We start from the raw sequence: 110,985 nt of genomic DNA, 5'->3' as shown, positions 1-110,985 counted from the left end.
GGTGTGGATCGAGACGCCGTCCAACCCGCTGCTGCGCGTCACCGATCTGCGCTTCGTCATCGACGCGGCGCACGCGGCCGGTGCGCTCGCGATCGTCGACAACACCTTCCTGTCGCCCGCGTTGCAGACACCGATCGCATTCGGCGCCGATGTCGTCGTGCATTCGACGACCAAATACATCAACGGCCACAGCGACGTCGTCGGCGGCGCCGTGATTTCGCGCGACGCGGCAGTGCATGAGCGACTGACGTGGTGGGCGAACGCGCTCGGGCTGACCGGCGCGCCGTTCGACAGCTTCCTGACCCTGCGCGGCCTGCGCACGCTCGACGCCCGCCTGCGCGTGCACCAGGAAAACACGCTCGCGATCGCGGCCCTGCTCGATGCGCATCCGGCCGTGCGCGCGGTGCATTACCCGGGTCTCGAATCGCATCCGGGTCATGCGCTTGCCGCGCGCCAGCAGCGCGGATTCGGCGCCATGCTGAGCCTTGAACTGGACGGTGGGCCCGGCGGCTGCGCGGAAGACGCGGTGCGCGCGTTCGTCGACGGGCTTGCGTGCTTCACGCTCGCCGAGTCGCTCGGCGGCGTCGAGAGCCTCGTCGCGCATCCGGCCACGATGACGCACGCGGCGATGTCGGTCGAGGCGCGCGCGGCGGCGGGCATCGGCGACGGGCTGCTGCGGTTGTCGGTCGGCATCGAGCATCTCGACGACCTGTGCGCCGACCTGCTCGCCGCACTCGACCGCGCCCAATGTGCCGTGCGTGCGCGACGCGCAGCTCCATGAGCGCGCATCCCGCGACGGTGCGGGCAACGCCCAGCGCCGCGCCGACGGCGCACATCGCGCTGCTCGGCACCGGCACCGTCGGGCGCGCTGTGCTCGCCCGGCTGGGCGGGTGGCAGCGCACGGGTGCCGCGCATGGCCTGTCGCTCCAGCACGTCGCCAATTCGCGGGTTGCGATCGAAGACCCATACGGGCTTGATGCCGCGCGGGTTGCCGGGTGGATCGGACCGGCGCTGCCCGATGCCGGTGGCGACTCGCCGGCCCGCCTGGTCCCGATGTTGCGCGTGCCCGAGGTGCGGGCAAGTGACCTCGAACAGGTGAGCGCCGCGCTGCGAGGGCGCAATGCACGCATCGTCATCGATGCAACCGCGAGCGAGGAGGTCGCCGATCGCCATGCGCGCTGGCTCGCGCAGGGCGTGCACGTCGTGACCGCGTGCAAGCTTGGGCAGGGCGGTCCGCTCGCGCGCTGGCAGGCGATCCGCACGGCCTGGGCCCGCAGCGGGGCCCGCTACGGCGACAGCGCCACGGTAGGCGCAGGCTTGCCGCTGCTGCGCACGCTGCGCGGGTTGCAGGCCGGAGGCGACTGCATCCACGCGGTGGCCGGTGTGCTCTCGGGATCGCTGGGCTGGCTGTTCTCGGAGTACGACGGCCTGCGTCCGTTCTCGCGCTTCGTGCGCGAGGCGCGCGAGGCGGGCTACACCGAGCCCGATCCCCGCGACGACCTGTCGGGCGAGGACGTGCGCCGCAAGCTGCTGATCCTCGCGCGCAGCCTCGGCATCGCGCTCGACGCCGGCGACGTGCAGGTGGAATCGCTCGTGCCCGACACCCTCGCGCGCGTTGCACCGCATGAGGTGGACGGCTCGCTCGAAGCGCTCGACGCGCCCATGCGCACACGCTTTGCCGCCGCGTACCGCAACGGCGCGAAGCTGCGCTTTGTCGGCCGTCTCGATCTCTCGGGGCCGCGGGTGCGGGCTACGGTCGGTCTGGAATCCTTGCCTGCCGACGACGCGCTGGCCGCAGGCGGTGGCGCCGACAACCGCGTGGCAATCACCTGTGACCGTTACGCAGAGCGCCCGCTCGTGATCCAGGGCGCGGGCGCCGGTGCCGGGGTCACGGCCGCGGCGCTGCTCGACGACGCGTTGCGCATCGCGCGGGGGGGCGTCGGACTGACGACCGTTCAGTGACGCGTCGTCGCGTGCACGCCGCCGAGGTTCGGGGCCGGCACGTGTCGCGTGAAGTAATGCTCGATCGGTTCGGGCCGATGCACGCCGTAGCCCTGCGCCATGTCGACGCCGAGCCGCGCAAGCGTCTCGATCTGGTGCGGCGTTTCGGTGTGTTCGGCGATGCTCCGCTTGTCGAGCGTGTGCGCGATGTCGGTGATTGCCCGCACGATCGGCAACGACAACGGTGAGGTTTCGAGCTCGCGCACGAAGCTGCCGTCGATCTTGAAGTAGTCGACGTCCAGCGAGCGCAGGTAGCCGAACGAACAAAAGCCGGTGCCGAAGTCATCGAGCGCGAAGCGGCAGCCGAGTTCGCGCATCTGCGAGATGAACCGCTGCGCGCGGGCGATGTCGCGCAGCGCGCTGGTTTCGGTGATCTCCAGGCACAGCTTCTGCGGCGGGAACGTCGTGCGACGCAAGCGCTGCGTAATGAACGAGGTGAAGCCTTCGTCCACGATCGATTCGGCCGACAGGTTGATGCTGCACAGGTCGATGTCACGCGGATCGGCATGGCGCTCGAGCCAGTCGAGCGCGAGTTCGATGACTTCACGGTCGATGCGCACACCGAGCCGGAAGCGTCCGGCCGCCGAGAAAAACTGCGAGGGCATCAGCAGCTCGCCGGTGTCGGGGTCGCGCAGCCGCAGGAGCAGTTCAAAGTGGCGGCCGTGTGGCCCGTCGTCGTGCAACGGCACGATCGCCTGCGAATAGAGCACGAGCGTGCGGTTCTCGACGGCCTCCCGCGCACGCACGGCCCAGCGCATCGGCTGCGTGTGGTCGTGCTGGCCGCCGGCGTCGAGCGAGGCGCGGCAGATCTGGTCGCCGCCGAGCTCCTTTGCGTTGAAGCACGCGGCGTCGGCCTGGGACAGCAGGCGCGCGAAATCCGATTCCTCGCGGTCGAACGCCACCAGCCCGAGGCTGGCGGTCGCGCCGAGCATGCGGCCCTCCCAGTCGGTGCGGTACACCGCGATGTCGCGCAGCAGCTGCCGCGCCCGGTCCTCGGCGGTGGCCGGCAGCACGTTGTGCATGAGCACCGCGAATTCGTCGCCGCCGAGGTGGCCGAGCACGTCGTGCGGGCGCATCGCGGCCAGCAGCACGCCGCCGACGCCGCGGATCAGGGTGTCGCCGGCCGCGTGGCTCGCGGTGTCGTTGACGAGCTTGAGGTGGTCGAGGTCGATGTAGGCAAGGGCGAGCGGCGGCCTGCCTTCCGCAGTGAGCAGACGCCGCGCGGTCTGCTCGAACGCGTTGCGGTTGGGCAGGCCGGTGATCGGATCGGTCAGCGCGTTGCGCAGCATGCGTCGCGTCACCGCGCGACGCTCGTGCGCACTGACCGCGACGACGACCGGCAGCACCGCGAGCAGGGTCAGGAAGCCGAGCAGCTGCACCGCGTCGATCGCGCGCGTGGGCACCGCATAGCCTGCAAGGCCGAAGCCGGCGAACACGCCGATCAGCAGGCTGGTCACCATCGAGCCGAGCGCGGTCCACCACGGGCGGAAACGGATCGCGCTCCAGGTCAGCGCGGCCAGTGGAAGCGCTGTCAGGCCCAGCACGTACGGCCCGCCGGCGGTCGCGCCCCAGGCCATCACGAGGAAGCTCGCAGCGAGCGCGACGAGCCACGCCATCCGCTCGGGCTCGCGTCCGTATTCGCCGCTCTCATCGAGGCCCGTCGGCCGCGCGCGCAGGGTCAGCAGCATCGCCGGGCCGACCGAAGCGATGCCGAGCAGGCTGCCCAGCATCCAGTGCACCCAGGCCGAGAGCGTGCCGGAGGACGGCAGCATCCCGGACACGCGCATGCCGGCGACGCCGATCGTCGCGCTGATCAGCGCGAGCACCGCACCGCCGCAGAACACGCGGAAGCCTCCGCGCACGTCGAGCCGCAGCGGCGGACCCCGCTGCACGAGCATCACGCCCGCGATCGCCGAGAGTGTGTTCGCGGCAAGCGAGAACGGGAGAAACGCAGCGGGGATCGGCGAGAGCGTGGCGTGATAGACGATCAACGCAAGCGGAATGAACCAGAAGTGCCGCAGGCCGAAGTGCAGCAACCCGATCAGCGCGACACCCGCGGCCGGCCAGAACAGCGCGACCGAATCCTTGCCGTAGATCATCAGCGACGAAAGCGCGCAGGCAAAGAAGTACAGCGCGCCGAGCGCAAACGCGGTCCAGGGCGCGGTCGGTGCCGGCAGGCTGAAGCGGCGGGGCGTACCCATGTTCAGGAGCATACGCCCGACACCCAGGCCCCGATGTGTGGATGCAGTGACAGCCGCCGTGGCCCGCTTCAGTCCTGTTCGCGGCTGTGGATGAGGGCGAGGCGGCCATCGGCTAGCAGGTCATCCGGCCCATGCTGCAGGTCGGTCAACAGCGTCGAAATGTCGGTGCTCGCCGTGGGTCGGAACGCCGCCCAGCCGTCGCGACCGTGCGTCTTCATGTAGTACAGCGCCTGATCCGCGAGCTCGACCATCGCCTCCCAACCCAGCTGCATGCGGTGATCGCGAAACAGCGGGTATTCCACGAGGCCGGCCGAGCAGGTGATGCGCAACGGCGTGCCGGTGCCGATGTCGAAGGCGTGATCCGCCACCGCCGTGCGGATGCGGTCGCCGAGCATCGACAGGTGCCGCGCCTCCATCGGCCGGAACACGATCAGAAATTCCTCGCCGCCCCAGCGCACCACGTAATCGCCGCCGCGCACGAGCGCGGACAGCACCTGCGCGAACTGCTGCAGCACGCGATCGCCCGCACGGTGGCCGTGCCGGTCGTTCACGGTCTTGAAATGATCGATGTCGACGAGCGCGAACACGATCGCCTCTTCCAGGATCTCGCCCTGCTGGCGGCGGCGGTCGTAGAACGCGAGGTCGGCGGGAATCTGGTTGGCCATGTAGCGGCGGTTGCGCAGCCCGGTCAGCGGATCGGTCTGGCTGGCCTCCTCGAGACGGCGGTTTGCGATCTCGAGCGCCTCGGTGCGTTGCTGCACGATGCTTTCCAGCTCGCGCTGGCGCATGCGGTAGCGGTGCTTCTGCAAGCGGTAGCCCGCGAACACGAGCGATGCGAGCAGCAGGGCGGAAAGCGCGTAGAACAGCGCGGTTTCGTGGAAACGCGGCGGGATCGAGAAGCGCAGCCGCGCAACGCCCGCGCTGCGCACCCCGGCGTTGTTCGAGCCACGCGCTTCAAACGCGTAATCGCCTGGCGGCAGGTTCGTGTAGTGCGCGCTGCGGTTCAGCGCATCGCCGATGCGCCAGTCGCGGTCGTAGCCTGCAAGCCGGTATTCGACGCCGACGCTCTCGGGGTCTTGGAAGCTCGGCACGGTGAATTCGAACGAGACGTCCCGTGCCCCGACCGGCAGCGACGCACCCGCCATCGCCTCGGCCGCGCGCCACTGCTCATCGACACGGATGCGCTCGATGACCACGCGCGGGGCGGTCGTGTTCTTGACGATGCCGGTGGTGTCCATCGCGACGACCCCATCGCGCGAAGGCAACCACAGCGTGTTGCCTTGCACGAAGCCCTTCGCGGTGCCGGCGCCGTTGCAGCAATAGCCCTGCTGGCCGCTGCCCGCGTCGCCACGCTCGTTGAGCAGCATTTCGCCGCGCACGCGGTCGAGCCGGCCGGCCATGAACGCCCGCAGGTCGGCGACGGGCACGCGGCCGATGCCACGCAGGCCGGCCGACCACAGCACGCCGTCGTGCTCGGTCAGGAAGAACGGCGAGTTGCGCGGCATGCCGTGGTCCGCGTCGAGCTCGGCCCAGCGACGCCCGTCGAACACATGCAACCGCTCGCCGAGCGTGCCGATCGCCAGTCCACCGCCTTTGAGCGAGGCGATCGAGATGACGTCGAGGTCGGGGGGCAGGCCCTGCGCGCGCCCGATCTCGACGAAGCGATCGCCCTGTCGCGTGTAGAGCCCGCTCTGTGTGCCGACGAGCACCTCCCCACCGGGCGTGCGGTGCACGTAGCGCACGCGTGCATCGGCGAGGCCGTCATCGGGGCCGAAACGCCGCAGCCGGCCGCCTTCGAGCGCACCGCCTTCGGCAAGGTCGAGACGGAACAGGCCGTCCATCGTCGGGATCCAGTACGCCTCGCCGTCCCGCACGATGCCGTTGATCTGCAACCCGTCCAGCGGCTCGAGCACGGCCGGGCGTTCGACCGTCCGGGCGTCGCTCGCGTCGGGGTCGAACAGCACCACGCCACGGCGCGTGCCCACCCAGACACGGCCGGGCTCGGCGAACAGGTTGTAGCCCTGCGGGTGCGGCAGGCGCCGGCCCGGGATGACGGTGCGGAAGCGGCCGCCCTCGAGCAGGCTCACCCCATCGTTCGTGCCCACCCAGGTGCGCCGCCCGTCGGGGTCGGGCGCGACGGACCACACGATGCGCTCGTCGAGCCCTTCAGGCGTGCTGTAGCGCGTGATCCAGCTGTCCCACATCCGCACCAGGCCCTGCCACTGGCTGCCGATCCACAGGCTGCCTTCGCGGTCTTCGAACGCGACGCGCACACCGGGAATACCGCCGGCCGCACTTGGCGCTACGAACTCGACGAGCCTGCCGTCGCGCAGTCGGCCGAGCCCGGTGTCGCCGCCGACCCACAGGTTTCCGTCGCTGTCGGGTTGCAGCATGTCGAACGGCGCGGACTGCAGCGCCGGCGCCGGGTGCGCGACCCACCCGTCGGCTTCGCGTGTGTAGAGGCCGAGCGCGGTCGCGGCCCACAAGCGGCCCTGCGCGCGCACCACGCGGTTGACCGCTGCAGTTGCGGCGTCTGCAGGCAGCGGCTGCACCTGCCAGCCGCGCGCTGACAGGCGATGCACGGCGCCGCGGCCGCCGGCATGGAGACCGTCGCGATCGATCGCCAGCGACAGCGCCGGCACGGGCCCCCCAGCAACGGCGTGGAGGCGATCGCCGGCCACGCGGAACACGCCGTCGTTTGCCGCCACCCACACGGTGCCGTTCGCGTCCTCCGTGATCGCGTAAATGTCGAGCTGCGGATACCGCTTGGGGTCGGCAGGCGGAAGCGATCGGAATCCGCCCCCGTCACGCACGCTCAGACCCTTGTACGTGCCGATCCAGACCCGTCCGTCGCGCCCCGCGTGCAGGGCGCGCACCTGCATGCCGGCCAGGCCCGGCTCCGTTTCAGGCGTGTAGGACGTGAAGCGCACGCCGTCGAAGCGTGCGAGGCCGGCCTGCGTGCCGACCCAGATGTAGCCCTCGCGATCCTGCGCAATCGCGAGGGCGCTGATCTGCGGCATCCCGTCCTCGATCGACCAGCTGCCCCGCACGTGACGGTGCAGCGCCTCATCCGGATCGAGCGCAGCCGCGGGCCACGCGAAGAGCACGGCGAACAGGAGCACAATCGAGAGGGCGATGAAGCGCTTCACCGGAACTCCGCAACAGACGCATGCGTCCGACCATAACGCGCTCGACGCGTATGTATCGCGGACGGCGGGACGTTGCGACGCGTAGCGTGACGACGAGCACGGTGGGCGGCCGGCCGCGCTTCACGGTTTACCGGGAGCTGACTCTGGCGCGGCTGCTGACGACGTCATGCGTTGCGCTGACGCTGGGGACCAAAGCGGAGCAGGCCGCTGCGTCGTCGGCCGGCCAACGCTTCAGCAACATGCCGCTCGACCGCCGTGTGGCACCGACATCGGCACCGTGTGCACGTGCACTCACGCCGCGCGCGGGCCGCTGCGAGGCCTAGATGGAACACGCCGTGACCGCCGGATCGCTCACGGCGGCCTTGCATCACTTCATCAGCATTCGATGACGTTGACCGCCAGCCCACCGCGGCTCGTTTCCTTGTACTTGTCCTGCATGTCGCGGCCGGTGTCGCGCATGGTCTTGATGACCTTGTCGAGCGAGACCTTGTGCTTGCCGTCGCCGCGCATCGCCATGCGGCTCGCGTTGATCGCCTTCACTGCGCCCATCGCGTTGCGCTCGATGCACGGGATCTGCACGAGCCCGCCGATCGGATCGCAGGTCAGGCCGAGGTTGTGCTCCATGCCGATTTCCGCCGCGTTTTCGATCTGGCTCGGCGTGCCGCCGATCGCGGCGGTCAGGCCCGCGGCGGCCATCGAGCACGCGACGCCGACTTCGCCCTGGCAGCCGACTTCCGCACCGGAGATCGACGCGTTTTCCTTGTAGAGGATGCCGACCGCGGCCGCCGTGAGCAGGAACGTGCGGATGCCCTGGATGTTCGCGTTCGGGATGAAGCGGTCGTAGTAGTGCAGCACCGACGGGATGATGCCGGCCGCGCCATTGGTGGGCGCCGTCACGACGCGGCCGCCCGCGGCGTTCTCCTCGTTGACGGCGAGCGCGTATAGGTTCACCCAGTCGAGCGTCGTGAGCGGATCGCGCATCGCCGCTTCGGGCTTCAGTGACAGCTCGGCGTGCAGCGCCGGCGCGCGGCGAGCGACGTGCAATCCACCCGGCAACGTGCCCGACTCGCGAATTCCTCGCGCGACGCAGGCCTGCATCGCGGTCCAGATCTCGTCGAGGCCGGATTCAATTTCGGCCGGCGTGCGCCACGCCTGCTCGTTCGCGAACATCAGCTGCGCGATCGACAGATCGTGTTGTGCGCACTGCGCGAGCAGCTCATCGCCCGAATGGAACGGGTAGGGCAGATCCGTCTCGTCGGCGACGATGCGGTCTTCGGCGGCCTCGTCCTGGTTGACGACGAAGCCGCCACCGACCGAGTAGTAATCGCGCGTCGCGATCACGGCGCCCTCGGCGTCGTACGCAGTGAAACGCATGCCGTTCGTGTGGAACGGCAGCTTCTGGCGCTTGTTCATGATGAGGTCGTGCTTCTCGTCGAAGCCGATCTCGCGGCTCTCACCCGACGCGGCGCCGTGCAGCCGGATGCGCTTGGTCGAGCGGATGCGCTCGAGCGCCGGCGGGATGATGTCGGGGTCAATCGCATTCGGCCAGTGGCCCTCGAGGCCCATGAGCACGGCCTTGTCAGTGCCGTGGCCGCGGCCGGTCAGCGCGAGCGAACCGTAGACCTCGGCGCGGACGCGCGCCGTGCGCGGCAAGTCGCCGTTCTCAACGATCCAGCGCTCGATGAACCGCGCCGCCGCGCGCATCGGGCCGACCGTGTGCGACGAACTCGGCCCGATGCCGATCTTGAATAAATCGAAACTGCTGACGGCCAAGGCACAACTCCACCGACGGTGTCGGATGCAAAAAGCCCCGCGCGGGCGCGCGAGGCGGCCCGCTATTCTACGCAGCCGCCCTGCACCCACCCCGACCCGCCGATGACCGCCGACCGTGCGCCGACGTATGTGCTCTACCAGCGCGACGACTGCCATCTGTGCGATCTCGCGCTCGAGGTGCTCGCGAGCGTGCGGGCGCCTGCGTTCGAGAGCGTGTTCATCGACGACGACGAGGCCCTCGAAGCTCGCTACGGCACGCGCGTGCCGGTGCTGCGCGATGCCGCGCGTGGAAGCGAGCTCGACTGGCCCTTCGACGCCGCGCGCGCGTCGGATTTCCTGTCGGGCGGCGCCTGAGGGTCAGCGTGCCGCTGCGAGGTTCACGCGCGTGCTGATCGCAACATCGTTCGGGATCAGGTCGGTGTCGGCCCAATCACCGCCGCCGACGCCGAACGCCAGCCGCGGCACCGTCGCGCGTCCGGTGAGCACCGGCTTCGCGCCCGGCGTCCACGTGAACTCGAGCGTGACTGGCTTACTTGCCCCGCGCAGTGACAGCGTGCCGTCGGCCGCGTAGCGGTTGCTCCCGAGCGCGCGGAAACGCGTGGCCGTGTAGCGCGCCTGCGGATGCCGCGCAGCGTCGAAGAAATCGCTGCCGCGCAGCGCGTCGGTCCCGTCGGGGTGCTCGACCGTGGCTTGCGCGAGCGGGATCGTCACGTCGAGCTTCGCGTCGGCGAGGCGCTTGGGGTCGAAGCGCATCGTCGTGACGAAGCCCGGCAGGCGACCGATGAACACCTCACCCTGGTATTTCGTCGCGAACGCGAGCGAGGAGCCCGGTGCCTGCACGTAATCGACTGCGAACGCCGGGGCTGCAAGCATCGACGCGATCAGTGCGACGGCGCCGCCGGCGCGGCGGAACAGAATGAAGCTCATGCGGATTCTCCGGTGCGCGAGATGCGACGCCCCGGCAGCATGCGCCGCAGTGTGTCGTCCTCGCGAAACAAATGGTGGTGGAATGCCGCCGCAGCATGCGCCACGACGAGCACGAGCAGCACCCAGAAGCCGATGTCGTGCACGCCTTCTGCGAATTCATGCAACGCCTCGCTGCGTTCGATCACGCGGGGCACGTTGAACAGCCCGAACCATTGCAGCGGGTAACCGGCGGCGGCGTTGAGCAGCCAGCCGCTGAGCGGCATCGCGAACATCACGGCGTACAACGCCGCATGCGTGAGCGAGGCGATGCGCACCTGCCAGCGCGGCAGCCCCGCAAGCGTGGCCGGTGCGCCCGCGTAAAACCGCCATGCAAGACGCAGCGTGGCAAGCACGAGAATCGTCAATCCAATCGACTTGTGCAGCGCGTAGATCTCGATCGTGCGCGGCGAGCGCGGCAGCGTGTCCATCCACAGGCCGATGACCGCAACCGCGACGATGAGCGCGGCGATCGTCCAGTGCAGCACCTGGCTTACCGGGCCCCAGCGGTCGGTCGGGTTCTTGAAGCTCATCGGGCGGTGTCCTCGGGCGAATCCTCGGCGGTGCCGTCATCGCGGCCGCGCGAGCGCGTAGCTTCGAGTTCGATGCGCAACTCGACGGCGTCGCCGATCATCGACGGCCAGGCGTCGACGCCGAACGCGGCGCGGCTGAGCGTACCGGTCGCGGAAAACCCCGCAGTGCGGCGGAACGGCGGCATCGGGTGGCGCTTGACCGCGTTGCGAACGACGTCGAGGCACAGCGGGCCACTTGTGCCGCGCAGGGTGAGTTCGCCGCAGACGCGCGCACGCGTGTCGTCGATCGGCTCGACGTCGCGGGACACGAACCGGGCCGACGGGTGCCGTTGGGCATCGAGCAGGCGCGGCGCCAGCGTGGCCGCGTTCCAGCGTGCATCGCCCAGATCGACCCGCGTGATCGGCACTTCGACGTCGACGTGCGCATCGGCCCAGCTGTCCGGCGAGAACCGCAGCGTGCCGGTGCTGCCCGACACCGTTCCGATCGCCTTCGAAAATCCCGCGTGGTCGACCGCGAACTGCACGCGGGTGTGCACCGGGTCGATCGCCCAGGTCTCCGGTGGGCGTGCGTGCGCGGCCGCGGCCGCAGCCAGGAGCAGGCAGGGGAGAGTGGGCAGGTGGGCGGCGCGGCGGCGGGTTCGCATCGTCGAGCTCCTCGGGGTCAGCCCCATGGTAGGCAATGCGGCGCGCGCGTGGCGGCTTGCGGGCGGGATGCGTCGTTGCGAGGATGCCGGCGGGGAGCGCGCCCAGCGGCGCGCGCAAGGGAATGCAGATGAAGGGATCGGACCTGGGACGCGGGTGGCGGGCGCTCGTGCTCGCCGTGGGTCTGGCCGGCGGCGCACACGCGGCCGTGCCCGAGTCGCCGCGCCTGCGCATCGTCGGCGTCGAGGACGGACTGCCGTCGAGCCACATCACCGGGCTCGCGCGCGATCGCGCGGGTTACGTGTGGGTCGCGACGAACGACGGCCTGGCCCGCTACGACGGCATCGACATGCGCGTGTGGCGGCACCGGCCCGGCGATCCGGGCTCCTTGCCCGGCAACGCGATCGCCTATGTGCACGTCGACGCCGATGACCGCGTGTGGGCCTCGATCGAAGGCCGCGGGCTCAGCGTGCTCGACGCCACGCGCACGCGGCTGCAGCACTACACGCGCGCCACGCATCCGGCGATCGGCAGTGACGACGTGTGGGCGATCGCCGGCGAGCGTGATGCGCTGTGGTTTGGTACCTATGAAGGCGGGCTGCACCGTCTCGATCGCGACGGTCGCATCGCGCGCTACATGCCGCGTGAGGGTGATGCGCGCAGCTTGCCCGCCGCCACCGTTTTCACCCTCGTGTTCGACGCCCGCGGGCGGTTGTGGGTGGGCACGACGGCCGGGCTCGCGCGCTGGACCGGGCGCGATTTCGAGCGGGTCGCGCTGCCGGGAGAGAACGCGGCGCCTGCGATCTACTCGCTCACGCGCGACGGCGACAGCATCTGGGTCAGCGCCGCGACGGGCCTGATGCGGCTCGGCGCCGACGGCGCGTGGCATGTGCCGGCCTGGTCGGCGATGTTTGCGCATCCAAACGCCGTATTCGCGGTCGACACCGAGCCCGACGGCCGCCTGTGGCTGGCCGCACGGCGCGACCTGTGGCGCGTGCTGCCCGGTGAAGTCCCGCATCCGGTACCGATCGGCACGCACGGTCCGCCGCTGGCGATGCTGCAGATGCTGCGGGAGCCCGCTGGAGGCTTGTGGCTGCCGGTGTCCGGGGCGGGGCTTGGCTACCTGCGGCCGGACTGGCAGCGCATGTCGCAGCACGCGCGCAGCGAGGGCGGCCTGCGCGCCGAGCTCTACCCGGCGGTCGCGCCGGCGCGAGCCGGCGGCGTGTGGTTGGCCGGCAGCCGGGGCGAGGTCGAGCGTCTGGCGCATGATGGCACCGTGCACCCATTGCCGGCATCGGCGCTCGCGCAGTTCGACGCGGCCCGGCTGGTCAGCGTGTTCGAAGACCGCGACGGCCGCCTCTGGCTCGGCGCGCGCACCGCACTCATCCGCGTCGATCCCAATGGCGAGGTGCGGCGCTGGACGCAGGAGGGCGTGGATCCGCTGCTCGGTGGTCAAGCCGAATTCATCTCCCAGGCGCCGAACGGCGATCTCTGGATCTCGTTCTCGGGCGCCGGTGTGCAACGCCGCGACGCGGCGAGCGGACGTGTGCTCGACACGATCCCGGCCGGCCCCAAGCACGGGCTGGGCGTCGGCGACCTCGAATTGCTGCGCGTGGATTCCGAAGGTCGCGTGTGGGTGGCCGGCGGCGACGGCATCGCCGTGTGGGACGCCGCGTCGCGGCGCTTCGTCATGCCGCCGGGCCTGCCGACCGGCGATCGCGTCCATGCATTCGTGTTCGAGCGAGATGGCGCGCTATGGGTGCAGCGTCTCTCGGGCCTCGCGCGATACCGCTTCGACGGCGCCCAATGGCGTCCCACTCTCCAAGCCGCTGCGGCCGACGGCATCCCCGCGGTCGAGGCCTCGGGCCTGGCCGTGGACGGTGCCGGCCTGGTCTGGCTCGCAAGCCGGCGCGGGCTGTACCGATTCGACCCGCGCACGCGCACGACACGCCGCTTCGGTCTCGGCGACGGACTGACCAGTCAGGAGTTCAACGACCGGGCAATCGTGCTGACCCGCGACGGTGTGTTGCACGCGACGCTCGCGGACGGCGGCGTCGTGCAGCTCGATACCCGCGCCCCGGACCCGCCGCCGCGTCGGCCGGCGCTGCATGTGGACCGCATCGAGACGCGGCGCGAAGGCCGCTGGCACGCGCTCGATGCCGCGCTGCCCGCGCTCGCGCCGAACGATCGGGAGTTGCGTGTGCAGCTGCGCCTGCTCGCATTCGAGAATCCGCGCGGAAATCGCTATTTCACCCGCCTCGACGGCTACGACCGACGTTGGGTTGAGCACAGTGGGCATGACGCCGGCGAGCGCGTGTTCGCGAACTTGCCGGCGGGTCACTACACGCTGCACGCGCGCGCCGTGGATGCCGCGGGCAACCCGGCCGTCGAGCGTACGGTGCCGCTCGTGGTGCGTGCACCGTGGTGGCGCACGTCGGCGGCGCTCGTGGCCCTGATCCTGGCGTGCGGAGCGCTCACATTCGTGTTCGCGCGTGCGTTGCGCGAACGCGCACGTCGCCGGGACGCATGGCGCCGCAGCGAGCGCGAACGCGAGCTCGCCCACGAAGCGTCCCTGGCGAAGAGCCGCTTCCTGGCCACGCTCGGCCACGAGGTGCGCACGCCGATGACGGGCGTGCTCGGCATGAGCGAATTGCTGCTCGACACGCAGCTGTCGCCCCGCCAGCGCGATTACGCAGTCGCGATCCACGGCGCGGGCGAACACCTGCTGCGCCTCGTCAACGGCGCGCTCGACCTGGCGCGTGCCGAGGCCGGAAAGCTGGAGCTCGCCGACGCGCCGTTCGATCCCGCGACGCTCTCGCGCGACGTAGCCGCGCTGATGGCGCCCCTTGCAGAACGCCGCGGTGTTGCGTTCGAGCTCGATATCGCGGGCGACCTCCCGGCGCGCGTGCGCGGCGACGCCGATCGAGTGCGCCAGGTGCTGCTCAATCTGGTCGGCAACGCGGTGAAGTTCACCGCCCACGGACGCATCGCACTGCGCGTCGCCGTGGGTGCGTCGGGTCTGCGATTCACGGTCGAGGACACCGGCCCGGGTATCGACGAGGTCCAGCGTGCACGCCTGTTCCGTCGCTTCGAGGCGAGTGCCGACAGCGCGCAGCGGTTCGGCGGCAGCGGTCTCGGCCTCGCGATCTGCGAGGAGCTCACCCAGGCGATGCGCGGCGCGATCACCGTCGACAGTGTTGTCGGGCGCGGCACGCGTTTTGACGTGGAGCTGCCTTTGAAGATCGTTTTCGACGAAGCGTCGGCTGTGTCGGGCGAGGCCCGCGGCGGGCCCGGCGACGCTGTGGGCAGCTCGGCGGCGGGCGCTGCGCCGCAGGGCGCAGTGGGGGCTGCAACGGCAGGCGTTTCCGACGTACCGGCGGGCTTTTGGTCCGATTCATCCGGTCCCGATGGGGCGCGTCGTGGGGCAGCACCGGCGCGGTCGGGGGTCGATGCGGGAGTGGCCGCGCGAGCGTTCACAACGATTCCGGTGACGCCGCTAGCCGTGAGCCGGGGCTCACCGGATGCAGCGTCAGCGCAGAGCCCCACGTGGCGCATCCTGCTCGTGGAGGACGAGCCGATGGTCGCGGAGGTCGTGGCCGGTCTGCTTCGCGCGGATGGCCACGTGGTTACGCATGCTGCGCACGGCTTGGCCGCACTGACGGAGGCGGCCAGCGCCGCGTTCGACCTTGCGGTGCTGGATCTCGACCTGCCGGGCCTGGACGGCTGCGCCCTGGCGCGGCAGCTGCGAGTCCTCGGCCATGGGATGCCGCTGATCGCACTGACAGCGCGGGCGGATGCGGCGGCCGAGCAGGAATCGCACGCCGCCGGGTTTGACCGTTTCATGCGCAAGCCCGCGACGCGCGCCATGCTGGCGGCCGTGATCTGCGACGTCATGGGGCGCGGTGTGGACACCGAGCGCTCCGCGACGCCGTGACCGGTCGTCGCGTGCAGGCCGTCCGTCGACGGAGGCTCAGTGCACGCAGGCCGTGACCGCCGCGCGCGCAGGAGCGAATTGACGGGCGGGAGCGGCATCGGTGAGCACACGTTGAGCAACGCGCCCGGAACTGGCACCCGGCGGACCCAGCTTCGAAGGCCCGCCGGTACGCTGCCGTGGCAGCGCCCGCGTTCCTCAGCGCGCGCTGAGGCGGTGCACGGCCTCGACGAGGGCGCCCACGTGCTCCGGATTCATGTCCGGAGACAGGCCGTGGCCCAGGTTGAACACGTGCCCCTCGCGCGAGCCGCCGTTGCCGTCGCGGTAGCTGTCGAGCGCGCGGCCGACTTCGCGGGCGATCGCATCGGGCTGCGCGTACAGCGTGACCGGATCTAGGTTGCCTTGGATCGCGACGCGCCCACCGGTCCGCCTCACGGCCTCGCCGAGTTCGACCGTCCAGTCCACGCCCACGCCTTCCGCGCCGCTGGCGGCAAGCGCTTCGAGATACGGGTCATTGCCCTTGCCGAACAGGATCAGCGGAGCGCGCTCGGCCCCGTCGCCGCGCGGCAGTTCCGCCGCGATGCGCTCCAGGTAACGCAGCGAGAACTCGCGATACATCGACGGCGACAACACGCCGCCCCAGGTGTCGAACACCTGCAGCGCCTGCGCGCCGGCCTGGTGTTGCGCGGCCAGGTATGCGATGACCGCGTCGGTGGTCACCTCGAGCAGCCGGTGCATCGCGGCCGGGTCGTTGAGCGCGAGCGATTTGACGCGCGCGAAGTCCTTGCTGCCGCTGCCCTCGACCATGTAGCAGGCGAGCGTCCACGGACTGCCGGAAAAACCGATCAGCGGCACTGAGCCGTCGAGCTCGCGGCGGATCGTGCGCACCGCGTCCATCACGTAGCGCAGCTCGCCGTCCATGTCGGGCACGGCGAGGCGGTCGATATCGGCGGTGGAGCGGATCGGCCGCTCGAACTTCGGGCCTTCGCCGTCGGCGAAATACAGGCCGAGCCCCATCGCGTCAGGCACGGTGAGGATGTCGGAGAACAGGATTGCGGCGTCGAGCGGGAAACGGCGCAGCGGCTGCAGCGTCACTTCGCAGGCGAGTTCGGGGTTCTTCGCGAGGGTGAGGAAGCTGCCGGCCTGCGCGCGGGTCGCGCGGTACTCGGGCAGGTAACGGCCGGCCTGTCGCATGAGCCACACGGGCGTGCGGTCGACGGGCTCGCGCCGGAGTGCGCGCAGGAATCGGTCGTTCTTGAGGGGCGTCGACATGCGGATCTCGGAAAATGCGGGACGCAGGGCGTCAGGCCGCGGTGTGTTCAAGCCGCGCGGCAGCGCGACTGCGGGGAGGTGGGCGGTCCGGCCGCAGGGCGGCGGCGAGTGGGAGGGTTCGGCTGGGTCGGCCGCGTTCAGCCTGGAGGCCGGCGGCACGCGCGTTGCCTGATCGACAGTGCATCACCGGCCCGCTTCGGTCCGGCGACGCCTATCCGGCGTGGCGCTCGGTCGGACATGACCTGCCGGATGGCAACTCGTTAGCGCGCGACCTCGGTCCGGCCCGACCTGTTCGGTCGGGCGCTCAGCGGGCCATGCATTGCCTGCTTGGCAGTGCATCAGCGGCCCACTTCGATCCGGCCACGCCTGCTCGGCGTGGCGCTCGGCCGGGCATGAGTTGCCTGATGGCAACTCATCAGCGCCCCACTTCGATCCGGCCACGCCTGCTCGGCGTGGCGCTCGGCTGGGCATGAGTTGCCTGATGGCAACTCATCAGCGCCCAGCCTCGCCCTGCGCGAACATCAGCTGGTAGCCGCGCTTGAGGTGACGGTCCCGGGCCTGTTCCAGCGCGCGGAACGCGGCGTCGCGGTCGAGGTGCTGATCGCGTCGCACGGTGCTGCGACCCCCGATCTGCCCACTCTCACAGATGAGCGTCCATCCGCCGAGCAGGTCGGCCTGGAGCATGAGCTGCACGAAGCGCGGGGCTTCAGTGCCTTCGGGTCGTTGTTGCAGGAGCAATCGCATGGGCGCGGATTGTAGCGGCTGTGTTGCATCCGTCGCCGCGAAGGGCCGTGCGCCGTGTCGATGCGCCGTGCCGCTGTCGTTCAGACGGCGGCGAGCACCGCGCGCACCGCATCCTCGTCGACGCCGGGCACGATCCGCGCTTCGCCCGCGCCTTCCCAGAGGATCAACCGCAGGCCCTGCGCGTCGGCCTTCTTGTCCAGGCGCATGCGCGCGACGAGCGCATGGGGCTCCAGCCCGTGCGGCAGCGTGACCGGCAAGCCCAGGCGCGCGAGCAGGACGCACAGGCGGTCCTCGTCGACCTGCGGCGCAAGCCCGAGCGCGGTCGACAGCCGCGCCGCGAGGACCATGCCGACCGACACCGCCTCGCCGTGGTTGAGCCCGTCGCCGAGCGTGCCGGTGTAGCCCTGCTCGGTCTCGATCGCATGGCCGAACGTGTGCCCGAAGTTGAGCATCGCGCGGTCGCCGCGTTCGAACGGATCGCGCGCGACGACGCCCGCCTTGTAGGCACACGAGCGCGCTATCGCCTCCGCAAGCGCGGCGTCGTCCCGAGCCAGCAGCGCTTCGGCCTGCTGCTCGAGCCAGTCGAGGAACGCGATGTCGAAGATCGCGCCGTACTTCACCACCTCGGCCAGGCCCGCGCGCAGTTCACGCTCGGGCAACGTGCGCAGCGTGGCGGTGTCGGCGATGACCGCGCGCGGCGGGTGAAATGCACCGACGAGGTTCTTGCCCGCCGGCAGGTCGACCGCGGTCTTGCCGCCGACGGACGAGTCGACCATCGCCAGCAGCGTGGTCGGAAGCTGCACCACGTCGATGCCGCGCATCCAGCATGCGGCCGCGAACCCGGCCAGGTCGCCGACGACGCCGCCGCCGAGCGCGTAGACGGTCGCGTCGCGGGTCGCACCGAGGCGCGCCAGCGCATCCAGGCACTCGCCGAAGCGCGCGAGCGTCTTTTCGTGCTCGCCCGGCGGCAGTACGAAGCGGTCGATCGACAGCCCAGGCTTCGCCGCGTGCAGCGCATCCACCACGTCGGTTGCGTACAGCGGTTCGACATGCGCGTCGCTGACGACGAGCGCGTGGCGGCCCCGCAGCGTGTGCGCGAGCAGAGTGCCGTCGTGGCGCAGGTCCGGGCCGATCGAGATGCGGTAGGCGGCGTTGCCGCCAACGTCGACGCTGAGCGGAGAAGTCATGGCGGGAGGGGCTCCGTGCGGGGGAGGGAAGCAAGAATGCGGTCGACGACCGCGTCGGCGTCCAGCATGTCGGTGTCGATCGACATCGACGCGACCTCGCGGTACAGCGGCGCGCGCTGCAGGGCGAGCGCATGCAGCACGGCGGCGCGGTCACCGCGCGCGAGCAAGGGCCGGGTCGCGTCGCCCTCGAGCCGCCGCAGTTGCGCGTCGACGCCCGCATGCAGGTGCACCACGTCCGCGCACTCGCGCAGGCGATCGCGCGAAACCGGATCGAGCACCGCGCCGCCGCCGGTCGCGATCACGCATGCCCGAGCGTCGAGCTGCTGCGCGAGGGTGTCGCGCTCCAGCGCCCGGAACGCCGGCTCACCGTCGCGCTCGAAGATCCGCGCGACCGTCGTCTGAGCGCGTTGTTCGATCTCGGCGTCGAGGTCGACGAACGCACGCCCCAGGCGCTGTGCAAGGCATCGGCCAACGGTGCTCTTGCCGGCGCCCATCGGGCCGACGAGTACGAGCGGGCGGGAACCATCCATGCCCGCATGCTAGCAACCGCTCGCGGCGTGCATGCATCCATGCGCGTGCAGCGCCACAATGCGCACATGACGACTGCCCTGCTCGACGACGCCCTCGCCACGTTCGACGCGCTGTTCGAAGAAGCGCGCATTGCCGGCGAGCCCGATCCCACCGCGATGGCGGTGGCCACCGCCGGCCTGGACGCCCGCCCGTCCGTGCGCATGGTGCTGCTCAAGGCGCACGACGCGCGCGGCTTCGTGTTCTACACGCATCTCGACGGCCGCAAGGGGCGTGACCTGCAGGCCAACCCGCACGCCGCGCTGCTGTTCCATTGGCCGCGTGTGCGTGAAGGCATCCAGGTGCGCATCGAAGGCGCGGTCGAGACCGTCTCCGACGACGAGGCCGACGCGTACTTCGCCAGTCGCCCGCGCGGCAGCCAGCTCGGTGCGTGGGCGTCGAAGCAGTCGGAGACGCTCGAGTCGCCGGATGCGTTCGTCGAACGCCTGGCGCACGTCGAGCGCGAGTTCGACGGCCGCGACGTGCCGCGCCCGCTGCGCTGGACGGGCCTGCGCGTGAAGCCCGAGCGCATCGAGTTCTGGTTCGGCGCCGCATACCGGCTGCACGAGCGCTGGCTGTACGAGGGCGACCTCACCGGCGCGTGGTCGAAGCGGATGCTCTATCCGTGACGGCGCCCGATTCCGACGTCGCGCGTTCGACGGCGGCGCACGCGGCCGATAGCGCCGCCCCGCCGGTCACGGCGGGCGCGGTCGGCCCGCAGCGCATCGTCTGCCTCACCGAAGAGCCGACCGAGACGCTGTACGCCCTCGGGCAGCAGCACCGCATCGTCGGCATCAGCGGTTTCACCGTGCGCCCCGCGATCGCGCGCAAGGAAAAGCCCAAGGTCAGCGCGTTCACGAGCGCGAAGATCGACGAGATCCTGCGGCTCGAGCCGGACTTCGTGGTCGGGTTTTCCGACATCCAGGCCGACATTGCGTCCGCATTGATCCGTCACGGCGTCGAGGTGTGGATCAGCAACCACCGCAGCGTCCCCGGCATCCTCGATTACATCCGCCGGCTCGGCGCACTCGTCGGCGTCGCCGACCAGGCCAATGCGTATGCCGACGAACTGCAGCGCGGGCTCGATGCCATCGAAGCGCAGGCGGCCACGCTGCCGCGGCGGCCGAAGGTCTATTTCGAAGAGTGGGACGAGCCGCTGATCACCGGCATCCGCTGGGTCGTCGAGCTCATGCGTATCGCCGGCGGCGACGACGTGTTTCCCGAGCTCGCAAACGAATCGCTCGCGAAAAACCGCATCCTCGCGACGACCGATCCGGTCGTGCCGCGTGCGCCCGACATCATCTTCGGCTCGTGGTGCGGCAAGAAGTTCCGCCCCGAGAAGGTCGCGGCGCGGCCGGGCTGGGACGCGATCCCGGCCGTGCGCGACGGCGAGCTGCACGAAATCAAATCGCCGCTGATCCTGCAGCCCGGCCCCGCCGCGCTGACCGACGGTGTGCAGGCGCTTTCGCGTGTGATCGACGCCTGGGCGCGCCGCCACGCGTGAGCAAGGCGCGCGCGCCGAATCGGTCATCTCCGCACGACTGATCACCGCCCCCGCATCCGCGCGAGGGCGGCGCCCGGGTCAGGGCTGGCCCGCCGGCCCCGGAGCGGCCGATACCTCGCGGGTCAGCTGCATCGTCTCGCTCGCGCCATCCGGCGTGGTCACGCGGATGTCGAAGCGCAGCGTGTCGGGCAGGTCCGCGTCGACGGCGCCGACGTAATCGACGAGGCCCGCGGTCGGGCGTTCCTCCATCGTGAGGGTCGTGACCTGGCCGCGCAGATCAGTTGCGGTCGCCTGCACCTTGAGCGGCACCGAGGTCAGGTTGCCAACCTCGCCGCGCCGGCCCGACACACGAAGCATCACGAGGTCTTCGCGACGTTCGATGCCGTGCTCGCGCGCGACTTCGACCGGCACCGACGTGGTCGGCATCGCAACCGCATACACGGTGGTCTCGCCGATGCGGGTCTCCACTTGCTGGGTGCTGCCGGGGACCTGGGCGACGCCTACGGGGGAGCCGGAGAACGGGTCAGCCGGGTTGGCGTTCACGGCTGCGGTGGGGGACTCGTCCGCGCCGCAGGCGGCGAGCAGGAGCGCGAGCGCCGCGACGAGGCCGGCGCGGGGCAGGGAAGTGGAAAGGGCAGGGGAACGGGTCATGAACACCTCAGTCGTTTGCGGCCGACAGCGCGCGGCCGCGTTGGGTGGCGGCGGCAATCGCGCGGTCGACTAGATCGCGGAAGCCGCCGGCTTCGAAGGTTTCGATCGCGGCCTGCGTGGTGCCGCCGGGGGAGGTCACGCGCGTGCGCAGCACGTCGGCCGGGTCGTCGAGCTGCACCAGCATCGTCGCCGCGCCCAGCAGCGTCTGCTGCACCAGCGCGCGGGCGGTCTCGGGAGGCAGGCCCTGGGCCACGCCCGCCTGCTGCATCGCCTCGGCGAGCAAGAAGACGTACGCCGGGCCGCTGCCGGACACCGCGGTGACCGCGTCCATCCGTGTTTCGTCGTCGATCCACACGGTCGGGCCTGCGGCATCGAGCAACCGCGATGCGGCGTCGCGTTGGCCGGAATCGACGGCGCCGCTTGCGAACAACCCGGTCACGCCGACGCCGAGCAGTGCCGGCGTGTTCGGCATCGCGCGCACGACAGCCAGCCGGCCGGCATCGTCGCCGAGCCAACGCTGGAGCTGTGCGGCGGTGATGCCCGCGGCGACCGACACGACGAGCGGCGTCTGCGTTCCGGCGATCGGTGCAAGCGCTTCGCACACCGTGCGCATGACCTGCGGTTTGACCGCGAGCATCCAGCACGTCGCGCCGTCCGCGGCCTCCTCCGCGCGCGCGAACGTGCGCACGCCGAAGTCGCGATCAAGCGCGTCGCGCAGTTCGGCCACGGGCTCGGCCACGCGGATCGCATCGGCTGCCATGCCGCGTGCGACCAGGCCGCCGATCAGGCTGCGTGCCATGTTGCCGCCGCCAATGAAGGCGATGGGGCCGGGGAGGGATGGGGCAGCGGTGTCGGTCATGTCGGTCCGTGAATAAAGTGGGGGCGCGGGCTCACGCGCGGTCCGCCGGTCGCGGCGGCCGCGCGCCGAACAGCGCAGTGCCGATGCGCACCATCGTGGCGCCCTCGGAAATCGCGACCGCGCAGTCGTCGCTCATGCCCATCGAGAGCGTATCCACGGCCGGGTGATGCCCGCGCAATGCGTCGAACAGCCCGTGCATGCGGGCAAACGCGGGCCTCCGTTGCTCCGGATCCGGGTGCGGCGTCGGGATCGCCATCAGGCCGCGCAGCACAAGGCGCTCGTGCCCGTGGATCCGGGCGGCCAGTGCTTCGACGTCTTCCGGCGCGCAGCCGTGCTTGCTCGCCTCGTCGTCCACATTGACCTGGATCAGCACCTGCAGCGGCGGCAGGTCGTTCGGGCGGTGCCGGCCGAGGGCATCGACGATCCGGGGTCGGTCGACCGTCTGCACCCAGTCGAACAGCATCGCCGCCTCGCGGGCCTTGTTCGTCTGCAGGTGGCCGATCAGGTGCCACTCCAGGTCCAGCCTGGTCAGCTCGGCCCGCTTGCCCGCCGCCTCCTGCACGTAGTTTTCGCCGAACGCACGCTGGCCCAGTGCCGCCAGTTGTGCGATCGCGGTCGCAGGTTGGAACTTGGATACGGCCAGCAGGCGCGGTTGCGGCTGACGCGCCTGCCGCGCTGCGGTATCTAGGCGGTCCAGAACCTCGTCGAGGGCAGTCGTCACGGGGAAAAACCTGTGCAGGCGCGCCGGATCGATGGCGCAGGTCGGTGGCTATACTGCCGCGCAGGGGATCATCCGTTCCACATTCAGCTGCACGGGAGTGCGGGGAGCACGCTCATGGATATCGCCGAACTGTTGGCATTCTCGGTCAAGAACAAGGCCTCCGACCTTCACCTGTCGGCCGGCTTGCCGCCAATGATCCGCGTGGACGGCGACGTCCGTCGCATCAACATCCCGGCGCTCGACCACAAGCAGGTGCACTCGCTCGTCTACGACATCATGTCGGACAAGCAGCGCCGCGATTACGAGGAGTTCCTCGAAGTCGACTTCTCGTTCGAGATCCCGGGCCTCGCGCGCTTCCGCGTCAACGCGTTCAACCAGAACCGCGGCGCCGGTGCGGTGTTCCGTACGATTCCGTCCGAAGTGCTCACGCTCGACACGCTCGGCTGCCCGCCGATCTTCCGCGAGCTGATCAACCAGCCGCAGGGCCTGATCCTCGTCACCGGCCCGACCGGCTCGGGCAAGTCGACCACGCTCGCGGCGATGATCGACCACATCAACAAGAACGAGTACGGGCACATCCTCTCCGTCGAGGACCCGATCGAGTTCGTGCACACCTCGCAGAAGTGCCTGATCAACCAGCGCGAAGTGCACCGCGACACGCACGGCTTCAACGAGGCGCTCCGTTCGGCGCTGCGCGAAGACCCCGACTACATCCTCGTCGGCGAGCTTCGTGACCTCGAGACGATCCGCCTCGCGCTGACCGCCGCGGAAACCGGCCACCTCGTGTTCGGCACGCTGCACACCTCCAGCGCCGCGAAGACGGTCGACCGCATCATCGACGTGTTCCCCGCCGGCGAAAAGCCGATGGTGCGCTCGATGCTGTCCGAGTCGCTGCGCGCGGTGATCAGCCAGTCGTTGCTCAAGAAGGTCGGCGGCGGCCGCACCGCGGCCTGGGAAATCATGGTCGGCATCCCGGCGATCCGTAACCTCATCCGTGAGGACAAGGTCGCGCAGATGTACTCGTCGATCCAGACCGGCCAGCAGTACGGCATGCAGACGCTCGACCAGCACCTGCAGGACCTCGTCAAGCGAGGTCTCATCCTCAAGCCGCAGGCGCGCGAGTACGCGAAGGACAAGCGGCTGTTCGACTGATCGGCCGCGTTCGCGGAATCGGGACCCGGCGCGCGTTCGGTGGCGCCGGCTCGCCCGATGATGCGACGGTCCGCGCGGCGTCCGCGTCGCGCTTCCCTTCCACGGTTCCCAAGGCGCATCCCCCATGAGCACCGCCCCGGCCGGCACCGGCATCGATTTCACCTCGTTCCTCAAACTGATGGCGCAGCAGAAGGCGTCCGACCTGTTCATCACCGCCGGCATGCCGCCGTCGATGAAGGTCCACGGCAAGATCTCGCCGATCACGCAAAGCCCGCTCACGCCGCAGCAGTCGCGCGATCTCGTGCTCAACGTGATGACCCCGCCGCAGCGCGAGGAGTTCGAAAAGACCCACGAGTGCAACTTCGCGATCGGTCTGGCGGGCGTCGGCCGCTTCCGCGTCTCGTGCTTCTACCAGCGCAACCAGGTCGGCATGGTGCTGCGTCGCATCGAGAGCAAGATCCCGACCCTCGACGAACTGCAGCTGCCGCCGATCCTCAAGACGCTCGCGATGACCAAGCGCGGCGTCATCATCTTTGTTGGCGCAACCGGCACCGGCAAGTCGACCTCGCTCGCCGCGATGATCGGCTACCGCAACCAGAACTCGACCGGCCACATCATCACGATCGAAGACCCGATCGAATTCGTGCACAAGCACGAGGGCTGCATCATCACCCAGCGCGAGGTCGGAATCGACACCGACAGCTGGGAGGCCGCGCTCAAGAACACGCTGCGACAGGCGCCTGACGTGATCATGATCGGCGAGGTCCGCACCCGCGAAGGCATGGACCATGCGATCGCGTTCGCCGAGACCGGCCACCTGGTGCTGTGCACGCTGCATGCGAACAACGCAAACCAGGCGATGGACCGCATCATCAACTTCTTCCCGGAAGACCGCCGCCACCAGCTGCTGATGGACCTCTCGCTCAACCTCAAGGGCGTGGTCGCGCAGCAGCTGATCCCGACGCCGGACGGCAAGGGCCGGCGCGTCGCGATGGAGGTCCTGCTGGGCACGCCGCTGGTGCAGGACTACATCCGCGATGGCGAGATCCACAAGCTGAAGGAGGTCATGAAGGAGTCGACCAACCTCGGCATGAAGACCTTCGACCAGGCGCTGTTCGAGCTCTATCAGGCCGGCGAGATCGCCTACGAGGATGCGCTGCGTTACGCCGACTCGCAGAACGAGGTGCGCCTGCGCATCAAGCTCGCGCAGGGCGGCGATGCGAAGACGCTCGCGGCAGGCCTCGACGGGGTCGAGGTGTTCGAGGCGCGCTGACCGCGGGCCAGCGGACTTCGGACGAAGGGGCGGGTGACCGCCCCTTCTTCGTTTCCGGCGCGGGCCCGGGCATGCCCGCGCAGCCGGCTCACGCCGCGGCCGCTAGAATGCGCCCATGCCGATCGAGTCGACGCCTCTCCAGAACCAGCTGCTGATCGCCCTGCCCACGATGTCGGATGCGCGCTTTGAGCGCGCCGTCGCACTGATCTGCCAGCACGACGGCGATGGCGCCCTGGGCATCGTGATCAACCGCCCGTCCGAATACACGCTCGGCGATGTGCTGTCGCAAGTCGGCTTCGACGGCGGTGACGCGCATCTGCGCAGCCAGCCCGTTCTGGCGGGTGGCCCGATGCATCCCGAGCGCGGCTTCGTCGTCCACGACGGGGGGCTGCACTGGGACTCGTCGCTGCGGATCGCCGAAGGGCTGTACCTCACGACGTCTCGGGACATCCTCGAATCGATGGCGCAGGGCGAGGGCCCCGCGAATGCGATCGTCGCACTCGGCTGCGCCGGGTGGGGCACGGGGCAGCTCGAGGAGGAGCTCGTGGAAAACAGCTGGCTCACCGCGCCGTCCGATCATGAGCTCGTCTTCGCGTTGCCGCTCGATACGCGCTGGCACGCCGCCGCGGGCCGCATCGGCGTCAACTTCATCCACCTGGCCGACTACACGGGCCACGCATGAGCGACGCACCGCACGAAATCCGACGCGATGGCACCGTGCTGGGCTTCGATGTCGGCGCGCGTCGCATCGGTGTGGCGGTCGGCAGCCCGTTCGGGCACGGTGCGCGTGCGATCGCGGTGGTCGACGTGCATCAGGACCGCCCGAGTTGGGACGCGATCGATCGCCTGCACAAGGAATGGCGACCGGCCGGCTTCATCGTGGGCGACCCGCTCACGCTCGACGGCGGCGACCAGCCTGCCCGCAAGCGCGCGCACGCATTCGCGCGGATGCTGCACGAGCGCTACAAGCTCCCGGTCGTACTCGTCGACGAGCGCGCGAGTTCGATCGAAGCGGCCCAGCGCTTCGCCGGCGAGCGCGCAGACGGCCGCAAGCGCCGGCGCGACGCCGACGCGCTGGACGCCGTCGCGGCCGCGATCATCGTCGAACGCTGGCTCGCAGCGCCTGACGATGCGACGCCGCTCGCCGTGTCGCGTCCGTCCTGACGAACTCACTTTCCGGACATTTTCATGGACCACCTGCTCACACTCGAAGGACTTCCGCGCGCGGCGCTCGTCGAGTTGCTCGACCGCGCCCAGCACTTCGCGGACGTCGGTGGGGACCGCGCCGCGCTCGCCGGGACGGCGGTCTGCACGCTCTTCTTCGAGCCCTCGACCAGGACGCGAATGAGCTTCCAGCTCGCCGCCCAGCGGCTCGGAGCGGACGTCCTCAACTTCGACGTCTCCACCTCGTCGGCCCGCAAGGGGGAGACGGCGCTTGACACCATGCGCAACCTCGAGGCGATGGGCGTACGCGGTTTCATCGTGCGCCACCACGACGACGGCGCGGTTGCCTCCCTTGCGCGCGAGGCTGCGGCCGGCACGGCACTCGTCAACGCAGGGGACGGGCGCAGCGCGCATCCCACGCAGGGACTGCTCGACATGCTCACGCTGCGCCAGGCCAAGGGCGATGCATTCGACCGGCTCAAGGTCGCGATTGTCGGCGACGTCAAACACTCGCGTGTCGCGCGCTCCGACCTGCATGCGCTTCGCACGCTCGGCGGCGATGACATCGACATCCGCGCATGCGGCCCGCGAACGCTGCTGCCTGATGACGGCACCCTCCGAGGCTGCACGGTCACGGACGACCTCGATGAAGCACTGGACGGTGTCGACGCGGTAATGATGCTGCGCCTGCAGCGCGAGCGAATGGAGGAAGGCCTCGTAGATTCGCTCGAGAATTACCACCGCGACTATGGGCTCACCCGGAGCCGCCTGCAGCGCGCCGCGCCCGATGCCGTTGTGCTGCACCCGGGGCCCATCAATCGCGGCGTCGAAATCACCGACGACGTCGCGGACGGTCCCCAGTCGCTGATCCTGCGCCAGGTTGCCAATGGCGTGGCCGTGCGAGCGGCGGTGCTTGAGCGGTTGCTGGGTCGGCGCGCGTCATAGAAACGCGACTCACAGAAGTGGGTTGAGGTGCGCAGCCACCGAAGCTCGGCTGCGCCACTGTTTCGTCCATGGCCGCACGCCTGCCGGCGGTCCCGGTCGAAGATCAGCCGGCCGCGGCTCCCCGGTGGAGTCCGGGAATACCTGCCGTTGGCAAGCCGCCAGGGCTCGCGATCGGAGACCTCATCTACTTAGGCGCTCGTCGAACCTTGTGCCTAAGCAGCCGTGTGATCTGGGCACCGCATAGCATGATGGTCCGTGCATGCAGTAGCAGCTGCTCCACCGATCGCTCCCGAAGCACTGCCGAGATCGATCAACCGCATGCGTCGACGGGTCGATCGCTGCGCGACCAACTCTTCCGGCAGCCACGGCTCTGTCCGCCCCGCGGTAGTCGGCCGCTATGTCTACGATGGTCGGCGGATGCACGCGACACATCCAAGCTTAGCTAAAAAACAGCTCAAGGCCGCAGCCGGCGAGCGCAGCACGGCATGTGGCTAATGGAGCGATCAACGCTCTATCCGCCGATCCAGCGTTTCGAAGTCGCTATTAGGTTAGCGGGGGCCGCCTCAGCCACGGGTGCCCGACCCTGTTCGCGCGTCTAGACATTCCAGCACCGCCCGCGAGTTGACTCGGACCCGGTCCCGAAACCGCGCATGTTTGGCCGACTTGTTGGGCCCCATTAGAACTCCAGTTCAAACCGGCGAGTGACGGTTGCCTCAACTCGCGTTCCATCCTTCACCGCTGGAAAATGAGGCCAGACTTGAATGGCTGCTGCCACATGCTTACCGAACTTGCTGTCGGACGACGATTCAAGCACCACGTTTCGGGCTTTCCCATCCACCCCGACAGTGTAGGTCATCACCGCCCAGCCCGACTTATGGCCGTGGATGTACGACATCGGAAAAAGTGGAGGCAACCCCCTTGCTCGTTTGAACTTCGGTGCTTCATCCCAGTGTATGGACTCCTCCAGAAGTTCTTCATTTGCGGCCTCGTCGCGAGACGCATCCTGGGCAAAGACCGGCAGGCACACTGCCGACACGAGTGCTGCGGCGAATGCCGCGCAAGGACGATTGGTCATGATCAAACCCCGTGTATGAAGTAGCGTCTGACCCGAGCGGCGCCGCGAGGTCAGCTTGGATGAATTGTTAGTCTCCGCAACCTACTTCGCCGACCGTCGTTGAATGCCCAGCCCATCACGGCCCCTGCCAAGCCGGCGAGATGACCCTTCTGGAGAACCGGTCGCGTACGGACCGTGCGACCGCCGCAATAATAGCTGAGCGAGTGGAAGAGTCTTCTGCGAAAACTGCCGTTCCACGAGCTTCTGCCGCTATCTTATGGCAGAGATTCCTGCGAGCCCCTTAGTCAAAGTCGAAAACGGCGCGTGCAATCCTGTCAACTTCCCTGTCGTCCATCTGCGCAGGCCACCCCGGCCAGCGCCTAACGCCCGAGCTAAGCCGAGCCGCGAAATGGTCGTGGCTTGCGCCAGCCGTCAGAGGGTGTCAGCGATCGTGCGGCCCAGTACAGCCGTGAGGTAGAACTCGCACACCATGTGGATATCCGCAGCTTCCTCTGAGGCCGCTGTCCACTTCCCGACTCGTTGGGCATTGCGTCACAGCGCTCACGCGAGCAGTCGCCTACCGACTCGCCTTCTTAGTCCGAACCTTCGTTATCGCGGTGCTAGACAAGCGGTGCGCTCCCGTCTTTCGGGGTAGCACACAGGTGATCGCATACGTAATCCTTGCGTACGTGTCCATGTGTACGGCAGACGACTTTCCGGTCGCTCATTTGTTGGTGCATCCTCTAACACCTGAGTTAAGCCGAACCGCTGCCGGGTGTTGCCGAAGTCCGGCTGCTTGAGCAGCCGGACCTTTCGACGAAGCCACGAAGCGGTGTCGGCTTGGACGATTTGTTAGGCGCCATGATGCTGCCCGGAGGCCGGGCCGCTCAAGCCCAGAATGGCCGCTGCCGATTGGCTGGCGTGTTGCGGAGCGAGGCGTGCTTGCTCGAGCACGACAACCAGCGCGTCGAAGTCTTGAGACGCGACTGCAGCGTCGAACTCTCGAAGCAGGTTGAAGTGTGCGAGTCGCTCGTTAACCGTCATTCCAGCAACCGAATGCATCTGTCTAAGGCTCCGCGGCGCCTAACACCTGAGTTAAGCCGCGCCGCGAAGCGGCGTCGGCTTGGACGAACTGTTAGGCGTCACCTGCCGCCCCAACGCCAGCGTGGAGGCTCGCCCTTTAGCCAGCACACCGCCAGCAGGGCCAGCGTGAGCAAGGTGAAGTACGCCGCGTAGCGAACTGGCTCGGCATCCGGTGGCACTCGGGCCGACAGCGCGACAATGCCGACAACATATGCGGCGAGGACGACCCAGCCCTGCCACGCAACAGGGAAGCCCCAGCCCCAGCCGTAAGTCTTAGCCGGGAACCAATAGCGCTTATCTCCTAGCATCGCGACCTCCTGCAGTGACTGTGACGCCTAACACCTGAGCTAAGCCGCGCCGCGAAGCGGCGTCGGCTTGGACGAATTGTTAGGGCGCTCCTTCGCACTGGGGCAACGGAAGCGGACGAACTTCTCGCCAGAGGTAGTTTCCCAAACCAATTCATTGCCGTCACGGGACAGGTCGAACTGCGTTGCCGACAGCCAAACCTCGCCCTCACCGGACAGCTCCAAAATGAGAGCCAGCTCCCGGCCGCGTGCAACTGCTGCTCTCACCGGGCCCGAGCTCTCCCAAAACCTGACCCTGCGGGGCTCGATGTAGAGGAGCGACTCATCTGTGCCTTTTCCGCACTGGGACACATCGGGGTTCCACTCGCCAAGGAACCTGTGTGGGATGGCAGAACCGCCGGCTGCAGCGATAACTGGTGCGAGCGCGAGAGCAAGAACCGCAAGAGTCCGCACGATATCCATACTCTCTCCTGAGCGCCCTAACACCTGAGTTAAGCCGAACCGCGAAGCGGTTTCGGCTTGGACGAATTGTTAGGCGGCAGGCAACAGCTTTGCACGGCCCAACGCCATGTAGATCTCCTGGGCGGGCTCAAAGCAGTCGACCGGCGAGAACCCGCCGGGCTCGAACGCATCTGAGAACACCGCAGAGATTGCCTTCGCGACGTCCTCGACGTCCCGACAGCGAGGAATGCGAGCGACAATCTTAGCGATCTCATCACCGAACTCGTCCGCCGGGGCGCCTTCGGCAATGAGACTGTAAGGATCCCACGCGCGGATCAAGCGGCCGACAATCTCCAATGCCATTTTGTAGTCGCTGCGATCTCTCACTGCCGCCTAACACCTGAGTTAAGCCGAACCGCGAAGCGGTTTCGGCTTGGACGAATTGTTAGGCCGCATGACACGGCCTCCATGCGCGAATACCCAAGAACACGCCGTTTAGGGCGAAGAAGGCGCTAAGCCAAAGTGCAAACTTCATATCTGAGCCCCATGCCTCTTCCACGTCTTTCAAGGGGCGGACGACGCTCCCGCTCACGGAGAGCTGGTAGACCTCATAGAACTCTTCATCGGTGCCAGGGGCCCCAACCGTCTGCGCCGGATCGAACCAGACGGTTATAGGCTGGCCGACTGCGCTGTTGATAGCACTATGAACACGGTCTACGGCGCCGCCCTTCGAAGCATAGTTAAAGTCCTCGGGGACTCGTTCCAGGTCGAATCGTATGCCGTATCGCCCTTTTTCTACCCAAACAATCCGACCTGTTGCGATTTTAAGCTGGCTGAGCTCGGGCAGCCCGGAATAGCTGACCCACGAGTAGAATGCGATGATGCTTATCGCGAGCGAAAGCACTGCATAGAGCAGCAATGTGGGACTGGTTGGCTTGCTTAGATGCACGGTTGCGGCCTAACACCTGAGTTAAGCCGCGCCGCTGCCTGATGACGCCGACGGCTGGTCGCACGAGCGACCTGACCTTTCAACGAAGCCATGAAGCGGTGTCGGCTTGGACGAATTGTTAGGCCGCATGCCTGCGCTACCTACTCACCGAACGTTACCACCAGCATCCACACCCCTGCGCCGACGTGCAGCAGACCCAGGAGCACTGCCACCCACCGATAGGCCTCCCAAGACTGGTCTCCCGGCCAGTACTCGTCCAGGTGCAGAAACCACAACGGCGACGTTCTGGTCCAGATGGACCTTATGCCAAAGCCGATCAGTAATGCAGCGAGCAAGGCGCCAATGATCTTCATGCTTGCGGCCTAACACCTGAGTTAAGCCGACCCGCGAAGCGGGTTCGGCTTGGACGAATTGTTAGGGCTTATCTCGCGCAACGCAGATACTGCTTCTTGCCAGGCCTGAGATGCGAACAACTTGCGCCGGTTGGTCAGAACTATTGATACTCTCTGCGCGATGATCCCGCCGTACTGCATGAGCTCCGGCACATCTAGGCTCGTTTGGATGTGCTGATTGCAACGTGCCGAGTAAAGCCCCAAGTTTTCGAGACTGTGGCAACTTGCCGCATTCTGGTTTCGGGACATCACGTGGCCCCATTCATACTTGATGTAGGCGAACTCCCAATTTTTGGGTGAGTTCCAACAAAGGGGAAGCTCGGTTCCTTCCACATGGAACATCGGGCGATGATCCTGAGCCGCGAATAGCAGGCCAATGATCCGCTTTAACTGAGTTCTCTTTGCTGCTGGAGTCACATCAAACCCAGCTGCCCGCAAGTGAGGGCACAGCGTCTTGCAGAGCCTATTCTTCGGGTCGTGTTCGATCTCGTACGCGTAGGCTCTCTCGCCAGCCTCGTGCAGGCGCTTGCGATGCTCCCTAAGGGTTCGAGTGGCGTTCTTGTCCATAGTGAGCCCTAACAACAAGTAGACCCCAAAGGAGGGGTGTTGCAGCGTATGGTTGCCGGCGCCCTTCGGTGGGTCAAGATTTTTCCTACGCTCGATCAATGCTTTACCTGATCGACGGCAGCGCACGGCGATGTGATGCTCGTTTCGTTCCCGCTAAGAGCCTGCGTATGAGTTACGTCCTGCGAAACGGGGTTTGCTTACGTCTTGTGGTTCAGGAAGAGCGGGACGAGAGTGCGTATTCGTCGGTCGGTCCGGCGGGCCTGGATCCGCTGACGAAGACTCCCGAGCTGCGGTCAGTGCCACGCGCCGCCACCGCTATGGGTCACCGGGACGCGAAGGCGCCAGTCGAGGCGGACGGCCGTCAGGGTCCGACGGTCACGCGAGCTCGCGGCATGCCGGGCGGCGGGACTCCGGGTCGGGGCTCCCCGAGCGGGCGTCCCGCCTCAGCCGACCCGGCATCGCGAGCGCCGCCGCGCGGCGTGGGGCTGCTGGATGAGGTGCGACGACGGGTGCGCGTCCGCCACTTCAGCATCCGCACGGAGCAGGCCTACGTCGCGTGGATCAAACGCTTCGTGCTGGCGAACGGGCGGCGGCATCCGCGGGAACTCGGCGCCCCTGAGGTGGAGCGATTCCTGACGACCTTGGCGACCGAAGGGCAGGTGTCGGCGGGTACGCAGACTCAGGCGCTATCGGCGCTGTTGTTTCTGTATCGCGACGTGCTCCGGATGGAGCTGCCGTGGATGGAGAACGTCGTCCGCGCGAAGCGTTCGCAGCGCGTGCCGACGGTGTTGTCGGTGAGCGAGGTGAACCGCCTGCTCGCGGTAATGGACGGTCGCCCATGGCTGCTTGCGAGCTTGCTCTACGGCACCGGCATGCGGCTGCTGGAGTGTCTCAGGCTGCGGATCAAGGACATCGATTTCGCGCGGCACGAGCTGACAATTCGGAACGGCAAGGGCGGAAAGGACCGGCGCACGGTGCTGCCGCGTGCGCTGCTCGAACCGCTGCAACGGGAGATCGAGCGCGCTCGGGTCCTGCACGCGGCGGATCTCGCGGACGGCTTTGGCCAGGTCTGGTTGCCGCATGCGCTTGCCCGCAAATACACGAACGCGGGCACTGATTTCGCGTGGCAATACGTGTTTCCCGCAGTCAAACGCTCCGTCGACCCGCATGCGGGCATCGAGCGGCGGCATCACTTCGACCCGGACATGCTGTCGCGTGCACTGAAGCGCGCGCGGACCGCGGCCGGCATCGTCAAGCCGCTGAGCGCACACACGCTGCGGCACAGCTTCGCAACGCACATGCTCGAAGCGGGTTATGACATCCGCACAGTGCAGGATCTGCTTGGCCATCGCGACGTGAAGACGACGCAGATCTACACGCACGTGCTCGACCGCGGGGCAGGCGGGGTGCTGAGCCCGCTCGATCGGATTTGAGCGCACACGCTCTGCGGTAGACGCTTGACTTGGCACCGCCGTGCATCGCCTTGCTGTCGTACACGTGTCGCACTTGCCGGCTGGAGTGGTGTCGATCGGCCCGCTGGCGCGGGGCGGCCTGGATCTGCACTGCAGCCGCGACCAGATCGCAGGCGTGATGGCGAACTGGGGATGGGTCGAGCACATCGACTAACGCGGGTGCGCTCCCAGCCTTCAACCAAAGTAAGCGATCGCCCCGGCGTGGTGACGACCAGGAGCGCGCGGTCGTTCTGCAGCTGCGCTAATTCGGCCGGCGCGACCATCTTGCGCACCAAGACGTCGCCGACGTCCGCGCCACGCGCTGCCGTGCAACTGCAGTGTCGCGAACCCGGCCGATCACCTGGCCCACGTGCTCGATGCGACTGCGGAATAGGCGTCGACCATTGGACGATCGTCGACCGGCCTGGGCGTCTGTCCGTCCGAGGGCCAGGTAACTAGTCAACCCAGCAGAATGACCGTCGCGAGGCCGAGGAACACCAGGAAGCCCATCGTGTCGGTCACGGTAGTGAGGATCACGCCGCCCGCAAGCGCGGGGTCGAAGCCGAGGCGCTTGAGGGTGAGCGGGACCAATACGCCAGCGGTAGCGGCAAACAGCAGGTTGATCGTCAGGGCGCTGGCAATGACGAGCGAGAGCATCGGCTGGCCGAACCACGCCCAGACGATCAGCCCCAGCACCGTGCCCAGCCCGAGGCCATTGATCAGCGCGACACGCAGTTCCTTCCACAGCAGGATGCGTGCGTTCGATGCGCCAACCTGACCGAGCGCGAGGCCGCGCACCATCAGCGCGAGCACCTGCGTGCCGGCGTTGCCGCCCATTCCCGCGACGATTGGCATCAAGATCGCGAGCGCGACGAGTTCGGCGATCGATTCACTGAATCGGTCGATCACAGTCGTGGCTAGAAACGCCGTCCCGAGATTCACGCCCAGCCACACCATGCGCCGGCGGAACGCACGATGCACGGGCGAGAAGAGGTCCTCGTCCTCATCGAGGCCGGCCGCACTCAGCGCCTGGTGCTCGGCCTGGTCACGAATGATGTCGACGACGTCGTCGATCGTGATGCGGCCGAGCAGGATGTTGTTTTCGTCGACGACGGGGGCGCTGATCCAATCGTTGTCGGCGAACTGGCGTGCGACTTCGGTGTCGGTCTCGCCGACGTCGATCGCAGGCTGCTCGTCGTCGATGAGCTTGTTGATTGGCGCGCCGGGCTCGTGCGTGAGCAGCGCTGCAAGCGCGATGCGCCCGAGGTACTGGTGGCGGCGGCTGACGACGTAGAGGTGGTCGGTGTGCTCGGGCAGCTCGCCGCGCAGGCGCAGGTAGCGCAGCACGACGTCGACCGTCGTGTCGGCGCGCACCGTCACCACGTCCGGATTCATCAGACGACCCGCGGTGTCTTCCGGATAGCTCAGCGCCTGCTCGAGCCGCTCGCGGTTCTCGCGGTCCATCGACTTGAGCACTTCGTCGATGACCGTGTCGGGCAGGTCATCGACCAGGTCCGCGAGGTCGTCGATGTCAAGGTCTTCGACCGCGGCGACGAGCTCGTCCGGGTCCATGTCGGCGATGAGGCTTTCACGCACCTCGTCGCCGACGTGCAGCAGCACTTCGCCGTCGTCCTCGGCGTCGACCAAGCCCCAGACGACTTCGCGCTTGCCCGGGGGCAGCGATTCGAGCAGGTTGCCGATCTCGGCAGGCGAGAGCGTGTTGACGAGGCGACGCACGGGGCCAAGGCGGCCGCTGTCGAGCGCGTCGGAAAGCAGCCGCAATTGGCGCGCGGTTCGATCGTGGCGAATGGTTTCGGCCATGGCGGCGCTCCTGGACGGCGAGAGCCGCTCCGCCGCCGCGCGGGGAACGACCGAATCAGGTGTTCATGGCGCGGATTATCGCCCGCATGGGTCCGGCATGGACAGCGGGATGTGCGGCAACGGGGCTCCCGTCACGCGGACGCGTGCTGGCGACCTGCACGGAGCAGGACACGAACATCCGCGCTTTAGGCTACGGTGTTCGTGCGCAGCCAGTCGAGGATGTCCGCGCGATCACGCGCGCGCATCAGGCTTGGCGCAGCGGCCCGCAGGCGCGCCAGATCGCAATGACGCACGGTGTGGCGCACTTCGAGCAGCAGCCCGGGATGCAGGCTGAACTCCGACAGGCCGAGCGCGAGCAGCAGCGCGGTGAAGCGCGTGTCGCCTGCGATCTCGCCGCAAACCGCCACCTGCTTGCCGCGCGCATTCGCGCGCCGGATCACGCCGCGCAGCATGCGCAGCAAGGCGGGGTGCAGCGGCGTGTACAGGTCGCCGAGTGCGTCGTTGTTGCGATCGGCGGCGAGCAGGTACTGGACCAGATCGTTCGTGCCGATCGAGAGGAAGTCGATGTCGTCGATGTAGCCCGGGAGCGCGAGCGCTGCCGCGGGCACTTCGATCATCGCGCCGAGCGGCACCTCGTCGGCGATCTGATGGCCTTCGCTGCGCAGCTGCGCGGCCAGGCGGTCGATGCGCGCGCGTACGCCGACGATCTCCTCACGCGTCGTGATCATCGGCACGAGGATGCGGACCGGCCCGTAATCCGACGCGCGGAGCAACGCGCGCAGCTGCACGTCGAACAGATGGCTGTTCGCGAGCGAAAGGCGCACGCCGCGCAGGCCGAGCGCGGGGTTCGGCTCATGCCGCAGCGCGAGGCCCGCGCGGTCGGCCTTGTCCGCGCCCAGATCGAGCGTGCGGATCGTCACCGTGCGGCCGGTCATGCCGAGCACGAGGTCGCGATACGCGCGGAACTGTTCTTCCTCGTCGGGCAACTCGCTGCGCTGCAGGAACAGGAATTCGGTGCGATACAGGCCCACGCCCGCCGCACCGAGCGCGTGTGCCTCGGCAACGTCCTCGCGCGATTCGGCGTTTGCCCACAGCCGGATGTCGACGCCGTCCAGCGTGCGCGAGGGTTCGCGGCGCAGGCGATTGAGCTGGCGACGCTCGCGCGCATGGTCGCGCACGCGCTCGCGGTGCTCGCGGAGGTCGTCGGCGTCCGGCTCCAGTACCACGGTGCCGCTGCCGCCGTCGACGCAGAGCACGTCGCCGTCGTTGAGTTTTTGCAGCGCGAGCGACGCGCTGACGATGAGTGGCAGGTGCAGGCTGCGCGCGAGGATAGCCGTGTGCGAAAGCGGGCTGCCCTGCGTGGTGACGACCGCGAGCACGCCTTCGCTCTGCAGCTGCGCAAGTTCGGCCGGCGCGATCGTCTCGCACACCAGGATGTCGCCGGCGCGACCGCGCGGCTCGCCGTCGTGCGAATGCAGCGCCGCGCGGACGCGGCCGATGACCTGGTCGATGTCCTCCACACGGCTGCGGAAATAGGCGTCGTCCATCGCTTCGAACACCGCGGCGATGCGGTCGCGCTGCAGCTTGAGTGCGTAATCCGCGCTGTAGGCGTTCTGGCGGATCAGGTCATCGAGGCCCTGCAGCAGCTCGGGGTCGTCGAGCAGCAGTGCGTGCAGGTCGAGGAATTCGCCGACTTCGTGCGCGAGTGCGCCGTGGAGCCGGCCGCGCAGCGCATGCATTTCCGTGCGCACGCGGCTGATCGCGTCGTGGACGCGATCGAGTTCGGCGTCGACGGCGTCCGCCGGGATGTGCTCTTCGAGCACGTCGAGCGTTGCAGGCAGGCGCACGCGTGCGCGCCCGAGCGCGCTCCCGCGCGAGGCGCCGTGTCCCTGGAACGCTTGCCGCATGCGTCAGTTGTCCTCGTCGAAGCGACGGTCGAACAGCGCCTGCACCGCCTCGGCCGCGGCAGCTTCGTCCTCGCCCTCGACGCGCAGCCGCACCTGGGTGCCTTGGCCGGCGGCGAGCAGCATCACGCCCATGATGCTCTTGGCGTTGATTTCGCGACCTTTTGCCGTGAGCGTTGCGCTGGATTTGAAGCCCGACAGCAGCTGCACGAGTTTCGCGGTGGCCCGCGCGTGCAGGCCGAGGCGGTTGGAGACAACGAGGTCGCGTTCGATCATGTGGGCCTGAAGAGCGAGTTCGGAATTCGGGAGGACACGCGGCACCAGGCGCACGCGCGTGGAGCAGGGGAGGCGCAACTCGCTCGCCACGTGGCGGCAGCCGCGGTCGAATATGCACGCGCGTGCTGGCCGCCGTTAGGCATCGTCGACCACCACGCCGTTGCGGGCCCCGGCGGCGGCCACCGCAGCGAGGGCGTCGAACGGTTGCTCGGCATAGTTCAGCACGCGGAGCAGCATCGGAAGACTCAGCGCCGACACACGGTGCACGGGCGTGCCGAGGTGGGCCACGCGCGCGGCGAGGTTGCTCGGCGTCGCGCCGTACAGATCGGTCAGCACGAGCACGCCGTCGCCCGAGTCGGCGCGTCGCAGCGCGACGCTCGCCTTCGGCAGCAAGATGTCGAGATCGCCGTCGAACGGCACCTCGAACACCTCAACGGCGAGAGGCAACGGGCACACGAGGCGTGTGGCGACTGCGCGCAGCGCGGTGCCGATGCCTTCGTGGGTGATGAGCAGAACGCCAACGGCCATGGCCGGACGTTAACAGACGACCGTGACGCGCCGGAAGCGCGGCCGCGCTACATCACGCGGTGATCCGGCGCTCCGCAGAGCGGCCGCAACCCGCTGCCGAAGCATCGTGTGCCGCCGGCAAATCAATCGAGCTCACGGTGATGCACGGCCACCTCGTTCCAACCGCGCGCACGTGCGTGCTCGGCCATGCGCTCGGCGAGGTACACGGAGCGGTGGCGGCCGCCGGTGCAGCCGAACGCAACGGTGGCGTAGCTGCGTGTCGAATCCGACTGCAGCCGCGGCAGCCACGTGTCGAGGAAGCCGCTCACCTGTCCGGCGTAGAGCGCGACGTCCGGATCGGCGTCCAGATGCTCGCGCACCGCGCCGTCGCGGCCCGACAGCGGGCGCAGCGTTGCGTTCCAGTGCGGGTTGGGCAGGCCGCGCGCGTCGAACACGAAATCCGCGTCCGGCGGAACGCCGCGTCGGTAGGCGAATGATTCGAACAGCAGCGACATTTCGGTGTCGCCGCCAAGCGCGAACTCCTTGATGAGGTGCCGACGCAACTGGTGCACGTTCATCGCGCTGGTGTCGATCACCACATCCGCAATCTGCCGCATCGGCTTGAGCACCTGTCGCTCGAGCGCGATGGCATCCGCCAGCGCGAGGCCGAGTGCGCTCAGCGGATGGCGACGGCGGGTGTCGGCGTAGCGTTTGAGCAGCACGGCGTCGTCGGTTTCGAAGAACACCAGCCGCGGGTCGAATCCGAGCGCGCCGACGGCGGAGAGCCAGTCAGGGAGGTTTGCGAGGTCGCGGCGGTTGCGCACGTCGATGCTCACGGCGAGCTTCGTCGGCGCGCCGTCGTCGGCATCGACGGTCTGCACGAACTGCGGCAGCAACTCGGCGGGCAGGTTGTCGACGCAGTAGAAGTCGACGTCTTCGAGCGTCTTGAGCGCAACGGACTTGCCCGAGCCGGACATGCCGCTGACGATGATCAGGGTGGGCAGGGGCGTGTTCACGTGTCTCCTCGCTCCAGGAAATGACTGTGGCGCGCCATGAACGCGGCGGCGGGGTCGACGCCCTTCTGGCGCAGGATGTGCGTGCGCGTCGCGGCTTCGGTGAGCACCGCGAGGTTGCGGCCGGGCATGACGGGCAGGGTGATCAGCGGCACGTCGAGATCGAGCACGCGGCGCGCGCCGAGATCACCGGTGATGCGCTCGAGGCCGCTCGGCTCGGCATACAGCGACGGCTGCGTGAGATGCACGATGAGGCGCAGGTACTTGTTCCGCTTGACCGCCGTGTCGCCGAACATCTGGCGCACGTTGAGCACGCCGAGGCCGCGCACTTCGAGCATGTCCTGCAGCAGCTCGGGGCAGGTGCCGTCGAGAACATCGGGCGCGATCTGCGTGAATTCGGGGGCGTCGTCAGCAACGAGGCGATGGCCGCGCGTCACGAGTTCGAGCGCAAGCTCGCTTTTGCCTGCGCCGGACTCGCCCGTGATCAGCACACCGATCGAGTAGAGCTCCATGAACACGCCGTGCAGCGTGATGCGCGGCGCGAGCTTGCGCGCGAGGTGGTATTGCAGGTGATTGAAGAGCTCATGGCCGCGGCGCGGGGACACCCACAGCGGCGTGTCGGTCTCCTCCGACGCGATGCGCAGGTCTTCCGGGCACGACTGGTCCTTGCTGATCACGAGCGCGAGCGGGCGGTACTGCATGATCTTTTCGATCGTTTCCCAGCGCGTGCGCGGCTCGAGTCCGTCGAGCCACGCGAGCTCCTCGCTGCCGAGGATCTGCACCTTGTTCGGGTAGATCGTATTGAGGTAGCCGGCCAGCGACGGTCGGCGCGCGAGCGTGTTCTGCGCTTCGAGCCGGCGCGTCTCGCCGCGGTGACCGGCGATCCAACGCAGGCCCAGCGATTCGCGCTGCTGATCGAACAGTTCGAGCGCGGTGATGCGCGCGTTCATCGGGGACGGGGTCATGGCGTCGGGGCTTCGGACTCGAGCAACAGCATGCGCAGGGCCTCCAGGTCGTCGGCTTCGCGAAGCCGCGCGCGGAAGTCGGCATCGGCAAAATACTCGGCGAGCTCGGCGAGCCGATGCAGGTGCTGCTGCACGTGGTGTTCGGGGACGGCGAGGGCCAGCACGAGGTCCACGGGCGCGTTGTCGCTCGCGCCGAACGGCACCGGCGGCGAGACGCGCAGGAAGGCGCCGCGGCTCGCGTCGAGCGTGGCAATGCGTGCATGCGGGATCGCCACGCCGTGGCCAATCGCGGTGCTCGCCAGCGTCTCCCGCGCATGCAGGCTCGCGGCGATGACGCTCGCCTGACCCGGCTGCGCCGGGTCGGCGAGCAACTGCGCGGCGGCGTCGATCACGTCGGCGCCGTCGGACGCGTCGCGCACGATCGCCACGCGCGCAGCGCTGAGCAGGTCCCGCATCGGCATGTTCGTTCGCCCCCTGGATCGAAACGCCGCGTGGCTTCAGCCAAGCTCGCCGTTGCGCGCGAGGCTCTCGCCGCGATGGTGGTCGACGAGCTTTTCCTTGTGCTTCATCAGCAGCCGATCGAGCTTGTCGGTAAGCAGGTCGATCGCCGCGTACATGTCGACGCCGGTGGCGTCCGCGTGCATGGTGCGGCCGGCAATGTTCACCGTACCTTCGGCGCGCTGCACCGTCTTGTCGAGCACGAGGAGCACGCGCACTTCCACGAACGGTTGGTCGAAGTGCCGCTGCAATCGCTCGAGCTTGGTTTCCACGTAGCTTCGCAGCGCCGGCGTGACTTCAACCTGTTGACCGTGGGTTTCGATGCGCATGGGACGCCTCCGACTCGACGGAGAACCAGCATATCGCACCGCGGTCGCGTCCCATCGACGACGGCATCCGCGTCGCTTAACGGACGTCCCTTAGGCGGAGCAGGGTGTGCACGTTCAGGCGATGCGGACCCGGTCCTGCGACGACGGGATATGCATCGCCTCGCGGTACTTCGCGACGGTGCGACGGGCAACCGGCACGCCGCTGGCCTTGAGCGTCTCAGCAAGCCGCGCGTCCGACAGCGGCTTGCGCGGGTTCTCGGCCTCGATGAGGCGGCGGATCATCGACTGGATCGCGGTGCTCGACGCCTCGCCGCCGCCGCCGGTGTCGATGCCCGACGCGAAGAACGCACGCAGCGGCATCGTCCCGCGCGGCGTGCGCGCGTACTTGCGTGCGATCGCGCGCGAAACTGTCGACTCGTGCAGGCCGACTTCGGCGGCCACCTCGCGCAGCGTCAGCGGCCGCAGCGCGCTGTCGCCGAACTCGAGGTACGCCGCCTGTTGGCGGATCAGGCAGCGCGCGACCTTGAGCAGCGTGTCGCCGCGCGCCTCCAGACTCTTGAGCAGCCAGCGTGCCTCCTGGAGGTGGCCCCGCAGGTAGCTCGCGTCCGCGCTGCTGGCGCCCCGGATCATGTTCTCGTAGCCGCGGTGGATGCCCACGCGCGGACGCATGCCTTCGGCGAGTGCGACGCGCCAGACACCGTGCTGGCGCCAAATCACGACGTCCGGCGTGACAAACGTGTCGCCCGGCATCGCGCCGATCTGCGCGCCCGGGCGCGGATCGAGCGAGCGCAGCAACTGCACCGCGGCTTCGACGTCGCCTTCAGGGCGGCGCAACTCCGCGGCGACGCCGGACACGCCGATACGCGGCAGACGTTCGAGCGGGCCCTTCGCGATCTCGCACGCGAGCTCGCGGGCCGGCGCGTCGCCGACGATCGCTTCCAGCTGCAGGCACAGGCACTCGCCGACCGAGCGTGCGCCGACGCCGACCGGGTCGAAGCGTTGCACCTGATGCAGCACCGTCGTGATCTCGTCGATCTCGGCGTCGATCTCGGGCTTCAGGGACTCGGCGATCGCCTCCAGCGGCTCGCGCAGGTAGCCGTCGTCGTCGATTGCTTCGATCAGTGCCACGCCAATGACGCGGTCCCGCGGCGAGAACGGGCTCAGGTGCAGCTGCCAGAACAGATGATCGTGCAGGGTCTCGCCGTCGGCGACCTGTTCGGCCGCCGGGATGTCGTCGTCGCGATCACTGGGGCCCGACCGCTCGTACCACGTCTCGCCGTCGCTGCCCGCCCAAGGGTCGTCATCGGGCACCGACGCTGCTTCGGGCGGCGCGACATCGTCAGCGGACTCCGGCAGCGCGACGTCGGGCGCGGCTTCGGCCCAGTCGAGCAACGGGTTCGATTCGACCGCCGTTACGAGTTCTGCCTCGAGTTCCACCGCAGATAATTGCAGCAACCGGATCGCCTGCCGCAACTGCGGCGTCATCACCAGGTGCTGTCCAAGGGTGGCTTGCAGGCGGGGCTTCATCGACGCGGCGGCGCGACCTTCATGACGGCGGCGCAGGGCCGCCCGGTGAGCACGATGTTGGCCCGGCGCGGCTTCGCAAGCGGTGAAGATCGCCGGTGATGCCGACCTTACAACCGGAACGTGTCACCGAGATAGACGCGGCGCACGTCGGGGTTGGCAAGCAGTTCGTCCGGAGCGCCCTGGGCGAGCACGCCGCCGTCGTGGAGGATGTAGGCACGGTCGCAGATGCCGAGCGTCTCGCGCACGTTGTGATCGGTGATCAGCACGCCGATGCCGCGGTTCTTGAGGTGGCGCACGATGCGCTGGATCTCGCCGACCGAGATCGGGTCGACACCAGCGAACGGCTCATCGAGAAGAATAAGTCTCGGTTTGGCCGCGAGCGCACGTGCGATCTCGACGCGCCGGCGCTCGCCGCCCGACAGGCTTGCGCCGATCTGGTCGGCCACGTGCGTGATCTGCAGTTCCTCGAGCAGCGCCGCCAACTCGCGCACGCGGCCGGCGCGATCGAGGTCGTCGCGCACTTCGAGCACCAGCATGATGTTGTCGGCGACTGACAGCTTGCGGAACACCGACGGTTCCTGCGGCAGGTACCCGACGCCGTGCTTGGCACGCGCGTACATCGGCGCCGAGGTGATGTCCTGTCCGTCGAGCACGATGCGACCGGCATCGGTCGGCACGAGCCCGACGATCATGTAGAAGCACGTCGTCTTGCCCGCGCCGTTCGGCCCGAGCAGGCCGACCACCTCACCCGCGTCGAGCGTCAGACCGAAGTCGCGCACGATCTCGCGCGAGCGGTAGGACTTGCGCAGGCCCTCGGCAACCAGCATCAGCCGCCGCCCTGGGCGTTTCGCGGCAGGATGCGCATCTTCACGCGGCCGGAGTCCTTGCCGCCGCTCTGCACCTGGCCCGTGCGCATGTTGTAGACCACGCGCTCGCCGGTCAGCGAGCCGCGCGGCTGCTTGATGGCCACGTTGCCGATGAAAATGACGATCTCGGTCGTGAGGTCGTAATCGACCTTGCTCGCGGTCGCGCTCATGGGCGAGCCGTCGTCGAGCTGCTGATTGAGCTTCACCGGACCGCCGCTGAGCACGACGCGGACCGGCTCACCGCCTTTCTGCGTGATTTCGGCGCGGTCGGAGCGGATGTCGAGCGTGCCCTGTGTAATTTCCACATTGCCCGAGAGCACGGTAGGCCGCCGATCATCGAGCGAGTAATCGGTTGCGCCGGCGTCGATGTCCATCGGTTGGTTGCGATCGGACGAGCGTGCGTCGGCCACGACCGGGCAGGTCGAAAGCGTAAGCAGCAGGGCGAGCGAGCTAGCGCGCAGTGCGTTCATATCGGGCCTTGACGTCTTCGAGGTGCACGCGCTTCGCATCCAGTTCGGCTTCGAGGCGCTGCCCATTCAGTATAAGACCCGGCTGCCTGACCGTGGTTTCAACCGGGGACGTAGCGCGCTTGGTTTCGGGGAAGACGTTCAGTTGCTGCGTGGTCATCGAGACGGGCCGGCCGTCGACGTCGACGCTGCGCGCCTGCACGTCGCCGCGCAGGCGCAACTCGTCGCCCCCGGCGCTGACCCAGCCGCGCTGAGCGCGCACGTCCCAGTCGCCGGTCGACGCATCGGGGCCGGCGGGGATCTTGAACACCGGTGTCACGATGTCGAGCGATTCCTGGTCGGGATCGCGCACGAGCCGCGGCGCGCGCAGCGTGAACGACTCGCGGCCGGATTCGTCCAGCGCGACGAGTTCGAAATCCTCGAGCACGTAGTCCGAACGCGTTTCGCCCACGGCCACGACGGGCGCGTCGGCGCGCTGGTGCCAGACCGACCAGCCGGTGACCAGCGCGGCCCCCAGCAGCAGGACCGTGAGCCATCCGCGCCAACTCACGACTGCCGTCCCGTCGGGGCCGATGCGCCGCCGAGCAGGGCATCCAGTCGCCCTTGCGCCGTGAGAATCGCGTCGCACAGCTCACGCGCTGCGCCGCGACCGGCTTCGGCGTGCGTGACCCAGTGCGCGCGTTCGCGCGTCCAGGCGTGCGCGTCGGCCGGTGCGACGGAAAGGCCCACCTGCGCCATCGGGGCAAGGTCCGGGAAGTCATCGCCCATGAACGACACCTCATCGAGTGACAGGCCGTGTCGCTGCGCGATGTCGCGCACGCAGGCGAGCTTGTCGGGCACGGCGGTGTGCACTTCGGTCAGTCCGAGTTCCGCCCCGCGTTGCTGCGCGATCGTGCTGACGCGCGCGGTCACGAACGCAACGGTGATCCCGCTCTTGCGCAGCAGTACGAGGCCCTGACCGTCGTGCACGTGGAACGCCTTGAGTTCGCGGCCTTCGGTGTCGAACAAAAGACGCCCGTCGGTCAGCGTGCCGTCGACGTCGAAGCACGCGAGGCGGATGCGCGCGGCGCGGGCGTGGAGGTCGTCAGGCTGGGGCGCGTGGGCGGGCATCGGGTTCGCTGGTCGGGGCGGCGGGACAAGGACGGGAAAGCGAAGCGCCGAGGCTACCGGCGCGTGGGTGACTCGATCGGCAATGGAGCGTTGGTGCGTGCATGTGCAGGCAGGAGCGGACGCAGCGGATCGGGTTGTGGCGCCCGCCGCGCATATCGCCTCATGCCGGTTAGACGACTCGAGCGCGCAGCAGGTCGTGGATGTTGAGCGCGCCGACCACCCGGTTCGCTTCATCGACGACGAGCACGCCGCCGATCTTGTGCGTTTCCATGAGCTGCGCGGCCTCGGTCGCAAGCGCCGTCGCGTGGATGGTCTTCGGGTCGCGCGTCATCACCGCATCGATGCGCGTCGTGCGCAGGTCGACCTGTGCGTCGTCGATCAGGCGGCGCAGATCGCCGTCGGTGAACAGCCCCAGCAGCGTGCCGTCGGTTTCGACGACGGCCGTCATGCCCAGGCGCTTGCGACTCATCTCGACGAGCGCCGCGCTGATACTGGCGTTTGCCTGCACACGCGGGACGTCGTCGCCGGCGTGCATGACGTCGCCGATGTGCAGCAGCAGGCGGCGGCCCAGCGCGCCGGCCGGGTGCGAGCGTGCGAAGTCGTCGGCCGTGAAGCCGCGCGCCTCGAGCAGCGCAACCGCGAGTGCGTCGCCCATCGCCAGCGATGCGGTCGTGCTCGACGTCGGCGCAAGCGCGAGCGGGCAGGCCTCGGCGGGCACGCTGATGTCGAGGTGCAGGTCCGCTTCGCGCGCCATCGTCGAATGCGGGCGACCGGTCATCGCGATCACCGCGTTGCCCTGGCGCTTGAGCGCCGGCAGCACGGTTAGGATCTCGTCGCTCTCGCCCGAGTACGACAGCGCGAGCACGATGTCGGCGTCGGTGATCATGCCCAGATCGCCGTGCGCGGCCTCGCCCGGATGCACGTAGAACGCGGGCGTACCGGTCGACGCAAGCGTCGCCGCGATCTTGCGCGCGATGTGGCCGGACTTGCCCATGCCGGTGCAGACGACGCGGCCGCGTGATTCCAGGATCAATCGGCAGGCGGCGGTGAAGTCGCCGTCGATGCGCGCGGCCACGGCAGCAAGCGCCTGCGCTTCGATTTCAAAGACGCGGCGGCCGCTGGCTGCGATGTCGGCGGATTCGGCAATGCGTGGACGGGTTGCCATTTCGGACCGGGGGTGTTTCCGCTAGGCTAATCGGCCATTCTATGCGGTGCGCCGGCGGCTGCCCAACGCGGCGCGAACGGGCCGCATCGCTCCATCAGGCGCGACCGTGAACGCAGACACCATCAAGACCCTTATCGAGCAAGGCCTGCCGGGCGCGAGCGCGGACGTGCGCGGCGACGACGGCGTGCATTTCGAAGCCACCGTCGTGTGCGACGCGTTTGCCGGCAAGCTCCCGCTCGCGCGCCACCGCATGGTGTACGCGACGCTCGGCGACCGAATGGGCGGCGAGATCCACGCGCTGGCCCTGAAAACCGTGACCTCGGACGAAGCCGCGCGCTGAGCGGCCGCCTCACCTTATTCCGCGCGGAGCGCGGAGTCCGCATTGTCGTGACGGATGCGCCGGGAACGCCGCGTCCTCCCGTTGACCGACCCTGACGCTGAGCCCATGCAGAAGATCGTTGTAGAAGGCGGCGCCGCGCTGAACGGCGAAGTGCGCATTTCCGGTGCGAAAAACGCGGTGCTGCCGATCCTGTGCGCGACGCTGCTCGCCGACGCGCCGGTGCGCATCTCGAACGTGCCCCGACTGCACGACGTGGTGACCACCGAAAAGCTGCTCACCCAGCTCGGCGCGGGCGTGATCGACCGCGGCGACGGCGTGATCGAAGTCGACCCGACCACGGTGAACAGCCAGGTCGCGTCGTACGACCTCGTCAAGACGATGCGCGCCTCCGTGCTCGTGCTCGGGCCGCTGCTCGCGAAGTACGGCCATGCCGAAGTCTCGTTGCCCGGCGGCTGCGCGATCGGTTCGCGCCCGGTCGACCTGCACATCAAGGGGCTGCAGACGCTTGGCGCCGAGATCACCGTCGAGAACGGCTACATCAAGGCGCGTTGCGAGCGACTGCGCGGCGCGCGGCACGTGTTCGACATCGTGAGCGTCGGCGCAACCGAGAACGTGCTGATGGCGGCGACGCTCGCGGAGGGCACGTCCGTGCTCGAGAACGCGGCGATGGAGCCCGAGATCGTCGACCTCGCGCAATGCCTCAATGCGATGGGGGCGCGCGTCGAGGGTGCGGGCAGCAACCGCATCGTCGTGCACGGCGTCGAGCGTCTGCACGGCGGCGAACATTCCGTCGTGCCGGACCGCATCGAGACCGGCACCTTCCTCGTCGCCGCGGCGATGACGGGCGGGCGCATCACTGCGACGCATGCGCGGCCCGACACGCTCGACGCGGTCATCGACAAGCTCAAGGAGGCCGGTGCGCAGATCGAGTGCACCGCCGACACGATCACGCTCGACATGGGCGGACGCCGCCCGCGCGCGGTGAACCTCACGACCGCGCCGCATCCGGCGTTCCCGACCGACATGCAGGCGCAGTTCATGGCGCTCAACTGCATCGCCGACGGCGTGGCGGTGATCAACGAGACGATCTTTGAAAACCGCTTCATGCACGTCAACGAGCTGGTGCGGCTCGGCGCGGACATCCGCGTCGACGGGCACACGGCGGTCGTGCGCGGCACGGAGCGGCTCAGCGGCGCGCCGGTCATGGCGACCGACCTGCGGGCGTCCGCGTCGTTGATCCTCGCCGGCCTCGTGGCCGACGGCGAGACGACGATCGACCGCATCTACCACCTCGATCGCGGCTACGAGAACATCGAGGCCAAGCTCGGCGCGCTCGGCGCTCGGATCCGCCGCATCAGCTGACGCGGCGGTTCTGGTACGAAAAAAGCCCCGCGGATGCGGGGCTTTTCGATTGCGGAGAGCGCAGACGCTCAGCGCACGGACTGGACCCGCAGATCGACCGACTCGGTGCCGCCGTCCTTCTGCACGATGCGCGCCGGCACGGGCAGGCCTTCGACGATCCACGCCGTCGTCTGCTTGCCGCCATCGTTGGCGACGACCTTCGTCGCCGGGCGCTGCTTGCCGTCGACGTCGATCGTCTCCTTGCCGGCGACGGTGTAGTGCAGTTGCTTGACGCGCCCGCCGTCGACCATGCGGTACTTGAGCGGCTTGCCGGCGGCGTGGTCGCGCACGAGCGCGAGGTTGATAAGCAGGGCGTCCAGATCGCCCGGCTGCAGCGCGATCGGCCCGCTGCGATCGGGCTTGACGTCGCCGCTCCAGGTCGCGACGCCGCGCTGCCAGTCGTAGTTCGCCTTCTTATTCGACTTCTTGACGAGCACGTTCGACACGTCGGTGCCGGAGATCGGGCGCAGCTGCCCGTCGTGCTCCTCGAACACCGTGACCTGGCTCAGGTCGGCGAGCTGGTTCTTGATGCTGAGCGTGTAACGCCAGCGGTCGTCGCCCGCAGGCTCGAGCGTCATGCGCCCGTTGCCGAGCATGCCCATGTAATTGGCCTGGTACGTCGCGTTGAACGGCTTGACCGCGAGCGCGGGCAGGCTTGCAAGCAGCAGCGCGGCCGCGGTGAGCAGGCGGAGCGGGGTGGTGGGCATCGCCATCGTCATTGGGTTCCTGTGTATTCGATCAATCGCAGGTCGAACGTGTCTCGGCCGTCTTCGCGCTGCAGCAGGCGCACCGGCGTCGGCACGCCGTCGACAATCCACAGCACCGTCTCGTCCCCGCCGTGCTGCACGCGGGCGACGCGCATCGCGTCGTAGCGCAGGTCGCCGACCGACACCGGCTCGAGCGCGTCGGCAACCGCGTACCGGTGCAGCCGGGTGCGGCCGTCGTCGACGAACCGGTACTCGAGCGTTGCACCGGGCCGGGCGTCACGGACGGCGGCCAGGTTGATCAGCAGACCGCTCATGTCCCCCGGTTGCAGTGGCACCGGCGCACGGCGTGTTTTCTTGACGTCCCCTTGCCAGCGAGCCTGACGAGTCGCCCAATCGTAGACGCCCGTGGTCTGCCGGCGGGTGAACACCGTGCGGCGCACGGTCGCCTGGCTGAGCGGGCGGTAGACGCCGCCCTCGGTGTCGAACACGGTGCTCTGCTCCGCGTTGAGTCCGGCGATGCGAAGCAGGCCGGTGCCGCGCATGACGAGATCGACGCGCCAGCGGCCGCGTTCGCCCGGGGTCAGGCGCATCGTGGCTTCGCCGAGCGCGTCACCGCCGCGGTAGACCGCGTACTGCGCGACGAACGGCTCAAGGGCCTGTGCGCCGCCCGCGAACAGGGACAACAGCAACACGACGCATGTGAAGTACAGGCGGCGAGCGTGGGAGACGGCGCGGCTCATGCGGGCAGCCGGTCGTCGGCGTCGAGCTGGAGCGGTGCGGGGAGCGGCGCTCTATCGAGGTGCACGTGCTCGCTCTGCAGTGCAACGCGACCTTGGGCAAAAAGTCGCAGCGTCTCGACGAGCAGCGGGTGCTCGCGCGCGATCACCCGTGCGGCCAGCGCGGGCGCGTCGTCGTCGCCACGCACCGGCACGCGGGCTTGCGCGATCACCGGGCCGCCATCGAGCTCCGGGGTCACGAAGTGCACGCTGGCGCCGTGCACGGGCGCGCCCGCAGCAAGCGCCTGCTCGTGCGTGCGCAGGCCCTTGAACGCGGGCAGCAGCGAGGGGTGGATGTTGAGCATGCGACCGCGGTGTGCCTCGACGACGGGTTGTCCGAGCAGGCGCATGTATCCCGCGCAGACGATGAGGTCGGGCTGAACGGCATCGACCCGTTCGAACAGTGCGGCGTCGAATTCCAGCCGCGTGTCGAAATCCCGCGCCCGGAGTGCTTCGGCGAGTAGGCCCGCGTCACGGGCGCGCTGCAGCGCGAGCGCGTCGCGCCGGTCGGAGAATACGCCGACGATGCGCGCGTGCAGCCGGCCCTCGCCGATCGCATCGATGAGCGCCTGCAGGTTGCTGCCGCGACCGGAGGCGAGCACGGCGAGGCGGAGCGGAGAGTCGGGGTGGGGCATGGGGAGTCCGGCGGTGCGTCGCGGGTGCTGCAGCTCATCCGGGCGACGATTCGATCCGGCCCGGCCGCGCTGCTGACCCGGCCGTGACGCGATCAGCCGATGCGCACGCGCTCGTCGCCGCTGGCGCGCACGACCTGGCCGATCGCACGGTGGGGCAAGCCGAGGCGGTCGAGGTCGGCGGTCACCGCCGCGACGTCGGCCGGCGCGACCGCGAGCACGAAGCCGACGCCGCAGTTGAACGTGCGCCACATCTCCTCGCGCGCGACCGCGCCTTCGCGCTGCAACCAGTCGAACACCGGCGGCAGCACGAGCGTAGACGCGTCGATCTCGAGGCCGAGGCCGTCGGGGATCACGCGGATGATGTTCTCGGTCAGGCCGCCGCCGGTGATGTGCGCCATCGCGTGGATGCGCGCGGACTTGTCCGCGTCGGTCGGGCCGTTGCCGCGGCCGAGCAGTTCGAGCACCGGCTTCACGTACAGCCGCGTCGGCGCCATCAGCGCGTCGATGAGGCGTTCGCCGCCGAGGTCGAGGTCGGCCGGGCGGCCGGCGCGGTCGAAGATGCGGCGGATCAGCGAGTAGCCGTTCGAATGCGGGCCGCTCGAGGCGATGCCGATCAGCACGTCGCAGGCCTGCACGCGGCCGCCGTCCAGCAGTTCGCTCTTTTCGACGCCGGCCACGCAGAAGCCGGCGAGGTCGTATTCGCCGGGTGCGTACATGTCGGGCATCTCGGCGGTCTCGCCGCCGATCAGCGCGCAACCCGAGAGCTCGCAGCCGCGGGCGATGCCGCCGACGACCGCGGCCGCGGTGTCGATGTCGAGCTTGCCGGTCGCGAAGTAATCGAGGAAGAACAACGGTTCGGCGCCCTGCACGAGCACGTCGTTGACGCACATGGCGACGAGGTCGATGCCGATGGTGTCGTGGCGGCCGAGCTGCTGCGCAAGCTTGAGCTTGGTGCCGACGCCGTCGGTGCCCGAGACCAGCACCGGCTCGCGATACTTCTTGGACAGGTCGAACAGCGCGCCGAATCCGCCGAGCCCGCCCATGACCTCGGGACGGAAGCTGCGCTTGACCATCGGCTTGATGCGCTCGACGAGCTCATTGCCCGCATCGATGTCGACGCCCGCGTCGCGGTAGGTCAGCGGAGTGGGGGTGTTCGAGCTGGTCACGGCGGGCCTGGCGGTCGCGGAGAAGCCGGCGATTCTAGCAGCGACGCGCCCGCGGCCCCCGATGTGAATGGACGTGCCACGCCCGCTGCGGCACCATGCCGGCGGCTTTCAGTGGGCAGGATGCGCAATGGCATTTGCGACGCGCGCGGCACGTGGGACGGCGGCACGGTGGATGGCGGCGGCGATGCTGCTGCTGGCGGGTTTTGGCGCTTCGGCGCAGCGCGTGGAGGGCGATCGCGCGAAGGCGCAGGGCCCGTACGCGGCCGAGGTCACGGTGACGAACCAGGCGCCGGCGCAGCGCAACGCGGCGTTCGCACGCGGCCTCGTCGAGGTGCTCACGAAGATCACGGGCGACCGCAACGTCACCTCGCGCCCCGGCGTCGGCCCGGCGCTGCGCAAGGCGTCCGAGTTCGTCGAGGGCTACGACTACCGCCAGGACGAGGGCGTGTCCGCGAGCGGCGCACCGAGCTTCCGCACCGTGATCGTCACGCGTTACGAGAAGGACGAGGTCGAAGCGCTGATCGACACGTTCGGCCTGCCGGTCTGGCCGGACCCGCGCCAGCGCCCGGTGCTGTGGCTCGCGATTGACGACGGCAGCGGCCCGCGCCTGGTCGGCCTCGACCGCGCTGCGGCGGCCCGCCCGGTGCTCGACCGCGCGGTGGAACTCGGCTACCGGCTCGGCTTGCCCGCCGGCAACGCGGCCGAGCAGGCGCTCGTCGCGGCGATCTGGCGCGGCGACACCGCGGCGGTCGCACGTGCGTCGCAGCGCTACGCGCCGCCGATCCAGGTGCTCGGCAAGCTCCGCCGTGACGGCAAGGGTGGCTGGGTCGCCGATTGGACGCTCGTCGACAAGGGCAAGACGCTGTCGACGTGGTCGACCGCGCACCGCGACGCGCGCCGTGCAATGGCCGGCGGCGCCGAGGGCGCGGCCGACGCGCTGTTCAAGAAATACTCGAAGCCGCGCGAGGGTTCGGGCCCGGCCGGCGAATACACGGTCGCGTTCACGGGCGTGGACACCACCGACGACTACCTGCGCCTGATGGGGCACCTGCAGCAGCAGGCCGTCGTGCGCCGCATCGTTCCGGTCAGTGCGTCGCCCGAACGGCTCGTACTGCGCCTCGAACTCATCAGCGGCGTCGAAGGCTTCAAGCGGGCAACCGCGGGCGGCGGGGTGATCGAGGCCGCATCGTCAGGGACGGGCGCCACGGCGGACACGCCGGTCGAGTTCCGTCTGCGCTGATGGAAGCGCAGACGCCCCTGGAGGACATCGCGCAGTTTCTGCGCCGCCTGCAATGGGCGGCCGTCGTGCTGTTCGCGCTGTGGGTCCTGTGGCTGCTTGCGCCGGTGCTCACGCCGTTCGCACTCGCGGCGCTGCTCGGCTGGCTTGGCGATCCGCTGGTCGACCGGCTCGAGGCCGCAGGTCGCTCGCGGTCGACCGCGGTTGCAATCGTGTTCACGGCCATGACGCTCGTGCTGGTCGCCGTGCTGCTGCTGCTCGTGCCGATGATCCAGCGACAGGTGATCACGCTCGTCGAGTCGCTGCCGCGGTACCGCGAGTGGTTCCTCGACACGCTGCTGCCGTGGGTCGAGCAGCGTACGAACCTGCAGTTCGATCGCTGGCTCGACTTCGAGTACGCGGTCGGGATGCTGCGTGAGAACTGGGAGCGCGCGGGCGGTTTCGCGGCAACGGCTCTGGACTACATCACGCGCTCGGGCTCGATGCTGCTCGCGCTCGCCGTCAACGCGGTGCTGGTGCCGGTGCTCGCGTTCTTCTTCCTGCGCGACTGGGACCGACTGGTTGCGCGCGTTGCGATGCTCATCCCGCCGCGTCACCTGCCCACGCTCACGCAGCTCGCCCGCGACTCCAGCGACATGCTCGGCGCGTTCCTGCGCGGCCAGTTCCTGGTCATGGTGATCCTCGGCGTGATGTACGGCGTTGGGCTGTGGATGGTGGGCCTCGACCTGGGCCTGCTGATCGGCATGGTCGCGGGCTTGCTCACCTTCGTTCCGTACCTGGGCCCGGCCAGCGGCGTCGTGCTTGGGGTCATCGCCGCGCTCGTGCAGTACGGCGACTGGAAGCACGTGGCCGGCGTGCTGGCCGTGTTCGGCATCGGCCAGATCATCGAGAGCTACTGGCTCACGCCGAAGCTCGTCGGCGATCGCATCGGCCTGCACCCGGTCGCGGTGATTTTCGCGGTGCTCGCGGGCGGCCAGCTGTTCGGCTTTCTCGGCATGCTGCTCGCACTGCCGGTCGCGGCGGTCGCGAACGTGCTGCTGCACTACGCGCAGGAGCGCTACACGCACAGCCGCCTGTACGCGGGCGATGCACCGGCGCTCGTGCTCGACACGTCTGCCGCGCGCTCGGAGCATGGGCCGCGCTGATGGCGTCGATGCAGGACCCAGGGCCGGCAGGCCCGCAGCTTCCGCTCAGCTTGCGAACGGCGCCTGACCAGCGCTTCGATGCCTATGTCGCGGCGCCGGCCGGCCTGCTCGAACAGCTGCAGGCCACGGCCGCCGGCGAGTCCGAGGACTGGCTCTACCTCGTCGGCGCGCCCGGCACCGGCAAGACGCACCTGCTGCTCGCGAGCTGCGCCGCCGCCGATGCGGCGGGGCGCCGCGCCGCGTACTTGCCGTTACAGGCGGCGGCAGGTCGCTTACGCGATGCGCTCGTCGCGCTGGAAGGCAATGCGTTGATTGCGCTCGACGGCCTCGAACACATTGCGGGCGATCGCGACGACGAGGTCGCCCTGTTCGACGCGCATAATCGGCTGCGCGCGGCCGGCTCGACGCTGCTCTACGCCGCGGTCGACGCGCCCGATGCGCTCGCGATCGACCTGCCGGACCTGCGATCGCGACTGTCCCAGTGCACGCGGCTCGTGCTCGCGCCGCTTGATGAAGCCGACCGCCGCGAACTGCTGCGCCAACGCGCCGAGCGGCGCGGGCTCGTGATCGAGGACGCGGCGCTCGACTGGCTGCTGCGCCGCGTCGGCCGGGACCTCGGCGGACTGACATCGTTGCTGGATCGGCTGGATCGCGCCTCGCTCGCGGCGAAGCGACGCGTGACCGTGCCGTTCCTGCGCGCGTTGCTCGCCGCGGACTGAGGCTTTTTCGGAGCCACTGCGCGCCCACGGACGCGCTGCCGGTTCAAGCGTTGTTACGTCGCGGCGGGTGAAACCGTCGCCGCCGCGTGACCGGCCTGATCGCCACTGTGCGCAGCGTCCGCGGAGCACGGCAGGTCCACGGTAAATCGCGTGCCCTGCGCCGGGTTCGAGCGCACCGCGATGGTGCCGTCATGGCCCTCGGCGATCTCGCGGGAAATGAAGAGCCCCAGGCCAAGGCTGGTGCGTGGCCGGCCATCGTCGCCGTCGCCTTCGCTGTCCAGCTGCACCAACGGTTTGAAGATGGAATGCAGTGCGGCGTCGGGGATCGGGACGCCTTCGTTCGTCACGTGCACGACGTGGCGCTCGCCGACCCGATGCGCTTCGATGCGTACCGGCGTGTCGGCCGCGCCGTGCTGCGCGGCATTGACGAGCAGGTTCACGAACAGCTGGTACAGGCGCGTGCCGTCGTAGTCGCCGACCAGAGCGGCGTCGATGTCGCACTCGAAGCGTGTGTTCGGATAGGCCGCGCGTGCGTCCTCGAGTGCGTCTTTGATGACCTGCTGCAGCGACGTGCGGCCGCGCTCGATCGGAAGGCCCTTGCCGAGCTGGGTGCGCGTAAAGCCGAGCAGGTCGTTGACGATGCGCTGCATGAGCTGGGTGGCGCGCGTGACGTTACCCGCGATCACCCCCTGGCGCCCGTCGGGCAGGTCCGGCCGTGCGAGCAAGGCACCGCTCAGTGCGAGCGTCGCGAGCGGCGCCCGCAGGTCGTGGCCGAGCACCGCCAGGAAAAGCTCGCGAGTCTGGTTCGTGCGGTCGCTGTAGGCCACGATGGATTCGGCGAGCGCGCGATCGAGCGCCTCGTTGAAGCGCACGATTTCGTCGGCGCAGCCCGCGTCGAGTCGCTCGATCGTGGGCAGCCACAGGCGCATCACCGTCTCGCGCAGCACGCGGAACTCGGCGCTGAGCTGCAGCAGCGTGAAGTCGGCGCTCTGGCGCTGATCGCCGTGCTGCGCCGCGGCGCTGCCGGCCTCGAATGCGTCACCGCCCTCCCGCGAGCGGAGCCGCCGCTCGTCGGCACTGCGCGGGTGCGCGTGCGCCATTTCCTGCACGATGCCTTCGAGCATCTCGCGTGCGTGATCGCGCAGCGCCACGTCGGACATGCCGCTGCCCTCGGGCGCCACCTGCCGCGCGAAGGTGTCCCATTCGTGGAGGATGTCGTCCATCCGGGACTGGATGAATACCGATAGCTTCATACGGGGGCGGATGGAAGCGACATGCGGTGGGCAGGATAGCTGGCAGTTCCGGCGGCCGAGTGAAGGGCGACCGTGCCCGTACAGCCTCGCGGGCAGCGGGCTGGGCGGCGCGCAAGGCAAGCCGATCGCGGATCACGCAATGCGGGGCCGACCGTAGAATGCGCGGGGGATTCGCGGAGACACCATGGACTACCACCGCGCCGCCGCTTGCCTGCGGCTGGCATCGCTTGCGTTGTGTGACTCGGACGAGCTGCAGTCGCGGCTCGAGACGTCGTATTCGCACCTGTCGCGCGTCGATCCGCAGGACTTGCCCGAGCGCCTGCACGTGCGTTTCGAGGAACTCGTGGCCGACATGCGCTACGGCGGCGACTCGATCCGCATGGCCTTGGCCCGCATGAACCGCACCGACCAGAGCCATCTCGCTACACGGATCGTCAGCCTGTTCGGCGAGCTCTGCCGGCATCTGCCGCCGGAAGACTAGGCGGGCACGGCCCGCGCGGACGCTCGATCGTCGATCGTCAGGCCCGGAGCCGGGCGTCGAGTTCGGCCAGGCGCTCGGGCGTGCCGACGTCGGTCCACGCGCCCATGTGCAGCTCGCCGCTCACGCGGTCATCGGCCATCGCCGCACGCAGCAGCGGGGCGAGCTTGAAGCGCGGCGGCTGCACGTTCGCCCCAGGCGCGTCGCCGATCACGGTGCGCCAGCGATCGAGCAGCGAGGGGCGGTAGACGCCGATGCCGGAGAACGTGCGCCGCACCGGGCCGTCGCCGCGCACGAGCTCGTCCTCATCGAGGGCGAAGTCGCCGCCGGGGTGGTGCGACGGGTTCTGGACAAGCACGAGGTGCGCGTCGCCGGACGGGTCGGTCGGCAGGCGCTCGAAGTCGTAGTCCGTCCACACGTCGCCGTTGACCGCGATGAACGGTGCGTTCGGCTCGCCGTCGAGCAGCGGCAGCGCATTCCACATGCCGCCGCCGGTCTCCAGCGGCGTTGCGCCCTCGAACGAGTAGCGAATGCGCAGGCCCCAGCGTGCGCCGTCGCCGAGCGCGACGGGGAACTGATCCGCCAGCCAGCTGGTGTTGATCACCACGTGGCGCACGCCGACCGTGGCGAGCTTTTCGAGATGCCAGACGATGAGCGGTTTGCCGCCGACGCTCAGCAGCGGCTTGGGGGTGCGGTCGGTCAGCGGACGCATGCGCTCGCCGAGGCCCGCCGCGAAGATCAGCGCGTTCATGCGCGGGCCGCGAGCGCAGGGCGCACGTGTCGATCCAGGATCGCGAGCAGCGGTGCGAGCTCGGGATGGCGCGGCACGACGGCGTCGAGGTAAGCGAGAAAGCGCGGCGCGTCCTCAAGGTACTTGGGCTTGCTGTCGCGGTGGTGCAGCCGCGCGAAGATGCCCATGACCTTCAGGTGGCGCTGCACGCCGATGAAATCGGCATCGCGCTGGAAGCGCGCGAGCGGCGGCACCGGCAGGCCAGCCTCCAGCGCGCGGGCGTGGTAGCGCGCGAGCCAGCCGTCGACGCGCGCTTCGGGCCAGCTCAGGAATGCGTCCTTGAACAGGCTCAGCGCGTCATAGGCGATCGGGCCGCGCACGGCGTCCTGGAAATCGAGCACGGCCACATCGCCGCCGGGCAGTGGCATGAGGTTGCGCGGCATGAAGTCGCGGTGCACGAAGACCTGCGGCTGCGTGAGCACGGCATCGATAAGGCGGCGGTAGACGAGGTCGAGGCGTTCGAGGTCGTCGCAGTCGAGCGTGACGCCCAGGTGCCGCGCGAGGAACCATTCGTCGAACAGACGCAACTCGCGCGCGAGCAGGGGCTCGTCGTAGACGGGCAGATCGTCCGGGCAGGGAACCGCCTGCAGCTTGAGGAGCTGGTCGACGGCCGCGTCGAACCACGCATCGGCGTTATCGGCGTCGATCACCTGCAGCAGCGTGGGGCCGCCGAGGTCTTCGAGCAGCAGGAAGCCGGCCTCGACATCGCGCGCGAGCACGCGCGGCACGCGCACGCCGTTGGCGTCGAGCAGGTCGCGGATGCGAAGCCAGGGCCGCACATCTTCCTTGTCCGGCGGGGAGTCCATGACGATGACCGTTGTGCCGTCGGCGCGCACACCGCGCCAGTAGCTGCGAAACCCCGCATCCGCGGACGCGCGCACGAGCTCGAGCGCCGGCTCGTCGGACGCTGTGCGCGTCCAGTCGAGGCGCGCTCGTTCGCGGTCGTCAGCGGGGGCAGGGATGGGGGCCGTGGGACTGGTCATGCATGCTCCGCGCGGCCGGACGCCGCGAGCCGCACAGCGTAGCGACGCGCAGGCGGCGCGCAACTGCAGGCCGTCCCGGTTCGGCCCCCCAGCCGTGCCGTGAACGCGACCTCACCTGACGCTGAACTGAACTGCGCCAGAATGGCCGGCTAACGTTTGCAGGTGTGGCATCGCATGAACCGGAGAAACCGCGCATGAGCACCGCTGCGGCGGGCAGCCTGGACGGACTTCTGTTCGAGGCCAGCCCGGACTGCGTCAAGCTGCTCGACCTTGAGGGCCGGCTGCTGGACATGAACCAGAACGGCCGGTGCGCGATGGAGATCGATGACTTCGCGCCGCTGTGCGGCCAGCGCTGGACCAGCTTATGGCCTGAAGAAAGCCGGGATGCGCTGCTTTCGATGATCGAAGCTGCGCGCGAGGGCAGGAGCGCGCGGTTGACCGCGTTCTGCCCGACTGCAAAGGGCAAGCCGCGGTGGTGGGACGTCACCGTGGCCCCGGTGCCGGGCGTGGACGGCTCGCCGAGGTCGATCCTGTCGGTCTCGCGCGACGTGACCGAGCTGCATCGCACCCGCGAGGAGCAGCGCGAGACCGTCGCGCGGCTGGGGTTCATCCTTGCGAGCTCGCAACTCGGCGCGTGGGAGCTCGATCTAGCGACGGGGAAGGCCCTGACCTCGTTCCTGCACGATCGCTGCTTCGGTTACGACGAGCCGGTCGAGAACTGGAGCTACGAGACGTTTGTTTCTTTCGTCCACCCGGACGATCGTGGGCAGGTGGCGCAGGCGTTCGAGCAGGCGCTGAAGTCCGAACAGGACTGGAGCCTCGAATGCCGCGTCGTGTGGGCGGACGGGTCGGTGCACTGGATCGCGGTGCACGGGAGCTTTTATCGGTCCGCCAGCGGCGAAGCCACGCGCCTGCTCGGCACGGTCGTCGAGATCACCGCGCGCAAACAGATCGAAGCGGAGCTGCGGGAAACGACGCTCGCGGCGGTCCGCGCCGCCGAGGCAGCTGAGACCGAGCGCCGCCGGCTCGACGCGCTGCTCGAGGCGACCCCGGTCGGGATCGCATACGCGGACGTCGCCGGCCGGCTGACAATCACGAACGCGGCGTTGCGCGACGTCTGGGGCGAGCACCCGCTGGCGGCGAGCGTCGACGAGTACGTGGAGTGGAAGGGCTGGTGGCCGGACGGGTCGCCTCGCAAGGGCGAGCGCCTGGCCGCCGAGGACTGGCCGATGGCGCGTGCGCTGCGCGGCGAGGAAGTGCGGGGCGAGCTCGTCGAGATCGAGCCGTTCGATCAGCCGGGCGGCCGATGCACGATCCTGTTGCGCGCGTCCCCGGTCCGCGACGCCGCGGGCAACATCACCGGCGCCGTGGCGGCCCAGCAGGACGTCTCGGAGCGCACGCGCATGGAGCGCGAACTGCGGGACAGCGAGCGCAGGTTCCGGACGATCACCGAGGCCGTGCCGCAGATGGTGTGGGCGGCGCGCTCGGACGGCTGCGCGGACTACTTCAACCGGCAGTGGTACGAGTTCACGGGCGTGCCGGAGGGCGCGAGCGACGGGGATGCATGGACGCAGCTGCTGCATCCCGACGACGTGGGCGGAGTCCGAGAGCGCTGGGAGCAGAGCCGTGTGTCCGGGCTCATGTTCGAGTCCGAGTACCGCCTGCGCCATCGCTCCGGCGATTACCGCTGGGTGCTCGCGCGGGGCGTGCCGGTGCGGGTCGACGACGGCGACGTGGTGCGCTGGCTGGGCACGTGCACGGACATCGACGAGCGCCGCCGCCTGCTCGATGCGCTCGGCGAGCGCGAGGAGGCGTTGCGCGAGGCCGATCGGCGCAAGGACGAGTTTCTCGCGATGCTCGCGCACGAGCTGCGCAACCCGCTGGCTCCGATCGGCACCGCGGCGCAGCTGCTCAGGCTCGCGGCGGACGACCCGGCGCGCGTGCGCGCGTCGGCCGAGGTGATCGGCCGGCAGATCAGTCACCTGACGACCCTCGTCGACGACCTGCTGGACGTGTCCCGGGTCACCCGGGGTCTCGTGCAGCTGGAGACCGAGACGCTGGACCTGTCGGGCGTGATCGCCGCGGCCGTCGAGCAGTCCCGACCGCTGATCGCATCGCGCGGCCATGCGCTGAGCATCCGCTCCGGGCGGGGCTCGCCCTGCGTGCACGGCGACCGCACGCGGCTCGTGCAGGTCGTCGTGAACCTGCTCAACAACGCAGCGAAATACACGCCGCCGGGTGGGCACATCACGGTCGACGTCGAGACCGCCGACGAGGTCGCGCGCGTGACGGTGACCGACGACGGCATCGGCATCGACGCGGCGCTGCTGCCGAACGTGTTCGAACTGTTCTCGCAGGGCAGGCGAACGCCCGACCGCTCCCAGGGCGGGCTCGGCATCGGCCTCGCGCTGGTGCGCAGCATCGTGGCGCTGCATGGCGGCCGTATCAGTGTGGACAGCGATGGCCCGAACACCGGCAGCCGCTTCACGGTGGAACTGCCGCTGTCGCAAGACACACCGGACGAACGCCGCCGGTCGGCCGCCCACGTCACGGCCGCGGACAGCCCGTTGCGGGTGGTCGTGGTGGACGACAACGTCGACGCCGCCGTGCTGCTCGCGGACGTGCTGCGCATGGCCGGCCACGAGGCGCACGCCTCGCACAGCGCTGCCGACGCGATCGAAAGCGCGGCGCGGCTGGCGCCGGTCGACGCGTTCATTCTCGATATCGGCCTGCCGGACATGACCGGCTACGAGCTTGCGACGCGCCTGCGCGCCCACCCCGCGGCCGAGCGGGCAATGTTCGTCGCGCTGACGGGGTACGGGCAGCCGCACGATCGCGTCCTGTCACGCGCGGCCGGGTTCGACCATCACCTCGTCAAGCCGGCGGATGCGCAGAAGGTGTTGCAGATCATGGGCGATGCGATGCATCGCGCGCCGGCGCGGCAAGCGGGCTGACTCAACCTGGCTCACTTGACCTGATTGAATCCGGCGCGGTGACCCGCGCCGGACAGCGGCCCTGCAGGAATCCGCAGGGCCGTGCGGTGCTCGCCTGCCTCAGGCAGTGGCGGCTTCAGCCTCGGTCTCGAGCGAAGCCAGCCACTCGTCGTCGGAGCCTTCGGCGACGCCCTCGAACAGGATCGTCGACAGGTAACGCTCGCCGGTGTCCGGCAGCATCGTGAGCAGCACCGAGCCTTCGGGTGCCGACTCGGCCACGCGCAGCGCAGCGGCGGCCGTCGCGCCCGCCGACAGGCCGACGAACAGACCTTCCTCCGCGGCGAGACGGCGCGCGGTGTCGCGCGCGGTCGTGTCGTCGATCGGCAGGTTGTCGTCGAAGATCTCGCGGTTGAGCACGCCCGGGATGAAGTCCGGCGTCCAGCCCTGGATCTTGTGCGGCTGCCACTGCTCGCCGGCGAGCAGGCGTGCGCCGGCCGGCTCGCAGGCAATGATCTTGAGCTCAGGGCGCGCGAGCTTGAGCATCTCGCCAGCGCCCGTCATCGTGCCGCCCGTGCCCCAGCCGGTGACGAAGTAGTCGAGCCGCTTGCCCGCGAAGTCGCGCAGGATTTCGGGGCCGGTCGTGCTGCGGTGGAAGGCCGGGTTTGCGGGGTTGTCGAACTGGTTCGCGAGGAACCAGCCGTGCTTGTCGGCGAGTTCCTTGGCCCTGCGCACCATGCCGGTGCCGCGCTCGGCCGCGGGCGTGAGAATGACCTTGGCGCCGTAGGCGCGCATGAGCTTGCGGCGCTCGATCGAGAACGTCTCGGTCATGACGGCGACGAACTTGTATCCGCGTGCGGCGGCGACCATCGCCATCGCCACGCCGGTGTTGCCCGAGGTCGCCTCGACGATCGTGTCGCCGGGCTTGAGCTGGCCGCGCGCCTCCGCGTCGAGCACGATCGCGAGTGCGAGGCGGTCCTTGACCGAGCCGCCAGGATTGAATGCTTCGACCTTCGCGTAGAGGGTCACGTGCTTCGGTGCAATGCGATGGAGCTTGACGATCGGCGTGCTGCCGATGGTGTCGAGGATGCTGTCGTACAGGGCCATGGCGGTTCTCCGGGGGAGATTCGAGCGAACGGGCGAAGTGGAAGCGAGCGGCCTGCGGCGCGCTCAGGGGATGCGGGGCGGGGTGGGCGCCGCGCGCCGACATCGGCCGTTCATCGCGCTGTCGAAATGCGGAGCGCTCATGCGGCCCGCGCGTACTCGGGTACCGCGGCCGGCGCCTGCAGCGGCGGCGCGCCGAACCAGTGCAACGTATGCGCGAGCGCGGCGACCTCGCCGAGGATCAGAAGCGCCGGCGACTTCACCTGGAACGCGCGCGCGGTCTCGGGGAGGTCGGCGAGGGTGCCGCTGACGACACGCTGCTCGGGCCGTGAGCCGTTTTCGACGAGCGCAAACGGCGTGTCCGGTGCGCGGCCGTGCGCGATGAGCTGCGCGCGCACAGTGTCGAGCCCGGCAACGCCCATGTAGACCGCGAGCGTCTGCCGCTCGGCGGCGAAGTTCGACCAGTCGAGCGTGTCGGCCGAGTCCTTGCAGTGCGCGGTCACGAAGCGCACGGACTGCGCATGCTCGCGGTGGGTGAGCGGGATGCCCGCGTACGCGCCGCAGGCGAGCGCGGCCGTGATGCCCGGCACGACCTCGAATGGAATGCCGTGCGCCTGCAGGCACTCGAGTTCTTCGCCACCCCGGCCGAACACGAAGCTGTCGCCGCCCTTGAGGCGCACAACGAACCGGCCGGCTTGCGCGTGCTCGAGCATGATTTCGTGGATGCGCTGCTGGTGCACCGAGTGCCCGCCGGCCTGCTTGCCGACCTCGATGAACTCTGCGTCGCGCCGGGCAAGTGCAATCACTTCAGGGCTTACGAGGCGGTCGTGCAGGATCACGTCAGCCTCGTTGAGCAGGCGCAGCGCGCGCAGCGTCAGAAGGCCCGGATCGCCGGGGCCGGCGCCGACGAGCGCGACGCGACCGGCCGGGCGCGCCGTGTCGGCCTGTGCAAGCGCGTCGTCGAAGGCCTGCAAGGCCTCGGATTCGGCGCCGCGGCGCAACAGCCCCGGCACCGGGCCGCTGAGCACGCGGTCGAAGAAGCGTCGTCGGGCCTGCAGGTCGGGCAGCCGGGCGCGGATGCGGCCGCGGGCGTCCGCGAGCAGCTGCGCGAGTGCGCCGAGGGATTCGTCGAGCTGGGTTTCGAGCGTCTCGCGCAGGTGGCGGGCGAGCATGGGCGCGCCGCCGCTGCTCGAGATCGCGATCTGCAGCGGACCCCGCTCGATGCGCGCCGGCACCTGCACCGTCGACAGCTCGACGTCATCGACGACGTTCGCCCAGATGCGGCGCGCCCCAGCGGCCTCCGCCACGGCGCGGTTCGTGTCGGGCTCGTCGGTCGCGGCGACGACCAGCCAGGCGTCGTCGAGCCATTCGGGCGCGAAGCGGCCGGCGCGATGGACCAGGCGGCCCGCGTCGGCGAGCTCGGCCAGTTCGGGCACGAGCGCGGGTGCGCCGACGACGACGCGCGCTCCGGCATCGAGCAGGGCCGTGATCTTGCGTCGGGCCACCGCGCCGCCGCCGACCACCAGAACGGTGCGGCCTTGTAGATCGACAAACAGCGGAAACAGGGCGGGCATGGCAGAGGTCCGGAAGCGTGGCGTCGACGCTACGCAGGGCCGCGGAGCGACGGAAATGACGTGCCTCTTGAGACTCATGCCGCCAAGGAATGAGCTGGACGGCCCTGCTCGCGGCAGGATACGTTTGCCTCATCCCTTGATCCGAATAGAGCGATATCCATGCGCGCCTGCTGCTTCTCGATCTGCAAACCGATGCCGACCCGCTTGCATGCACCCTGCGCCATCGACCCGTCGCCGCCCCGGACATCGCCGCAATGACCCTGACCCAACTCCGCTACTTCGTCGCGATCGCCGATTCCGGCCTCAACATCACGCTCGCCGCCGAGCGCGTGCATGCCACGCAGCCGGGCCTGTCGAAGCAGCTCAAGCAGCTGGAGGACGAGCTCGGCTTCCTGCTGTTCGCCCGCAAGGGGCGCAGCCTCGAGTCGATCACGCCGTCCGGCGTCCAGGTGCTCGCGCATGCGCGCCGCCTGCTTGCCGAGGCTGCGAACATCCGCGCGTTCGCCGCGAATCAGCGCCGCGACCAGCAAGGGCGCCTCGTCCTCGCAACGACGCACACCCAGGCGCGCTTCGTGCTGCCGGCCGCGATCGCCCGGCTCAAGCAGGCCTACCCGCAGGTCAGCGTGCACCTGCAGCCGACGGCCGATGACGAGGTGCTCGCCACGCTCGCGCGCGGCGAGGCGGACTTCGCGCTGATCAGTACGGCAGGGGACACCCCCGGCGGCGGCCTGGCAGTCCCGCTGTTCCGCTGGTCGCGCCTGGTGCTCGTGCCTCGAGCCCATCCGCTCGCCACCGGCGGGGCCCCGACGCTCGCCGAGCTCGCCCGTTATCCGCTCGTGAGCTACGAATCGTCGATCCGGCCCGATTCGTCGCTGCGGCGCGGGTTCGCGCAGGGCGGGGTGGAGCCGCAGTTCGCAATGACTGCGCGCGACGCCGACCTCATCAAGACGTATGTACGCGCCGGGCTTGGCGTGGGCCTGCTCGCCGAGATGGCGGTGCAGCCCGATGACCACGACCTCGTCGCGCTGGAGCCGCCGGAGGCGATTCCTTCGTGCGTGGCCTGGGCCGTGCTGCCGCGCGAGCGCGTGCTGCGCGATTACGCGTTGGACCTGCTGCAGGCGATCGCGCCGCAGCTCGACCGCCAGGACCTGCGCCGCGCGCTGGCCGGTAACAGCGAGCCGAGCTGGCCGGCCGCCCCGAGCTGGCGTGAAATCGGGCAGACAATTACGGCCTGACGCTCAATTTCTTGATGCGTACTTCACGGCGCGGCTGGGCCGGCGTCACAGTCGACATGAACAGGAGGCCGCCCCTCAATTGGGCGGCCTTTTTTGTGCTCGTGAGCACGACCGTTAAGCGCATCTAACGAACCCGTCGCAACGGCGGCGTGACGGCCGTCCCTATTCAGGCGCGAAAGTTACGCTCGCGACACGCGATCTGAGTGTTCGAAATGTGACGTGATGCGTGTTTTATGCGTGAAGGCGGCCGCAAACGGGCTCAAGCGTCGATCTCGGGGTCGACATGCGGCTCTCGATTCCTAGGATGCGCCGCTCCGGGCCGGACCGCCTGGATTTCCCCCGACTGCACCACGGAGTTCCCCCTGATGACGCTTGCGCATCGCCTCTCGCGACTCGCCGTTCTGCTCCTGCCCCTCGGGCTTGCCCTGCCGACGCTGGCTTCCGCAACGACGTATTACGTCCGCACCGATGGCGGTGATGTGAAACAGTGCACCGGCCGCAGCGACGCGGCTTACCCCGGCAGCGGCACCGGTCGTGCCTGCGCCTGGAAGCACCCGTTCTACGCTCTACCGCCCAAGGGCCCCGCCCGCATCGCCGGCGGTGACACGCTGATGATCGGTGGCGGCAGCTACATGATGGGCCAGCGCGCTCCCGGCGCGGTCAACTGCAACGCCGCCAGCTGCTTCATGACGAAGATCCCGAACGGCCCGTCTTCGACCCAGCGCACGCGCATCCTCGGCAAGCCCGGCACGCGGCCCGAGCTATGGGCCACCGAGCGCGCCACCCGCATGATCAACCTCGAGGGCAGCTCGAACGTCGAAATCGGCAACCTCGAAATCACCGACCGCAGCGACTGCGTGTACGACCACTCGGTCTCCTCGGCCCGCTGCAAGACCAGCTCGGCGCCGTACGGCCAGTGGGGCCGCGTCGGCATCTATGCGCGCGCGTCCAACAACGTCTACCTGCATGACCTCGACATCCACGGCATGGCCCACATGGGCATCAATGCCGGCGGCATCAGCAACTGGACGCTGGACCGCGTCAAGATCAACAAGAACGGCAAGGCCGGCTGGGACGCGAACGTCGGCACGTCGATCAGCAACAACAGCGGCAAGATCACGCTGCGCAACGTCGAGATCGCCTGGAACGGCTGCGGCGAGCGCTGGCAGACCGGCGCGATCTGGGCCTGCTGGGCGCAGTCGACCGGCGGTTACGGTGACGGCCTGGGCACGTACTACACGGGCGGACAGTGGCTGATCGAAGACTCCTTCATCCACCACAACACGTCCGACGGCCTCGACCTGCGCTACATGAACGGCGCCGAGTCGACGACGGTCACAATCCGTCGCCTGCACGCGGTCGGCAACGCCGGCAACCAGGTGAAGCTGCGCGGCAACGGGCTTGTCGAGAACTCGGTGATCATCGGCAACTGCACGTACTGGTCGGGGAAGTTCTACATGCGCTCCACCGACAACTGCCGCGCGTCGGGCAATTCGCTGCAGCTGCTGCTGACCTCGAGCGATAACGTGACCGTTCGACACAACACGATCACCGGTCAGGGCGGCGTACTGGTCAGCGCGCACGAGGGGGACAGCACTTCGTACGTGCGACTGCAGAACAACGTGCTGGTGGGCAACACCCGGTGGGACAGCTCGAGCGCGAAGACGTCGGCGTTCTACAAGACGGGATCGCAGCAGGTCAGCTGGGCCGGCAACCTGATCTGGAACGTCAAGAACAGCATGTGCCCGAGCGGGAGCGTGTGCAGCCAGCATCCCCGCCTTGCGGACATGAACGTGCATTCGTTCGACGCCACGCCGCTCACCGGCAGCCCGGTGCGTGACCGCGTCTCGCAGACGACCGCGGTGCCGAACGACTTCGAGATGCAGCGCCGCCCGTCGGGCGTGAAGAGCGACATCGGCGCGTACGAAATGCAGTAACGCGTCCGGTGCACCGCACGTCCCGCGACAGCGCGGCGTGCGGTGCGACGACGCAGCTTTGGGTCAGCGCGACCGCTCAGTCGGAAGCGCTGTAAACCGAAACGCCGCAGGCGCCAGTCGCCTGCGGCGTTTTTTTACTCTGCGGATGCCGGATGCCGGATGCCGGATGCCGGATGCCGGCGGTTAGGCGGTCAGGCCGCTTGGCCCGCCGCATCGCCCCACAGCTCGTGCAGGCCGCATTCGCGCTTGAGGCCGAAGAAGCGCGTGTCTTCTTCGCTCATGCCTGCTTCGAGCCGGCGCGTGGTGTGCACGTCGCCGATCGACACATAACCTTCGTGCCACAGCGGGTGGTACGGCAGGTCGTGCTGCTGCAGGTACGCGAACACGTCGCGGTCGTTCCAGTCCGCGAGCGGATGCAGCTTCCAGCGGCCGTCGCGCAATTCGACGAAGTCGATGTTCGCGCGGCTGCGCGCCTGGCTGCGGCGCAGGCCGGCGATCCACGTGCGCACGTCGAGCTCGCGCAGCGCGCGCTGCATGGGTTCGACCTTGTGGATGCGGTTGTAACGCTCGATGCCGTCGACTCCGTCCTCCCACAGCCTGCCGAAGCGCGCTTCGGCCCAGGCCGGGCCGAGTTGCGGCCGGTACACCTGCAGGTTGAGGCCGAGCCGCTCCGTCATGTCGTCGACGAAGCGGTACGTCTCCGGAAACAGGTAGCCGGTGTCGACGAGGATCACGGGGATGTCGGGCTTGATCTGCGTGACCAGGTGCAGCGAGACCGCTGCCTGCGCGCCGAAGCTCGAGGAAAGCGCGTGATTGCCCGCGAGGTGCTCGAGCGCCCAGGCGGTGCGGCCGGAGGCATCAAGGCGACCGAGCCAGCGATTGAGTTCAGACAGCGCGCGCGGCGATTCGGCCGCGGTGATCGGATCGGGCGGGCTCATGCAGCCACCTCCAGTGGGATGCGGCGATCGCGCACGACGCCTGCGCGCACGAGGTAATCGCCGAAGTGTTCGTCGGTTTCACGCTCGGCTGCGTAACGCGCGAGCAGGGCGTCGAGGGCTTCGAGAATCGCGGGCTCGTCCACGTTCTCGCGGTACAGCGTGTTGAGGCGCTGTCCGCGGTGGTCCGCGCCGACCATCAGGTTGTAGCGGCCGGGTGCCTTGCCGACGAGCGCCACTTCGGCGAGGTATGGCCGTGAGCAGCCGTTCGGGCAGCCGCTCAGGCGCAGGTGGATCGGCTGCTCGCGGAGGCCGTGTTGCTCGAGCAGGCGATCGAACTTGGCGACGAAGGTGTCGAGATAGCGCTCGGCCTCGGCCATCGCGAGGCCGCAGGTCGGCAGCGCGACGCAGGCCAGCGAGGCAAGGCGCAACGGCGACGCGGCGACGTGCGTGTCCAGGCCGTACTCGGCCACCAATTCATCGATCCGCGCGCGCTGCTCGGCCGGCACGTTTGCGATCACGAGGTTCTGGTTCGGGGTAAGACGCAGCTGCACGCCATCGGTCTCGAGCAGGGCGTGCGCGATCGCGCGCATGCCGCTCTGGTGGCGCAGCCCGTCCCGGTCCCAGATGCGGCCGGAGAGAATGCGCAGCGTGAGGTGCGCACGCCCGTCGCCGGCGTCGGTCCAGCCGAAGCGGTCGCCGTTGTGATCGAAACGGAATGCGCGTGCCGGCCCGAACGTCACGCCAGTGCGTCGCTCGACCTCGGCCTTGAACGCGTCCAGACCGCGGTCGTCGATCGTGTACTTCAGGCGTGCGCGCTTGCGCACGGTGCGGTTGCCCCAGTCGCGCTGCGTGGTCACCACCGCCTCGGCGATCGCGATCACGTGCTCGGGCGCGATGTAGCCGACCACGTCGGCGAGGCGCGGGTAGGTCTCCGGATCGCCATGCGTCGCGCCCATGCCGCCGCCGATGCTGACGTTGTAGCCGACGATGACGCCGTCCTCGATCACCGCGATGAAGCCGAGGTCCTGCGCAAACACGTCGACGTCGTTGAGCGGTGGGGCCGCAAAGCCGATCTTGAACTTGCGCGGCAGGTAGGCCTCGCCGTAGATGCGGTCGGCCTCGGCATCGCCGCCGACGCGTTCGTCATCGAGCCAGATCTCGTAGTACGCGCGCGTGGCGGGCAGCAGGTGTTCCGACACCGCCGTTGCGAGCGCGAACAGCTCCGCGTGCACCTCGGGCTGCACCGGGTTTGCGGCAACCGCGACGTTGCGGTTCACGTCACCGCATGCGGCCAGCGTGTCGACGAGCGCGGCGTTGATCGCCTGCATCGTCGCCTTGAGTTCGCGCTTGATCACGCCGTGGTACTGGAACGCCTGGCGCGTGGTGATGCGCAGTCCGCGCTCGGCGAACGTGGTCGCGATCGCATCGAGCTGCAGCCACTGCGCCGGGCTCACCACGCCGCCGGGCGTGCGCGTGCGGATCATGAAGCTGTACGCGGGCTCGAGCTTCTGCTGGCGCCGTTCGTCGCGAACGTCGCGGTCGTCCTGCTGGTAGCTGCCGTGGTACTTGATCAGCGTGGTGTCGTCTTCCGCGAGCGCACCGGTGATCGGGTCCGCGAGGCTTTCGACGAGGCTTCCGCGCAGGCCGCGGCTGGCCTTCTTGATGTCTTCGACGGAGTGCGCGCTCATCAGTACACGTCCCGGGCGTAGCGTCCCTGCGATTGCAGGTCGTTGAGGTAGTCGTTCGCGGACTCGGCATCGCGGCCGCCGTGTTCGGCGATCACGCCGAGCAGCGTGGCGTGCACGTCGCGCGCCATGCGCGTGGCGTCGCCGCAGACGTAGAGGTGTGCGCCGCTTTCGAGCCAGGCGAACAGCTCGCGGCCGTGCTCGCGCAGGCGGTGCTGGACGTAGGTCTTCGGGGGCGTCGCATCCCCGTGGCCGACGGCGCGGATGCCATCGCGCGAGAACGCGAGGTCGAGCCGGTGCAGCTGACCGCGCTTGAGCGCGTCCTGCCACTCGGTCTGGTAGAGGAAGTCCGTGCGCGCGTGCGGGTTGCCGAACACGAGCCAGTTGCGACCGCTCGCGCCGGCTTCCACGCGGTGCTGCACGAAGCCGCGGAACGGCGCGACGCCGGTGCCGGGGCCGATCATGATCACGTCGCGCGACGCATCGGCCGGCAGGCGGAAGCGCTCGTTGGCCTCGATGAACACCGGCAGGCGCTCGCCTTCGTCGGTGCGCGCGAGGAAATTCGACGCGGCGCCCCAGCGCAGGCTGTCGGGCGAAGCGCCATCGCCGACCGCGTATTCGACATGCGCGACGGTGAGGTGCGCTTCGTCGCCGACGACGGCCTGGCTCGACGCGATCGAATACAGGCGCGGCGCAAGCGGGCGCAGCGCGGCGACGAACTCGCTCGCGCTCCACGACGCCGGGTAGGTGCGCAGCAGGTCGATGAGCTGCTGCTGCGCGAACAGCGCGGCGAGCGAGGCGGCACCTTCAGGCGCGAGCAGGCCGGCCAGCAGGTCGCTGTTTGCGCGCTGCGCGTGCTGCACAAGGAACGGTCGCGTGATGCGCGTGAGTTCGCGCTTGCGCAGCAGCGCCTCGCGAACCGAGCGCGTGTCGGGACCGATCGTCACCGCCTGCTCGCCATCCAGGCCGAGCGTGGCGATCACCGCGTCGACAAGCGCGGGCGGGTTGACTGGCCACACGCCAAGCGCGTCGCCGGGCTCGTAGTGCAGGCCGGAGCCTTCGAGCGAAATCTCGAGGTGGCGGATGTCGCGGTCGCTGCCGCGGCCGGTGATGCGCTGGTTTGCGAGCAGCTCGGCGGCAAACGGTGCGTCCCGCGTCGGCGCGGCAGGCACCGCAGCGCTCGGCCGCAGCGGCGTCACGCTCGCCCGCGGCGGCGCCTTGATCGTCTCACGCGCGACTTCGAGCGCACGCGCGATCCACGGCGTCGCGACGGTTTCGAGGTCGAGGTCGGCATCGCCGCGCTCGAGCAGTCGGGCGGCGCCCAGTTCAGCGAGGCGCTCATCGAGCCGCCGGCCGATCTCGCAGAACTGCGGATAGCTCGAATCGCCGAGCCCGAGCACCGCGAACTTCAGCTCGGGCAGCGCGGGCGCGCGCTTGCCGGCGATGAACTCGACGAAGCCGCGCGCGTCGTCCGGCGGGTCGCCGTCGCCCTGGGTGCTGATCACGACGACGAGGTAGCGCTCGTTCTTGAGCTCGCGCGTCGGGTACGCGTCCGCGCGCAGCAGGCGCACGGCGAGGCCCGCCGCCTCGGCCTGGGACGCGAGCGATTCGGCGAGCCGCTTGGCGTTTCCGGTCTGGCTCCCGTAGACGATCGCGAGCGTCGGCGGCGCGACCGCCTCCGCCGCGGGCGCCGCGATCGAACGCACCGCGGGCAGCGCGCCGGCGCGTGCAAGGCCGGCGGCGTAGCCCGAGAGCCACCACAGGCCCGCGGCGTCTAGGCCGCCGGTGAGCCGATCGAGCAGCGCCGCCTGGTCGGGCGAGAGCGGCTGCCCGGGTGGCAGCAACGGAACGGGGGAAGCGGACATCGCGGGCCTGTGCGGAAGCGGACGGATTTCGACACCCGCAGCCTAGGCAGCCCGCCGCGCGGCCGGAAAGGAGCGCTCGTTATGCGCTTATGCCGCGCGCTCGTTTCCGTGCACGGGCAAGCGCTGCCGATACTGCATCCCACGAAACGCGCCCGGAGCGCGCTGACCGCTCATGGACGCCGTTGCCGACCTCATTGCCCGCCTGCCGCCCGATTTCCTGTCGTATGTCGCGATCGGCGCGGCCGCGCAGCTCGTCGACGGCGCGCTCGGCATGGCGTACGGCGTGATCGCGTCGAGCCTGCTGCTCGGACTGGGGCTGCCGCCCGCGATGACCAGCGCCACCGTGCACGCGGCCGAGTGCTTCACCACGGGCTCGTCGGCGCTGTCGCACCGCGCGTTCGGCAACATCGACGGCACGCTGTTCCGGCGCCTGTTGCTGCCCGCCGTGCTCGGTGCCGGCGTCGGGGCGTTTTTGCTGGCGCATGTTGATGGCGACCTGATCAAGCCTTGGGTCGCCGGTTACCTGCTCGTGATCGGCCTCGTGATCCTGGTGAAGGCGTTCCGCGAGTTCCCGCCGCGACGCGTCACGTCGCACGTCACGCCGCTGGGATTTTTCGGTGCGCTGATCGATGCGATCGGCGGGGGCGGGTGGGGGCCGATCGTCGCGAGCAACCTGCTCGCGCGCGGCAACGACTTCCGAATGACCGTCGGCAGCGTCAACGCAGTCGAGTTCTTCGTCACGCTGACCGCGTCGCTGGTGTTCCTGCTCACGCTCGGCCTGACGCACTGGGGCGTCGTCGCCGGGCTTGCCGCGGGCGGCATCGTCGCCGCGCCGCTCGGCGCTTGGGCGGTGGGCCGCGTGCGGCCCAAGCCGATGCTCGCCCTCGTCGGCCTCATCGTGATCGCGTTGAGCGCGCGCACGCTCATCCTGCATTTTGGAGCGCCATGAACGCATCCCTCGATTCTGCGATCGCCCCGGCCGACTTGGCCGCGCCCGCCGCGCGCACTGCCATGCCCACTTTGCTGGAACCCGCGCCGCGCCCTGCGCGCCGGCGGCCGGCTTCGTCAACCAGCGCCGTGCCCGAGCAGGCCCTGAGTCACCTCGACCGCCTCGAAGCCGAGAGCATCCACATCATGCGTGAGGTGGCGGCCGAGTTCCGCAACCCGGTGATGCTGTATTCGATCGGCAAGGACAGCTCGGTGCTGCTGCACCTGCTGCTCAAGGCGTTTGCGCCGGCGCGCCCGCCGATCCCGCTGCTGCACGTCGATACCACCTGGAAGTTCCGCGAGATGATCGCGTTCCGCGACGCACGCGCGGCGGAGACGGGCGTCGACCTGCGCGTGCACATCAATGCCGAAGGCATCGCGCAGGGCATCGGGCCGTTTACGCACGGATCGAGCGTGCACACCGACGTCATGAAGACGCAGGCACTCAAGCAGGCGCTCGACCGGCACAAGTTCGATGCAGCGATCGGCGGTGCGCGCCGCGACGAAGAGAAGTCGCGCGCGAAGGAGCGCATCTTCAGCTTCCGCACCGCGCAGCACCGGTGGGACCCGAAGAACCAACGTCCCGAATTGTGGAGCCTGTACAACACGCGCACCGGCGCCGGCGAGAGCGTGCGCGTGTTCCCGCTGTCGAACTGGACCGAGCTCGACATCTGGCTCTACATCTACCGCGAGAAGATCCCGGTGCCGTCGCTGTATCTCGCAGCCGAGCGCCCGGTCGTCGAGCGTGACGGCCAGCTCATCATGGTCGATGACACACGCTTGCCGCTGCACGAAGGCGAGACCGCGCAGATGCGCCGCGTTCGCTTCCGCACGCTCGGCTGCTATCCGCTGACCGGCGCGATCGAGTCCGACGCCGACACGCTGGAAAAGGTGATCCTCGAAATGCTCGCGGCGACGACGTCCGAGCGCCAGGGGCGGCTGATCGACCACGACGCCGCCGCGTCGATGGAGAAGAAGAAGCAGGAGGGGTATTTCTGATGACGCGCTTCGATTCCGCGACGGCCGACGTCGCCGCGCTGCTGCGCCAGCACGAGACCAAGGGCCTGCTGCGCTTCATCACCTGCGGCAGCGTCGACGATGGCAAGAGCACCTTGATCGGCCGACTGCTGCACGACACGCGCGGTTTGTTCAGCGACCAGCTCACCGCGCTCGAGGCCGATAGCCGCCGCCACGGCACGCGCGGCGGCGAGGTCGATTACGCGCTGCTGCTCGACGGCCTCGCGGCCGAGCGCGAACAGGGCATCACGATCGATGTCGCCTACCGCTTCTTCGGCACCGAGAAGCGCAAGTTCATCGTCGCCGACTGCCCGGGCCACGAGCAGTACACGCGCAACATGGCGACCGGCGCGTCGACCGCGGACGTCGCGATCGTGCTCGTCGACGCGCGCAAGGGACTGTTGGCACAGACGCGCCGCCACAGTTACATCGTCTCGCTGCTGGGCATCCGTCACGTGCTGCTCGCGGTCAACAAGATGGACCTCGTCGGCTTCGACCGCGCGGTGTTCGACGAGATTGCCGACGGCTACCGCGCGCTCGCTTCGCAGCTCGGCATCGAGCACGTCACCGCCGTGCCACTCTCCGCGCTCAACGGCGACAACCTGCTGCGTCGCTCCGACGCGACGCCGTGGTACGACGGCCCGAGCGTGCTCGAGTACCTCGAAACCGTCGACGTCTCGCGCGATGCATCGGACCTGGGCCTGCGCCTGCCCGTGCAGTGGGTGAACCGCCCGAACCAGGACTTCCGCGGCTTTGCCGGCACGATCGTCGCGGGCCACGTGCGGCCGGGCGACGAGGTGGTCGTGCTGCCGTCGGGGCGGCGCTCGCAGGTCGTGCGCATCGTTACCGCTGACGGCGACCTGCCGGTGGCGTCGACGGGCCAGGCGGTCACGCTCACGCTTGCCGACGAGCTCGACATCAGCCGCGGCGATGTCATCGCCGCGGTGCAGGACCCGCCGCAGGTCGCCGACCAGTTCGCGGCGCACGTGCTCTGGCTGGGCGAGCAGGCGCTGCTGCCGGGCCGGCCGTACTGGCTCAAGCTCGGCACCCGCACCGTCAGCGCGAGCGTCACTGAGATCAAGCACAAGGTCGACGTGAACACGCAGGACGAGCTCGCGGCAAAGAGCCTCGAGCTCAACGAAGTGGGCGTATGCAACCTCTATCTCGACCAGCCGGTGGCGTTCGAGGCGTACGCCGACAATCGCGAGCTCGGCGGCTTCATCCTCATCGACCGCCAGACGAACGCGACGGTCGCCGCGGGCACGCTCGATTTCGCGCTGCGCCGCGCCGAGAACATCCACTGGCAGCACGTCGACGTCGACAAGGCTGCACGTGCCCGCATCAAGGCGCAGCAGCCGCGCTGCGTGTGGTTCACGGGGCTGTCCGGTTCGGGCAAGTCGACGATCGCGAACCTCGTCGAGAAGAAGCTGCACGCGCTCGGGCACCACACCTACATCCTCGACGGCGACAACGTGCGCCATGGGCTCAACAAGGACCTCGGCTTCACCGACGAGGACCGCGTGGAGAACATCCGCCGCGTCGCAGAGGTCGCGCGGCTGATGACCGACGCCGGGCTGATCGTGCTCGTAAGCTTCATCTCGCCGTTCCGCGCCGAGCGGCGCATGGCGCGCGAGATGTTCGGGTCGGATGAGTTCATCGAGGTATTCGTCGACACGCCGCTGCAGGTCGCCGAAACGCGCGACGTGAAGGGCCTCTACGCGAAGGCGCGTGCGGGTCGGCTGCCGAATTTCACCGGCATCAGCTCGCCGTACGAGGCGCCGGAAGCGCCCGAGTTGCGGCTCGACACGCTTGGTGATTCGCCCGAGGCGCTCGCGCAGACGGTCGTCGAACGCCTGCTGGTATGAACGCTGCCGCGTTGCGAGCGTGCCGGTCATCGCAGTTCGCTGGCCGGGTCGCGGTCTGCGCGACGCGCGGTGGGATTATCGACATCGGACATTCCCCTCGGTTGCCCGATGCGCGCTTCGCAGCCCCGCCCCGGGGACCCACGCCCCACTAGACACCGCCGGCGCTTCGCCGGCTGGGCGGCGATGTGGGCCGTGCTGTTGCTCGCACTGGCGCACGTCGCGATCGCGGCCGTCCCCGCGGACGTCGTGCCGGCGCATCAGCGAGTCTGGACGCAATGGACGGTGGCCGAGGGCCTGCCGCAGATCACGATCAACGACATCCTGCAGGACCGGGCCGGGTACCTCTGGGTGGCCACGCAGGACGGCATCTCGCGGTTCGACGGCGTCGCGTTCCGCAACTACACGCCCGCGGAGCATCCCGGCCTCGGGCACGGCGTTATCAACGTGCTCGGGTTGGACGGCGATGGCGCGCTGTGGATGGGCTCGATGGCCGGCGTTTCGCGCTTCATCGGCGGGCGCATCGTTCCGATGCAGGTCAACGGCAAGGGCACCGGCGCGGTGATCGGCCTGCGCCCGCACCCCGCGGGCGGCATGTGGGTGAGCGCTGAAAACGGGCTGTTCCATGCCCGCGACCGCAAGGCCGTGCCGGTCAAAACCGGCGAAGAACTGTTGCCCATGACCACCGTGTTGCAGCCCGGCGAAGGGCCGGAACTCGCGCTGGGTCCCTTCCATCTCGTGATCGACCCCGGCGGCAAGCCGCGTGTGATCGAACTGTTTCGAGACCTGCCCGGCGTGATCGGCGGTGCGGTCGCACGCGATGGCGGCCTGTGGCTGGCGACCGTGGACGGGCTGCACCGCACCGACCGAGAGGGGCGGCGGAAGGGCGCGGTGCTCGCGAAGGGCCGGGTGGTGCATAGCGTGCTTGAGGAAGCCGACGGCACGCTCTGGCTCGCGACCGAGCGCGGAGTGCTGCGCCAGCGCCCGGGCGGCGCGGTCGAGCCCGTCGTCGTGCCCGGCATCGACGCGACCGCGTGGGTGACGCGCGTGTTCAAGGACCGCGAAGGCACGCTCTGGATCGGCACCCAGCTCACCGGCCTGCACCGCACCTGGACGGACCGCTTCCGCCGCTTCACCGCGCGCGACGGACTCGTCGACGGGGCCGTTTGGTCTGTGTACGAGGCGCCGGACGGAGAGGTCTGGGCGGGCACGCCCGACGGTCTCTATCGCGGCGGGCTCGACGGCTTCCGCCTCGCCATTGCGGGCAGCGACCTGCCGCATCCGAACGTCGCCGCGACCCTGCGCGACCGGCGGCGGGGGCTTTGGGTGGGCACCTACACCGAGCTCGTGCACCGCCCGGCCGGGAGTTCGCGCCTCGTCCGCGTGCCGCAGGTCGGCAAGAACGGGGTCTTCGCCTTGCTCGAAGAGGCGAACGGCGATGTGCTCGCGGGCACGACGGACGGCCTGTACCGGATTCTCGGCGGACAGGCCGCTCGAACTAAGCGCGTCACGTTGCCGGGCCCAGCCGATTTCGGCGTCACCGGCCTCGTGCACGGCCTCGATGGGCGGCTGTGGGTGGCCTACGACGGCGGGATCGCCGTTCAAGACGGCGACCGCTGGGTGCTCGCGCCCGCGCCGAAGCAGGGCCGCATCCGCGGCGCCGTACTCGCCCCGTTTGCCGACGGCGTGCTCGCGGCCGGACTGGACGGACTGTTCTATGTCGACCGCACTCGGGTGCGAAAGATCGGTCGGGCCGAAGGCCTGCACGCGGACACCGCGCATTCAGTGCTCGTCGGCGATCGCGACGTCTGGTACCAGGGCGCCCGTGGGGTCGGGCGCATCGGGCGAGACGCGTTGCGCGAACTGTTGCGCGGCGAGCGTTCCCGTCTGGACGTGGACGTGTTCGGCGACCTCGGCTCGGCGCAGATGGCGCAGTGCAACGGTGGACAGCAGGCGTCCGGTGCGCTGACGCAGGGGCGTTGGTTGTGGTGTCCGGACCTGCAGGGTCTGATGGTGTTCGACACCGCGCGGGCGGACGAACTCGCTCCGCCGCCCCGCGCGCGGGTGCAGGCGGTGGTGACGGCCGAGCGCCGGATCCGCCTCGCCGCTTTGGGCGCCCAACCCCTCGAACTCGCACCCGGCGAGCGCGACCTGCAGATCGAGCACACCGGCTTGCAACTGCGCGCGGCCGATCGGCTGCGCTTCCATGGGCGCCTGGTCGGCTACGACACCGAGTGGCGCACGCTCGACCGGCGACGCACCGCGTACTACACCAACCTGCCGGCCGGGCAATACACGTACGAACTGTACGCGGTCAACGAAGACGGGGTGGCGGGTCCGACGGTGCGCGTGAAGTTCGGCATCCGCGCGCACTGGCATGAGACCGCATGGGCCCGCGCCGCGGCTTTGCTCGCACTGGCGCTGCTCGTTCTGGGCGGCGTGCGCTGGCGCCTGCATGCCTTGCATCGGCAGCGCGAGGTGCTCGAAGCGCGCGTGCGCAAGCGCACCGGTCAGCTCGAGGCTGCGAACGAAGCGTTGGAATCGGTGAACCGCAGGCTCGAAGAAGCCAGCGTCACCGACCCGCTGACAGGCTTGCACAACCGGCGCTACCTGCTCGAGCACCTGCCGCGCGAACTCGCCCGGCAGGACCGGCTGCACGCGGTCGGGCACGAAAGCCCGGACGTGCTGGCATTCCTGCACCTCGACCTCGACAACTTCAAGCGCATCAACGACACGCACGGCCACCGCGTCGGCGATCAGGTGCTCCAAATCGCCGCGGAGCTGCTGCGGCGCAATTCACGCGCAGCCGATTTTGTCCTGCGCTGGGGCGGCGAGGAATTGCTCGTGATCGGGCACGAGCGCGCGCGCGATGACGCGCACGCCTGGGCGACCCGGATCGTCGAAAGCTTCCGCACGCACGTATTCGAGACCGATGTCGGCCCCTTGAAGGTGACCTGTTCGATCGGGCACGCGGTCTACCCGATGCTGCCGGCACACCGCGACGGCCTGGGCTGGGAGGCGGTCATGAATCTGGCCGATGCGGCGACCTACCTTGCCAAGCGCGAAGGGCGTGACCGCTGCATTGGGTTCGAAGTGCTGCGCAGCAACCTGCCGGAGGATTTCTTCGTCCGCGCGCATGTCCATCCGGCTGCACTTGAAGCCGAGGGCTGGATACGCATCCGTCGCGAAACCACGTGCACAGACGAAGTGCCAGAGCCGGACACGGCGCGATAAGGCGCCCTAAAAAACGAGGCGCCGCCGCGAAGCGCGGCGACGCCGTCGATGTGCTGCGAAAACCAGGCGACGTCAGGTGCGACGTGCGGTCTTACCGCCGCGGAAGCGCTCGTAGATGAAGAGCAGCACGATCGCGACGACGATTGCCACGACCCAGCCGAGCAGGCCGCCGCCGACGATCATGCCGCCGATGACAGCGCCCGCGATGCCGAGCAGGATCGTCATGATCCAGCCCATCGGATCCGCGCCGGGCTTCAGGAGACGGGCGATCACGCCAATGATCGCGCCGCCGATGATGTAACCGAGGATTCCATCGAACATGGCCGTTCTCCCGTGTTGGGTGCACCGGACCGTCCGGTGACTGGAGCCATCGTTCCAGTGCACGCGTGGCGGGACCGTGACGTGCGCACGACGCGTCGCCGGAGGTCCCGCGTCAGGCGGGCGATTTTCACAGCCCCCGCCGACAGCGCCATTCGCCGACGGCGCGGCCGCGCGTCACGTCGGAACGCCCCGCGGAGCGCTGGGACGCCCACGCATGCCGCCCCGTCAGATCCGGCGGCGACGTGCCCTCAGCAGCAGCCGTGCCCGCCGTGCTGTTCTCCACCGGCGACGGCCGCAACGCCCGTCGTCTCACCGCGCTCGCTTGCGCGGCAGTGCGCAGCGATTACGTGCGCCACGCATGCGGTCACGCGCTTGCCCATCGGGATGTGCAGGAACTCGTTCGGGCCGTGTGCGTTGCTGTGCGGGCCGAGCACGCCGGTGATCATGAACTGCGCGCCCGGGAACTTCTCGCCGAGCATGCCCATGAACGGGATGCTGCCGCCTTCGCCCATGTACACCGCGGGCTTGCCGAAGAACGCCTCGCTCGCGTCGTCGATCGCCTGTGACAGCCACGGCGACAACGCAGGCGCATTCCAGCCGGCCGAGGCTTTTTCGAGTTCCAGCTCGACATGTGCGCCGTTCGGCGGGTTGTCGAGAAGCACTTCCTTCAGGCGCTGGCCCGCGCGCTTGCCGTCGAGCGTCGGCGGCAGGCGCAGCGAGAGCTTCACTGCCGTGAACGGACGCAGCACGTTGCCGGCTGACGACAGCGGCGGCATGCCGTCGACGCCCGTGATCGACAGCGCGGGACGCCACGTGCGATTGAGCACCAGCTCGGCAAGCTCGTCGTGCATCGGGGTCATGCCGGGCAAGAACGGGAACTTGTCGAAGACCGCCGTGTCGAGCACGCGGGCGGCTTCCTGCGCCTGGTTCAGACGCTCGGCCGGAATCTCGACGTGCAGGTCGTCCACAATCACGCGGCCGGTGGTTTCGTCCTCGAGCCGGGAAAGCAACTGACGCAGCAGGCGGAAGCTCGAAGGCACCACGCCCGAGGCGTCGCCCGAGTGCACGCCTTCTTCGAGCACTTTGACGGTCAGGTTGCCGCCCGCCAAGCCGCGCAGCGAGGTCGTGCACCACAGCTGGTCGTAGTTGCCGCAGCCCGAGTCCAGGCAGACCACCAGCGACGGCTTGCCGATGCGCTCGGCGAGGTGGTCGACATACGCGGGCAGGTCGTAGCTGCCCGACTCCTCACAGGCCTCGATGAGGATCACGCAGCGCGAATGGGCCAAGCCCTGCGCGCGCAGCGCGAGCACCGCCGTCAGCGAGCCGTAAATCGCGTAGCCGTCGTCGGCGCCGCCGCGGCCGTAGAGCTTGTCGCCCTTGATCACCGGCGTCCACGGGCCGAGGTCGTCGTCCCATCCGGTCATTTCCGGCTGCTTGTCGAGGTGCCCGTACAGGAGCACGCAGTCGTCGTCGCGTCGGTCGCTCCCCGCGTTGCCGTCAAACGCCGGCACTTCGATGAAGATCAGCGGCGTGCGGCCGTCAAGGCGCACCACCTCGATCTGCATGCCAGGAATGTCCTGCGCGCGCGCCCAGCGCTCCATGAGGTCGACCGCCTGGTCCATGTAGCCGTGCTCGACCCAGTTCGCATCGAACATCGGCGACTTGTTCGGGATGCGGATGTACTCGACGAGCTGCGGAACGATCTCCTCGTCCCATTTGCCCGAGACGAACTGTTCGATCTGGCGGATATCCATGGGCGACCTCGAAAAAGCGGTGCACCAGTGTACCGCCGGCCCCGGGGATCGGACTTTCCCTACACGGCCACGAGGGTTTCTCCGGGGCGGCGACGGCGTGTTGCGGGATCGTGCGCAGGGGTCCCGATGCGCAGACTGTTCCCACGGCCGGCGAACACCGGCTGCACCGCACCGCCCACCTCAACGATCAGGGAAGAACGCCATGAAACTCGCCACGCTCATCCGCGCGCTCGTGCTTTCGCTGCTGCTGGTCGGCAGCGCCGTCGCCTCCGAGAAGGTCAACATCAACAGCGCCGACGTCGCGACGATCGACCGCGTGCTGCTCAACGTCGGCCCGACGAAGGCTGCGGCAATCGTCGCGCACCGCAAGGCGAACGGCCCGTTCAAAAGCGCCGAGCAGCTCGCGCTCGTGAAGGGCATCGGGCTCAAGACGATCGAGAAGAACCGCGATCGCATCGTCGTCGGTGCCGTCGCGCCGGTGCGCAAGCCGGCCGCCGCTGCGCAACGCACCGCAGGACGCTGATCTGCTGACAGGGGGAAGTGCGCCGCACGGATGCGGCGCGCAGGACCGTCCGGCATGGAACGCCGGGCTCCGGGCACGCCCGGGACATGGATGTGAACTGCCGGCGTCGCGTTGAAGGGAATCGACGCGGCGACGTGCAGGGGCGGTCACGCCGTCTTGGCTAGACTCGGCGCACCCCGCAGGACGCGCCGCCATGCTGACGACGACCGCCGCCACTTCGTTCGTTCTCCCGGCCCACGAGTACCGCCGCGTCCGCTGGCGCAACGGCCTGGGCTGGACGCGCGAGATCCTGCGCCGCCGGCTTGGCGACGATGCGCAAAGCCCCGGCAGTGCGAATCACGACGCTGACGACTGGGACTGGCGCCTGTCGATCGCGGAAATCGAACGCGATGCGCCGTTCTCGACGTTCGCCGGCATCGATCGTGAACTCGTGCTGCTCAGCGGAAACGGCCTGCGCCTGCGCTTCGAAGACGGCGAGTGCACCACGCTCGACCCGCCGCACGGCCGCGCGCGCTTCGCCGGCGAGCGGGCCGTGACGGGTGAACTCGTCGATGGCCTGACGCACGACTTCAACCTCATGTGGCGCCGCGACCGCGTCGAGGCGACGCTCTGGCATCGCCCGCTCGTCGGGCCGATGGTGATCTTTGCGGAGCCCGGCACGGCCTGGGCCGTGCATCTGTTCGCGGGCCAAGCGCAGTTTGCCGACGACTCCGGACTGCCGCCGCTCGCGGCCGGCGACACCGCCGTGCTGCAGGCCGGCGAGACGCGGCTGCGCCATGTGCTCGACGGCGGCGGTGAAGCGTTGCTGGTGAAGATTGCGCCGGTGGCTTAGCCAAGCCGACGAGCCCGGCCGCGTCGCACGCCCCCAACGCGTCAACCGAACGCGAGCACCAGTACCACTGCGATCACCGCGGTCGACAGCGCAAGCACGCTGCCGGCCATGTCGCGCGCCCCACGACCTCGCGCCCACATCCAGATGCCCGACAGGCCGAGCAGGATCATGCCGATTGCGAAGCTGTCGGCGAGCAGGCTCCACGCCCAGCCGCCGCCATAGCCCTTGTGCAGGCGGGTCAGCGCACCGAGCGGGCTGTAACGGGACTGTTTGACCTCGGCCGTCGCGTTGCCCGGCACGTACTCGAGCGACCACGACGAGCGCGCCGTGCCGCCCGATAACATCCACTTCGGCGGTTCCTGCACCGGCTTGCCCGCCAGTCTCGCTTCGCTGGGTTTGCCCTTGCGCACGACCTGCGCGTGCAGGTCGTGCGTGTCGGCGAGCCAGACTTTCAGCGCATCCGGCGTGGCCGACGCGGATGCAGGGATCGCCAGAGCCAGTCGTCCGCTGTCCTCGCTGGCGCCCTGCGGCCAGGCGTTCTCGCCGAACCGGTTGTTCATCACCAGCCCAGTGAAGCCGTACAGGATCGCCGCAATCGCCCCCCATGCGCCGACCCACAGGTGCAACTGGCGCACCCAGCGGTAGGCCGTTGCCCCCGTGCGGCGCGCAGGTGCACGAGCCGCTGCCACGGGGGCGGGACGGGCGGTGGCACTCATCCGGCTGCGCTGTTGGTGGACATGGGCGAATCGGTCAGAAGCTCAGGTTTACCCCGAGGTACACGCTGCGCGGGGCACCCGGCAGGATGTTGTCGTTCGTGTGCGCCGACGCGTAGTACGTCTTGTCGAACAGGTTCTCGACGTTGAGCTGCATCCGCACCGAATCGCTGAGCGTCAGATAGACCGCGGCGTCGACGCGCGTGAACGAAGGCAGCACGACGGTGTTGCTGGTCGTGGCGAAGACCTCGTCGCGGTACACCGCGCCCAGCGCGACGCCCCACATCGGGTTGATGTCGTAGCGGTTCCACAACGACGCGCTGTGGTGCGGCAGCTGGGCCAGCTGTCCGTCGACGATTGCGGCGGTCGGAGTGCCGGCATTGACCGTGCTCAGCGTGTAGCCCTCCTGGTACGCATAGCCGCCCATGACGGTCCACGCTTCAGTGACCCGACCGGCGATGCCGAGCTCGACGCCTTCCGTCTGCTGGCCGTCGATGAGCTGCGAATTGAGAGCGTTGGAGGGGCTGACTACGACCACGTTCGTGCGGTCGAGGCGGTACGCGGCGGCGGTCGCCGAAAGGTCGGGCCGAATGTCCCACTTCGCGCCGATCTCGAGATTCTTGAACTTTTCGGGTGCGAACGCCCGGTTGTCGAACGAGAGTCCGTTGAGCTGCTCGCCGGCGCGCGGCGTGTAGGCAACGCTGTAGCTGGCGTAGATCGAAACGGGCTCGGCCGGCTTGTAGATCAGGCCCACGCGCGGCGAGAACAGGTCGTCGCCGGTCTCAAGGCGCTGCCCCGTGTTGTTGTTTGCGCGGTTGTTGGTGTAGTCCAGCGCGAACCGGTCCCAGCGAGCACCGACGATGGCCTGCCACTGCGGCGAGAACTCGATCTGGTCCTGGATGTAAACCGAAGCGATATCGGCTGTGCCGGTGTTGTCGGGGCTGGTCGCGGCGGCGAAGGACACCGGTGAGATCCGACGCGGGTTTGCGACCGGCACGCAGTCGATGTTCGACACCGCGCGAGTCGGCGAACACGGGGACACGGCTGCCGGGAACACGCCGCTGACGCGAACGTTGTCGGTTTCCTGACGGCCGATCTCGGCGCCGACAAGCACCGTGTGGCGCACTGCGCCCTCGAATACCTTCACCAGGTCGGTCTGGTTGAAGAAGTTTTCGCGGTCCGTTCCGCTGTTGTAGGCCTGCAGTGCGAGGAACTGCCGGTCGGAAGTGACCGCACCCGGATACACGTTCTGATAGAACTTGTCGTAGCTCGCGATGCGCGTGGCATTGCGGAGCGTCATGCCGTTGCCGAACTCGTGTTCGACCGTCGCCGTGAACGCGTGCGACTCGAAGTCGCTGAAGCTCAGCTCCGGGTCGCCGAAGAACGTCTCGACATCGACGGCGAGCGGGCGCAGCTGGTAACTCGGCACGCCGCGGTCGGTGGTGCGGTCGTCGCGGAAGTACTCGTAGCCAAACGTCGCCGTCGTGTTCTCACCGAAGCGCATCGCGAACGTCGGGTTGATGCCGAAGCGCTCGATCTCCGCGTGGTCGCGGAACGTGTCGGAGTTTTCGTACAGCGCCACGACACGGAACGCAGCGGTGGGGCTGACCGGGCGGCCGAAATCGGCGACGCCGCGGCGGCGGCCGTGACTGCCGAACTGGAGTTCGAGCTCGTCGTGCGCCAGCCAGTTTGCCTGCTTGGTCACGCGGTTGATCACGCCGCCTGAGCCGCCACGGCCGAAGATCATCGAGTTCGCGCCCTTGAGCACCTCGATGTGCTCGACGTTGTAGAGGTCGCGCAGGTACTGGACGTCGTCGCGGATGCCGTCGACGAAGAAGTCGCTGGTGGACACGTTGCCGCGGAAAATCGGGGCATCGCGATGGCCTTCGCCCTGTGCCATGCCGACACCGGGCACGTAGCGCACCACGTCGGCCATGCTCGTCATCGCCTGATCGTCGATGAGGTCCTCGGTGATGATCGTCACCGCCTGCGGGACGTCGCGCAGCGGCGTCGTCGTCTTGGTGGCCGTGCGGGTGGCATCGACGTTGTAGCCCTGGGCCTGCCCGTAAACGCGGACGGCATCGAGGTCGGTCGCGGCAGCGGCGGGCTCGGCGAGCGCCGGCAGGCTGAGGGCGAGCAGCAGAGCACCGGCGAGCGGGCTGAGCGAAGGCGTGCGAAGCATGGAATCCCTTCAAAACGAACAAGGCAGCGGTTGCTGCGGCGCGCGCATCGTAATGATAGGGATTCGCATTTGCAACGAAATATTAAAGATTTGCTGCAGCCCGCGGGTCCGCTGACGGATTTCATGAGGTCCGCGTCGTCGCACAGCGCATCGAGGCGCGGCATCGCCAGCCGAAAAAGTGGCGTAAATGCAGTTTAGCGCGGCTATCGCACGTGATCAGCCGCGATCGTCGCGGGTCCACACCGCGCCGCTCTCGACCTTGACCGGGAACTTCGGAACAGGCGCATAGGCCGGCGCACACAGCGCGCGTCCGTCGCGTACGTCGAACTTTGCGCCGTGCAGCGTGCATTCGATCGTGGCGTTTTCGCCGTCGAACGCGCCGGCCGAGAGCTCGAAATCCTGGTGCGAGCACTTGTCTTCGAGCGCGTAGAAGTCGCCGCCGACGTTGCAAACGAGGATCGGCGTGTCGCCGTCCCAGGCCACAGTGCTCTCGCCGGGAAGCAGCTCGGAGGTCGCGCAGACGCGCACCCAGTCATTCATGGGATCACCTGGTCCGGGTGGGGCGTGCGTGTCATACAAGCGGCTTTTCAAGGATCTCGAAGCGCAGGTCGTCGCGGCGCGGGATGCCAAAGCGCTCGTCACCGTACGGAAACGGTTTGACGATGCCGGTTCGGCGGTAGCCGCGGCGCTCGTAGAACGCGATGAGCTCCTCGCGCACGTCGATGACGGTCATGCGCATCACCGGCAGGCTCCAGTGCTCACGCACGAAGCGCTCGGCGTGTTCGAGCAGCCGCTTGCCGACGCCGCTGCCCTGCAGCGTGGGGCGCACCGAGAACATGCCGAAGTAGCCGGCCCCGTCTTCCTCGGCAACATGCGCGCAGGCCACGAGATCGCGGGTGCCGTCTGCGGCGTCCTGCTCGGCCACCAGGACCGCGCTGCGTGTGCGGTCGATGCATGCGTTGACATCGTCCGGACCGGTGCGACGCCCGTCCAGCAGGTCCGCCTCCGTGGTCCAGCCGGCGCGGCTGACTTCGCCGCGGTAGGCGGACTCGACGAGTGCGACGAGCGCATCCACATCACCTGGCGTGGCGCGGCGAAAGCTGAGGGCGGATTCGGTCATGTGCTGAGCAGGTACAGGTAATAACGAAGTTGGGGCCACATCAGCGCGATCAGCGCGAACGCGAGGAGCGGCAGCATCACCCAAACAATGATGCGTTGGCCTCGGCCGGCTCGGTCCTGCAGCGCTTCGGCACGGTCGTGGATGCGCTCGACCCGCTCAAGATTCGCGCGTTGGAGTGCAAACAGCTCGCGCTGCTCATCAAGCGCCCGGGTCTGAAGCGCCAGTTGTTCGCGCTGCTGGTCGCGGACCTGCCGCAACAGGTCTACCAGTTCGGTGTCTTGGCCCATCGCCGCCCCCCGGGTGGAGCGATCAGGCTAGCAGCATGCGCACCTTGCGCAAGGCGGCCACGAACGCGTCGACTTCCTCGTGCGTGTTGTAGAACGCAAACGAAGCGCGGCACGTGGCCGCGACGCCAAGCTTCTGCATCAGCGGGTGCGCGCAGTGCTGGCCCGAGCGGATCGCGACGCCTTCGAGATCGAGCAGCGTGGCGAGGTCGTGCGCGTGCGCGCCTTCGACCAGGAAGCTCACGACGGCCGCCTTCTCCGGCGCCGCACCGAAGATGCGCAGGCCTTCGACCTGCGACAGCGCTTCGGTTGCGTGCTCGAGCAGTTCCTTCTCGCGCGCCTCGACGTGGTCCATGCCCAGGCCGCCGAGGTAGTCGACCGCTGCACCGAGCCCGACAAAACCTGCGATGTTCGGGGTGCCGGCTTCGAACCGGTGTGGGGCGTCGTTGTAGACCGTGCCGTCGAAGCGCACTTCCTTGATCATCTCGCCGCCGCCGAGGAACGGCGGCATCGAGGCAAGCAGATCGCGCCGCGCCCAGAGCACGCCTGTGCCCGTCGGGCCGGCCATCTTGTGGCCGGTGATCGCGTAGAAGTCGCAACCGATCGACGCCACGTCGAGCGTGCGGTGCGGCGCCGCCTGGGAGCCGTCGATGACGGTGACGATGCCGCGCTTGCGCGCCTCGCGGCAGATCTCGCGCACCGGGTTCACCGTGCCAAGCACGTTCGACACGTGCGTCATCGCGAGCACCCGCACCTCGGGCGTGAGCAGCGCGTACAGCGCGTCGAGGTCGAGCTCGCCGCTGTCGGTGAGCTCGGCGACCTTGATCGTCGCGCCCGTGCGCTGCGCGACGATCTGCCAGGGCACGATGTTTGCGTGGTGCTCCATGCGCGTGAGCACGATCGCGTCGCCGGCCTTGAGCTGCGGCAGTGCCCAACTGTAGGCGACGAGGTTCAGCGCAAACGTCGTGCCGCTGCACAGCACGAGCTCATCGGCCCGCACATTGAGGAACGCGGCAAGCTTGCGACGCGCGCCTTCGTACGCATCGGTCGCCTCCGTGCCAAGCACGTGCACGGCGCGGCTCACGTTCGCGTTGTGCCGACGGTAGAAATCGTCGACCGCCTCGATGACCGACGCCGGCTTCTGCCCGGTGTTCGCCGAATCGAGGTAGATCAGCGGCTTGCCGTTCACCTCGCGCGTGAGCAGCGGGAAGTCGGTGCGCACCGCGGCCCAGTCCGGCGCCGCGGCGGGCGCGGGCGAGGGCATCGGCCGGGAGACGTGCGGGTGGTTGCGGGTCACAGGGCCCCCAGTCGGGCGAGCGCCGCGTCGAGGCGCGTGCCGAGCAGGTCGCGCACGGCGTCGTCTCCGATCACCGTCAGCGTCTCGCGGCAGAACGCCGCCGTCAGCAGCGCGCGTGCGCGCTCGAGCGGCAGCCCGCGCGAGCGCAGGTAGAACAGCGCGGTCGGGTCGAGCTGGCCGACGGTTGCGCCGTGCGCCGCCTGCACTTCGTCGGCGTGGATCTCGAGCACGGGCTGCGTGTCGATCTCGGCGCTTTCGCTGAGCAGGAGGTTCTTGTTCGACAGCGACGCGAGCGTGCCGTCGGCGCCTTCGCGGATCAGGATGCCGCCGTGGAAGACGGCGCGCCCGCGGTCGGCACCGAGGCCGCGCCAGATGAGCTCGCAGCCGCTGTCGCGGCCGACGTGATCGATACCAAGGCGCGTGTCGAGGTGGCGCCGGCCCGTCGCGAGCAGCACGCCGTTCGCGTGCACGTGCGAACCCGCGCCGTGCAGCGCGGCGTTGAGTTCGTGCCGCGAGAGGCCCGCACCGAGTTCGAGATCGAGCCGGCGATACCGTGCGTCGCGCGCGAGCACGGCGTCGGTGCGCGTCAACAACGTCGCGCCTTCGGCCTCGTCCTGCATGCGTGCGTGCGTGAGGTGCGCACCGGCTGCCAGGTGCACATGCGTCAGCGTGTTCGACAGGTGCCGGTGCGCCCCGGTTGCCAGCTGGTGCTCGACGACGGTGAGGGACGCCCCTTCGCGCAGTTCGATGAGGTTGCGCACGTGCCAAGCCTGCTCGGCCTCGGCGGACGCACCAAGGAACACAAGGTGCACCGGAACGTTCGACTCGGCGTCCGCGTCGGCACGCAGCACCGCCCCCTCGTCGGCGAGCGCCGCGTTGAGCCTTGCGAAGACCTCGTCGGTGCGATCGAAGCGGCGCGCGAGGAACGAGGCGTCGCGCGGTTCGCCGTCGCGCAGCAGCGCCGACAGCGGCTGCAGCGACACGCCTGCCGGAAGGCCCGTCAGGTCGGACACGCGCGCGTTGAAGCGGCCGTTCACGAAGACGAGTCTCGGGGCGGGGATGCCTACGAGCGCCGCGTCGTCGAATGCGGGGACGTCGAGCTGCGCCGGAGCGAAGACACGACGCTCAAGTGCGCGCAGCGGGGTGTAGCGCCAGGCCTCGGTGCGCGAGTGCGGCAGCCCGTCGCGCAGCGCTGCGTCGAGCGCAGCGCGACGATCGACGCCGAGCCCCGCAGCGTCACGTGCCGGCAGCGCCTCGAAGGTCTCGGCAAAGCGGTCGAGCAGCGCGCTCATCGACGGACTCCGCGGGCGCGATTTGAAAACAGCGATGGCATCAGGCGTGCGCCTCCGGCGCGATGCGTTCCTTGATCCACGCATAGCCCTGCTGCTCGAGCTGCAGCGCGAGTTCAGGCCCGCCGCTCTCGACGATGCGTCCGTCCGCGAGCACGTGCACGACGTCCGGGCGGATGTAGTCGAGCAGGCGCTGGTAGTGCGTGATCACGAGGAACGCACGGTCCGGCGAGCGCAGCGTATTGACGCCTTCCGCCACGGCCTTGAGTGCATCGATGTCGAGGCCTGAATCGGTCTCGTCGAGGATGGCGAGCTTCGGCTCGAGCAGCGCGAGCTGGAAGATCTCGTTGCGCTTCTTCTCGCCGCCCGAGAAGCCCTCGTTGACCGCGCGATGAAGCAACTCGTCCTTCAGGTGCAGCACGGCGAGCTTTTCGCGAACGCGCTTGAGGAACTGCATCGAGTCGAGTTCTTCCTCGCCGCGCGCCTTGCGCTGCGCGTTGAGCGCCGAGCGCAGGAAGTAGGTGTTGTTCACGCCCGGGATTTCGACCGGGTACTGGAACGCGAGGAACACGCCGGCCGCAGCGCGCTCCTCGGGCTCGAGCTCGAGCAGGTTGCGGCCCTCGAACGTCACCGAGCCTTCGACGACCTCGTAGCCCTCGCGGCCGGCCAGGATGTTGCCGAGCGTGGACTTGCCGGCGCCGTTCGGGCCCATGATCGCGTGCACCTGGCCCGGCTGCAGCTCGAGCGACAGGCCCTTGAGGATGTCCTTGCCGGCGACGCGGGCGTGCAGGTTTTCGATCTTCAGCATGATGCGGTCTCAAGAGAAATGGGGGCGGCCATCGACGGGTGCGACAGCCTGAAAATCACGTCGCCGCGCGGGCTCATCTCGCCGCGCCGCCAGCCGGCGTCGCGGTAGAAACGGTCGGCGCGGGTGTCGGGCGTGGTGCCCAGTTCGATCGTGTCGACGCCGCGCGCGAACAGCCACGCGGTCGCGGCATCGAGCAGGGCGCGGCCGATGCCGCGACCCTCGCAGGCCGGGTCGACGAACAGCGCCCAAATGTCGCGCTGGTCCAGCCGCGCGGTGGAGAAGCCGACGACGCGGCCGTCGAGCTCGGCCACCCACGTGCAGGCCGCGCCCGCTGCAGCCAGGCAGCCGCGGTAGACCTCGGCCGTGAGCCACGAAGGGTTCGACAGGACGTTCTCGCGCACGGCAAGCCGGATCGCGTGCATCGGCGCGATGTCGTCTTCCACGGCTTCGCGGACGCGCAGGTCCATCAGCCGACCGAGCCTTCCAGCGAAACGTCGAGCAGCTTCTTCGCCTCGACCGCGAACTCCATCGGCAGCTCGCGGAACACGCTCTTGCAGAAGCCGTCCACGATCAGCGACACCGCGTCTTCCTGCGAAATACCGCGTGACCGGCAGTAGAAGAGCTGGTCATCGCTGATCTTCGACGTGGTCGCCTCGTGCTCGACGGTCGCGGTCGGGTGCTTGACCTCGATGTACGGGAACGTGTGCGCGCCGCACTTCTTCCCGATCAGCAGGGAGTCGCATTGGGTGTGGTTGCGCGCGCCCTCGGCCGACTTCTCGACCTTGACGAGGCCGCGGTAGGTGTTCTGTCCCCGACCGGCGCTGATGCCCTTGCTCACGATCTTGCTCTTCGTGCGCTTGCCGATGTGGATCATCTTCGTGCCGGTGTCGGCCTGCTGGCGGTGGTGCGTGAGCGCAACCGAGTGGAACTCGCCGGTCGAGTCGTCGCCGATCAGCACGCAGCTCGGGTACTTCCAGGTGATCGCCGAGCCGGTCTCGACCTGGGTCCAGGTCACCTTGCTCTTCGCGCCACGGCACTCGGCGCGCTTGGTCACGAAGTTGTAGATGCCGCCGCGGCCTTCCTCGTCGCCGGGGTACCAGTTCTGCACGGTCGAATACTTGATCTCGGCGTTCTCGAGCGCGACGAGCTCGACGACAGCCGCGTGCAGCTGGTTCTCGTCGCGCATCGGCGCGGTGCAGCCTTCGAGGTAGCTCACGTACGCATTGTCCTCGCAGACGATCAGCGTGCGCTCGAACTGACCGGTGTTGACGGCGTTGATGCGGAAGTAGGTGGACAGCTCCATGGGGCAACGCACGCCCTTAGGGATGAACACGAAGCTGCCGTCCGAGAACACCGCCGAGTTCAGCGCGGCAAAGTAGTTGTCGCCCGGCGCGACGACGGTGCCGAGGTACTGGCGCACGAGCTCGGGGTGATCCTGGATCGCCTCGGACATCGACATGAAGATCACGCCTTTCTCGGCGAGCTCCTTGCGGAACGTCGTGCCGACCGAGACCGAATCGAACACCGCGTCGACCGCAACACCCGCGAGCTTGGCGCGCTCGTGCAGCGGCACGCCGAGCTTCTCGTACGTGTCGAGCAGCTCCTGCGGCACGTCATCGAGCGAGGCGTACTTCGGGCCCTTCGGCGCGCTGTAGTAGCTCAGCGCCTGGTAGTCGATCGGCGTGAGATTGAGCTTCGCCCAGTCGGGTGAGGGCAGCGTCAGCCAGTGTCGGTACGCCTCGAGGCGCCACTGGGTCATCCACTCGGGCTCGCCCTTCTTCTGGGAGATCGCACGGACGATGTCCTCGCTCAGCCCGACGGGCAGCGATTCGGATTCGATATCCGTGACGAAGCCGGCCTCGTAACGACGGCCGAGCTGCTCGTGGATCTCGCGGTTGGTGGTGGGGGTGTCGATCGCGTCGGTGGCCATGGGCTGCCTGTCGTTCAGACCGGTTCCAGGCGCACGTCGATGCGCCGGACCCGCTTTGATGGGGGCGGTGGGGGTTCGAGCATCTGCGCGAGCGTTACGCTGCGCAGTGCGTCGACCACCACGTCGTTGATGCGGCGCCAGTTCGCGCGTACGCCGCAGGAATGCTCGATGCCGCACGAACCGTCGTGCACGCTGCACTCGGTGATCGCCAGCGGGCCCTCCATCGCCTCGACGATCTCGATCAGGCCGATCTGCGCCGGCGGCCGTGCAAGCCGGTAGCCGCCGTTCGCGCCGCGAAAGCCTTCTACGAGCCCCGCCTGTGCCAGCGGCTTGAGCAGCTTGCTCACCGTCGGCGTTTCCAGGCCTGCCCGCTCCGCGAGTTCCGAGGCGCTGAGCACGGCCTCGGGCCGGGCGGCGAGCACGGTGAGCACGACGGTGGCGTAGTCGGTGAGCTTGGTGACGCGGAGCATGTGAGCGGCACTTCGAATCAGTACCGGAATTGTACGTTTTAACGGCCGTCCGGCCAAGCACAGCGGCGGATTTCACACCGTATGGATAGCCGCGGCTCAGGCACGCGGGCAGAATGCCGGCTCGACCATTGGGACCCGCCGCATGCCTCGCAAGATCGTCGCCCGTCGCTCGGCCATCCATGGCAATGGCGTGTTCGCCCTCATTCCGATCGCGAAAGGCGAGCGCATCCTTGAATACAAGGGCCTGCTGCGCACGCACGAGGACGTCGACGCCGGCGACAGCGGTGCCGCGGAGTCCGGCCACACGTTCCTGTTCACGCTCAACGACGAGTACGTGATCGACGGCAACTTCGGCGGCAACATCGGGCGCTGGATCAACCACAGCTGCAAACCCAATTGCCAAGCCGTGCTTGAAGAGCACGGCGGCGACGACCGTCGCAAGGACCGTGTGTTCATCGAGGCGATCCGCGCGATCAAGCCGGGCGACGAGCTGTACTACAACTACGGGATCACGCTCGGCGAGGCGCATACGCCGCGCATGAAGAAGATCTGGGCCTGCCGCTGCGGCGCGAAGAATTGCACCGGCACGATGCTGCAGCCCAAGCGCAAGCCGAAGGTCGCGAAGGCGGTGAAGGCCGCGAAGAAAACCGCGGGGACGTCGACCCGGAAGGCCGCAAAGAAGGTCGCGAAGAAGACCTCCAAGAAGACCGCCGGTAAATCGGCCGGCAAGGCCACGAAGAAGACCGCCAGGAAAGCCGCGCCCGCGCGCGCCTGACCCCCGCGGCCGCGTCGACGTGGCCGCTACGACCGTGAATGCCGAGAGCGCCGTGTGTGTGACGGCGCTCGCCCAACGGCCCGATCGGGCACAGCCACGCATGACTTCTGACAGTCGGTGTCGCGCGGCCGCGCCGTTAGCCTGACGCCGCCCCGATCGACGGCCTGTCGCGCACCGCGCGCGACCCCGCGGCCGTCCTGTAAGAGACCGACATGCGCACCCCGCTTACCCTTGCCATCCTCGCCGCGCTCGCGGCGCCCGCCGCGTCCGCGGTCGAGATCGACGGCCGCATCGACCCGGCTGAATGGGCAGGCGCGCGGCACATCACCGACTTCCGCCTCACCCAGCCCTTGTCACGCGAGCCGGCGCCGCAGAAGACGGAGGCGTGGATCCTCGCGACGGAAGACGGTCTCGCCGTCGCGTTCCGCAACCTGCAGGACGCCAGCGTGCCGCGCACACGCCAGCGCACCCAGCGCGACGAGGGCGGCCCGGTCGACCGCGTGAACCTGTTCGTCGACTTCAACGGCGACGGCCGCACCGGCTACAACTTCATGGTCACGCTGTCCGACAGCATCGAGGACGCGACCATCACCAACGAAAACCAGTTCAGCAACGACTGGGACGGCGATTGGCTGCATGCCACGAGCGAGGACGAGGCAGGCTGGTCGGCCGAACTTCTGATCCCGTGGCACACGGCGCCGATGCAGAAGGCCGTGGGCGACGTGCGCACGATCGGCATCCAGCTCGATCGCGTGCTCGGCGCGACCGGCGAGCGCGCGGCATGGCCCGCCGTCATCTACACCGAGTCGCGCTACCTCACGCGCTTCGAGCGCATCGAAATCCCCGCCTTCAGCCAGGCGCTGCTCGCGGTCACGCCGTACGTGGTGGGCGTGCAGGACCTTGTCGGCCACCGGGCCGACTTCGACGCCGGCGGTGACGTGTTCTGGAAGCCGAGCGGCCAGTTCCAGCTCAGTGCGACGGTCAACCCGGATTTCGGCCAAGTCGAGAGTGACCAGCTGGTCGTGAACTTCGGCGCGGTCGAGACGTTCTTCAGCGACAAGCGCCCGTTCTTCACGGAAAACCAGAGCTTTTTCGATGTGCCGTTCGGCTCGTTGAACAACGCGAACCGCCTCATCTACACGCGCCGCGTGGGCGGCCCCGAGGACGACCGCGACGGCTCGGGCGACGTGAGCGCGGCGCTCAAGGTCAATGGCAGCGCCGCGGGCTTCAACTACGGCGTCTTCGCCGCGGACGAAGGCGGCGACGACGGGCGCCAGTTCTACGCGACGCGCGCGACGCGCGAATTCGGGGCGCAGGGCGTCGGCGCCACGGTGACCCACGTGGACCGGCCCTTCCTCGACCGTCAGGCGACGGTGTACGAAGTCGATCATCGCTGGTCGAACGCACGGTGGAACGTCCGCACGGTCGCCGTCGGCTCGTCGATCGAGCAGGGCGGCCGCCGTGTGGACGACACCGGCGCGCAGGTGCGCATCGACCACAATTTCGCTCCGAACTGGCGTCAGCAGCTGTACGCGGTGCACCTGGGCGATGCGCTGCAGCTCAACGACTTCGGTTACCTCGAACGCAACAATTTCAATTACGCACGCTACGAGATCGCACGGCGATTCACGTCGCTGCCCGCCGAGTCGGTCTTCAACTCCCACGAGGTGCGCGCCGCCGTGTCGCGGCGTGTGAACGACGACGGGCTGCACATCGGCGATGCCTGGGCCGTCAATCGCATCAGCGAGCGCAAGGATGGCGGCAACCAGCTCACGGAGATCGCCGGCTGGACCAACGGCCATGACGATCTGATCCTGCGCGGCAACGGCATCGTCAAGATGCCGGCCAAGCTGTTCCTGTTCACCGAGCGCTTTCGCCCGCGGCAGGGCCGCTGGGGCTGGTACGCGAATGCGCGATACACGGCTGACGGGCTTGGCGGTCCGGACGAAGGTGCGGTCACCGTGTATTTCGAGCCGACGTACCACGTCAGCGATTCGCTGAGCTTCACCGCGGGTCTCGAAGCGCGTCGGAACCCCGATTGGCTGCTGTGGCGTCCAGACAACGATCCCGCCACGCGCGATAACCGCTTGGCCACGTTCGAGGCCGATCAGTTCGCGCTCAACGTCGGTGCCACGTGGCTGATCGACAACAAACAGGAGCTGCGCGTGCGGCTCGAAACGATCGGTCTGGATGCGCGGGTCGAGCAGGTCTGGCGCACGGCCGCGGACGGCACGCCGCTGGCGGTCGACGAGCCGGTTGCGGATTTCGGGCTGCGCAACATGGGCTTCCAGGTGCGCTACCGCTACGAGCTCGCACCGCTGTCGCACCTGTACGTCGCATACGTGCGCGGCGGTGCGTTCTACGACGAGGCGATCGGCCGGCCGTTCGACGCGCGCGACGAGTTCACCGATGCGTTCGACCTGCGCGACAGCGAGCAGCTGCTCGTGAAGCTCTCGTACCGCTTCGAGATCTGACGACACGGCATGCAGGCGGGCGGGTCCACGATGGTGGCCCGCCTTGTCCGCCCTACGCCATGCTCCCGCTCTCGATCCTCGACCTCGCTCCGATCACCGAAGGCTGCGACGCCCGACAGGCGTTCGCGAACATGCTCGACCTCGCCCGCAAAGCCGAGTCACTCGGCTACCGGCGCTACTGGTTGGCCGAGCACCACAACATGCCCGGCATCGCCAGCGCGGCGACGGCGGTGCTGATCGGCCACGTGGCGGGCGGAACCTCGCGCATTCGCGTCGGCGCCGGCGGCGTGATGCTGCCGAACCACGCGCCGCTGCAGGTGGCCGAGCAGTTCGGCACGCTCGCGTCGCTGCATCCGGGTCGCATTGATCTGGGCCTCGGCCGTGCCCCGGGCACCGACGTCGCCGCCACGCGTGCGTTGCGCCGTTACTACGCCGGCGCGGACGAGTTCCCGGCCGATGTCGTCGAACTGCTCGGTTACTTCGAGCCCGCGCAGCCGGGCCAGCCGGTCCAGGCCGTGCCGGGCGCAGGCGTCGACGTCGAGGCATGGGTCCTGGGTTCGAGCCTGTTCGGGGCAGCCCTCGCGGCGCGACTCGGTTTGCCATACGCGTTCGCCTCGCATTTCGCACCCGATGCGCTGGTGGAGGCGGTCGCGCTGTACCGACGTGATTTCCGCCCGTCCAAGCGACTGGCCGCGCCGCACGTGATGCTCGCGCTCAACGTCGTGTGCGCGGAGACCGACGCCGAGGCACGCCGGCTGTTCACCACCCAGCAGCAGGCGTTCGTGAACCTGCGCCGGGGTCGGCCGGGACTCGTGCCACCGCCGCTCGAATCGGCCGAGGCGCTCGATGCGTTCTGCAACCCGGTCGAGCGTATGGGCATCGACCGCGCGCTCGCGTGCGCCGCGGTGGGTTCGCCTGCGACCGTGGCCGCGTCGGTCGGGCGGTTCGTTGCGCAGCACCGACCGGACGAGCTGCTGCTCACCGCGAACATCTTCGACCACGCCCGGCGTATCGAATCGTTCCGGCTTGTGATGGAAGCGCTGCGCAAGGACCGCGGGACGGCCTGAAGGGCCGCATCGATACGCTGCCGGAGCCGCGCGGGTCGCGTCCATTGCTCAAAGCCATGGCGCGTCGACTCGAAATTATCGCGTCATTCCGTTCACCGGGCCCCGGGCCGCATCGGGCCATCAGGTGTCCACAAGGCCGGCTCGACGATGTCGAACCAACCTTCGCGCGCGGTGCGCCGGGCAAGCGCGAGCAACGCGCGGTCGCGGGTGATGAGCCAGCGCGCGTCCGTCACCAGCGCGAGTTCGAGGAACTTCTGATCGTCCGGATCTTCGCACCGCGGCAGCGGGTGCGGCGGCGCGGCGGTCTCGACGCGATGGCTGCGGCGGTGGAACTCCGTGTCGATGGTGGCGCGACGGCCGGGGTCGAGCGCGAGCGCCGGGTAATCCAGCACGCGGTGCCACTCGGCGACGCAGGCGGCGTCCACCACCGCGGTCACCGTGCCTGCGCACAGCGCCGCGTTGAGCCGGGCCGCGCGCGGGTCGCGGAACACCAGTAGGTCGAGCCACGCGTTGGTGTCGATCACCGCGCGCGGCGCGGTGGGGTCCGGCGGGCTCAGGGCGCAGATTCGCGCAGGCGCGTGCCGGCGATGCGCCAGCCGGCCGACGGGTCGACCGGGTCGCGGCGCAGGGTGTAGTGACCGGCGAGGCGCCGCTCGCTGCCGTCGCGACGGCGCAGCGTGAGCGTGACGGGGACGCGGGCAAGCGCGGTGTCGGCGCGCGTGGGCGGCGCGATGTCGACTGCCAGGCTCTCGACGGCCGCGAAGCCGTCGGCGAACTCCTGAGGCGTCTGGCCGCTTGCGCGGCCGCCGTCGGCCCACAGCCCGTACGCGCGGCCGAGCGCGCCTGCGTTGATCGCCGAGTGGTATTCACGCACAACCGCTATCGCTTCCTCGGCAGCCAGCGCGTCGACGGTCACGGGGGGCTCGGGCGCGGGTGGTGCGGGTGGGGGCGGCGGAGCGCCGGGGTCCATGGGTTGAGGCGGCGGGAGCGGCAGCGGGGCGCCGGTAGCCGGGTCGATTGGAGCCGAGGGTGGCGCGCCTTCGACCGGCAGCGGGAGGCCGTCGGCGCCGAGCGCGGGGTCCGCGGACGCGACCTCGGGCGGCCCGCTTTCATTTGGACCCGGCTCGTCGGGCATGCCGGTGACGCCCGTGCCGGGCGCCCCAGCCGGCGCCGGCAGCGCGGCGCCCCCGCGTTCGTTGCCTGCGGCGGGACCCGCCTGCGGCGCAGCCGAGTCGCCGTTGCAGGCGGCAAGCGCGAGGGTCAGGACGACAAGCGGGAGGCGGGGCATGCGCATGCGGAAAGCTACTGTCAGGGGCCGAGTTGGATGACGACGCGACCGGGCTCGATCCGCGTGCCCGAGATGCGGCGGGCGCCGATGCGCGCAAGCAGGCTGTCGTCGAAACGATGGATCGGTTCGTCGCGAGCGTAATCGACGAGCCAGCGGTTGAGCGCGCTGCGTGCCGTGTCGTTCATGACACCGCCGAGCGCGGGGATCTCCACGCGTTCGAGACTCGGATCGAGCAGGTGCAGCCCGCGCGTGGCGGGATCGTAGCGCAGCGCACTCGTCACCGCGATGCGCCCGTCGGGCGTGTCGCCACCGCCGCGGGGCCCACCGAATCCGACGTCGAAGTCCACGCGCAGCCGACCGCCGCCACTCGGGATCGACAGCCGCGGGTTCATCAGTTTGACCGTGGCGAGTCCGCCGAGTGCTTCGTAATCGCGCGGAAAACGCCTTTCGAGCGACTGCTGCAGTTCCGGCGTCGAGAACGCGAATTCATTGCCGAACAGCACCGTGCCCACGCGCGTCGCGCAGCCCGTGATTAGGACGAACAGCGCGAGCATGATCGCGACGGCGAGCGGCTGCACGGCGCCGGTTCGGACAGCGCGGGCGCCTTTCTCGCAGGCCGGGGGCGGCGTGCGAGCAGTGCCGAGGGCACGTGTGGCGGTGCGGTCGAGGGATTGAGTCATCGCGGGTCTCCGTTCGGGCAGCGGCCGCCATCGTCGCGCGCCGCGATGAATCCGGGCTTCACCGAATGACCAGCCGCAGCGATGCGCCCGAGATCTCCCAGCGCGCACGCACCGGGTCCCGTCGCATGCGGTAGTGCCCGTTCAACCGGACCGGTCCGTCGCTTTCGAGGTGGGCGACCAGTTGCACCGGCACCTCCAGGGATGCGGGAATCTCGTTGCCAGTCGGCAGCGCCGGCGACAGGTTCTGGATGCGCAGAGCGCGCAGCGGCCCTAGCTCACGCAAGCCGGATTCATCCTGGGCGGCCGGACGACGGTTCGGCTGCCAAAGCGCGTCGGCTGTCTCGAAGTCCTGCGCGCCCACGGCTTGCAGGTATGCGTGCACTGCGTCGATCGCCTCCGAGACGGCCTGCGTCCGGCGGGCGTGAGCGGCGGCATCCGCTGCGCTCGTCTCGGGCTGGGTGCTCGCGGGCGCGACGGACGCAACTGGTTCGTCGCCGCCCGTCGCCGGCTGGGCAGCTTCCATTTGGCCGCTCCGGTCGGAACCGGCGCACCGCGCGATGGCAAGCACGCAGGCCACCAGCATCACGGCCGCCGCGATCGCAGCAGTGCGGGTCCACCATGGAGCGGGAGCGGTCTGGCGCGGCATGGGCATCCTTCGTGAAGCGCGAGCGTAGCGGATGCGCTGCGCTCGCGGCGGGGCAGGGTTACCGCACGAACACGGTCTGCGTTACGGCCGCGCGCGGAGGCGTGCAGTGCGTCGTATTCCGCATCGAGAACGGGCATCAATGCCGATGTCGACGAACACGGCGGCTCAACGGTTCAGTGCCTGGCGCGCAACCGCGGCAACGGGTCGATCGGGCCGTTGCCGGTGTAGATGCCGTAGTGCAGGTGCGGCGGCGTGCCGCGTGCGTTGCCGGTCGTGCCGACGGTTCCAAGCGTCGTCCCGGCCTCGACGACATCGCCGGGCGCGAGCGCATAGGCCCAGTCGTCGAGATGCGCGTAGTAGTGCCGCTCGCGACCGGGACCGAGCACCCAGACCTGCCGGCCGCCGAGTCCGCCGTCGCGCACCGACGTGACCAGCCCTCGCGTGGTGCTGCGCACGGCTGTGCCGCGCGGAGCGAAGATGTCGACACCCTGATGCGTGCGATCGCGTCCGCGTGGCGCGCCCCAGGTGTCTGCGATCGCATCGGGGCGCACGCCCTCGACCGGGACCGGCAACGCGTCGGGCGGCGGCATGCGCACGAGCTCCGCGAGCAGGCGGGGCTGCCGCATCTCGGGCCGGTGCCAGAACCAGTGCATTCCCGCGTACGCGGCAAGTCCGAGCACCGTCCAGATCACGACCTGCCACGCCGCTGACGTGTAGTCCCGCGTCGCTGCGGTTTGCGCCGGTGGCGATGTGGGGTCAACTGGTGCAGACGAATCCGGCATGCGCTGAATCTAGCGACGCACGCGGACACGGCGCGTCGTGGCCAGGCGGCGTGGTTGGACGACGATGCGCGTCATGACCGATGGGGCGCTGCTCCCGCTCGGTTTTACCCGGGGCCGCCATGTGCAGGTCGGAGCATGGAAAGTGGGCGGAAGCAGGTAAAAACCGGCTTTTTTCACGCGGTCCCACCGTCTGCGCGACGTACTGTGCCTTCGTGTCCGCCCGCCCTGTCATCGACCGCCGCATCGCTGCTCGCAGTCTGGTCTGCGCGATGTGGCTCGCGTGCGCGTTCATGGCGCTCGCAATGCCTCAAGCGGCAGGACACGAACCGCTGCGGCTGCGCGCGTTGCTCATCACGGACGTGCGCGCGGGCGACTCTGCACCGCCGGATCTCGGCCTGCGCGGCGAAGCGCGTCTCACACTCCACGATAACGCTGCGCGCCTCGATCTGGTCGGCTGGTCCCTGCCGCCGCAGGTGCGTGACGTCACGCTTGCGCTCGAAGGCGACGGCGGCGCCCGGGACGCGCTGCTCGCACTGCCGCTCGAGCGCGACGGTGACGAAGGCCGGGTGATCGGCGCCCAGATCCCGATCGAGCCGGCGGTGCAGCGGCGGCTCGCGCGCGGCGAAGGGCGACTGCTGTTGAAGGACGACGAAGGCGCCACGATCGCGGGCGCTCTGCGCGCCCACGGCCACCGCGCTGTCGGAACTGCCGAGCGGTCGCAGCCCGACCTCTGAGTTCGCCGCGGCCCGCCCGATGCGGGCCGCGGCTCGACGTCAGTCTTCCTCGTGCCGGGGCCTGTAGCCCGCGCCGAGCTTCTGCTGCACCTGGACGGGCACGGGCTCGTAGTGGCTGAAATCGAGCGAGTACCGCCCGCGACCGGCCGTCATCGACTTCAGCTCGGCCGCGAAGCTCTCCAGTTCCGACAGCGGCACTTGTGCCCGTACGACGACTTCGCCCCGTGCGCCGTCGGTGCCGTTGATGCGCGCACGCTTCGCCGCAAGCGCGCCGCTGATGTCGCCCATGTGCTGCTCGGGCGCGCTGACCTCCAGGTCGACAATCGGTTCGAGCACCTGCGGCTTGGCCTTCGCGACCGCGTCGAGAAACGCTTTCTTGCCGGCGGTCACGAACGCGACCTCCTTGCTATCGACCGGGTGGTGCTTGCCGTCGTATACGCACACCCGTACGTCCTGCATCGGGTAGCCGGCCACCGCGCCGCCCGCGAGCGCCTGCCGCACGCCTTTCTCGACCGCGGGCAGGAACTGGCCGGGGATCGTGCCGCCCTTGACCTCATCGACGAACTCGAAGCCGGCGCCGCGCGGCAACGGTTCGACGCGCAGGAACACCTCGCCGAACTGGCCGGCGCCGCCAGTCTGCTTCTTGTGCCGATGGTGCCCTTCGGCCGGCGTGGCGACGGTCTCGCGATACGCAATGCGCGGTGGCCGCGAGGTCACCTCGACGCCGTACTTGTCGCGCAGCCGGTCCAAGTTGATGCGTAGATGCAGCTCGGACAGCCCACGGATCACGGTCTCGTTCGTCTCGGCTTCGTGCTCGACGGTGAAGCAGGGGTCTTCTTCGGCGAGCTTGTGCAGCGCGGTCGAAAGTTTTTGTTCCTGGCCCTTGCGCGCGGCCTCGACCGCGAGCCCGAACATCGGTTTGGGAAACTGGAGCGCGGCGAGGTGCACGTGGTCCTCGTCGTGGGAATCGTGCAGCACGGCGTCGAAATGCAGCTCGTCGATTTTCGCGACCGCCGCGATGTCGCCCGGCACGGCCTCGTCGATCTCCACGTGCTCGCGCCCCTTGAGCTTGTACAGATGGCCGACCCGCACCGGCTTGCGACCATCGTCGACGAACAATTGGCTGTCGCGCCTGATCGTGCCCTGGTACACGCGAAACACCCCGAGCTTGCCGACGAACGGGTCGTTGACCACCTTGAACACGTCGGCAATCACGTGGCCCTCGGCGTCGGGCTTCGTGTCGAGGGGGCGGGGTTCGCCGCTGCCGTTGATGACCAGCGCAGGCGGGTTGGCCTCGGCCGGGTTCGGGAACAGCCGCTCGGCGACGTCCAGCAGCTCGCGCACGCCGGTGCCGCTGCGCGCCGAGCAGAACAGCACGGGCACGAGGTGACCCTCTCGCAAGCACTGCTCGAACGCGTCATGCAGCTCCTGCCCCGACAGTCCATCCTCGCCGCTGTCGAGGTAGTGCTCCATGACCGTTTCGTTGATCTCGACGACCTGGTCGAGGATCTTCTGGTGCCAGTCGGCCACCGGACCGAGATCGCTGTCGCCCGCGCGCTGGCCGAAGCAGTCGACCACGCGAGTGCCGCCGTCGGCGGGCAGGTTGAGCGGCAGGCACTCGGCGCCGAACGTCGTGCGCAGCTCGTTGAGCAACTGCGCAAGGTCGGCGCCGTGGTCGATCTTGTTGACGATGATGACGCGACAGAGGTCGCGCGCCTTCGCGTACTCCATCATCCGGCGCGCGCCGTACTCCACGCCGGTGTCGGCGTCGATGACGATGGCGACGGTTTCTACTGCGGCCAGCGCCGACAGCGCGGGCCCACGAAAGTCCGGGTAGCCGGGCGTATCGATGAGGTTGACGTGGATCGGGCCGTCGCGGGTGTCGTGGTCGATGCTCGCGACCGCGAGGTCGAGCGAATGGCCGCGCTGTTTTTCGATCGGATCGAAGTCGGACACGGTGCTGCCGCGTTCGACACTGCCTGCCGTGGTGATCGTGCCGCCGGCGTGCAGCAGGGCTTCGAATAGCGTGGTTTTGCCGGCGGCGGGGTGGCCTGCGAGGGCGACGTTGCGGATGGAGGCGGGGGCGTAAGGCATGAGCGGACTTCTCCCTGTGGTTGGGCTGAAGGCCGTCATGGCTGTCCGCGCTGCGCGCCCGAGCGTGGGCGCTCGGCGGGCGGTCATGGCGGGGGTGCCGGCAGTGGCTGCCGGCCGGTCGAGCGTCCTCCCGTCGCGACGCGCGGTCAAGGCCCCGTCCGCTCGTGCCATGCGCGCGTCACGGCACGGCCGCTACGCTGCGCGTCCTTTCGATCGACCGAGGATGTGCACCATGGCCATTACCCGTCACGCGACCGCCCGCTGGGAAGGCGACCTCAAGTCCGGCGAAGGCCGGCTGTCGACGCCGCAGAGCGGCCTGCTCGACGGCACGCGCTACGGTTTCAATAGCCGCTTTGGCGATGAGAAGGGCACGAACCCCGAAGAGCTCATCGCCGCCGCGCACGCGGGCTGCTTTGCGATGGCGCTGTCGGCCAAGCTCACTGAGGCCGGGCACGCGCCGACGCGCCTGGACGCGCGTGCGAACGTCGAACTGTCGATGGACGGCGGGCCGAACATCTCGCGTATCCGACTGACGGTTGAGGGCGAGGTGCCGGGCTTGGATGCGGAGCGCTTCAAGCAGATCGCGAATGACGCCAAGGAGAACTGCCCGGTGTCGAAGGCGCTGTCTGCAGTGACGATCGAACTCGAGGCAAAGCTCGCTTCGTAAGCCTTTTTGTCGAGTGTCGCGCCGGACGCAGCACTCGACGGAACGTTTTTGTCGGGCGGCGCGGGCGCAGACACGCGTCGCCGCGACTGCGCAGTCGCATCGGTTCGACGCAGGTCGAGCCGGGGCATTCGGCCTGTGATTGCGCTTCGCTGGGACAACCGCACGATGGACCGCGCGACCGCGCGACCGCGCGACCGCACCCCAGCGCGGATGCAAAGGCGCGACACTTCGCGCATGAGCGACATCGACACACAAAGGCCACCGGGCCGCGTTGCCGCTGGGCGTTACCAGGACGACTTACGAACGGGCATCGCCCACGCGCTGTGCGTGCACGGCGCCGGCGGTGGCGCATGGGAATGGGCGCTGTGGCGGGGCGTCTTCAACGCGCACGGTGTCGAGTGCGGGGCGATCGACCTGCAGCCCGCAGACGGTGGCCCCGCATCGACCGGCGTTGACGACTACGTGGCGCAGGTCCGCATCGCGCTCACGGCCATGCCGCGTCCGCGTGCGCTCGTTGGCGCGAGCCTCGGCGGTCTGCTGGCGCTCGCATGCGCGGATGACGCCGACGCGCTCGTGCTCGTCAACCCGCTCCCGCCCACACCGTGGGCGTCGCGACTGCCGCCGCACACGTGGCCCGACGTTGTGCGCTGGAGCACCGATGCACGTCTCGCGTCGACGAGGCGCGCGCTGTTCGACTCCGACGAGGCGACCGTCATCGAGGCCATGCGCCGCTGGCGCGATGAATCCGGACGCGTGCTCCGCGACGCGCATGCCGGACTCGACGTCGAACCGCCGCGCTGCCCGGTGCTGTGCATCGCGTCGGGTCGCGACGAAGACGTTCCGCCTGCGCTCACCGCCGAATGCGCATTCGCGTGGAGCGCAGATTTGATGCGCCTGCCCGAGGCGAGCCACGTCGGCCCGCTGCTCGGTCGCGAGGCGACAAGCACGGCGGCGCGTGTCGTGGGCTGGTTGCAGGCACGGCGCGACCGAAGCGGCGAACTGCGCGTTCCTCCACGCTGAGGCGGCTCCCACGACGCAGTGCGAGCGAGCGCGACGGGTGCTCCCAAATGTCGCGTGTGCTGGAAATGGCCGCAGCGCATGGATCCTCCGCCGTCTGCAATCCGCGAACTGTCGCCAGTCACCCACTGCCTGTCGCCCGTCGCCGGCGGTCGTGCACCGCGGCCTGTGCCGACATCCGCATCGGCGCGCAGCAAGCGGGACTACGGGTCGGGACTGAAAGACCAGGCGCCCCCTTGGTGGAGGTCCGCGCAATGCAGCGTAATCCATCGCCGTGCACACGCACGGCGCGTACTCACCAGTCGATCGTGCCCTGCACGACGTTGCACACGCGGCCGCCGGACCAGACCTCGCCATCGGCATCCACACGCAGCTGCAGGCGCGCATCGAACCCGACCTCGCGGCCCTGGCTCACGACATAGCGGCCGTCCGTTCCGGGCAGCGCGCCGCGCTCGTTGAGCCACGCCGCGAGCGTCGCGTTTGCGGCGCCCGACGCGGCATCTTCGAAATGCGCGGGCGCGCCCACGAACGCACGCACCACGAGGTCGTACTCGCGCCCCGCATCAGCGCGTGCGTACGCGCACACGCCCATGCTCTGCGTGACTTCGGCGAGCGCGCAAATCGCGGCCCAGTCCGGCGTCGCGCCGCGCAGCGCGGCTTCGCTTTCGACCTCGACCAGCCACCAACGGCGCCCGCCGTCCATGAGCACCGGCGGCAACGCGCCGGCCGGCAGCGAGGCGACCGCTTCGACGAGACGCACGTCGGTGCGCTCGGCGACTTCGACCACGCGCGCACGCGGCGTGCGCACCGCGATCGTGCGATCTCCGCCGTCACCGTCGACCGACAGCGGCAGCACGCCCGCGAGGCCTTCCTGATGCACGCGGCCGTCGCGCGGCGTCGCGAGGCCAGCGGCGAGCACGACACTCGCCGTGCCAACGCTCGGGTGTCCGGCAAACGGCACTTCGCGGCGCGGGCTGAACATGCGCACGCGGTAGTCCGCGCCGGGCTGCGTCGGCGCGAACACGAATGTCGTCTCCGGCAGGCGCGTCCAGCGCGCGATCGCCTGCATCGTCGCGTCGTCGAGGCCTTCGGCGTCTAGCACGACCGCGAGCGGGTTGCCGGCGCCGGGGCGATCGGCGAAGACGTCGAGCTGCACGAAACGGCGGGTCATGGCGGCGGGGTCCGGCGTGGGGGCGCGCAGCTTATTACCAATCGACCGAGCCGCGGATGACCGCCTGCACGGCGCCGCCGATCCAGACCTCGCCTTCGGCGTCCACACGCACCTCGACGCGGCCATCGCGACCGACCTCTCGGCCCTGGCTCGCGAGGTAAGCACCGCCCCGGCCCGGCACGCGGCCCGCATCGGCGAGCGCGGCGGCGACGCAAGCGTTTGCGCTGCCGGTCACCGGATCCTCGGGGATGCCGTCGGCCGGGCAGAACGCACGCACGACGACGTCGTGCGGGGCGCCGTCGCACACGGCGAACACGGAGAGTCCCACCGCGCCGTCGTGCAGCGTGAGTTCGGAAATCGCCGCGAGGTCCGGCCGCATCGCGCGCACCGCCGCTTCGCTCTCGAGTTCGACCACCCACCACTGCGGGCCGTTGTCCCACAGCGCCGGCGCGAGCGCGCCACGTGGCACGCCGGCGAGCGCTGCATCGAGCAAGGTCTCGGAGCCGGCCGGGGCGTCGACGCGCTTCGCGCGCGGTGCGCGCACGCTCACGGTCCGGCCCGCTCCGATCTGCACCGGCAACCGCCCGGCCGCGCACTGCTGCACGAGCGCGCCGTTGCCGGTTTCAGCCAGCTCGGTCTCGAGCGCGGCCCATGCGGCGCCCACGCTCGGATGCCCGGCGAACGGCAACTCCTGGCGCGGCGTGAAAATACGCACGCGATAGTCTGCGCCGGCCTCGGGCGGCAGCAGGAAGATCGTCTCCGACAGGTTCGTCCAGTTCGCGAACGCCTGCATCGCCGCGGTGTCGAGCCCGTCCGAATCGACGACGACCGCGAGCGGGTTGCCGGCGCCGGGCCGGTCGGCGAACACGTCCAGTTGCAGAAAGCGGCGTTGCGTCATGCGGGGGCTCCGGCGGCGTCGACTAGAATGAAACGTTATTCGCCAGCAAGCGGCGAACCGTCGATTCTATGGCCCCGCGTGCCGGCCCTTCCCGGCGCGCGCGTCATTTCGACATGCCCGATCAACCGGTCGGTTTTTCTCTCGCTCGAGGCCAATGCGGTGCAAGTGAATCGTTGGGTCGTACTCAAGTTCGGCGGCACGTCCGTGTCCCGCCGCAACCGTTGGGACACCATCGGAACGCTCGCCGCCAAACGCCTGGCCGACGAGGGTGCGCGCGTGCTCGTCGTGGTGTCGGCGCTGTCGGGCGTGACGAACGAGCTGCAAGCAATTGCGCACGGCGATCGCGTCGCGGGACGCATCGCCGCGCTCGTCGAACGCCACCGCGCGTTCTGCACCGAGCTCGATCTCGATCCTGACACCGTGCTCGGCGAGCGCCTCGACGCGCTACAGGCGCTCGCAACCGACCCGCGCGCAGCCACGCGCCCGCTGGACTGGCAGGCCGAAGTGCTTGCGCAGGGTGAGTTGCTCTCTTCGACGCTCGGCGCGGCCTACCTGCGCTCTCGCGGGCTCGACATCGGCTGGTGCGATGCGCGCCAGTGGCTGACTGCGGTGTCGCTGCCAAACGCGAGCGAGTGGTCGAAGCGGCTGTCGGTGAACTGCCGCCACGACGGCGACACCCCGACGCGCGAGCGCTTCGCGCAGCAGCCCACGCGCGTGCTGATCACCCAGGGCTTCATCGCCCGCCACGACGACGACGGCACGGCGATTCTCGGCCGCGGCGGCTCGGACACCTCGGCCGCGTATTTCGGCGCGCTGCTCGGCGCGGCGCGTGTCGAGATCTGGACCGACGTGCCCGGCATGTTCAGCGCGAATCCGCGCGAAGTGCCCGACGCGCGCCTGCTCGCGCGGCTCGATTACGCGGAGGCGCAGGAAATCGCAACGACCGGCGCGAAAGTGCTGCACCCGCGCTCGATCGCGCCGTGCCGCGACGCGAACGTGCCGATGGCGATCCTCGACACCGAGCGCCCGGACCTGCCCGGCACGCGCATCGACGCGTCGGCCGCGACGGTGCCCGGCGTCAAGGCGATCAGCCGCCGCAACGGCATCGTGCTCGTGTCGATGGAATCGATCGGCATGTGGCAGCAGGTCGGCTTCCTCGCCGACGTGTTCGAACGCTTCAAGCGCCACGGCCTGTCGGTCGACCTCATCGGCTCGTCGGAGACCAATGTCACCGTCTCGCTCGACCCGAGCGAGAACCTCGTGACGAGCAACGTGCTCGAAGCGCTGAGCGCGGACCTCGCCGAGGTGTGCCGCGTGAAGGTCATCGCGCCGTGCGCGGCGATCACGCTGGTGGGCCGCGGCATGCGCTCGCTGCTGCACAAGCTCTCCGATGTGTGGGCCACGTTCGGCGAGGAGCGCGTGCACCTGATCTCGCAGTCGTCGAACGATCTGAACCTCACGTTCGTCATCGACGAAGCCGACGCCGACGGCCTGCTGCCGCAGTTGCACGCCGAGCTGATCCGCGGCGGCGCGATGCCGGTCAACGACGACACGGTGTTCGGCCCGAGCTGGCGCGAGGTCGTGCACGGCCGCGTGCCGCGCGCGACGCCTTGGTGGGCGACGCGGCGCGAGGCGCTGCTGGAGTTCGCGCAGGCGGGCACGCCCCGCTACGTCTACGACCTCGACACGGTGCGTGCCCGCGCGCGTGCGCTGCTCGCGACGCCGGCGATCGACCGCGGCTTCTATGCGATGAAGGCGAATGCGCACCCGGCGATCCTGCGTGCGATCGTCGAGGCGGGCTTCGGGCTCGAATGCGTGTCGCTCGCCGAGATCGAGCACGCGTTCGCGTCGGTGCCGGATCTCGCCGCATCGAACGTGCTGTTCACCCCGAGCTTCGCGCCGCGCGCGGAGTACGACGCCGCGTTCGCGCGCGGCGTCACCGTCACGATCGACAACTGCGAGGCGCTGCAGCGCTGGCCGGAGACGTTCCGCGGCCGGTCGCTGTGGCTGCGGCTCGATCTCGGACACGGCGAAGGCCATCACGAGAAGGTGCGCACCGGCGGCGTCGCCGCGAAGTTCGGCCTGCCGCTCGCGAGGTTCGACGCGTTCGTGGACGCGGCGCGCCGGCTTGGCGTACGCATCACCGGCCTGCACGCGCATCTCGGCAGCGGGATCGACGTGCCCGGCCACTGGCGCGAGGTCTACGCGAAGCTCGCGGGCCTTGCGGACGGCGTCGGCACGATCGAGACGATCGACATCGGCGGTGGCCTTCCGATTCCGTACACGCCCGACGCGCAGGACTTCGACCTCGACACCTGGCGCGCGGGGCTCGCCGAAATCAAGGGCGCGTACCCGCGCTACGGCCTCGTCATCGAGCCGGGCCGTTACCTCGTCGCTGAAAGCGGCGCGCTGCTGCTCACCGTCACGCAGGTGATCGAGAAGGATGGCGTGCGCCGCATCGGCGCGGACGCAGGCATGAACGCGCTCGCACGGCCGGCGATGTACGACGCCTACCACGGCATCCACAACCTCGGCCGCCTCGACGATATGCAGCTCGCGACGTTCGACGTCGTCGGCCCGATCTGCGAAAGCGGCGACGTGCTCGGCCGCGACCGTCGCCTGCCGGCTGCAACCGCCGAAGGCGACGTGCTCGTCGTCGCCGACGCGGGTGCGTACGGCATGGCGATGGCGAACACCTACAACCGGCGCGCGCTGCCGGCCGAAGACGTGATCGGCTGAGCGCGCGCGAAACGCGGACGGCCTGAACCGACCGCGGCAACACAACCGGCAGGCTTCGGCCCGCCCACAGGTCAAACCGATGAGTGAGTGGATGTTCCAGCGCGACGCAATCGAATCGTTCCGCTTCGTGCGCTGCACGTTCGATGCCGACACCGGCGTCGCGCGGCTCGTGTACGCGTTCGACGACGGCCCTGAGCTTGTCGAGACGATCACGGTGCCCGGCGCGCCGTTCGCACTCGACGACGTACGTGCCCAGGCCGCCGAGCGCGCGTTGCGGCTGCTGCACCTGATTGCCGGCGTGAGCTATTACAAAGCTGCGGTGCCGGGCTCGATCCGCATCGAGTCCTACGAGATCGACGCCGACACTGCGGCGCTGCTCGACACGGTCTACCTCAATGGTCTTGGCGAATTCGCGTACCGCAACGGGCTCGACCTGCGCGAGCGGATCCGCTTTCCTGCCCAGGCCGGCCGTTCCGATGCCGCGCCCGCGCTCGGCCTGCGCACGCACGCGCTCGTCGCAATCGGCGGCGGCAAGGACTCCCTCGTCAGCATCGAGGCGCTGCGCGCTGCCGGCATCGAGCAGACGGTGACATGGATCGGCGGCTCGCAGCTCATCGCCGACTGCGCCGCGCGCACGGGCCTGCCCACGCTCAACATCGGCCGCACGCTCGCGCCGCAGCTGTTCGACTACAACCGCGACGGCGCATGGAACGGGCATATCCCGGTCACCGCCGTGAACTCGGCGATCCTCGCGTTCGCCGCAGTGCTGCTCGGTGTCGACCAGGTCGTGTTCTCGAACGAGCATTCGGCGAGCTACGGCAGCCTCATCGAGGGCACGGGCGAGGTGAACCACCAGTGGTCGAAGGGCTGGGCGTTCGAGTCCGCGTTCGGCGAGCACCTGCAGCGCTTCATCGCCGCCGACCTTGCGTACTACTCGCTGCTGCGCCCGCTCAGCGAACTCGCGGTCGCACGCCAGTTTGCGAAGCTCGATCGCTACGACGCGCATTTTTCGAGCTGCAACCGCAACTTCCACATCCGCGGCGAGCGACCGGCGAGCCGCTGGTGCGGCGTGTGCCCGAAGTGCCACTTCGTGTTCCTCGCGCTCGCGCCGTTCATGTCCAAGCCGCGGCTGGTCGGCATCTTTGGTCGCAACCTGCTCGACGAGGCGTCGCAGACGGCGGGCTTCGATGCGCTGCTTGAGTTCCAGGACCACAAGCCGTTCGAATGCGTGGGCGAGGGACGCGAGTCGCGCGCCGCGATGGCCGCGCTCGCGCAGCGGCCGGAATGGCGCGAGGACGCAATCGTCGAGCGTTTCGCGCGCGAGATCCGGACGCAGCTCGACGCAACAGCGCTCGGCATCGAGCCCTTGCTGGAACTCGATGCACAGCACCGCGTGCCTGCGCCACTCTGGGAGCGCGTCCGTGCGCATTTCGGCGCTTGAGCGCATCGCGGCCGATGGGGGTCGCATCGCGCTTTGGGGTTGGGGGCGCGAGGGGCGGGCGGCGTATCGCACGCTGCGTGCGGCCAATGCGACCCTGCCGCTGACGGTGTTCTGCGCGCCCGACGAGGTCGCCGACCTCCACTCGTTGGGTGACTCCGCGCTTACAGTCGAAACCGAGGCGACGGCCGACGCGCTCGCCGCCTGCGCGGTCGTTGTCAAATCGCCCGGCATCAGCCCGTATCGGCCCGAGGCGCTCGCGGCGCGGGAGGCGGGCACGCGCTTCATCGGTGGCACCACGCTCTGGTGCGCGGAGCGCGCGGACGCGGAGGGCACCCTCGCACACACGGTCTGCGTGACGGGCACCAAGGGCAAGAGCACGACGAGCGCTCTGCTCGCGCACCTGCTGCGCGCCGGGGACCATGTCACCGCGCTTGCCGGCAACATCGGCCTGCCGCTGCTCGAGCTCCCGGAAGCCGGGGTCGATTTCCGCGTGATCGAGCTGTCGAGCTACCAGACCGGCGACGTCGCCGCGAGCGGCGTGCGGCCGGCGGTCGCGGTGGTGCTGAACCTCTTTCCGGAACACCTCGACTGGCACGGTTCGGATGCGCGCTATGTCGAGGACAAGCTCAAGCTCGTGACGGAGGCGAAACCGCGCATTGCCGTGCTCAATACGCACGACGCACGGCTCGCGGCGCTGTCGCTGCCCGACAGCGAGGTGCGCTGGTTCGGGCACGCCGAGGGCTGGCATCTGCGCGGTGATGCGCTGTACCGAGGCGAGCGCTTCGTGATGGACACCGCGACGCTGCCGCTGCCGGGCCGCCACAACCGCGGCAATCTCTGTGCAGTGCTGACCGCGATCGAGGCGCTCGGCCTCGACGCCGCCGCACTTGCGCCGCATGCGGCGTCGTTCCGGCCGCTGCCGCACCGTCTGCAGCCGCTCGGCACGCGCGACGGCGTGCTCTACGTCAACGACTCGATCAGCACGACGCCGCACGCGAGCCTCGCTGCGCTCGACTGCTTTCGCGATCGTCGCGTCGCGCTGCTCGTCGGCGGCCATGACCGCGGCGTA

The 110,985-nt window shown here is 69.1% G+C and carries 103 protein-coding genes and 1 pseudogene (2 of these 104 only partly in view); 37 read left to right on the top strand and 67 right to left on the bottom strand.

What is annotated here, in order from left to right; genetic code table 11:
* Together metB and IE075_RS07015 are read left to right on the top strand one after the other, a co-directional pair.
* Positions 1–781, top strand: partial view of a cystathionine gamma-synthase gene (gene metB, locus IE075_RS07020; RefSeq protein ID WP_189454603.1) — the 3' portion only. It extends 455 nt beyond the left edge of the window; only the last 781 of its 1,236 coding nucleotides appear in the window; its start codon lies beyond the left edge, outside the window; its stop codon occupies positions 779–781.
* Positions 778–1,962 carry a homoserine dehydrogenase family protein gene (locus IE075_RS07015; RefSeq protein ID WP_189454601.1) on the top strand — a complete coding sequence of 395 codons (1,185 nt, stop codon included), beginning with the start codon at positions 778–780 and terminating at the stop codon, positions 1,960–1,962. The genes metB and IE075_RS07015 overlap by 4 nt, the downstream gene beginning before the upstream one ends.
* On the opposite strand, the gene IE075_RS07010 is transcribed toward IE075_RS07015, so the two are convergent.
* From IE075_RS07010 to IE075_RS07000, 3 genes are all read right to left on the bottom strand, one after another.
* Entirely contained in the window at positions 1,956–4,202 is a 2,247-nt protein-coding gene (locus IE075_RS07010; protein WP_189454599.1) for a putative bifunctional diguanylate cyclase/phosphodiesterase, read from the bottom strand. The genes IE075_RS07015 and IE075_RS07010 overlap by 7 nt on opposite strands.
* Before the next feature lie 68 nt (positions 4,203–4,270).
* On the bottom strand, positions 4,271–7,351 hold the full coding sequence (locus tag IE075_RS07005; RefSeq protein ID WP_189454597.1) for a ligand-binding sensor domain-containing diguanylate cyclase: 3,081 nt from the start codon (positions 7,349–7,351) through the stop codon (positions 4,271–4,273).
* Between the two features lie 375 nt (positions 7,352–7,726).
* A complete protein-coding gene (locus tag IE075_RS07000) occupies positions 7,727–9,124 on the bottom strand; it encodes an L-serine ammonia-lyase (RefSeq protein ID WP_189454595.1) in 1,398 nt (465 codons plus the stop codon).
* Positions 9,125–9,226: 102 nt separating this feature from the next.
* On the opposite strand from IE075_RS07000, the gene IE075_RS06995 reads away from it, so the two are divergent.
* A complete protein-coding gene (locus tag IE075_RS06995) occupies positions 9,227–9,478 on the top strand; it encodes a glutaredoxin family protein (protein ID WP_189454593.1) in 252 nt (83 codons plus the stop codon).
* Positions 9,479–9,481: 3 nt separating this feature from the next.
* Here the strand turns inward: IE075_RS06995 and IE075_RS06990 are convergent, their stop codons facing one another.
* From IE075_RS06990 to IE075_RS06980, 3 genes are read right to left on the bottom strand one after another with little or no spacing between them, the layout of a single operon-like run.
* Positions 9,482–10,051 carry a YceI family protein gene (locus tag IE075_RS06990; RefSeq protein WP_189454591.1) on the bottom strand — a complete coding sequence of 190 codons (570 nt, stop codon included), beginning with the start codon at positions 10,049–10,051 and terminating at the stop codon, positions 9,482–9,484.
* Positions 10,048–10,620, bottom strand: coding sequence for a cytochrome b (locus tag IE075_RS06985; protein ID WP_189454589.1), 573 nt, complete (start codon positions 10,618–10,620; stop codon positions 10,048–10,050). Before IE075_RS06985 ends, IE075_RS06990 begins: the two co-directional genes overlap by 4 nt.
* Positions 10,617–11,264 carry a YceI family protein gene (locus tag IE075_RS06980; RefSeq protein ID WP_189454587.1) on the bottom strand — a complete coding sequence of 216 codons (648 nt, stop codon included), beginning with the start codon at positions 11,262–11,264 and terminating at the stop codon, positions 10,617–10,619. The genes IE075_RS06985 and IE075_RS06980 overlap by 4 nt, the downstream gene beginning before the upstream one ends.
* Positions 11,265–11,392: 128 nt before the next feature.
* On the opposite strand from IE075_RS06980, the gene IE075_RS06975 reads away from it, so the two are divergent.
* On the top strand, positions 11,393–15,196 hold the full coding sequence (locus IE075_RS06975) for a hybrid sensor histidine kinase/response regulator (protein WP_189454585.1): 3,804 nt from the start codon (positions 11,393–11,395) through the stop codon (positions 15,194–15,196).
* 195 nt (positions 15,197–15,391) lie between these two features.
* Here the strand turns inward: IE075_RS06975 and hemE are convergent, their stop codons facing one another.
* From hemE to IE075_RS06955, 4 genes are all read right to left on the bottom strand, one after another.
* Positions 15,392–16,465, bottom strand: coding sequence for a uroporphyrinogen decarboxylase (gene hemE, locus IE075_RS06970; protein WP_189454583.1), 1,074 nt, complete (start codon positions 16,463–16,465; stop codon positions 15,392–15,394).
* 492 nt (positions 16,466–16,957) lie between these two features.
* A complete protein-coding gene (locus IE075_RS06965; protein WP_189454581.1) occupies positions 16,958–17,209 on the bottom strand; it encodes a WGR domain-containing protein in 252 nt (83 codons plus the stop codon).
* Positions 17,210–17,289: 80 nt separating this feature from the next.
* The gene (gene aroB / locus IE075_RS06960; RefSeq protein WP_189454579.1) at positions 17,290–18,396 is read right to left on the bottom strand and encodes a 3-dehydroquinate synthase; all 1,107 of its coding nucleotides are present in this window, start codon (positions 18,394–18,396) and stop codon (positions 17,290–17,292) included.
* Positions 18,393–18,926, bottom strand: coding sequence for a shikimate kinase (locus IE075_RS06955; RefSeq protein WP_189454577.1), 534 nt, complete (start codon positions 18,924–18,926; stop codon positions 18,393–18,395). Before IE075_RS06955 ends, aroB begins: the two co-directional genes overlap by 4 nt.
* A gap of 66 nt (positions 18,927–18,992) precedes the next feature.
* Here IE075_RS06955 and pdxH point away from each other — a divergent pair, with 66 nt between their 5' ends.
* Positions 18,993–19,592: a pyridoxamine 5'-phosphate oxidase gene (gene pdxH / locus IE075_RS06950; protein ID WP_229792351.1), complete on the top strand. Its 600-nt coding sequence runs from the start codon at positions 18,993–18,995 to the stop codon at positions 19,590–19,592.
* A 95-nt stretch (positions 19,593–19,687) separates the two neighbouring features.
* The gene (locus IE075_RS06945) at positions 19,688–20,467 is read left to right on the top strand and encodes an ABC transporter substrate-binding protein (RefSeq protein WP_229792392.1); all 780 of its coding nucleotides are present in this window, start codon (positions 19,688–19,690) and stop codon (positions 20,465–20,467) included.
* Positions 20,468–20,545: 78 nt separating this feature from the next.
* Here the strand turns inward: IE075_RS06945 and IE075_RS06940 are convergent, their stop codons facing one another.
* The 3 genes from IE075_RS06940 to IE075_RS06930 are packed head-to-tail and all read right to left on the bottom strand — an operon-like array spanning position 20,546 to position 22,698.
* Positions 20,546–21,118, bottom strand: coding sequence for a DUF4426 domain-containing protein (locus tag IE075_RS06940; protein WP_189454573.1), 573 nt, complete (start codon positions 21,116–21,118; stop codon positions 20,546–20,548).
* A gap of 7 nt (positions 21,119–21,125) precedes the next feature.
* Positions 21,126–21,977: a pyrroline-5-carboxylate reductase gene (gene proC, locus IE075_RS06935; RefSeq protein WP_189454571.1), complete on the bottom strand. Its 852-nt coding sequence runs from the start codon at positions 21,975–21,977 to the stop codon at positions 21,126–21,128.
* A gap of 31 nt (positions 21,978–22,008) precedes the next feature.
* Positions 22,009–22,698, bottom strand: coding sequence for a YggS family pyridoxal phosphate-dependent enzyme (locus tag IE075_RS06930; protein WP_189454569.1), 690 nt, complete (start codon positions 22,696–22,698; stop codon positions 22,009–22,011).
* A 114-nt stretch (positions 22,699–22,812) separates the two neighbouring features.
* On the opposite strand from IE075_RS06930, the gene IE075_RS06925 reads away from it, so the two are divergent.
* The 5 genes from IE075_RS06925 to IE075_RS06905 all read left to right on the top strand — a co-directional run bounded on the left by IE075_RS06925 (position 22,813) and on the right by IE075_RS06905 (position 27,232).
* On the top strand, positions 22,813–23,850 hold the full coding sequence (locus tag IE075_RS06925; RefSeq protein ID WP_189454567.1) for a type IV pilus twitching motility protein PilT: 1,038 nt from the start codon (positions 22,813–22,815) through the stop codon (positions 23,848–23,850).
* A 124-nt stretch (positions 23,851–23,974) separates the two neighbouring features.
* Positions 23,975–25,123, top strand: a complete 1,149-nt coding sequence (locus IE075_RS06920) for a PilT/PilU family type 4a pilus ATPase (RefSeq protein ID WP_189454565.1) — start codon at positions 23,975–23,977, stop codon at positions 25,121–25,123.
* Positions 25,124–25,238: 115 nt separating this feature from the next.
* On the top strand, positions 25,239–25,805 hold the full coding sequence (locus IE075_RS06915) for a YqgE/AlgH family protein (RefSeq protein WP_189454563.1): 567 nt from the start codon (positions 25,239–25,241) through the stop codon (positions 25,803–25,805).
* Positions 25,802–26,287, top strand: coding sequence for a Holliday junction resolvase RuvX (gene ruvX / locus IE075_RS06910; protein WP_189454561.1), 486 nt, complete (start codon positions 25,802–25,804; stop codon positions 26,285–26,287). The genes IE075_RS06915 and ruvX overlap by 4 nt, the downstream gene beginning before the upstream one ends.
* Positions 26,288–26,311: 24 nt before the next feature.
* A complete protein-coding gene (locus IE075_RS06905) occupies positions 26,312–27,232 on the top strand; it encodes an aspartate carbamoyltransferase catalytic subunit (RefSeq protein ID WP_189454559.1) in 921 nt (306 codons plus the stop codon).
* Positions 27,233–27,908: 676 nt separating this feature from the next.
* Here IE075_RS06905 and IE075_RS06900 read toward each other — a convergent pair.
* The 7 genes from IE075_RS06900 to IE075_RS06870 form a co-directional block, all read right to left on the bottom strand.
* On the bottom strand, positions 27,909–28,307 hold the full coding sequence (locus IE075_RS06900; RefSeq protein WP_189454557.1) for an energy transducer TonB: 399 nt from the start codon (positions 28,305–28,307) through the stop codon (positions 27,909–27,911).
* A gap of 831 nt (positions 28,308–29,138) precedes the next feature.
* Positions 29,139–29,348, bottom strand: a complete 210-nt coding sequence (locus IE075_RS06895; protein WP_189454555.1) for a hypothetical protein — start codon at positions 29,346–29,348, stop codon at positions 29,139–29,141.
* Positions 29,349–29,428: 80 nt separating this feature from the next.
* Positions 29,429–29,677, bottom strand: coding sequence for a hypothetical protein (locus IE075_RS06890; protein WP_189454554.1), 249 nt, complete (start codon positions 29,675–29,677; stop codon positions 29,429–29,431).
* A gap of 528 nt (positions 29,678–30,205) precedes the next feature.
* Positions 30,206–30,478, bottom strand: coding sequence for a DUF1871 family protein (locus IE075_RS06885; RefSeq protein WP_189454552.1), 273 nt, complete (start codon positions 30,476–30,478; stop codon positions 30,206–30,208).
* An 82-nt stretch (positions 30,479–30,560) separates the two neighbouring features.
* Positions 30,561–31,034, bottom strand: coding sequence for a hypothetical protein (locus IE075_RS06880; RefSeq protein ID WP_189454550.1), 474 nt, complete (start codon positions 31,032–31,034; stop codon positions 30,561–30,563).
* A gap of 170 nt (positions 31,035–31,204) precedes the next feature.
* Positions 31,205–31,417, bottom strand: coding sequence for a hypothetical protein (locus tag IE075_RS06875; protein ID WP_189454548.1), 213 nt, complete (start codon positions 31,415–31,417; stop codon positions 31,205–31,207).
* Between the two features lie 21 nt (positions 31,418–31,438).
* A complete protein-coding gene (locus IE075_RS06870; protein ID WP_189454546.1) occupies positions 31,439–32,023 on the bottom strand; it encodes a hypothetical protein in 585 nt (194 codons plus the stop codon).
* A 485-nt stretch (positions 32,024–32,508) separates the two neighbouring features.
* On the opposite strand from IE075_RS06870, the gene IE075_RS06865 reads away from it, so the two are divergent.
* The gene (locus IE075_RS06865; protein WP_229792391.1) at positions 32,509–33,456 is read left to right on the top strand and encodes an integron integrase; all 948 of its coding nucleotides are present in this window, start codon (positions 32,509–32,511) and stop codon (positions 33,454–33,456) included.
* 40 nt (positions 33,457–33,496) lie between these two features.
* On the top strand, positions 33,497–33,649 hold the full coding sequence (locus tag IE075_RS15615) for a hypothetical protein (protein WP_229792350.1): 153 nt from the start codon (positions 33,497–33,499) through the stop codon (positions 33,647–33,649).
* Positions 33,650–33,933: 284 nt separating this feature from the next.
* Here IE075_RS15615 and mgtE read toward each other — a convergent pair whose 3' ends face one another.
* The 14 genes from mgtE to IE075_RS06795 form a co-directional block, all read right to left on the bottom strand.
* Complete coding sequence (mgtE, locus tag IE075_RS06860) at positions 33,934–35,295, bottom strand: magnesium transporter (RefSeq protein ID WP_189454544.1); 1,362 nt, start codon at positions 35,293–35,295, stop codon at positions 33,934–33,936.
* Between the two features lie 185 nt (positions 35,296–35,480).
* A complete protein-coding gene (gene ptsP / locus IE075_RS06855) occupies positions 35,481–37,202 on the bottom strand; it encodes a phosphoenolpyruvate--protein phosphotransferase (RefSeq protein WP_189454542.1) in 1,722 nt (573 codons plus the stop codon).
* Positions 37,203–37,205: 3 nt separating this feature from the next.
* A complete protein-coding gene (locus IE075_RS06850; protein ID WP_189454539.1) occupies positions 37,206–37,475 on the bottom strand; it encodes an HPr family phosphocarrier protein in 270 nt (89 codons plus the stop codon).
* A 135-nt stretch (positions 37,476–37,610) separates the two neighbouring features.
* A complete protein-coding gene (locus tag IE075_RS06845; RefSeq protein WP_189454538.1) occupies positions 37,611–38,003 on the bottom strand; it encodes a PTS sugar transporter subunit IIA in 393 nt (130 codons plus the stop codon).
* 122 nt (positions 38,004–38,125) lie between these two features.
* Complete coding sequence (gene rapZ, locus IE075_RS06840; RefSeq protein WP_268244916.1) at positions 38,126–38,998, bottom strand: RNase adapter RapZ; 873 nt, start codon at positions 38,996–38,998, stop codon at positions 38,126–38,128.
* Positions 38,995–39,945, bottom strand: coding sequence for an HPr(Ser) kinase/phosphatase (hprK, locus tag IE075_RS06835; protein WP_189454873.1), 951 nt, complete (start codon positions 39,943–39,945; stop codon positions 38,995–38,997). Before hprK ends, rapZ begins: the two co-directional genes overlap by 4 nt.
* Before the next feature lie 11 nt (positions 39,946–39,956).
* Complete coding sequence (locus tag IE075_RS06830) at positions 39,957–40,421, bottom strand: PTS sugar transporter subunit IIA (RefSeq protein ID WP_189454536.1); 465 nt, start codon at positions 40,419–40,421, stop codon at positions 39,957–39,959.
* A gap of 36 nt (positions 40,422–40,457) precedes the next feature.
* Positions 40,458–40,787, bottom strand: a complete 330-nt coding sequence (hpf, locus tag IE075_RS06825) for a ribosome hibernation-promoting factor, HPF/YfiA family (RefSeq protein ID WP_189454534.1) — start codon at positions 40,785–40,787, stop codon at positions 40,458–40,460.
* Positions 40,788–40,901: 114 nt separating this feature from the next.
* Positions 40,902–42,314, bottom strand: coding sequence for an RNA polymerase factor sigma-54 (locus IE075_RS06820; RefSeq protein ID WP_189454532.1), 1,413 nt, complete (start codon positions 42,312–42,314; stop codon positions 40,902–40,904).
* Between the two features lie 107 nt (positions 42,315–42,421).
* Positions 42,422–43,141: an LPS export ABC transporter ATP-binding protein gene (gene lptB / locus IE075_RS06815; protein ID WP_189454529.1), complete on the bottom strand. Its 720-nt coding sequence runs from the start codon at positions 43,139–43,141 to the stop codon at positions 42,422–42,424.
* Positions 43,141–43,650: a lipopolysaccharide transport periplasmic protein LptA gene (gene lptA, locus IE075_RS06810; protein ID WP_189454527.1), complete on the bottom strand. Its 510-nt coding sequence runs from the start codon at positions 43,648–43,650 to the stop codon at positions 43,141–43,143. The genes lptB and lptA overlap by 1 nt, the downstream gene beginning before the upstream one ends.
* Positions 43,631–44,197, bottom strand: coding sequence for an LPS export ABC transporter periplasmic protein LptC (lptC, locus tag IE075_RS06805; RefSeq protein ID WP_189454526.1), 567 nt, complete (start codon positions 44,195–44,197; stop codon positions 43,631–43,633). Before lptC ends, lptA begins: the two co-directional genes overlap by 20 nt.
* Positions 44,194–44,757: a KdsC family phosphatase gene (locus tag IE075_RS06800; RefSeq protein WP_189454524.1), complete on the bottom strand. Its 564-nt coding sequence runs from the start codon at positions 44,755–44,757 to the stop codon at positions 44,194–44,196. Before IE075_RS06800 ends, lptC begins: the two co-directional genes overlap by 4 nt.
* Positions 44,758–44,926: 169 nt before the next feature.
* Positions 44,927–45,922 carry a KpsF/GutQ family sugar-phosphate isomerase gene (locus tag IE075_RS06795; RefSeq protein WP_189454522.1) on the bottom strand — a complete coding sequence of 332 codons (996 nt, stop codon included), beginning with the start codon at positions 45,920–45,922 and terminating at the stop codon, positions 44,927–44,929.
* Positions 45,923–46,028: 106 nt separating this feature from the next.
* On the opposite strand from IE075_RS06795, the gene IE075_RS06790 reads away from it, so the two are divergent.
* Together IE075_RS06790 and murA are read left to right on the top strand one after the other, a co-directional pair.
* Positions 46,029–46,262, top strand: a complete 234-nt coding sequence (locus IE075_RS06790) for a BolA family protein (RefSeq protein ID WP_189454519.1) — start codon at positions 46,029–46,031, stop codon at positions 46,260–46,262.
* A gap of 105 nt (positions 46,263–46,367) precedes the next feature.
* Positions 46,368–47,624 (top strand): UDP-N-acetylglucosamine 1-carboxyvinyltransferase, encoded by a 1,257-nt coding sequence (murA, locus tag IE075_RS06785; protein ID WP_189454517.1) that lies wholly within the window; start codon positions 46,368–46,370, stop codon positions 47,622–47,624.
* 68 nt (positions 47,625–47,692) lie between these two features.
* On the opposite strand, the gene IE075_RS06780 is transcribed toward murA, so the two are convergent.
* From IE075_RS06780 to purM, 4 genes are all read right to left on the bottom strand, one after another.
* Positions 47,693–48,376 carry a DUF3108 domain-containing protein gene (locus IE075_RS06780; protein ID WP_189454515.1) on the bottom strand — a complete coding sequence of 228 codons (684 nt, stop codon included), beginning with the start codon at positions 48,374–48,376 and terminating at the stop codon, positions 47,693–47,695.
* A 2-nt stretch (positions 48,377–48,378) separates the two neighbouring features.
* Positions 48,379–49,110 (bottom strand): DUF3108 domain-containing protein, encoded by a 732-nt coding sequence (locus IE075_RS06775; protein ID WP_189454513.1) that lies wholly within the window; start codon positions 49,108–49,110, stop codon positions 48,379–48,381.
* Positions 49,107–49,781 carry a phosphoribosylglycinamide formyltransferase gene (gene purN, locus IE075_RS06770; protein WP_189454511.1) on the bottom strand — a complete coding sequence of 225 codons (675 nt, stop codon included), beginning with the start codon at positions 49,779–49,781 and terminating at the stop codon, positions 49,107–49,109. Before purN ends, IE075_RS06775 begins: the two co-directional genes overlap by 4 nt.
* Positions 49,782–49,873: 92 nt before the next feature.
* Positions 49,874–50,947, bottom strand: a complete 1,074-nt coding sequence (gene purM, locus IE075_RS06765; protein WP_189454508.1) for a phosphoribosylformylglycinamidine cyclo-ligase — start codon at positions 50,945–50,947, stop codon at positions 49,874–49,876.
* Positions 50,948–51,074: 127 nt separating this feature from the next.
* On the opposite strand from purM, the gene IE075_RS06760 reads away from it, so the two are divergent.
* Genes IE075_RS06760 through hda form a run of 3 tightly spaced genes read left to right on the top strand, consistent with a single transcriptional unit; the run spans position 51,075 to position 54,048 of the window.
* Entirely contained in the window at positions 51,075–52,187 is a 1,113-nt protein-coding gene (locus tag IE075_RS06760) for a DUF2066 domain-containing protein (RefSeq protein WP_229792349.1), read from the top strand.
* A complete protein-coding gene (locus IE075_RS06755) occupies positions 52,187–53,329 on the top strand; it encodes an AI-2E family transporter (protein ID WP_189454506.1) in 1,143 nt (380 codons plus the stop codon). Before IE075_RS06760 ends, IE075_RS06755 begins: the two co-directional genes overlap by 1 nt.
* Before the next feature lie 8 nt (positions 53,330–53,337).
* On the top strand, positions 53,338–54,048 hold the full coding sequence (gene hda, locus IE075_RS06750; protein ID WP_189454504.1) for a DnaA regulatory inactivator Hda: 711 nt from the start codon (positions 53,338–53,340) through the stop codon (positions 54,046–54,048).
* Between the two features lie 53 nt (positions 54,049–54,101).
* On the opposite strand, the gene IE075_RS06745 is transcribed toward hda, so the two are convergent.
* On the bottom strand, positions 54,102–55,301 hold the full coding sequence (locus IE075_RS06745; protein WP_189454502.1) for a sensor histidine kinase: 1,200 nt from the start codon (positions 55,299–55,301) through the stop codon (positions 54,102–54,104).
* A gap of 184 nt (positions 55,302–55,485) precedes the next feature.
* On the opposite strand from IE075_RS06745, the gene IE075_RS06740 reads away from it, so the two are divergent.
* Positions 55,486–55,782, top strand: a complete 297-nt coding sequence (locus tag IE075_RS06740; RefSeq protein WP_189454500.1) for a hypothetical protein — start codon at positions 55,486–55,488, stop codon at positions 55,780–55,782.
* 37 nt (positions 55,783–55,819) lie between these two features.
* Here IE075_RS06740 and murU read toward each other — a convergent pair whose 3' ends face one another.
* Complete coding sequence (gene murU / locus IE075_RS06735; protein ID WP_189454497.1) at positions 55,820–56,530, bottom strand: N-acetylmuramate alpha-1-phosphate uridylyltransferase MurU; 711 nt, start codon at positions 56,528–56,530, stop codon at positions 55,820–55,822.
* Entirely contained in the window at positions 56,527–57,552 is a 1,026-nt protein-coding gene (locus IE075_RS06730) for an aminoglycoside phosphotransferase family protein (RefSeq protein WP_189454496.1), read from the bottom strand. The genes murU and IE075_RS06730 overlap by 4 nt, the downstream gene beginning before the upstream one ends.
* Positions 57,553–57,746: 194 nt before the next feature.
* On the opposite strand from IE075_RS06730, the gene IE075_RS06725 reads away from it, so the two are divergent.
* Positions 57,747–60,506 carry a hybrid sensor histidine kinase/response regulator gene (locus tag IE075_RS06725; RefSeq protein WP_189454494.1) on the top strand — a complete coding sequence of 920 codons (2,760 nt, stop codon included), beginning with the start codon at positions 57,747–57,749 and terminating at the stop codon, positions 60,504–60,506.
* Between the two features lie 99 nt (positions 60,507–60,605).
* On the opposite strand, the gene cysK is transcribed toward IE075_RS06725, so the two are convergent.
* Together cysK and cysG are read right to left on the bottom strand one after the other, a co-directional pair.
* The gene (gene cysK, locus IE075_RS06720; protein WP_189454492.1) at positions 60,606–61,589 is read right to left on the bottom strand and encodes a cysteine synthase A; all 984 of its coding nucleotides are present in this window, start codon (positions 61,587–61,589) and stop codon (positions 60,606–60,608) included.
* Positions 61,590–61,726: 137 nt separating this feature from the next.
* On the bottom strand, positions 61,727–63,160 hold the full coding sequence (gene cysG, locus IE075_RS06715) for a siroheme synthase CysG (RefSeq protein WP_189454490.1): 1,434 nt from the start codon (positions 63,158–63,160) through the stop codon (positions 61,727–61,729).
* A 254-nt stretch (positions 63,161–63,414) separates the two neighbouring features.
* Between cysG and IE075_RS06710 the strand changes: the two genes are divergently transcribed.
* Both IE075_RS06710 and IE075_RS06705 read left to right on the top strand, forming a co-directional pair.
* Positions 63,415–64,395, top strand: a complete 981-nt coding sequence (locus tag IE075_RS06710) for a LysR family transcriptional regulator (protein ID WP_189454488.1) — start codon at positions 63,415–63,417, stop codon at positions 64,393–64,395.
* Between the two features lie 365 nt (positions 64,396–64,760).
* Positions 64,761–66,332 carry a right-handed parallel beta-helix repeat-containing protein gene (locus IE075_RS06705; RefSeq protein ID WP_189454486.1) on the top strand — a complete coding sequence of 524 codons (1,572 nt, stop codon included), beginning with the start codon at positions 64,761–64,763 and terminating at the stop codon, positions 66,330–66,332.
* Between the two features lie 191 nt (positions 66,333–66,523).
* Here IE075_RS06705 and IE075_RS06700 read toward each other — a convergent pair whose 3' ends face one another.
* The 3 genes from IE075_RS06700 to IE075_RS06690 are packed head-to-tail and all read right to left on the bottom strand — an operon-like array spanning position 66,524 to position 70,820.
* Positions 66,524–67,270 (bottom strand): phosphoadenylyl-sulfate reductase, encoded by a 747-nt coding sequence (locus IE075_RS06700; RefSeq protein ID WP_189454484.1) that lies wholly within the window; start codon positions 67,268–67,270, stop codon positions 66,524–66,526.
* Positions 67,267–68,958 (bottom strand): assimilatory sulfite reductase (NADPH) hemoprotein subunit, encoded by a 1,692-nt coding sequence (cysI, locus tag IE075_RS06695; RefSeq protein ID WP_189454482.1) that lies wholly within the window; start codon positions 68,956–68,958, stop codon positions 67,267–67,269. The genes IE075_RS06700 and cysI overlap by 4 nt, the downstream gene beginning before the upstream one ends.
* Entirely contained in the window at positions 68,958–70,820 is a 1,863-nt protein-coding gene (locus tag IE075_RS06690) for an assimilatory sulfite reductase (NADPH) flavoprotein subunit (RefSeq protein WP_189454480.1), read from the bottom strand. The genes cysI and IE075_RS06690 overlap by 1 nt, the downstream gene beginning before the upstream one ends.
* A 172-nt stretch (positions 70,821–70,992) precedes the next feature.
* Here IE075_RS06690 and IE075_RS06685 point away from each other — a divergent pair, with 172 nt between their 5' ends.
* From IE075_RS06685 to IE075_RS06670, 4 genes are all read left to right on the top strand, one after another.
* Positions 70,993–71,769 (top strand): sulfite exporter TauE/SafE family protein, encoded by a 777-nt coding sequence (locus IE075_RS06685; RefSeq protein ID WP_189454478.1) that lies wholly within the window; start codon positions 70,993–70,995, stop codon positions 71,767–71,769.
* Between the two features lie 128 nt (positions 71,770–71,897).
* Positions 71,898–72,806 (top strand): sulfate adenylyltransferase subunit CysD, encoded by a 909-nt coding sequence (gene cysD, locus IE075_RS06680; protein WP_268244915.1) that lies wholly within the window; start codon positions 71,898–71,900, stop codon positions 72,804–72,806.
* Positions 72,806–74,689, top strand: coding sequence for a sulfate adenylyltransferase subunit CysN (gene cysN / locus IE075_RS06675; RefSeq protein ID WP_189454466.1), 1,884 nt, complete (start codon positions 72,806–72,808; stop codon positions 74,687–74,689). Before cysD ends, cysN begins: the two co-directional genes overlap by 1 nt.
* Before the next feature lie 183 nt (positions 74,690–74,872).
* A complete protein-coding gene (locus IE075_RS06670; protein WP_189454464.1) occupies positions 74,873–77,920 on the top strand; it encodes a ligand-binding sensor domain-containing diguanylate cyclase in 3,048 nt (1,015 codons plus the stop codon).
* 72 nt (positions 77,921–77,992) lie between these two features.
* On the opposite strand, the gene IE075_RS06665 is transcribed toward IE075_RS06670, so the two are convergent.
* Both IE075_RS06665 and IE075_RS06660 read right to left on the bottom strand, forming a co-directional pair.
* Positions 77,993–78,241 (bottom strand): GlsB/YeaQ/YmgE family stress response membrane protein, encoded by a 249-nt coding sequence (locus tag IE075_RS06665; protein WP_189454461.1) that lies wholly within the window; start codon positions 78,239–78,241, stop codon positions 77,993–77,995.
* Positions 78,242–78,489: 248 nt separating this feature from the next.
* Positions 78,490–79,995 (bottom strand): M20 family metallopeptidase, encoded by a 1,506-nt coding sequence (locus IE075_RS06660; RefSeq protein ID WP_189454459.1) that lies wholly within the window; start codon positions 79,993–79,995, stop codon positions 78,490–78,492.
* A gap of 202 nt (positions 79,996–80,197) precedes the next feature.
* On the opposite strand from IE075_RS06660, the gene IE075_RS06655 reads away from it, so the two are divergent.
* Positions 80,198–80,518 carry a ComEA family DNA-binding protein gene (locus tag IE075_RS06655; RefSeq protein WP_189454457.1) on the top strand — a complete coding sequence of 107 codons (321 nt, stop codon included), beginning with the start codon at positions 80,198–80,200 and terminating at the stop codon, positions 80,516–80,518.
* 193 nt (positions 80,519–80,711) lie between these two features.
* Positions 80,712–81,350, top strand: coding sequence for a HutD/Ves family protein (locus IE075_RS06650; protein WP_189454455.1), 639 nt, complete (start codon positions 80,712–80,714; stop codon positions 81,348–81,350).
* A gap of 41 nt (positions 81,351–81,391) precedes the next feature.
* Here IE075_RS06650 and IE075_RS06645 read toward each other — a convergent pair whose 3' ends face one another.
* From IE075_RS06645 to IE075_RS06595, 11 genes are all read right to left on the bottom strand, one after another.
* Positions 81,392–82,066 carry a PepSY-associated TM helix domain-containing protein gene (locus tag IE075_RS06645; protein ID WP_189454453.1) on the bottom strand — a complete coding sequence of 225 codons (675 nt, stop codon included), beginning with the start codon at positions 82,064–82,066 and terminating at the stop codon, positions 81,392–81,394.
* A gap of 34 nt (positions 82,067–82,100) precedes the next feature.
* The gene (locus tag IE075_RS06640; RefSeq protein ID WP_189454452.1) at positions 82,101–84,245 is read right to left on the bottom strand and encodes a TonB-dependent receptor; all 2,145 of its coding nucleotides are present in this window, start codon (positions 84,243–84,245) and stop codon (positions 82,101–82,103) included.
* Between the two features lie 216 nt (positions 84,246–84,461).
* Positions 84,462–84,785, bottom strand: coding sequence for a non-heme iron oxygenase ferredoxin subunit (locus tag IE075_RS06635; protein ID WP_189454448.1), 324 nt, complete (start codon positions 84,783–84,785; stop codon positions 84,462–84,464).
* 31 nt (positions 84,786–84,816) lie between these two features.
* A complete protein-coding gene (locus tag IE075_RS06630) occupies positions 84,817–85,365 on the bottom strand; it encodes a GNAT family N-acetyltransferase (RefSeq protein ID WP_189454446.1) in 549 nt (182 codons plus the stop codon).
* Positions 85,362–85,652, bottom strand: a complete 291-nt coding sequence (locus tag IE075_RS06625; RefSeq protein WP_189454444.1) for a hypothetical protein — start codon at positions 85,650–85,652, stop codon at positions 85,362–85,364. The genes IE075_RS06630 and IE075_RS06625 overlap by 4 nt, the downstream gene beginning before the upstream one ends.
* 22 nt (positions 85,653–85,674) lie before the next feature.
* Positions 85,675–86,913, bottom strand: coding sequence for a cysteine desulfurase (locus IE075_RS06620; protein ID WP_189454869.1), 1,239 nt, complete (start codon positions 86,911–86,913; stop codon positions 85,675–85,677).
* A 29-nt stretch (positions 86,914–86,942) separates the two neighbouring features.
* Entirely contained in the window at positions 86,943–88,238 is a 1,296-nt protein-coding gene (sufD, locus tag IE075_RS06615; protein ID WP_189454442.1) for a Fe-S cluster assembly protein SufD, read from the bottom strand.
* A 40-nt stretch (positions 88,239–88,278) separates the two neighbouring features.
* On the bottom strand, positions 88,279–89,043 hold the full coding sequence (gene sufC / locus IE075_RS06610; RefSeq protein ID WP_189454441.1) for a Fe-S cluster assembly ATPase SufC: 765 nt from the start codon (positions 89,041–89,043) through the stop codon (positions 88,279–88,281).
* On the bottom strand, positions 89,037–89,510 hold the full coding sequence (locus tag IE075_RS06605) for a GNAT family N-acetyltransferase (protein WP_189454439.1): 474 nt from the start codon (positions 89,508–89,510) through the stop codon (positions 89,037–89,039). Before IE075_RS06605 ends, sufC begins: the two co-directional genes overlap by 7 nt.
* On the bottom strand, positions 89,510–90,973 hold the full coding sequence (sufB, locus tag IE075_RS06600) for a Fe-S cluster assembly protein SufB (protein WP_189454438.1): 1,464 nt from the start codon (positions 90,971–90,973) through the stop codon (positions 89,510–89,512). The genes IE075_RS06605 and sufB overlap by 1 nt, the downstream gene beginning before the upstream one ends.
* A gap of 14 nt (positions 90,974–90,987) precedes the next feature.
* Positions 90,988–91,443, bottom strand: a complete 456-nt coding sequence (locus tag IE075_RS06595; RefSeq protein ID WP_189454435.1) for an SUF system Fe-S cluster assembly regulator — start codon at positions 91,441–91,443, stop codon at positions 90,988–90,990.
* A gap of 142 nt (positions 91,444–91,585) precedes the next feature.
* Here IE075_RS06595 and IE075_RS06590 point away from each other — a divergent pair.
* From IE075_RS06590 to IE075_RS06580, 3 genes and pseudogenes are all read left to right on the top strand, one after another.
* A pseudogene (locus IE075_RS06590) lies at positions 91,586–92,050 on the top strand (SET domain-containing protein); the annotation flags it as partial.
* A 380-nt stretch (positions 92,051–92,430) separates the two neighbouring features.
* Positions 92,431–94,692, top strand: a complete 2,262-nt coding sequence (locus IE075_RS06585) for a DUF5916 domain-containing protein (RefSeq protein ID WP_189454431.1) — start codon at positions 92,431–92,433, stop codon at positions 94,690–94,692.
* Positions 94,693–94,751: 59 nt separating this feature from the next.
* Complete coding sequence (locus tag IE075_RS06580; RefSeq protein ID WP_189454429.1) at positions 94,752–95,759, top strand: LLM class flavin-dependent oxidoreductase; 1,008 nt, start codon at positions 94,752–94,754, stop codon at positions 95,757–95,759.
* A gap of 92 nt (positions 95,760–95,851) precedes the next feature.
* Here IE075_RS06580 and IE075_RS06575 read toward each other — a convergent pair whose 3' ends face one another.
* From IE075_RS06575 to IE075_RS06555, 5 genes are all read right to left on the bottom strand, one after another.
* The gene (locus IE075_RS06575; protein ID WP_229792347.1) at positions 95,852–96,283 is read right to left on the bottom strand and encodes a putative toxin-antitoxin system toxin component, PIN family; all 432 of its coding nucleotides are present in this window, start codon (positions 96,281–96,283) and stop codon (positions 95,852–95,854) included.
* Between the two features lie 29 nt (positions 96,284–96,312).
* Complete coding sequence (locus IE075_RS06570) at positions 96,313–97,047, bottom strand: Cif family virulence factor (RefSeq protein ID WP_189454889.1); 735 nt, start codon at positions 97,045–97,047, stop codon at positions 96,313–96,315.
* A gap of 20 nt (positions 97,048–97,067) precedes the next feature.
* The gene (locus IE075_RS06565) at positions 97,068–97,727 is read right to left on the bottom strand and encodes a hypothetical protein (RefSeq protein ID WP_189454427.1); all 660 of its coding nucleotides are present in this window, start codon (positions 97,725–97,727) and stop codon (positions 97,068–97,070) included.
* A gap of 58 nt (positions 97,728–97,785) precedes the next feature.
* Entirely contained in the window at positions 97,786–98,373 is a 588-nt protein-coding gene (locus IE075_RS06560) for a hypothetical protein (RefSeq protein WP_189454425.1), read from the bottom strand.
* A gap of 173 nt (positions 98,374–98,546) precedes the next feature.
* Complete coding sequence (locus IE075_RS06555; protein ID WP_229792388.1) at positions 98,547–99,026, bottom strand: M23 family metallopeptidase; 480 nt, start codon at positions 99,024–99,026, stop codon at positions 98,547–98,549.
* 341 nt (positions 99,027–99,367) lie between these two features.
* On the opposite strand from IE075_RS06555, the gene IE075_RS06550 reads away from it, so the two are divergent.
* Positions 99,368–99,889 (top strand): hypothetical protein, encoded by a 522-nt coding sequence (locus IE075_RS06550; RefSeq protein WP_189454421.1) that lies wholly within the window; start codon positions 99,368–99,370, stop codon positions 99,887–99,889.
* Positions 99,890–99,928: 39 nt separating this feature from the next.
* On the opposite strand, the gene fusA is transcribed toward IE075_RS06550, so the two are convergent.
* Complete coding sequence (gene fusA / locus IE075_RS06545) at positions 99,929–101,983, bottom strand: elongation factor G (RefSeq protein WP_189454419.1); 2,055 nt, start codon at positions 101,981–101,983, stop codon at positions 99,929–99,931.
* A gap of 232 nt (positions 101,984–102,215) precedes the next feature.
* Here fusA and IE075_RS06540 point away from each other — a divergent pair, with 232 nt between their 5' ends.
* Entirely contained in the window at positions 102,216–102,650 is a 435-nt protein-coding gene (locus IE075_RS06540) for an OsmC family protein (RefSeq protein ID WP_189454417.1), read from the top strand.
* 234 nt (positions 102,651–102,884) lie between these two features.
* The gene (locus IE075_RS06535) at positions 102,885–103,670 is read left to right on the top strand and encodes an alpha/beta fold hydrolase (RefSeq protein WP_189454415.1); all 786 of its coding nucleotides are present in this window, start codon (positions 102,885–102,887) and stop codon (positions 103,668–103,670) included.
* A gap of 292 nt (positions 103,671–103,962) precedes the next feature.
* Here IE075_RS06535 and IE075_RS06530 read toward each other — a convergent pair whose 3' ends face one another.
* Positions 103,963–104,838: a PhzF family phenazine biosynthesis protein gene (locus IE075_RS06530; protein ID WP_189454414.1), complete on the bottom strand. Its 876-nt coding sequence runs from the start codon at positions 104,836–104,838 to the stop codon at positions 103,963–103,965.
* Positions 104,839–104,872: 34 nt separating this feature from the next.
* A complete protein-coding gene (locus IE075_RS06525) occupies positions 104,873–105,736 on the bottom strand; it encodes a PhzF family phenazine biosynthesis protein (protein ID WP_189454412.1) in 864 nt (287 codons plus the stop codon).
* Positions 105,737–105,901: 165 nt separating this feature from the next.
* On the opposite strand from IE075_RS06525, the gene IE075_RS06520 reads away from it, so the two are divergent.
* The 3 genes from IE075_RS06520 to murD form a co-directional block, all read left to right on the top strand.
* Positions 105,902–108,475, top strand: coding sequence for a bifunctional aspartate kinase/diaminopimelate decarboxylase (locus tag IE075_RS06520; protein WP_425489343.1), 2,574 nt, complete (start codon positions 105,902–105,904; stop codon positions 108,473–108,475).
* A gap of 91 nt (positions 108,476–108,566) precedes the next feature.
* A complete protein-coding gene (gene murL, locus IE075_RS06515) occupies positions 108,567–109,916 on the top strand; it encodes a UDP-N-acetyl-alpha-D-muramoyl-L-alanyl-L-glutamate epimerase (protein ID WP_425489357.1) in 1,350 nt (449 codons plus the stop codon).
* Positions 109,897–110,985: the 5' portion of a UDP-N-acetylmuramoyl-L-alanine--D-glutamate ligase gene (murD, locus tag IE075_RS06510; protein ID WP_229792346.1), read on the top strand. It continues 330 nt past the right edge of the window; only the first 1,089 of its 1,419 coding nucleotides appear in the window; the start codon lies at positions 109,897–109,899; the stop codon falls past the right edge of the window. Before murL ends, murD begins: the two co-directional genes overlap by 20 nt.

The organism is Cognatilysobacter bugurensis (assembly GCF_014652095.1).
GTDB classification, from domain to species: domain Bacteria; phylum Pseudomonadota; class Gammaproteobacteria; order Xanthomonadales; family Xanthomonadaceae; genus Cognatilysobacter; species Cognatilysobacter bugurensis.
The sequence above is the reverse complement of the archived record's forward strand: the minus strand, read 5'-3'. Positions and strand labels throughout refer to the sequence as shown.

What these genes read in the sequence shown, in the direction of transcription:
- IE075_RS06800 (WP_189454524.1), bottom strand. Translation starts at nt 44,757, where the DNA reads ATGCCCGCCCACGCGCCCCAGCCTGACGACCTCCACGCCCGCGCCGCG.
- IE075_RS06620 (WP_189454869.1), bottom strand. Translation starts at nt 86,913, where the DNA reads ATGCCCTCGCCCGCGCCCGCCGCGGCGCCGGACTGGGCCGCGGTGCGC.
- lptB (WP_189454529.1), bottom strand. Translation starts at nt 43,141, where the DNA reads ATGCTGGTTGCCGAGGGCCTGCGCAAGTCCTACCGCTCGCGCGAGATC.
- IE075_RS06630 (WP_189454446.1), bottom strand. Translation starts at nt 85,365, where the DNA reads ATGACCGAATCCGCCCTCAGCTTTCGCCGCGCCACGCCAGGTGATGTG.
- IE075_RS06795 (WP_189454522.1), bottom strand. Translation starts at nt 45,922, where the DNA reads ATGGCAACCCGTCCACGCATTGCCGAATCCGCCGACATCGCAGCCAGC.
- murA (WP_189454517.1), top strand. Translation starts at nt 46,368, where the DNA reads ATGCAGAAGATCGTTGTAGAAGGCGGCGCCGCGCTGAACGGCGAAGTG.
- sufB (WP_189454438.1), bottom strand. Translation starts at nt 90,973, where the DNA reads ATGGCCACCGACGCGATCGACACCCCCACCACCAACCGCGAGATCCAC.
- IE075_RS06705 (WP_189454486.1), top strand. Translation starts at nt 64,761, where the DNA reads ATGACGCTTGCGCATCGCCTCTCGCGACTCGCCGTTCTGCTCCTGCCC.
- IE075_RS06755 (WP_189454506.1), top strand. Translation starts at nt 52,187, where the DNA reads ATGGAAGCGCAGACGCCCCTGGAGGACATCGCGCAGTTTCTGCGCCGC.
- IE075_RS06640 (WP_189454452.1), bottom strand. Translation starts at nt 84,245, where the DNA reads ATGCTTCGCACGCCTTCGCTCAGCCCGCTCGCCGGTGCTCTGCTGCTC.
- IE075_RS07015 (WP_189454601.1), top strand. Translation starts at nt 778, where the DNA reads ATGAGCGCGCATCCCGCGACGGTGCGGGCAACGCCCAGCGCCGCGCCG.
- murU (WP_189454497.1), bottom strand. Translation starts at nt 56,530, where the DNA reads ATGAACGCGCTGATCTTCGCGGCGGGCCTCGGCGAGCGCATGCGTCCG.
- IE075_RS06830 (WP_189454536.1), bottom strand. Translation starts at nt 40,421, where the DNA reads ATGCCGATGCGGGACCTGCTCAGCGCTGCGCGCGTGGCGATCGTGCGC.
- IE075_RS06690 (WP_189454480.1), bottom strand. Translation starts at nt 70,820, where the DNA reads ATGTCCGCTTCCCCCGTTCCGTTGCTGCCACCCGGGCAGCCGCTCTCG.
- IE075_RS06920 (WP_189454565.1), top strand. Translation starts at nt 23,975, where the DNA reads ATGAGCACCGCCCCGGCCGGCACCGGCATCGATTTCACCTCGTTCCTC.
- hemE (WP_189454583.1), bottom strand. Translation starts at nt 16,465, where the DNA reads ATGTCGACGCCCCTCAAGAACGACCGATTCCTGCGCGCACTCCGGCGC.
- IE075_RS06955 (WP_189454577.1), bottom strand. Translation starts at nt 18,926, where the DNA reads ATGGATGGTTCCCGCCCGCTCGTACTCGTCGGCCCGATGGGCGCCGGC.
- IE075_RS06585 (WP_189454431.1), top strand. Translation starts at nt 92,431, where the DNA reads ATGCGCACCCCGCTTACCCTTGCCATCCTCGCCGCGCTCGCGGCGCCC.
- IE075_RS06940 (WP_189454573.1), bottom strand. Translation starts at nt 21,118, where the DNA reads ATGACCCGTTCCCCTGCCCTTTCCACTTCCCTGCCCCGCGCCGGCCTC.
- IE075_RS06925 (WP_189454567.1), top strand. Translation starts at nt 22,813, where the DNA reads ATGGATATCGCCGAACTGTTGGCATTCTCGGTCAAGAACAAGGCCTCC.
- mgtE (WP_189454544.1), bottom strand. Translation starts at nt 35,295, where the DNA reads ATGGCCGAAACCATTCGCCACGATCGAACCGCGCGCCAATTGCGGCTG.
- IE075_RS06670 (WP_189454464.1), top strand. Translation starts at nt 74,873, where the DNA reads ATGTGGGCCGTGCTGTTGCTCGCACTGGCGCACGTCGCGATCGCGGCC.
- IE075_RS06870 (WP_189454546.1), bottom strand. Translation starts at nt 32,023, where the DNA reads ATGGACAAGAACGCCACTCGAACCCTTAGGGAGCATCGCAAGCGCCTG.
- aroB (WP_189454579.1), bottom strand. Translation starts at nt 18,396, where the DNA reads ATGACTTCTCCGCTCAGCGTCGACGTTGGCGGCAACGCCGCCTACCGC.
- IE075_RS06700 (WP_189454484.1), bottom strand. Translation starts at nt 67,270, where the DNA reads ATGAGCCCGCCCGATCCGATCACCGCGGCCGAATCGCCGCGCGCGCTG.
- IE075_RS06820 (WP_189454532.1), bottom strand. Translation starts at nt 42,314, where the DNA reads ATGAAGCCCCGCCTGCAAGCCACCCTTGGACAGCACCTGGTGATGACG.
- IE075_RS06530 (WP_189454414.1), bottom strand. Translation starts at nt 104,838, where the DNA reads ATGACCCGCCGTTTCGTGCAGCTCGACGTCTTCGCCGATCGCCCCGGC.
- IE075_RS06645 (WP_189454453.1), bottom strand. Translation starts at nt 82,066, where the DNA reads ATGAGTGCCACCGCCCGTCCCGCCCCCGTGGCAGCGGCTCGTGCACCT.
- hpf (WP_189454534.1), bottom strand. Translation starts at nt 40,787, where the DNA reads ATGCGCATCGAAACCCACGGTCAACAGGTTGAAGTCACGCCGGCGCTG.
- IE075_RS06605 (WP_189454439.1), bottom strand. Translation starts at nt 89,510, where the DNA reads ATGGACCTGCGCGTCCGCGAAGCCGTGGAAGACGACATCGCGCCGATG.
- IE075_RS06850 (WP_189454539.1), bottom strand. Translation starts at nt 37,475, where the DNA reads ATGATCGAACGCGACCTCGTTGTCTCCAACCGCCTCGGCCTGCACGCG.
- IE075_RS06570 (WP_189454889.1), bottom strand. Translation starts at nt 97,047, where the DNA reads ATGCCCCGCCTCCCGCTTGTCGTCCTGACCCTCGCGCTTGCCGCCTGC.
- IE075_RS06555 (WP_229792388.1), bottom strand. Translation starts at nt 99,026, where the DNA reads ATGCACTGGTTCTGGCACCGGCCCGAGATGCGGCAGCCCCGCCTGCTC.
- IE075_RS06660 (WP_189454459.1), bottom strand. Translation starts at nt 79,995, where the DNA reads ATGGATATCCGCCAGATCGAACAGTTCGTCTCGGGCAAATGGGACGAG.
- ruvX (WP_189454561.1), top strand. Translation starts at nt 25,802, where the DNA reads ATGAGCGACGCACCGCACGAAATCCGACGCGATGGCACCGTGCTGGGC.
- IE075_RS06745 (WP_189454502.1), bottom strand. Translation starts at nt 55,301, where the DNA reads ATGAAGCTATCGGTATTCATCCAGTCCCGGATGGACGACATCCTCCAC.
- IE075_RS06760 (WP_229792349.1), top strand. Translation starts at nt 51,075, where the DNA reads ATGGCATTTGCGACGCGCGCGGCACGTGGGACGGCGGCACGGTGGATG.
- IE075_RS06990 (WP_189454591.1), bottom strand. Translation starts at nt 10,051, where the DNA reads ATGAGCTTCATTCTGTTCCGCCGCGCCGGCGGCGCCGTCGCACTGATC.
- IE075_RS06710 (WP_189454488.1), top strand. Translation starts at nt 63,415, where the DNA reads ATGACCCTGACCCAACTCCGCTACTTCGTCGCGATCGCCGATTCCGGC.
- IE075_RS07010 (WP_189454599.1), bottom strand. Translation starts at nt 4,202, where the DNA reads ATGGGTACGCCCCGCCGCTTCAGCCTGCCGGCACCGACCGCGCCCTGG.
- IE075_RS06650 (WP_189454455.1), top strand. Translation starts at nt 80,712, where the DNA reads ATGCTGACGACGACCGCCGCCACTTCGTTCGTTCTCCCGGCCCACGAG.
- IE075_RS06985 (WP_189454589.1), bottom strand. Translation starts at nt 10,620, where the DNA reads ATGAGCTTCAAGAACCCGACCGACCGCTGGGGCCCGGTAAGCCAGGTG.
- IE075_RS06895 (WP_189454555.1), bottom strand. Translation starts at nt 29,348, where the DNA reads ATGCATTCGGTTGCTGGAATGACGGTTAACGAGCGACTCGCACACTTC.
- sufC (WP_189454441.1), bottom strand. Translation starts at nt 89,043, where the DNA reads ATGCTGAAGATCGAAAACCTGCACGCCCGCGTCGCCGGCAAGGACATC.
- cysI (WP_189454482.1), bottom strand. Translation starts at nt 68,958, where the DNA reads ATGAGCGCGCACTCCGTCGAAGACATCAAGAAGGCCAGCCGCGGCCTG.
- IE075_RS06965 (WP_189454581.1), bottom strand. Translation starts at nt 17,209, where the DNA reads ATGCGATTGCTCCTGCAACAACGACCCGAAGGCACTGAAGCCCCGCGC.
- IE075_RS06730 (WP_189454496.1), bottom strand. Translation starts at nt 57,552, where the DNA reads ATGACCAGTCCCACGGCCCCCATCCCTGCCCCCGCTGACGACCGCGAA.
- IE075_RS06995 (WP_189454593.1), top strand. Translation starts at nt 9,227, where the DNA reads ATGACCGCCGACCGTGCGCCGACGTATGTGCTCTACCAGCGCGACGAC.
- IE075_RS06635 (WP_189454448.1), bottom strand. Translation starts at nt 84,785, where the DNA reads ATGAATGACTGGGTGCGCGTCTGCGCGACCTCCGAGCTGCTTCCCGGC.
- lptA (WP_189454527.1), bottom strand. Translation starts at nt 43,650, where the DNA reads ATGAACGCACTGCGCGCTAGCTCGCTCGCCCTGCTGCTTACGCTTTCG.
- IE075_RS06905 (WP_189454559.1), top strand. Translation starts at nt 26,312, where the DNA reads ATGGACCACCTGCTCACACTCGAAGGACTTCCGCGCGCGGCGCTCGTC.
- IE075_RS06780 (WP_189454515.1), bottom strand. Translation starts at nt 48,376, where the DNA reads ATGGCGATGCCCACCACCCCGCTCCGCCTGCTCACCGCGGCCGCGCTG.
- IE075_RS06740 (WP_189454500.1), top strand. Translation starts at nt 55,486, where the DNA reads ATGGACTACCACCGCGCCGCCGCTTGCCTGCGGCTGGCATCGCTTGCG.
- IE075_RS06845 (WP_189454538.1), bottom strand. Translation starts at nt 38,003, where the DNA reads ATGGCCGTTGGCGTTCTGCTCATCACCCACGAAGGCATCGGCACCGCG.
- IE075_RS06525 (WP_189454412.1), bottom strand. Translation starts at nt 105,736, where the DNA reads ATGACGCAACGCCGCTTTCTGCAACTGGACGTGTTCGCCGACCGGCCC.
- IE075_RS06580 (WP_189454429.1), top strand. Translation starts at nt 94,752, where the DNA reads ATGCTCCCGCTCTCGATCCTCGACCTCGCTCCGATCACCGAAGGCTGC.
- IE075_RS06565 (WP_189454427.1), bottom strand. Translation starts at nt 97,727, where the DNA reads ATGACTCAATCCCTCGACCGCACCGCCACACGTGCCCTCGGCACTGCT.
- proC (WP_189454571.1), bottom strand. Translation starts at nt 21,977, where the DNA reads ATGACCGACACCGCTGCCCCATCCCTCCCCGGCCCCATCGCCTTCATT.
- IE075_RS06980 (WP_189454587.1), bottom strand. Translation starts at nt 11,264, where the DNA reads ATGCGAACCCGCCGCCGCGCCGCCCACCTGCCCACTCTCCCCTGCCTG.
- IE075_RS06975 (WP_189454585.1), top strand. Translation starts at nt 11,393, where the DNA reads ATGAAGGGATCGGACCTGGGACGCGGGTGGCGGGCGCTCGTGCTCGCC.
- sufD (WP_189454442.1), bottom strand. Translation starts at nt 88,238, where the DNA reads ATGAGCGCGCTGCTCGACCGCTTTGCCGAGACCTTCGAGGCGCTGCCG.
- IE075_RS06560 (WP_189454425.1), bottom strand. Translation starts at nt 98,373, where the DNA reads ATGCCGCGCCAGACCGCTCCCGCTCCATGGTGGACCCGCACTGCTGCG.
- IE075_RS06655 (WP_189454457.1), top strand. Translation starts at nt 80,198, where the DNA reads ATGAAACTCGCCACGCTCATCCGCGCGCTCGTGCTTTCGCTGCTGCTG.
- IE075_RS06725 (WP_189454494.1), top strand. Translation starts at nt 57,747, where the DNA reads ATGAGCACCGCTGCGGCGGGCAGCCTGGACGGACTTCTGTTCGAGGCC.
- IE075_RS06775 (WP_189454513.1), bottom strand. Translation starts at nt 49,110, where the DNA reads ATGAGCCGCGCCGTCTCCCACGCTCGCCGCCTGTACTTCACATGCGTC.
- IE075_RS06875 (WP_189454548.1), bottom strand. Translation starts at nt 31,417, where the DNA reads ATGAAGATCATTGGCGCCTTGCTCGCTGCATTACTGATCGGCTTTGGC.
- murL (WP_425489357.1), top strand. Translation starts at nt 108,567, where the DNA reads ATGTTCCAGCGCGACGCAATCGAATCGTTCCGCTTCGTGCGCTGCACG.
- IE075_RS06915 (WP_189454563.1), top strand. Translation starts at nt 25,239, where the DNA reads ATGCCGATCGAGTCGACGCCTCTCCAGAACCAGCTGCTGATCGCCCTG.
- ptsP (WP_189454542.1), bottom strand. Translation starts at nt 37,202, where the DNA reads ATGCGGCAAGCGTTCCAGGGACACGGCGCCTCGCGCGGGAGCGCGCTC.
- hda (WP_189454504.1), top strand. Translation starts at nt 53,338, where the DNA reads ATGCAGGACCCAGGGCCGGCAGGCCCGCAGCTTCCGCTCAGCTTGCGA.
- IE075_RS06900 (WP_189454557.1), bottom strand. Translation starts at nt 28,307, where the DNA reads ATGACCAATCGTCCTTGCGCGGCATTCGCCGCAGCACTCGTGTCGGCA.
- IE075_RS06535 (WP_189454415.1), top strand. Translation starts at nt 102,885, where the DNA reads ATGAGCGACATCGACACACAAAGGCCACCGGGCCGCGTTGCCGCTGGG.
- IE075_RS06595 (WP_189454435.1), bottom strand. Translation starts at nt 91,443, where the DNA reads ATGCTCCGCGTCACCAAGCTCACCGACTACGCCACCGTCGTGCTCACC.
- IE075_RS06885 (WP_189454552.1), bottom strand. Translation starts at nt 30,478, where the DNA reads ATGGCATTGGAGATTGTCGGCCGCTTGATCCGCGCGTGGGATCCTTAC.
- cysG (WP_189454490.1), bottom strand. Translation starts at nt 63,160, where the DNA reads ATGCCCGCCCTGTTTCCGCTGTTTGTCGATCTACAAGGCCGCACCGTT.
- pdxH (WP_229792351.1), top strand. Translation starts at nt 18,993, where the DNA reads ATGACGACTGCCCTGCTCGACGACGCCCTCGCCACGTTCGACGCGCTG.
- IE075_RS06540 (WP_189454417.1), top strand. Translation starts at nt 102,216, where the DNA reads ATGGCCATTACCCGTCACGCGACCGCCCGCTGGGAAGGCGACCTCAAG.
- purN (WP_189454511.1), bottom strand. Translation starts at nt 49,781, where the DNA reads ATGCCCCACCCCGACTCTCCGCTCCGCCTCGCCGTGCTCGCCTCCGGT.
- IE075_RS06685 (WP_189454478.1), top strand. Translation starts at nt 70,993, where the DNA reads ATGGACGCCGTTGCCGACCTCATTGCCCGCCTGCCGCCCGATTTCCTG.
- IE075_RS06665 (WP_189454461.1), bottom strand. Translation starts at nt 78,241, where the DNA reads ATGTTCGATGGAATCCTCGGTTACATCATCGGCGGCGCGATCATTGGC.
- IE075_RS06890 (WP_189454554.1), bottom strand. Translation starts at nt 29,677, where the DNA reads ATGCTAGGAGATAAGCGCTATTGGTTCCCGGCTAAGACTTACGGCTGG.
- cysK (WP_189454492.1), bottom strand. Translation starts at nt 61,589, where the DNA reads ATGGCCCTGTACGACAGCATCCTCGACACCATCGGCAGCACGCCGATC.
- cysN (WP_189454466.1), top strand. Translation starts at nt 72,806, where the DNA reads ATGACGCGCTTCGATTCCGCGACGGCCGACGTCGCCGCGCTGCTGCGC.
- IE075_RS06625 (WP_189454444.1), bottom strand. Translation starts at nt 85,652, where the DNA reads ATGGGCCAAGACACCGAACTGGTAGACCTGTTGCGGCAGGTCCGCGAC.
- hprK (WP_189454873.1), bottom strand. Translation starts at nt 39,945, where the DNA reads ATGAACGCGCGCATCACCGCGCTCGAACTGTTCGATCAGCAGCGCGAA.
- fusA (WP_189454419.1), bottom strand. Translation starts at nt 101,983, where the DNA reads ATGCCTTACGCCCCCGCCTCCATCCGCAACGTCGCCCTCGCAGGCCAC.